93 protein-coding genes, 1 tRNA gene and 1 pseudogene (1 of these 95 running past the window's edge) are annotated in these 115,343 nt (G+C 40.1%); 59 read left to right on the plus strand and 36 right to left on the minus strand.

What is annotated here, in order from left to right; genetic code table 11:
• The 6 genes from GLIP_RS22040 to GLIP_RS08755 all read left to right on the plus strand — a co-directional run.
• The coding region (locus GLIP_RS22040) for a glycoside hydrolase family protein (protein ID WP_052154962.1) at positions 1-1,495 on the plus strand (1,495 nt) is incomplete at its 5' end.
• A 26-nt stretch (positions 1,496-1,521) separates the two neighbouring features.
• Positions 1,522-2,994, plus strand: a complete 1,473-nt coding sequence (locus GLIP_RS08735) for a sulfatase family protein (RefSeq protein ID WP_008844247.1) — start codon at positions 1,522-1,524, stop codon at positions 2,992-2,994.
• Between the two features lie 322 nt (positions 2,995-3,316).
• The gene (locus GLIP_RS08740; RefSeq protein WP_008844248.1) at positions 3,317-4,099 is read left to right on the plus strand and encodes a substrate-binding periplasmic protein; all 783 of its coding nucleotides are present in this window, start codon (positions 3,317-3,319) and stop codon (positions 4,097-4,099) included.
• A 10-nt stretch (positions 4,100-4,109) separates the two neighbouring features.
• Positions 4,110-4,622 (plus strand): M48 family metallopeptidase, encoded by a 513-nt coding sequence (locus GLIP_RS08745; RefSeq protein ID WP_008844249.1) that lies wholly within the window; start codon positions 4,110-4,112, stop codon positions 4,620-4,622.
• Positions 4,623-4,640: 18 nt separating this feature from the next.
• Positions 4,641-5,006 (plus strand): YacL family protein, encoded by a 366-nt coding sequence (locus tag GLIP_RS08750; RefSeq protein WP_008844250.1) that lies wholly within the window; start codon positions 4,641-4,643, stop codon positions 5,004-5,006.
• A gap of 33 nt (positions 5,007-5,039) precedes the next feature.
• Positions 5,040-5,711, plus strand: coding sequence for an RluA family pseudouridine synthase (locus tag GLIP_RS08755; RefSeq protein WP_008844251.1), 672 nt, complete (start codon positions 5,040-5,042; stop codon positions 5,709-5,711).
• A 21-nt stretch (positions 5,712-5,732) separates the two neighbouring features.
• Here the strand turns inward: GLIP_RS08755 and GLIP_RS08760 are convergent, their stop codons facing one another.
• Together GLIP_RS08760 and GLIP_RS08765 are read right to left on the minus strand one after the other, a co-directional pair.
• Complete coding sequence (locus GLIP_RS08760; RefSeq protein WP_008844252.1) at positions 5,733-6,707, minus strand: diguanylate cyclase; 975 nt, start codon at positions 6,705-6,707, stop codon at positions 5,733-5,735.
• A complete protein-coding gene (locus GLIP_RS08765; RefSeq protein WP_008844253.1) occupies positions 6,697-7,722 on the minus strand; it encodes a response regulator in 1,026 nt (341 codons plus the stop codon). The genes GLIP_RS08760 and GLIP_RS08765 overlap by 11 nt, the downstream gene beginning before the upstream one ends.
• Before the next feature lie 592 nt (positions 7,723-8,314).
• Between GLIP_RS08765 and GLIP_RS08770 the strand changes: the two genes are divergently transcribed.
• The 9 genes from GLIP_RS08770 (at position 8,315) to GLIP_RS08810 (ending at position 19,106) form a co-directional block, all read left to right on the plus strand.
• Positions 8,315-9,640 carry a sigma-54-dependent transcriptional regulator gene (locus GLIP_RS08770; RefSeq protein ID WP_008844254.1) on the plus strand — a complete coding sequence of 442 codons (1,326 nt, stop codon included), beginning with the start codon at positions 8,315-8,317 and terminating at the stop codon, positions 9,638-9,640.
• Positions 9,641-9,651: 11 nt separating this feature from the next.
• Positions 9,652-9,879, plus strand: a complete 228-nt coding sequence (locus GLIP_RS08775) for a hypothetical protein (protein ID WP_040522482.1) — start codon at positions 9,652-9,654, stop codon at positions 9,877-9,879.
• A 49-nt stretch (positions 9,880-9,928) separates the two neighbouring features.
• Complete coding sequence (locus GLIP_RS08780) at positions 9,929-11,401, plus strand: sensor histidine kinase (protein WP_008844256.1); 1,473 nt, start codon at positions 9,929-9,931, stop codon at positions 11,399-11,401.
• A gap of 29 nt (positions 11,402-11,430) precedes the next feature.
• Positions 11,431-11,889, plus strand: a complete 459-nt coding sequence (locus GLIP_RS08785; RefSeq protein WP_008844257.1) for a response regulator — start codon at positions 11,431-11,433, stop codon at positions 11,887-11,889.
• 21 nt (positions 11,890-11,910) lie between these two features.
• Positions 11,911-13,872: a response regulator gene (locus GLIP_RS08790; RefSeq protein WP_008844258.1), complete on the plus strand. Its 1,962-nt coding sequence runs from the start codon at positions 11,911-11,913 to the stop codon at positions 13,870-13,872.
• Between the two features lie 254 nt (positions 13,873-14,126).
• Positions 14,127-15,926: a tetratricopeptide repeat-containing diguanylate cyclase gene (locus GLIP_RS08795; RefSeq protein WP_161602045.1), complete on the plus strand. Its 1,800-nt coding sequence runs from the start codon at positions 14,127-14,129 to the stop codon at positions 15,924-15,926.
• Positions 15,927-16,138: 212 nt separating this feature from the next.
• Entirely contained in the window at positions 16,139-17,311 is a 1,173-nt protein-coding gene (locus tag GLIP_RS08800) for a mechanosensitive ion channel family protein (protein WP_008844260.1), read from the plus strand.
• Between the two features lie 203 nt (positions 17,312-17,514).
• On the plus strand, positions 17,515-18,345 hold the full coding sequence (locus GLIP_RS08805; RefSeq protein ID WP_008844261.1) for a prephenate dehydratase: 831 nt from the start codon (positions 17,515-17,517) through the stop codon (positions 18,343-18,345).
• Between the two features lie 125 nt (positions 18,346-18,470).
• Positions 18,471-19,106 (plus strand): glutathione S-transferase family protein, encoded by a 636-nt coding sequence (locus GLIP_RS08810; RefSeq protein ID WP_008844262.1) that lies wholly within the window; start codon positions 18,471-18,473, stop codon positions 19,104-19,106.
• 183 nt (positions 19,107-19,289) lie between these two features.
• Here GLIP_RS08810 and GLIP_RS08815 read toward each other — a convergent pair whose 3' ends face one another.
• On the minus strand, positions 19,290-21,788 hold the full coding sequence (locus tag GLIP_RS08815; protein ID WP_008844263.1) for a S8 family serine peptidase: 2,499 nt from the start codon (positions 21,786-21,788) through the stop codon (positions 19,290-19,292).
• A 434-nt stretch (positions 21,789-22,222) separates the two neighbouring features.
• Between GLIP_RS08815 and GLIP_RS08820 the strand changes: the two genes are divergently transcribed.
• The 5 genes from GLIP_RS08820 to GLIP_RS08840 all read left to right on the plus strand — a co-directional run bounded on the left by GLIP_RS08820 (position 22,223) and on the right by GLIP_RS08840 (position 25,954).
• On the plus strand, positions 22,223-22,714 hold the full coding sequence (locus tag GLIP_RS08820; RefSeq protein WP_008844264.1) for a minor curlin subunit: 492 nt from the start codon (positions 22,223-22,225) through the stop codon (positions 22,712-22,714).
• A gap of 30 nt (positions 22,715-22,744) precedes the next feature.
• The gene (locus tag GLIP_RS08825) at positions 22,745-24,208 is read left to right on the plus strand and encodes a hypothetical protein (protein WP_008844265.1); all 1,464 of its coding nucleotides are present in this window, start codon (positions 22,745-22,747) and stop codon (positions 24,206-24,208) included.
• A 163-nt stretch (positions 24,209-24,371) separates the two neighbouring features.
• Positions 24,372-24,722 carry a CsgE family curli-type amyloid fiber assembly protein gene (locus GLIP_RS08830; protein WP_008844266.1) on the plus strand — a complete coding sequence of 117 codons (351 nt, stop codon included), beginning with the start codon at positions 24,372-24,374 and terminating at the stop codon, positions 24,720-24,722.
• 4 nt (positions 24,723-24,726) lie between these two features.
• Positions 24,727-25,173, plus strand: coding sequence for a curli assembly protein CsgF (locus tag GLIP_RS08835; protein ID WP_008844267.1), 447 nt, complete (start codon positions 24,727-24,729; stop codon positions 25,171-25,173).
• Between the two features lies 1 nt (position 25,174).
• Complete coding sequence (locus tag GLIP_RS08840; protein WP_008844268.1) at positions 25,175-25,954, plus strand: CsgG/HfaB family protein; 780 nt, start codon at positions 25,175-25,177, stop codon at positions 25,952-25,954.
• 76 nt (positions 25,955-26,030) lie between these two features.
• Here the strand turns inward: GLIP_RS08840 and GLIP_RS08845 are convergent, their stop codons facing one another.
• Together GLIP_RS08845 and GLIP_RS08850 are read right to left on the minus strand one after the other, a co-directional pair.
• Positions 26,031-26,711 (minus strand): helix-turn-helix transcriptional regulator, encoded by a 681-nt coding sequence (locus GLIP_RS08845; RefSeq protein WP_008844269.1) that lies wholly within the window; start codon positions 26,709-26,711, stop codon positions 26,031-26,033.
• Between the two features lie 375 nt (positions 26,712-27,086).
• Entirely contained in the window at positions 27,087-28,295 is a 1,209-nt protein-coding gene (locus GLIP_RS08850; RefSeq protein WP_008844270.1) for a DUF4861 family protein, read from the minus strand.
• Positions 28,296-28,475: 180 nt separating this feature from the next.
• Here GLIP_RS08850 and GLIP_RS08855 point away from each other — a divergent pair, with 180 nt between their 5' ends.
• From GLIP_RS08855 to GLIP_RS08900, 10 genes are all read left to right on the plus strand, one after another.
• Complete coding sequence (locus GLIP_RS08855; protein WP_008844271.1) at positions 28,476-29,237, plus strand: glucose 1-dehydrogenase; 762 nt, start codon at positions 28,476-28,478, stop codon at positions 29,235-29,237.
• A gap of 35 nt (positions 29,238-29,272) precedes the next feature.
• Positions 29,273-30,118 (plus strand): 5-dehydro-4-deoxy-D-glucuronate isomerase, encoded by an 846-nt coding sequence (gene kduI, locus GLIP_RS08860; RefSeq protein WP_008844272.1) that lies wholly within the window; start codon positions 29,273-29,275, stop codon positions 30,116-30,118.
• 63 nt (positions 30,119-30,181) lie between these two features.
• The gene (locus tag GLIP_RS08865) at positions 30,182-31,123 is read left to right on the plus strand and encodes a TRAP transporter substrate-binding protein (RefSeq protein WP_407638152.1); all 942 of its coding nucleotides are present in this window, start codon (positions 30,182-30,184) and stop codon (positions 31,121-31,123) included.
• A gap of 2 nt (positions 31,124-31,125) precedes the next feature.
• The gene (locus tag GLIP_RS08870) at positions 31,126-31,614 is read left to right on the plus strand and encodes a TRAP transporter small permease (protein WP_008844274.1); all 489 of its coding nucleotides are present in this window, start codon (positions 31,126-31,128) and stop codon (positions 31,612-31,614) included.
• The gene (locus GLIP_RS08875; RefSeq protein ID WP_008844275.1) at positions 31,614-32,909 is read left to right on the plus strand and encodes a TRAP transporter large permease; all 1,296 of its coding nucleotides are present in this window, start codon (positions 31,614-31,616) and stop codon (positions 32,907-32,909) included. The genes GLIP_RS08870 and GLIP_RS08875 overlap by 1 nt, the downstream gene beginning before the upstream one ends.
• Positions 32,910-33,072: 163 nt before the next feature.
• Positions 33,073-34,107, plus strand: a complete 1,035-nt coding sequence (locus tag GLIP_RS08880; protein WP_008844276.1) for a LacI family DNA-binding transcriptional regulator — start codon at positions 33,073-33,075, stop codon at positions 34,105-34,107.
• A 131-nt stretch (positions 34,108-34,238) separates the two neighbouring features.
• Complete coding sequence (locus tag GLIP_RS08885; protein ID WP_008844277.1) at positions 34,239-35,726, plus strand: UxaA family hydrolase; 1,488 nt, start codon at positions 34,239-34,241, stop codon at positions 35,724-35,726.
• 12 nt (positions 35,727-35,738) lie between these two features.
• Positions 35,739-37,160, plus strand: coding sequence for a glucuronate isomerase (gene uxaC / locus GLIP_RS08890; RefSeq protein WP_008844278.1), 1,422 nt, complete (start codon positions 35,739-35,741; stop codon positions 37,158-37,160).
• 1 nt (position 37,161) lies between these two features.
• Positions 37,162-38,637 carry a mannitol dehydrogenase family protein gene (locus GLIP_RS08895; RefSeq protein ID WP_008844279.1) on the plus strand — a complete coding sequence of 492 codons (1,476 nt, stop codon included), beginning with the start codon at positions 37,162-37,164 and terminating at the stop codon, positions 38,635-38,637.
• Positions 38,638-38,724: 87 nt separating this feature from the next.
• A complete protein-coding gene (locus GLIP_RS08900; RefSeq protein ID WP_040522485.1) occupies positions 38,725-39,663 on the plus strand; it encodes a sugar kinase in 939 nt (312 codons plus the stop codon).
• A 33-nt stretch (positions 39,664-39,696) separates the two neighbouring features.
• Here GLIP_RS08900 and GLIP_RS08905 read toward each other — a convergent pair whose 3' ends face one another.
• A complete protein-coding gene (locus GLIP_RS08905; RefSeq protein WP_008844281.1) occupies positions 39,697-40,452 on the minus strand; it encodes a rhamnogalacturonan acetylesterase in 756 nt (251 codons plus the stop codon).
• 307 nt (positions 40,453-40,759) lie between these two features.
• Here GLIP_RS08905 and GLIP_RS08910 point away from each other — a divergent pair, with 307 nt between their 5' ends.
• From GLIP_RS08910 to GLIP_RS08935, 6 genes are all read left to right on the plus strand, one after another.
• Positions 40,760-43,453 carry a TonB-dependent receptor gene (locus GLIP_RS08910; protein WP_008844282.1) on the plus strand — a complete coding sequence of 898 codons (2,694 nt, stop codon included), beginning with the start codon at positions 40,760-40,762 and terminating at the stop codon, positions 43,451-43,453.
• Positions 43,454-43,687: 234 nt separating this feature from the next.
• Positions 43,688-44,896, plus strand: a complete 1,209-nt coding sequence (locus GLIP_RS08915) for a glycoside hydrolase family 88/105 protein (RefSeq protein WP_153886306.1) — start codon at positions 43,688-43,690, stop codon at positions 44,894-44,896.
• On the plus strand, positions 44,893-46,569 hold the full coding sequence (locus GLIP_RS08920; RefSeq protein WP_008844284.1) for a glycoside hydrolase family 43 protein: 1,677 nt from the start codon (positions 44,893-44,895) through the stop codon (positions 46,567-46,569). The genes GLIP_RS08915 and GLIP_RS08920 overlap by 4 nt, the downstream gene beginning before the upstream one ends.
• 2 nt (positions 46,570-46,571) lie before the next feature.
• Positions 46,572-47,540 (plus strand): alpha/beta hydrolase, encoded by a 969-nt coding sequence (locus tag GLIP_RS08925; RefSeq protein WP_008844285.1) that lies wholly within the window; start codon positions 46,572-46,574, stop codon positions 47,538-47,540.
• A 10-nt stretch (positions 47,541-47,550) separates the two neighbouring features.
• Entirely contained in the window at positions 47,551-48,981 is a 1,431-nt protein-coding gene (locus tag GLIP_RS08930; protein ID WP_008844286.1) for a glycoside hydrolase family 28 protein, read from the plus strand.
• A 322-nt stretch (positions 48,982-49,303) separates the two neighbouring features.
• Positions 49,304-50,251, plus strand: a complete 948-nt coding sequence (locus GLIP_RS08935) for a pectinesterase family protein (RefSeq protein ID WP_008844288.1) — start codon at positions 49,304-49,306, stop codon at positions 50,249-50,251.
• Between the two features lie 271 nt (positions 50,252-50,522).
• Here GLIP_RS08935 and GLIP_RS08940 read toward each other — a convergent pair whose 3' ends face one another.
• A complete protein-coding gene (locus GLIP_RS08940) occupies positions 50,523-57,686 on the minus strand; it encodes a pectinesterase family protein (protein ID WP_008844289.1) in 7,164 nt (2,387 codons plus the stop codon).
• 112 nt (positions 57,687-57,798) lie between these two features.
• Entirely contained in the window at positions 57,799-60,816 is a 3,018-nt protein-coding gene (locus GLIP_RS08945; RefSeq protein ID WP_008844290.1) for a TonB-dependent receptor, read from the minus strand.
• 372 nt (positions 60,817-61,188) lie between these two features.
• Here GLIP_RS08945 and GLIP_RS08950 point away from each other — a divergent pair, with 372 nt between their 5' ends.
• Complete coding sequence (locus tag GLIP_RS08950; RefSeq protein ID WP_008844291.1) at positions 61,189-62,517, plus strand: pectate lyase family protein; 1,329 nt, start codon at positions 61,189-61,191, stop codon at positions 62,515-62,517.
• 27 nt (positions 62,518-62,544) lie between these two features.
• On the opposite strand, the gene GLIP_RS08955 is transcribed toward GLIP_RS08950, so the two are convergent.
• A complete protein-coding gene (locus GLIP_RS08955) occupies positions 62,545-63,042 on the minus strand; it encodes a YgjV family protein (RefSeq protein WP_040522489.1) in 498 nt (165 codons plus the stop codon).
• Positions 63,043-63,564: 522 nt separating this feature from the next.
• On the opposite strand from GLIP_RS08955, the gene rimP reads away from it, so the two are divergent.
• The 5 genes from rimP (at position 63,565) to truB (ending at position 69,654) form a co-directional block, all read left to right on the plus strand.
• Positions 63,565-64,020, plus strand: a complete 456-nt coding sequence (gene rimP, locus GLIP_RS08960; RefSeq protein ID WP_008844293.1) for a ribosome maturation factor RimP — start codon at positions 63,565-63,567, stop codon at positions 64,018-64,020.
• 49 nt (positions 64,021-64,069) lie between these two features.
• A complete protein-coding gene (gene nusA / locus GLIP_RS08965) occupies positions 64,070-65,563 on the plus strand; it encodes a transcription termination factor NusA (protein ID WP_008844294.1) in 1,494 nt (497 codons plus the stop codon).
• A 28-nt stretch (positions 65,564-65,591) separates the two neighbouring features.
• Entirely contained in the window at positions 65,592-68,201 is a 2,610-nt protein-coding gene (infB, locus tag GLIP_RS08970; RefSeq protein ID WP_008844295.1) for a translation initiation factor IF-2, read from the plus strand.
• A gap of 74 nt (positions 68,202-68,275) precedes the next feature.
• The gene (gene rbfA / locus GLIP_RS08975; protein ID WP_008844296.1) at positions 68,276-68,704 is read left to right on the plus strand and encodes a 30S ribosome-binding factor RbfA; all 429 of its coding nucleotides are present in this window, start codon (positions 68,276-68,278) and stop codon (positions 68,702-68,704) included.
• Positions 68,704-69,654: a tRNA pseudouridine(55) synthase TruB gene (truB, locus tag GLIP_RS08980; RefSeq protein WP_008844297.1), complete on the plus strand. Its 951-nt coding sequence runs from the start codon at positions 68,704-68,706 to the stop codon at positions 69,652-69,654. Before rbfA ends, truB begins: the two co-directional genes overlap by 1 nt.
• A 12-nt stretch (positions 69,655-69,666) precedes the next feature.
• Here truB and GLIP_RS08985 read toward each other — a convergent pair whose 3' ends face one another.
• Entirely contained in the window at positions 69,667-69,912 is a 246-nt protein-coding gene (locus GLIP_RS08985) for a hypothetical protein (protein WP_008844298.1), read from the minus strand.
• A gap of 24 nt (positions 69,913-69,936) precedes the next feature.
• Positions 69,937-72,006: a M20/M25/M40 family metallo-hydrolase gene (locus GLIP_RS08990; RefSeq protein ID WP_008844299.1), complete on the minus strand. Its 2,070-nt coding sequence runs from the start codon at positions 72,004-72,006 to the stop codon at positions 69,937-69,939.
• 396 nt (positions 72,007-72,402) lie between these two features.
• On the opposite strand from GLIP_RS08990, the gene rpsO reads away from it, so the two are divergent.
• Complete coding sequence (gene rpsO, locus GLIP_RS08995; protein WP_008844300.1) at positions 72,403-72,672, plus strand: 30S ribosomal protein S15; 270 nt, start codon at positions 72,403-72,405, stop codon at positions 72,670-72,672.
• 63 nt (positions 72,673-72,735) lie between these two features.
• Here rpsO and GLIP_RS09000 read toward each other — a convergent pair whose 3' ends face one another.
• The 7 genes from GLIP_RS09000 to GLIP_RS09030 all read right to left on the minus strand — a co-directional run bounded on the left by GLIP_RS09000 (position 72,736) and on the right by GLIP_RS09030 (position 79,975).
• Complete coding sequence (locus tag GLIP_RS09000; RefSeq protein ID WP_040522493.1) at positions 72,736-73,068, minus strand: hypothetical protein; 333 nt, start codon at positions 73,066-73,068, stop codon at positions 72,736-72,738.
• Complete coding sequence (locus GLIP_RS09005) at positions 73,058-73,303, minus strand: DUF3820 family protein (RefSeq protein ID WP_008844302.1); 246 nt, start codon at positions 73,301-73,303, stop codon at positions 73,058-73,060. Before GLIP_RS09005 ends, GLIP_RS09000 begins: the two co-directional genes overlap by 11 nt.
• Before the next feature lie 36 nt (positions 73,304-73,339).
• Positions 73,340-74,671, minus strand: coding sequence for a 3-deoxy-D-manno-octulosonic acid transferase (locus GLIP_RS09010; RefSeq protein WP_226992202.1), 1,332 nt, complete (start codon positions 74,669-74,671; stop codon positions 73,340-73,342).
• Positions 74,672-74,788: 117 nt separating this feature from the next.
• Entirely contained in the window at positions 74,789-76,570 is a 1,782-nt protein-coding gene (locus tag GLIP_RS09015) for an ABCB family ABC transporter ATP-binding protein/permease (RefSeq protein WP_008844304.1), read from the minus strand.
• Between the two features lie 131 nt (positions 76,571-76,701).
• Positions 76,702-78,324, minus strand: a complete 1,623-nt coding sequence (locus GLIP_RS09020) for a tetratricopeptide repeat-containing response regulator (protein ID WP_008844305.1) — start codon at positions 78,322-78,324, stop codon at positions 76,702-76,704.
• A gap of 423 nt (positions 78,325-78,747) precedes the next feature.
• Entirely contained in the window at positions 78,748-79,710 is a 963-nt protein-coding gene (locus GLIP_RS09025) for a transposase (protein WP_008844306.1), read from the minus strand.
• Between the two features lie 189 nt (positions 79,711-79,899).
• Positions 79,900-79,975, minus strand: a tRNA-Val gene (locus GLIP_RS09030).
• Between the two features lie 325 nt (positions 79,976-80,300).
• On the opposite strand from GLIP_RS09030, the gene GLIP_RS09035 reads away from it, so the two are divergent.
• From GLIP_RS09035 to GLIP_RS09045, 3 genes are read left to right on the plus strand one after another with little or no spacing between them, the layout of a single operon-like run.
• A complete protein-coding gene (locus GLIP_RS09035; RefSeq protein ID WP_008844307.1) occupies positions 80,301-80,885 on the plus strand; it encodes a hypothetical protein in 585 nt (194 codons plus the stop codon).
• Complete coding sequence (locus GLIP_RS09040) at positions 80,882-83,122, plus strand: hypothetical protein (protein ID WP_008844308.1); 2,241 nt, start codon at positions 80,882-80,884, stop codon at positions 83,120-83,122. Before GLIP_RS09035 ends, GLIP_RS09040 begins: the two co-directional genes overlap by 4 nt.
• Positions 83,119-86,214, plus strand: a complete 3,096-nt coding sequence (locus tag GLIP_RS09045) for a tyrosine-type recombinase/integrase (RefSeq protein WP_008844309.1) — start codon at positions 83,119-83,121, stop codon at positions 86,212-86,214. Before GLIP_RS09040 ends, GLIP_RS09045 begins: the two co-directional genes overlap by 4 nt.
• Before the next feature lie 167 nt (positions 86,215-86,381).
• Here GLIP_RS09045 and GLIP_RS09050 read toward each other — a convergent pair whose 3' ends face one another.
• The 11 genes and pseudogenes from GLIP_RS09050 to GLIP_RS09095 form a co-directional block, all read right to left on the minus strand.
• Complete coding sequence (locus GLIP_RS09050; protein WP_008844310.1) at positions 86,382-88,346, minus strand: DUF3732 domain-containing protein; 1,965 nt, start codon at positions 88,344-88,346, stop codon at positions 86,382-86,384.
• Complete coding sequence (locus GLIP_RS09055; protein WP_008844311.1) at positions 88,346-88,843, minus strand: three component ABC system middle component; 498 nt, start codon at positions 88,841-88,843, stop codon at positions 88,346-88,348. Before GLIP_RS09055 ends, GLIP_RS09050 begins: the two co-directional genes overlap by 1 nt.
• Positions 88,843-90,048 (minus strand): ABC-three component system protein, encoded by a 1,206-nt coding sequence (locus GLIP_RS09060; RefSeq protein WP_008844312.1) that lies wholly within the window; start codon positions 90,046-90,048, stop codon positions 88,843-88,845. Before GLIP_RS09060 ends, GLIP_RS09055 begins: the two co-directional genes overlap by 1 nt.
• A 229-nt stretch (positions 90,049-90,277) precedes the next feature.
• Positions 90,278-90,418 (minus strand): annotated as a pseudogene (locus tag GLIP_RS22485) (hypothetical protein); the annotation flags it as partial.
• A gap of 18 nt (positions 90,419-90,436) precedes the next feature.
• Positions 90,437-90,700 (minus strand): antitoxin Xre-like helix-turn-helix domain-containing protein, encoded by a 264-nt coding sequence (locus GLIP_RS09065; protein ID WP_008844313.1) that lies wholly within the window; start codon positions 90,698-90,700, stop codon positions 90,437-90,439.
• A 66-nt stretch (positions 90,701-90,766) separates the two neighbouring features.
• Positions 90,767-91,165, minus strand: a complete 399-nt coding sequence (locus tag GLIP_RS09070; RefSeq protein ID WP_008844314.1) for a hypothetical protein — start codon at positions 91,163-91,165, stop codon at positions 90,767-90,769.
• 76 nt (positions 91,166-91,241) lie between these two features.
• Entirely contained in the window at positions 91,242-91,709 is a 468-nt protein-coding gene (locus tag GLIP_RS09075) for a hypothetical protein (RefSeq protein ID WP_008844315.1), read from the minus strand.
• 2 nt (positions 91,710-91,711) lie between these two features.
• A complete protein-coding gene (locus tag GLIP_RS21405; protein WP_008844316.1) occupies positions 91,712-92,098 on the minus strand; it encodes an HD domain-containing protein in 387 nt (128 codons plus the stop codon).
• A 49-nt stretch (positions 92,099-92,147) separates the two neighbouring features.
• Positions 92,148-93,017 (minus strand): HDIG domain-containing metalloprotein, encoded by an 870-nt coding sequence (locus GLIP_RS09085; RefSeq protein WP_008844317.1) that lies wholly within the window; start codon positions 93,015-93,017, stop codon positions 92,148-92,150.
• 32 nt (positions 93,018-93,049) lie between these two features.
• On the minus strand, positions 93,050-94,258 hold the full coding sequence (locus GLIP_RS09090; RefSeq protein ID WP_008844318.1) for a tyrosine-type recombinase/integrase: 1,209 nt from the start codon (positions 94,256-94,258) through the stop codon (positions 93,050-93,052).
• On the minus strand, positions 94,251-94,481 hold the full coding sequence (locus tag GLIP_RS09095; protein WP_008844319.1) for a hypothetical protein: 231 nt from the start codon (positions 94,479-94,481) through the stop codon (positions 94,251-94,253). Before GLIP_RS09095 ends, GLIP_RS09090 begins: the two co-directional genes overlap by 8 nt.
• A gap of 120 nt (positions 94,482-94,601) precedes the next feature.
• On the opposite strand from GLIP_RS09095, the gene GLIP_RS09100 reads away from it, so the two are divergent.
• Positions 94,602-94,823, plus strand: coding sequence for a helix-turn-helix domain-containing protein (locus tag GLIP_RS09100; RefSeq protein ID WP_040522499.1), 222 nt, complete (start codon positions 94,602-94,604; stop codon positions 94,821-94,823).
• A 164-nt stretch (positions 94,824-94,987) separates the two neighbouring features.
• On the opposite strand, the gene GLIP_RS09105 is transcribed toward GLIP_RS09100, so the two are convergent.
• From GLIP_RS09105 to GLIP_RS09125, 5 genes are all read right to left on the minus strand, one after another.
• Positions 94,988-95,362: a DUF1330 domain-containing protein gene (locus GLIP_RS09105; protein ID WP_226992203.1), complete on the minus strand. Its 375-nt coding sequence runs from the start codon at positions 95,360-95,362 to the stop codon at positions 94,988-94,990.
• A gap of 22 nt (positions 95,363-95,384) precedes the next feature.
• Entirely contained in the window at positions 95,385-97,559 is a 2,175-nt protein-coding gene (locus GLIP_RS09110) for a TonB-dependent receptor (RefSeq protein WP_008844322.1), read from the minus strand.
• 275 nt (positions 97,560-97,834) lie between these two features.
• Positions 97,835-98,761 carry an electron transfer flavoprotein subunit alpha/FixB family protein gene (locus GLIP_RS09115; protein WP_008844323.1) on the minus strand — a complete coding sequence of 309 codons (927 nt, stop codon included), beginning with the start codon at positions 98,759-98,761 and terminating at the stop codon, positions 97,835-97,837.
• Positions 98,761-99,510 (minus strand): electron transfer flavoprotein subunit beta/FixA family protein, encoded by a 750-nt coding sequence (locus GLIP_RS09120; RefSeq protein WP_008844324.1) that lies wholly within the window; start codon positions 99,508-99,510, stop codon positions 98,761-98,763. Before GLIP_RS09120 ends, GLIP_RS09115 begins: the two co-directional genes overlap by 1 nt.
• A 111-nt stretch (positions 99,511-99,621) precedes the next feature.
• Complete coding sequence (locus GLIP_RS09125) at positions 99,622-101,964, minus strand: TonB-dependent receptor (protein WP_008844325.1); 2,343 nt, start codon at positions 101,962-101,964, stop codon at positions 99,622-99,624.
• 266 nt (positions 101,965-102,230) lie between these two features.
• Between GLIP_RS09125 and GLIP_RS09130 the strand changes: the two genes are divergently transcribed.
• Positions 102,231-103,049, plus strand: coding sequence for an SDR family NAD(P)-dependent oxidoreductase (locus GLIP_RS09130; protein ID WP_008844326.1), 819 nt, complete (start codon positions 102,231-102,233; stop codon positions 103,047-103,049).
• Here the strand turns inward: GLIP_RS09130 and GLIP_RS09135 are convergent.
• Positions 103,017-103,769, minus strand: a complete 753-nt coding sequence (locus GLIP_RS09135; RefSeq protein WP_040522523.1) for an SDR family NAD(P)-dependent oxidoreductase — start codon at positions 103,767-103,769, stop codon at positions 103,017-103,019. The genes GLIP_RS09130 and GLIP_RS09135 overlap by 33 nt on opposite strands.
• Positions 103,770-103,954: 185 nt before the next feature.
• On the opposite strand from GLIP_RS09135, the gene GLIP_RS09140 reads away from it, so the two are divergent.
• The 5 genes from GLIP_RS09140 (at position 103,955) to GLIP_RS09160 (ending at position 109,763) form a co-directional block, all read left to right on the plus strand.
• Positions 103,955-105,007 (plus strand): ferredoxin--NADP reductase, encoded by a 1,053-nt coding sequence (locus GLIP_RS09140; protein ID WP_008844328.1) that lies wholly within the window; start codon positions 103,955-103,957, stop codon positions 105,005-105,007.
• Positions 105,008-105,096: 89 nt separating this feature from the next.
• Entirely contained in the window at positions 105,097-105,867 is a 771-nt protein-coding gene (locus GLIP_RS09145; RefSeq protein ID WP_008844329.1) for an SDR family NAD(P)-dependent oxidoreductase, read from the plus strand.
• A 12-nt stretch (positions 105,868-105,879) separates the two neighbouring features.
• Positions 105,880-106,941, plus strand: coding sequence for an alkene reductase (locus GLIP_RS09150; protein WP_008844330.1), 1,062 nt, complete (start codon positions 105,880-105,882; stop codon positions 106,939-106,941).
• A gap of 219 nt (positions 106,942-107,160) precedes the next feature.
• Entirely contained in the window at positions 107,161-108,315 is a 1,155-nt protein-coding gene (locus GLIP_RS09155) for a helix-turn-helix transcriptional regulator (RefSeq protein ID WP_008844331.1), read from the plus strand.
• A 281-nt stretch (positions 108,316-108,596) separates the two neighbouring features.
• Complete coding sequence (locus GLIP_RS09160; protein WP_008844332.1) at positions 108,597-109,763, plus strand: MFS transporter; 1,167 nt, start codon at positions 108,597-108,599, stop codon at positions 109,761-109,763.
• Between the two features lie 32 nt (positions 109,764-109,795).
• Here the strand turns inward: GLIP_RS09160 and GLIP_RS09165 are convergent, their stop codons facing one another.
• Complete coding sequence (locus GLIP_RS09165; RefSeq protein ID WP_008844333.1) at positions 109,796-110,581, minus strand: enoyl-CoA hydratase; 786 nt, start codon at positions 110,579-110,581, stop codon at positions 109,796-109,798.
• A gap of 169 nt (positions 110,582-110,750) precedes the next feature.
• Between GLIP_RS09165 and GLIP_RS09170 the strand changes: the two genes are divergently transcribed.
• The 6 genes in view from GLIP_RS09170 to GLIP_RS09195 are tightly spaced (at most 52 nt apart) and all read left to right on the plus strand, a layout consistent with a single transcriptional unit that may run on beyond the window.
• Entirely contained in the window at positions 110,751-111,545 is a 795-nt protein-coding gene (locus tag GLIP_RS09170; protein ID WP_008844334.1) for an SDR family oxidoreductase, read from the plus strand.
• A 52-nt stretch (positions 111,546-111,597) separates the two neighbouring features.
• Positions 111,598-112,593: an OB-fold domain-containing protein gene (locus tag GLIP_RS09175; RefSeq protein WP_008844335.1), complete on the plus strand. Its 996-nt coding sequence runs from the start codon at positions 111,598-111,600 to the stop codon at positions 112,591-112,593.
• A complete protein-coding gene (locus tag GLIP_RS09180; RefSeq protein WP_008844336.1) occupies positions 112,590-113,723 on the plus strand; it encodes an acyl-CoA dehydrogenase family protein in 1,134 nt (377 codons plus the stop codon). Before GLIP_RS09175 ends, GLIP_RS09180 begins: the two co-directional genes overlap by 4 nt.
• Entirely contained in the window at positions 113,713-114,123 is a 411-nt protein-coding gene (locus GLIP_RS09185; RefSeq protein WP_226992204.1) for a MaoC family dehydratase, read from the plus strand. The genes GLIP_RS09180 and GLIP_RS09185 overlap by 11 nt, the downstream gene beginning before the upstream one ends.
• A gap of 15 nt (positions 114,124-114,138) precedes the next feature.
• A complete protein-coding gene (locus GLIP_RS09190; protein WP_008844338.1) occupies positions 114,139-115,314 on the plus strand; it encodes a lipid-transfer protein in 1,176 nt (391 codons plus the stop codon).
• Positions 115,315-115,324: 10 nt separating this feature from the next.
• Positions 115,325-115,343, plus strand: partial view of an acyl-CoA dehydrogenase family protein gene (locus GLIP_RS09195; RefSeq protein ID WP_008844339.1) — the 5' portion only. The gene runs 1,151 nt beyond the window's last position; 19 of the gene's 1,170 nt are visible here — the first part of the coding sequence; its start codon is at positions 115,325-115,327; the stop codon falls past the right edge of the window.

Raw genomic sequence — 115,343 nt, forward strand, 5'->3', positions numbered from 1 at the left:
GAATCTATTTAGCTTTTATGTTGATGCTCAAACATGGAATATAAATACAACGCAAAGCTGGCGAGATGCGGTCAAGCAATCTAGCAATCTTACCTTTAGTCAAAACAGTGCGACGTTAACAAATATTGTTTCGTCAGATAAGACAGCCATGTTTAGCAGTAAAGTACAACGGTATGCAGAAAAGCGTCAGGCTGAGTATATTGTGTTTGAGCAGTCACATGATTGGCATAATTGGACACCCACCGAACATGTTGGACCAACTAATTTACGTGATGCACCGGTTTTTTTATCCAAAGGAAAAAATGACTATTGGATGTTTGGTCGTTACGGTGAAAGCGCAAAAAAGAATAACTTCCAAGCGCAGGAAGTCGTGCTATCAGGTTACGATATCACGCTTAGAAGTACTCCATTCAAACATCAATATGATGCTCCAGGAGGCTTAAATAAAAGTCTCGGCGGATATCATGCTTGGCAAAGTAAAGATATGGTCAATTGGGTCCATCATGGAGCGGTTTCTGAGGCTTATTCTCGATGGGTAACCTCCGCGGAATACGTGGATGGCAATGTTTATATTTTTTATGACTACCCGAATGATCAAGATCCACATATGTACATCGATGAAGATTTGACTGATGGTGTACCAGGCAAAGATGTTGGGATGGTATTTAACGATCCCACTCACGGTTCTGATTCCGTCTTTTTTCATGATAATGACGGCAGCCTACATGTAATTTATGAAGACTGGAGTCCTATCAATGCACAAATGCATGCCTGGGATTCACCTTTAGCAGGGCATGCTGTCAGTAAAAAAGGGTATGACAATTTTGAAATACTTCCGCCCGCTGTTGATTTGCGAACTACTCCTACAGGAAAAGTAAAAACCTATAACCATCCGCACTGGAAACAACACCCTGCTTGGGACAGTAATGTTGCAGAATTTCAAGAACACACGCCTGTTCAGGACGCATTTGGCGATTGGTGCATGATTAAAATAGGGGAGCAATATTATCTTTTCGGAGATTATGATAAAGCTGAACATTCCGTAGGAAATGGCAATCCACGAAAAGAAGCGCAAGCAAATATGAGCATCGCGCGCTTTACCACCGGCAATTTAAATGAGGAATTTAAGCTAGTTGGCGATTTTGGGAAGACCGGACATCCTGACCCTGATATCGGTTTCGCTGAAGGAAAATTTTATTTGATTACCCAACATCAAGATTTTGTGAGTTCGGGACCATGGGTAGACACTGTTTCTGCCCGCGTTGGTGTAGATATTGATAATGATGGCGAAATAGACCAATGGAGTGAATGGCAGAAAGTTTCCGAACAATATCAACAGAAAAAGGGCTATGCAAAACACGTTGAGCGCATACCGGCAAAATTGGATTTAAGTCGATTACCACCTGGTTACGGTTTTAGCTTTGAGTTTCGCGCAAACCCTAATGAAAACGGCGTGAGTCCGGTTCTTGATACAGTTAGCTTATCGTTTAAATAGTCGTACCCAACTATAAAGAGATTAACATGGAAAAGTTTATTTGGTTTTCACTTTTATTATTGATTTGTCATGCGACGAGCGCAGCGACTAGACCAAATATTGTTATTTTATTTGCTGATGATATGGGCTACGGCGAGGTTCAGGCACTCAATCCACAGCGAGGTAAGATCCCGACTCCCAATTTAGATAAACTCGCAAGCGAAGGAATCGTCTTTACAGATGCGCATACAGCTTCATCCGTCTGCACGCCATCAAGATATGCACTGCTAACCGGGCGTTATGCATGGAGAACTAGGTTGCAAAGAGGTGTCACATCAGGACATGCTGATCCGCTAATTGCTGCAGAAACATTGACCTTACAAGGTATGTTAAAACAACAGGGCTATCACACTGCGATAGCGGGAAAGTGGCATTTAAACTTTAATTATGAATATGAAGGGGAGGTACTTTCTCCTGAAGGGAAAGGCAAAAATATAAAGAGTCCCCCCATCAATAGTTATATTCCAGACGGTCCTTTAACAAGAGGATTCGATCACTTTTTTGGCTTTCACCATGCACGAGATATGCGGACGTTAATTCGTGATGATAAGGTGGTTGAACATATCGATGTTCAGGATATGTTGCCCAGAACCACCGACTTTGCTGTTGACTATATAAGATCGCAGGCAGAGTCGGCCAAAAAAGGTAATCCATTTTTTTTATATGTCGCATTCGGCTCACCACACACACCAATTGTGCCAACGAAAGAATGGATAGGAAAAAGTGGACTGGGTAAATACGCAGATTTTGTAATGATGACTGATGGAATGGCTGGCAAAATTATTGAAGCGCTCAATGAAAATGGCTTAAAAGAAAATACCTTAGTGATATTCAGTTCAGATAATGGCACCTCCAAAGCGGCTGATGTTATACAATTACAAAATCAAGGTCATTACCCAAGCGCTAACCTGCGTGGATTAAAGTCAGATCTGTGGGACGGTGGGCATAGAGTACCATTTATTTTACGTTGGCCAAGCGGACATAATCGTAAAATAGATACGCAAGACAAATTAATTGGATTATCAGATGTGATGGCCACTGTTGCAGACATAACTGATTATGAAGTCCCAGAAAACGCAGCTGAAGACAGTATTAGCTTTTTGCCTCTGTTACAACAAGACGAGGCGTCATCAACGCGTGAAGCCATCGTTCATCATTCAATTTATGGTAAATTCTCAATACGCCAAGGTGACTGGAAGCTTCTGCTTAGTCCTGGCTCAGGAGGGTGGAGTAAACCTAATGACAAGCAAGCTACTAAAGCGTTTTTACCTGCGGTCCAATTGTATAACATCAAAAATGATATAGCTGAAAAGAACAACTTAGCGACACAATATCCGCAAAAAGTAACGGCTTTAATCACGTTGCTTGAATCTTATGTTGAAAGAGGAAGAAGTACGCCAGGTAAAGCGTTAAAAAATGATGCTGATATCGATATTTGGAAAGATGAACTCAACCTGTGATTAGAGAGTTAATTCTGTGAAATAAGAGCGTAAATCCCTAAATTATTATGGAGTGTTTAATCGGCCTAAGATGAAAATTTGACCAGTTCGACTATTTACATCCTGTTTAATCAATCGAAACTTTTCCACTATGCAAAAAAAACACGCTAGGATCCGTTGATAAAACTCTATTAAATTATTACTTTAGCTTTAATAAAAAATATCCCTCACTGCGAATATTAAACCTATACAAATACTGGTAATTTATATTAGTTTACATAGCGTAAACTGATTTTCGTTGAGTATTGAATATAAATAAGTGGGAAATCCTGGATATAACCAAATGATAAGATTTGTATCAATATTCTATTTAATTGTATTGTTTTTTGGGACTTCAACTCTTGCATTAGCTTCTAAAAATAAAACATTGCAGATGTTTATTTGGTCTAGTGAATTAGCCCCGATAATCAGCAAAGGGGAGGGCACAGATAAAGTGCTTGATCTTATGCAATATCAAGGGATATTTGTCGATATTATGGCTAAATTGCCAACTGAACTGCAGGTATCCATTGATGTGTCGTTAATCGGCAGAGCACGCGGTGAAAAAGAGTTATACAAGGGTGTATATGATTTATCTATTTTGTCGAAAGAGTGGTTAAGCCAACCGGAAGCTTTAGTTTATACAAAGCCTATCTACGTGCATCGTGAATATTTATATGCAGTTTCTGAAATACCAGATGTATCTCTTGAAAAAATCATTAACAAAGCATTTATTTGCACCAGAAGAAATTATTTATATCCAAAATTAAAGGACTATTTCGATCGAAAAATTGCGGTTCGTATGGATAGCTTTTCTGAAGAAGCGCAATTTAAAATGTTATTAAAAGGTCGTTGCGATTTTGTGGTGACCAACGAATTTGTTGGACAGGCAATAATTGACAAATATCAGTTGCACAATCAGGTCAAACACTCTTTCAAATCACTAGATGAGGTTAATTTTACGATTGCATTTCACCCAAGAAATAAACAATTTGTTACTATCTTGAATAAGCATATTGAAATGTTGGCTGAGACTGGCCAGCTTGAAGAGATCATAGACACCCATCGTTTTAGTGCAGTTAGATGACGAGTAAATTTTGAGTTCGCTAAAGTACTTATCCTCATATCCCACTCAATTGCAAGAACAGATAGCGCAGTTACTGAACCAGAATCGATTAACAGAGTATTTGCTAGCAAAGTACCCCTTAATAAATTATGTTCCAAATGATAATGCGCTTCGAGAATATGTGATTGATATTAAAAATCAGTACCTAAAAAAGTCACAGCCTTTGAGTAAAGTGGTATTCGATAAAAATATTCATGTCGTTGACAATGCGTTAGGCTTACATAGTTATGTATCACGTATTCAGGGCAGCAAACTCAAGAGTAAAAATGAAATTCGGATTAGCACTTTGTTTAAAAATACGCCGATCGCGTTTTTGAATATGATAGTGGTGCATGAATTGGCACATTTGAAGCAAAAAGAACATAACAAGGCGTTTTACCAACTCTGTCGACATATGTTACCTGATTATCACCAAATTGAGTTCGATGTAAGGGTTTATCTAACTCATCTAGAAGAAGTTGGGCAAGTTTATGGTAACCGCTAAACTTAGAGCAGGTTTTTTATGAACTACCAATTTACAAAAAATTATTTAGGTGTGCCGGAGGCCCAGTTTGAGATGGGGAACGAAGCGTTTTCACGTTGGTTCTCTGAAGAACTTGGCGTTAAGAAGACAAGATTAACGAAAATTTTCACGGCCATTGAACAGCTTGAAAATGGGAAAATTAATCAATTTACGCTGACGGGAAATGAATTTAGTTTGTTACTGGATAAATATGAAGTAGAAGTTAGTGCAAATGAATTGCATTTAAACTCGCCAGATGAACTTCCTGAAGGAACTGAAATTTACACTCAAGAGTTAGTCTCAGGTTGCGGTTTGGAAGACTTTAAGCAAGTTTTGAAATCCTGGAGTGATTTTATTGCTGAATAAAAAGCCTTTGAAAGCACAAGTTGGTAGCCAATTTTGACCGTTATTGTTGATGATTTTATTGCGCCTGTTTGTTTACAAGATATTGAGATTCTTTATCAAGACACACATCTTTTACTGATTAACAAACCCTGCGGATTGTTATCACTATCAGGTAAAAATCCGTTAAATCGAGATTCCGTGCATTTTAGGTTGGTTAAAGAATATAGTACTGCAACTATGGTTCACCGGTTAGATTTTGGAACGTCAGGTATTATGTTGATTGCGTTGACAAAAGATTGCAACGCTGCGCTAACTAAGCAATTTCAATCACGCAAGGTAGCAAAGTCATATGTAGCTTTATTACAAGGTCATGTCGAAAATTCGTCTGGGCAGATTAATTCCCCTATTGCTAAAGATCGACTTTTATTTCCCAAGGTTAAAATTTGTTCTGAATTTGGTAAACCTGCGACTACACGATATAAAGTGCTTGCACGATACAGTGACATTAATACAACTCGCGTTCAATTTGAACCGTTAAGTGGCAGGACTCATCAATTAAGAATTCATAGTCAGAATTTTGGACACCCAATACTAGGCTGTGACTTATATGGTACAGCAGACAGTCATGCAGCAGCGGACAGACTTATGCTACATGCAGAAAAGTTAGCGTTTATCCACCCTGTAACCAATCAACCTATCTGTGGCTATAGTTCTGTACCTTTTTAAGACTATGTTATTCAGTTTGTTTTATTTTACGACTGCCATTTTTGCTTGTTCTTTTTTAAAAATGCATACCTGATTTTTTCCTAGTGCCTTAGCCCGATAGAGTGCCTGATCGGCTGCTTTAATCAGTGATAAAGGATCTTCATTTCTGTTCGGTTGCATACAATGCACGCCAATACTAACACTGGCATTTACTTGAATATTTTCACCTTCACTTCCGATGACTTGAATAGGTGTTTCTTCAACCAGTTCCTTTATATCATTTGCCACTTTTTGGGCACCTATAAGGTTTGTGTTAGGCAAAATACAGGCAAATTCTTCGCCCCCGTAGCGAGCGACTAAGTCATCAGGCCGATGTATGTTTTTGGCTATTTTCTGGGCGATGGTTCGCAAGCAACTATCACCCGCCTGATGTCCGTATGTATCATTAAATTCTTTAAAGTTATCTACGTCGATCATTAGCAATGCCATCTGCGTTTTTTCTCTGGCGCAAGATAACCAGTCGGATACAATTTGTTCATCAAATTGGTAACGGTTACTTACACCTGTAAGACCGTCTACTAAAGCTAATTTGCGTAACAAATCAGATTGTCGTTTCGATTGCACGTGGCTTTGCACTCTAGCCCACGTAATCGTATTGTTTATGGGCTTGCGAATAAAGTCGACTGCACCAACTTCAAACCCTTTAACTTCGTCAGATTCGTCAATGTTAGAAGTAATAAATATAATTGGGATATGTGACGTAAACACATTGTCTTTTAGTTTTTCGCAGGTTTGAAAACCATCTAAAACTGGCATATTAATATCCAGTAAAATGATATCAGGTATAAGCTCTTTAGCTGTCTGCAGGCATTGTTCACCATCGCTGGCCATAAAAATATGAAAGTCATTTTGAAATACTTCGTATATTTGACGAACCACTAATGGCTGATCATCAGCAATCAACATGACGGGAGTACGGTTGGTGATATTGCTAAAACTTACCTGTTCATTTTTCATAAACTTTACTCAATTTATGGGTTAAATTCTGTGTTTGGATGAAGTTAAGTGCTTGATTAAATTTAAGATGATCCACATACTCATTCAATTGTGCTAGGTTTTCATCGCTAGGGTGTCGGTCTTGTAACGACTTTACATATTGAATGACACTAAGATCATTCGTATTCAAAAGCCCTACAATTTTATTCAACTGTTCAGGCCTTATACCTATACTTTCACAGGGGGATTTTTGTTCCTGATCGATAGTTTTCGATCCCATGAATAAGTCTTGTAGTCGCTTTAAATTAATGGCTTGCAACTGGGGTAATGTTTCTATTAATTTTGCCATTTGTTGTTTGTTTAAACCATCATTTTTAGCCGTCTGATAAATGGAACTCACATAATCAAAAACATCTTGAGCACCTATTGTTCCTGAGATACCTTTCAATGCATGTAGCGCTTCGTTCACTTGGCTTTTTGCAGTTGCGTTTTTTAATAAGTTAAATTGTTGAATGAATTCTTGAGCATATAAAGGCAGCAAATTTTCAACCAGAGATTGATTGTTACCAAACCTGATAAGTATTTGTTGTTTAGCCACTTGATCCGAATTCGCTGTTGACGATTCTACAGGTTTATCGTTTTGTTCAAATTCGTTGTTCAATGCCGCTAAAATTGTTTCGCACAATCTATGCAGGTTGACGGGCTTCGGAATATGTCCATTCATACCTACTTTATAGTAAGTTAATTGGTCTTCTGGGTTTGAGTCTGCTGTTGCCGCGATAATCGGTAGATTGTCAAATCGAGAGTCTTGTCTAATTTGTTTTGTGGTGCTTATACCGTCCAGTTTTGGCATATTGATATCAATTAGCAAAATATCGAATGTAGTTGGCTTAGAATCCAATAAAGAAAGAACTTCTTTTCCATTGTCTACTGCTGACACTAATGCACCAGACATTTCAAGGAGACGCTTCAGCGCATCCAATGTAAGTTTGTTGTCATCAGCGATAAGAATGGTGATTCCAGCGAGTCTATTCACAGCAAAATCTACCTTATCGATTCTTTTATTATAAAAAACTTGTAATGTTTAGCGTCGATCATAATGAATGAACCCTCACGTTATTTTCACCAATTAATATATTAAAAAGGTGTAACAGCTCGATTTAATACTTTAGTGAAAGCAACTTACACACCAAGTTTCATTTCAATAGATAATTAGTCTAATATGTGGCTGGGATGCGCAAGTGTAGGGTTTTATGTCAAAATAGCCTAATGCGATACACTCATTTTTGTAATAAAGGAATTTCTAAGCGAGAAATAATTGCAATATTGTGAAAAAGTTTCATTCTATTTAAATCTGCAGATTAAAGTTTTTGGTTAATTAGTTGATAAAGTAGATTGAGTGAAATAATGTCATCCTAGTTATCGGTTTTCATTGAGACTCAAGCAATAACTAAGAATTATTATTAGTTGAATGCGGTTTTGTATCGGAAATAGAAGAATGGCAGTTGGAAAGGTTGAAACAATTTTAAAAAGCACTATGTACAGTGTTAAATTTCTATTTAGCAAATCTAAATATTGAGAATTAAAACGTTAGTTGTCTCAACAATTAAAATATAAAGGACGTTGATGTGTTAAAAGTACTATTGGTTGATGATGACAGCGAATTTACCGATGTTGCCTATCAAATTATCGAATTTTTAGGCCATGAAGTATCTGTAGCAGGTACATTAAAAGAAGCCAAACAATGGTTAGAACATCAACAGTTTGATCATATTTTACTGGACTTCATGCTGCCAGACGGCAGTGGATTGCATTTAATCGACGAACTGAAATCAAATAGTGAAAATGAAACTTTCATTACTCTAATTACGGGTCACCCCTCAGTTAAAGGTATGCTAGCAGGCCTTTGCGGTCCAAAAGTTAATTATCTAGTTAAACCAATTCAGCGGGAAGATATCGAACAGGTACTTAACCGCAAATCTAAAAAGCCAACTAAAAAGAACCATAAAGCATTACATTTTGGATGTTTAATTGGTGAATCTGCACCGATGCAAGAATTGTATTTAATGATTGAACGTGTCGCTAAAACCAGTGCAAATGTGATGCTCATGGGGGAAAGCGGGGTTGGTAAAGAAGTGGTCGCGCAAGCTATTCATAGCGCTAGTGAGTGTGACGGGCCACTGGTAGCAACTAACTGTGGCGCTTTGTCTAAAGAACTAATTGGCAGTGAATTGTTTGGGCATGAAAAAGGCGCATTTACCGGCGCAGTGGGACGTAAAGATGGCGTTTTTGAACGAGCTGAGCATGGTACTTTATTTCTTGACGAAGTGACCGAAATGCCAATTGATATGCAACCAAATTTGTTACGAGTTTTAGAATCAAAACGCGTGACACGTTTAGGTGGTACAAAAGAAATTGATGTTAATTGTAGAGTCGTATCGGCCACCAACCGAAGCATTCAAGATTTAGCGGAAAGTAAAATGTTAAGAGAGGATGTCTATTTTCGATTAGCGGTTTTCCCTATTGACATCCCTCCACTTAGAAAAAGAAAAGAAGACATTCCATTATTGGCTAAAGCTTTCCTTGACGAATTAAATTCAGAAAATGGGACATCTTTTGCTTGGAATGAGAGTCAGCTTTCGCGACTATCGGATTATTCATGGCCCGGAAATGTGCGTGAATTGCGACATACCGTACATCGTGCTTTTATTATGAGTGACCCAGATACTTCAACCGTCGATTTACCCAGTAGCTTTGCTTCGCCATTTGCCACCAAGCAAAGTGCGTCTAATCAAATATCAGCAGGGCAGACCATCGAAAATGTTGAAAAGGAACTAATACGGGCGACTTTGGAAAAAGTGGATGGTAGTAAAACCTTGGCCGCCGAAATGCTTGGTATTAGTACTAAAACACTCTATAACCGTCTTCATGCCTACGGCGATTTTGCAGAATAATCGGAGTTTTAATGACCTTAGAAGATGATGGAAATAGTAATCTTAGAACCATGATTCACGACGCGCGTGGACCATTAAATCGGATTTCGATGAATGCTGAGTTAGTCAAGTTGGTACTTGAAAACGATATGCCTCGCGAAAAAGCGATTGAAGCATTAAATAAAATTATTGTTGCTTGCCAAGATTGTAGTGAAAAACTTCAATCAATCAGTGATTCGCAAAAAAATAGCGACGTATAGTCTTATTGTTTTGGGATGAACCAACTACAACTTAACTAAGCAGGAATATATGACTAAGCGTCGATTACTCGGAAATACGGTATTTACTTGGTTTACGGTTACTATCATTGTGTTAGGTGTGATAACTGTGAATGCATATTTAGCAGTGAAAACCACCCGAGACCTAGCAAAAGTGCAACAAAGTTTGACCAATACGGGTAACGTCATTCTCGTTTTGGATGAGTTAAACATAATGATTTTAGCTGCTGAAAGTAGTCAGCGAGGGTATTTATTAACCGAAATTGAAGAATACCTCGCGCCTTATACTAATGCGGTCAAAAAGTTAGCTGAACAAATTGAAAAAGTTAGACTGGTTAAAGTAGAAATTGTCGGTCAAAAAGATTTAATTGATCAACTCATTCATAAAACAGAACTAAAAATGAATGAATTGGAAAAAACTGTGCTACTCGCCCAGGCGGATAGAGAACGTTCGGCAATCAGGTTGGTGAAAGGTGGCGAAGGTCATGAATTAACCAAAGAACTCAATCAATTGTTTACGCAAATTATCGATAATGAACTTACCTACCGTGATTTTCTGTATAGCAAATTAAACCGTGCAGAAAAAGAATCCGTTTTTACGTTTTTTACTTCTGCAATTACTAGTGCATTGTTGTTGCTTGGACTTATTGTTCTTGCAAGATTAAATTTGGTTAGCGATGAAAAATTTAGGAATTCATTAGAAAAGCAAAACGAAATCCTTGCTAGAAAAGTCAACGAACGCACAGAAAAATTAACGATTTACGCCGATGAGTTAGCTCGAAGCAACCGTGAACTAGAAGACTTTGCCTTTGTCGCTTCTCACGATTTGCAAGAACCGTTACGTAAAATTCGTGCATTCGGTGACAGACTCCAATCAGACTATTCAGAAAAGTTAGGAGATAAAGGTGCTGACTACCTAAATCGCATGAAAAATGCGGCTGAACGCATGTCAAATTTGATTAGCGATTTATTAGAGTTCTCTAGAGTATCTACTCGCGGTAAAGATTTTGTTGACGTAGATTTGGCTGAAGTCATTACTGACCTTAAGAGTGACTTAGAAATAGCAATAGAAGAAAGTAAAGCAGAACTAATTATTGCTGATTTACCGACAATTAAAGCAGACTCTAGTCAAATGAATCAACTTTTCTTAAATCTACTTTCTAATGCTATAAAATTTAGAAAAACAGACGTGCAACTACAGATTGAACTTCAATATCATATGCAAGAAGCGGCGAAATTAAAAGGTAATTCGGATGTAGATATGCACGTGTTTACCTTAAGCGACAATGGTGTTGGCTTCGAAAATGAATTCGCGGAAAAAATATTTGTTCCTTTCCAACGTTTACACGGACGAAATGAATACAAGGGCACAGGTATCGGCTTAGCGGTGTGTCGACGCATTGTGGAACGTCACGGAGGTAGTATTATGGCGACAAGTGAACTAGGCGAAGGCTCGAAATTTGTCATCAAATTACCGGTAGACGCCGTATTAAACAAAATTTAGTCAAGAGATAATGAGCAAAGGAAAAATAAATGGTAAATTCAAATAAAAAGTCGCTAGTCATTCTGATGGCAGATGACGATGATGATGATAGATTATTAGCGCAAGACGCATTAAACGAAAGCCGAGTTTTAAACAACCTCCAGTGTGTGGAGGACGGTGTTGAGTTAATGAATTATTTGAAGCGTAATGGAAAATATGCGGATAAAGAAGCTTATCCGCGACCTGGACTCATTTTATTAGACCTTAATATGCCAAGAATGGACGGCAGAGAAGCCCTAGCTGAGATTAAAGCGGATCCAAATCTAAAGAGTATTCCTGTTGTGATTCTAACAACCTCAAAAGAAGAAGAGGATAAAGTCAAAGGATATGACTCTGGCGCTGCATCTTATATTACTAAGCCAGTGAATTTCGAAGGCTTAGTTGAAGTGATGAAAGCGTTAGGAAAGTATTGGGTTGAAATTGTTGAATTACCAGATAACAAAGAATAGAAAATTAAGTAATTGATTGATATGGAAGTGAAATCAGCGCGCATTTTAATTGTTGAAGATGACGAAGATGATTACATACTCACTCGTGATCAATTAGACAAGCTCGAAGGTCACCAGTTTGAAATTGATTGGGCGACCAACTTAACGAATGCGCTTGATCAATTAAAGCGCAATATCCATGAAATTTGTTTATTAGATTATCGATTGGGTGCCTATACTGGTATAGACGTTTTAAACAAAGCACAAGCACTTGGGTCTGAAGTTCCTATTATAATGCTTACTGGGCAGTCAGATGATGCTCTAGATAGATTGGCTTTAAAGGCTGGTGCAGCCGACTTTTTAGTCAAAGGGGATATTACAAACTCTAGGTTTGCTCGTGCCATTCGTTATGCAATTGCTCGTGGCGAAATTGAAAAGGCTCGCCAACAAAGTTTAGATGCCGAAATTGAAAGTCGCTCAAAAGATCGTTTCATTGCACATTTAAGCCATGAACTCAGAACGCCTTTAACATCTATTTTAGGTTATACAGAACTGTTATTGCATAGCGATAAAGCAAATGATGCTTCAAAAGAGCTCTCGACCATATTAAATAATGGTAAACATCTATTAAGCTTACTTAATGACATTTTAGACTTATCAAAAATAGCAGCAGGGAAATTACAGTTAAAACCCGCAGAAGTTGAGCTTAGTAGTTTTGTTGGTGATATTCTAACCCTCATGCAAATGCCGGCAGCCGAGAAAAACTTACATCTTAATTTTATCGCTTCCCCTTTAATTCCGAGTGTCATCAAGGTCGATCCAACTCGACTTCGCCAGATCATTATTAATCTGTTATTTAATGCAATTAAATTTACAGATGCAGGTGAAGTTAGTCTTACTGTCGACTTTGATCCCAATCATCCTGAACATATACGTTTTATTGTGTCTGATACTGGTATTGGCATCGCTGCAAAAGAAATTGATTCGATATTTATTCCGTTTCAACAACTTGAAGAAGTGGCTTTAAAAAAAGAGCAGGGGGCAGGGCTCGGACTTGCTATTTCTACTGAATTAGTGCGTTGTATGGAAGGCAATATCACGGTTGAATCTGAATTGGGTAAAGGTAGTAAATTCATGGTGAGTTTGCCTCTTCCAACAGCTTATCATGCCAATTTGAAACCTTTAGAGGTGAAGATATTTGATCAACATTCTGGAGAAAAGTACGGCCCACTAAAGGGTAAAATTCTTATTGTTGATGATTTACCTGATATACGAAATCTGGTTGGCGAAATGTGTCGCTCTTACGGTCTAGAAGTGGTTTTTGCCGCAGATGGGCGGCAGGCGCTTGAAGCCCTTCAAAACGCAAGTCATGACTTTGATTTAGTAGTGATGGACATTCATATGCCAGTTATGGATGGTCGAAAGGCGATTGTTGAAATTAGAAAGTTGGGCTTTAGTAAACCTGTTTTGTCACTGACCGCAGCGAACATGAAAGGCGTAGATATTGAGTTAGCTGCATTGGGTTTTGATGATGTCATCGGTAAGCCTATTGACCAAACTTTGCTGCATAAAAAGTTGAAGCAATACTTGCAACAAAATACATCTGTTGAACAAACAGCAGCAGCGAAAACAACAAATTCAAACATAACCGATTGTTTGGCAAATTCACAGGTATTGGTAGTAGAAGACGATGCAGATGCGTCGGATGTTATTGTACTGCTGTTAGACAGTTTAGGCTTGAAAGCTGATAGTGCCGCTTCTTGTGAAATGTGCCTAGATATTCTGTCCAAAAACCATCAGTTCAGCCATATTTTATTAGACAAAAACTTACCTGATGGAGATGGCATCAAGCTAGCTAACCAAATAAGAGTTAGTCATCCTAGTTGTGAATTGATAGTCATCAGTGGAGAGGAAATTGATGACGATGTGTTGTCCCAAAATGGTGTCAGCTGTGCCTTATTGAAGCCTATCAATATGCAGCAATTGAGCGATATTTTTTCATAATCAATTTTTTAATCTAACTTTGTGTAGCTGATTAGTAAACATAAAAGTATATATAAAAGGCTAATACCTTCTATTATATTTGCTACAGAGATTAATTCATTTGTGCTACCGTGACATTATCGATGTGTAGTGGTGTAGATGACTTGTTTACTTTATTTTTCAAGTCACCTTTGGATGTAAATTCGATGTGGCTTTTTGTCCTTAATTATTTAATTAGACTGCGACTTTATAAGATTGTTGTTGGATTTGCTTTCGTGTGCGGCGCTTTCGCAGGACAGGCTCAATCTGGTGATATCCTTACCGAAAAAATTTTGACACAGCCGGTTCAATCCTATCTCGTTTTAAATAATCAAAATCGTGATTCGCAACCTATAGAACAGCGTCTGCAAACAGCATTTTTGCAGCACTTGCTAGGATTAAATGAAGAGTTATCAAAAAATTTAAGCGCTATATCTGTACCAGCGTTGTCAGAATCTATTGAATTGCAGGCTATCTACTATTTTTTGCAAGGTGCAAATGCAGGTAAAAAGGGACACTATAAGCAAGCTGTAGAACATCTGGTTCGAGCTCAGAACATTACCCATAATTTAGATTCTTCTAGATTATGGGTGCTGGCGAGTCAAGAAATGGCTTATACCCAAGCTCTACAAGAAAATTTCGAAGAGGCTTTTAATACTTTACAGTTAGCTTTCCAGCGCGCACAGTCAGAGCAGGATACTTTAGGATTAGCCCTTGCAGAGCAATCGCTTGCTGCAATTTACAGTTATGCAGACAATTATCAACAAGCTCTAGCAAATTACAAAAGTGCGTTAACGCGTTATAAACAACTAGCATACCCTGCGTACATTGCAGAAACTTTGTTGGGGATTGCAACGACATTACGTCACAGCCAACAATGGGATAAAGCATTGTCAGCTTATGAAGAGTATGCCAAGGCATTGAGTTTTCAAAATGACGTTGGAAGTAAATTCTTTTATCACTATGGCAAAGGGATTACCCTTGCGTTAAGTGGGCGTTGCAGAGAAGCAATACCAGAAATCAATGCTGCGGTTGATTCTGACGCACCGAGAGATTATTTGAGTGAGTTACATAAAAAATCCGCATTGTGCTCCGCGGCTAATGGGGATGTCGAGCAAGCCAAAGTTAGTTTAGAACAAGCCAAATTCATTATCGATAATTCTCCTGAATTGCAAAACACTTTGTGGCAAACAGAATTACTATTAATTGAATCGGAAATAGCAAAATCTGAAGGGAATTATGAGGCCGCTTTGGCGTTATTTCGAAGCTATCATTCCACATACATTAAATTGCAAAGTAAAAAGACCTCAGACAATCTAATTCGCTTAAAGTCCAAGTTGGAAAGCGAGCGCAAAGATGCTGAAATTGAATTGCTATCTCAACGCACCAAGTTGCAAGCTTTAGAATTAGTGGCCAATAAAGCGAAACAACAAAATCGACTAGTGATTACGATCGGTGCCATTGTTGTTGCTTTATTATTGATGATAATAGCGTTATTTCAATATTGGAAATCCAAACAACTTTATCAATTGTCAGTTAAAGATATGCTAACCGGACTATTTAATCGGCGCTATGCTATTGAATTGATGAGTAGTTGGTTAGTGCCGCAACGGCATAAAATGCAAAATTGGACTGTCATCATGATCGACATTGATCATTTTAAACAAGTGAACGATACCTTTGGCCACGCGATAGGCGATCAGTTGCTCAAAGCAATGGCAGATGAAGCTTCTCAAGTAGTTAGACCCTCAGATATGCTAGCGCGTTTTGGTGGTGAAGAGTTTATTTGTGCCCTCACAAGAATTGAGCCTGAAGAAGCCGAAAAAATAGCAGAACGTTTACGCGAGCAGTTAGCGAACGTCACTATTGCAATACCCGGAAATAATGATTCGAAACAAGTTAATTGTACGGCATCAATCGGAGTTGCTCACATTAGACAAGACGATACAGACCTCAATAAGCTTTTGGAAAGAGCTGATAAAGCGCTATATGAGGCGAAACATCAGGGGCGAAATTGTGTCGTTGTGGCCGATTAATTCGTTTTTGTTGCAATCATCGACTGAAAAGTGGGTTATAAACTCAGATTGAATAAGAGATGTGCACACAATAAAGTTTAAATTGGTCGTACTAATCTTTGGTCTATAATGAAAAAGTCGAGACTGATTGTTATTCTTACTTTGGCAAATGTTTTGGATATCACAACTTTGTTTGTGGGCTTGATATTAATTTAAAAGGAAATAGCTAAATTATGTCTACGTTGGTTAAATTGATTTTGGGCTGTTTCTTAACTTTTTCACATTTTTATGTGAGTGCTCAAAGTGAACAAATTGACCCTCCCTCGATAGCAGATGAAACGAATATCATTTGGGTCGAGGTGCAATCCTATTGGCATGAGATCCTTCAGGCACTGCCTTCAATAGCATTTGGGCTCACTATTTTTGTTATTTTTTATCTGTCTTCGCGTCCAGTTTCGGAGTTGATGCTTAAACCCATAAGTTACGTCAGTACTAGCCTACTAATCAGAGTCGTCATTCGACGTATATTTCAGCTATTACTTATTCTACTAGGCATTTATATTTTTCTGCGATTCGCTGGCTTAAGTGAGTTTGCTGTAGCAATTTTAAGTGGTACCGGTGTAATGGGGTTAATCATCGGCTTTGCATTTAAAGATATCGCTGAAAACTTCATATCCAGTTTATTGTTAAGCATTCAAAAGCCATTCAAAATAGGCGATATTATTGAAGTAGATAATCGTATAGGAGTGGTAAAGCAAGTCACTGCCAGAGCAACTACATTGTTAGACTTCGATGGTGATCATATCCAGATCCCAAATTCTACCGTGTATAAAAATGTAATACGAAATGTCAGCGCAAATCCTAATTCTCGCGGTAACTTCGTCATCGGCATAGGTTATGATTCAAGTATTGTTGATGCACAAAAATTAGCGATGACTGTGTTACATATGACCGAAGCTGTTTTAGACGATCCAGAACCTCAAGTATTAGTTGATAACCTAGCTTCTTCAACTGTAAACCTTAAAGTTTATTTTTGGATCAATACACATCAACATAGCTTACTAAAAGTATCCTCACTGTTAATGAGAACCATTTTTAGTGAATTTGATAAAGCAGGGATTAGTATGCCGGATGACGCAAGAGAAGTTATTTTTCCTGAAGGGGTCAGAGTTTTTACGGCCGCTGATGAAAAGATTGATGTGGCTGAACAAAAATCTGCAAGTACACTTAAAAGTAATGCTGCAAAAGATCAAAAAAGCGAGAAAGAAAGCCGTGCTGATTTAAAAAATATAGAAAAGGATATAAAAGCCGCTTCTAAAGTAGATGACTTAAGCAGTGATGCTGATGATATTCGTGAACAGGCGAAATTGGCTAGAGATCCTGAGCAAGGACAAAATATACTTTAACCTTGTTAACTTAACTAATCAGTTAAAAATTGCTGCTTTACTTGTTAAGTTTAAATTCATCTGTGTAGATTTAGCAGCATTTAGTCAATCTGCTATTTAAACATTATTTTACCACGCAATTTTTTCGGTTTAACGTTATCTACTACTGTTGCGCTGTGGTTCTAACGTGTACAATCCGATTCTTGTATGAAGAACAAGGCCTTATGAAAAAAATTGCAACGTTAGGACCGCCTGGAACATTTTCCGATATGGCGACTGGAATATATACCGCTGCTCAATCAGATACTTTTCAAGTAGAGTACTTTCCGACGATAGTAGGAACCCTCAGCGAAGTAGGGAAAAGCTGTGATATCGGTATTATACCCATTGAAAATTTTTCTGAAGGTTTTATTGCACTCGTATTAGATGAACTTATATCTGCAGATTTGAATGTTATCGATGAAATCATTTTACCGATTAAATTTTCGATGATTAGTAACGCCCACTCGTTGAGCGACATTCAGCAGCTATATGTGCAATTCGTTGCTCGCGGACAATGTTGCGAATTCTTAGAGTCTTTACATAACGCTAAAATTATTACGACTGACAGCAACATTGAATCATTAAATAGATTCAAGGACTCAGATATTCCCAGTGCAGCAATTGTCCCTTCTACCTCTTATCGAAAAAGCGACTTTCCGTTAGTTTGTGAGGAAGTAAACGATTACAAAAATAACCAAACTCGGTTTTTAGTGATATCTAAAGTCTCACAACCTGCCACGGTCGATGCGGATAAGACGAGCCTAATAGTACTAGATGATAATGATCACCCGGGTTATTTGGGGGAAGTGTTACTTTCGTTTTCAAAACGCAACATCAATCTAACATCCATAATATCGCGACCTACGCGCAAAACATTTGGCAAATATCATTTCTTTATCGATTTTGATGGCAATGCAGAGGATCCTGTTGTTGCGGATGCACTAAAGGAAATTGGCAAAACTAATAACGTTAAGCTGTTAGGTTCTTATAAAAAAGCAAAAAGCTTAAATTGATTCGCATTTTTATATCAATCAATGAGCACTTTAAACTCATCCATCAAAATCACTAAAGTGATCTTTTAGGATTGTCTTATTAATCCTTTCTAAAATATACAACCACTAAATATAAAAGGTAACTTATGTCTGAACTTACTCTCTTTGCTATGCCTGGAAGTTGCTCCAGAGTATCCTTGATTTTGTTAGAAGAGGCGAACGCGGACTATCAGATTCATTGGGTCAACCTAATGAAGGGAGAGCATAAAACAGATGCATTCAAACTAGTAAACCCTAAATCAAAGGTACCGGCTTTACGTATAGATGGACACGTGTTAACAGAAAACCCAATGATTATTAAGTTCCTCAGTGAACGCTTTCCAGAAGCAAATCTATTACCAAAAACAAATCCGGGATTAGAAGAGTATCAGCAAAAATCCGATTTATGCTTTTGTTCTTCGACCATTCACCCTTTAGTGACTCGATTTTGTATTCCCGCCTTTTTTGTAGATGAAGTGGGTTTGGCTAGTGTTAAAGAAAAAGCTCATAAAGCGTTATTAGAAGCATTGGTTTGGGTTGAGGGTAAGTTAGGGGATGGCCAATGGTGGTACGGGGAACAATGGAGTGCAATGGATGCTTATATATTTTGGATAATATCGCGCTTACAACGATGTGATTTTAGCTTAGCAAGCTTACCAAATATAGCTCGGCATACAGACACTATGCTGAGAAGAAAATCTGTTCTAAGCTCATTGGCAAAGGAACAACATGCAATAAAGTAGCAAGCAAAAATAAGGATACGCAATTCACATCCTAGCCGCTATGGAATGGGAGTTTTCTTGCTAATAAACTAGCTGCTTTACTGTTTGGGGATTAGTTCTAAATTCCCATATATTTTTGTATTTGAAAAAGCCCCAAGCGATGTTGGGGCTTTGATTTTTTCAATCTAACCTATTCATTAAGCGTTAAAACGAAACAGTAACTTCTTCTGAACATGCTGTGGTTTCATCACAAATCATGTAAATGAAGGTTGTTCCTACTGCTCTGCGTTCCCTATCTCGATAGGTTCCAGTATTTTCAACAGTTTCCAACAATTCCCCGTTGCGGTATACATCAACCATATCGGCACCAGAACCTGAGTAAGATAAATCTACTCTTAAGTTGCCGAAGCGCGACATGTAAGCTCTGTCTACTTCAAGTTCAATATCGACGCTGGAAACGCTGACTGTCTGCACTACCGTATCCGACTGTCCTTCTGAATCTGTGGTTGTAAGGGATACATCATAACTTCCTGTCGCCGGGAAGATATGTACTGGATTTACGTCAACTGAAGTGCTGCCGTCTCCAAAATCCCATAGGTAGCTTATAATGTCGTTGTTTACGTCACTACTTTCGTTAGTAAACGTCGCCTGTAAACCATCAGACTCATAACTGAATGCTGAAACGGGTGGTGCAATGGCGACTTCGCCAATACCTGTAATGGTTAATTCCCAACCATTAAGTGTACCGTTGTCGCCATTGTATATGTCTAGTACATTCAAGGTCCAATCGCCGGTTGCCACTTCGCCGTCAAAGGCGCTCGACTCAAAGCTTTCAACAATATCATCGTCACCACCACCCGTGTTGGCGGTTAACACCGTTGATGTTCCTGCTGGCGAGGTTAGTGTTAAGACAAGATCACCGCGATAGGTATGAGTAATATTCACGAATGTACTAGTGCCAAATACCGTTAATGGATCAGGGATATTAATGACAGAATCGATACCGATATCGTCAGGGTCTTCTTCGTTAGGTAGGGTAGGGATGGAAGTGTTATTACTGTACACAAAATCATTTAAACCTTGTGGGAACACAAATAGCCCTAATGATTTCTCTTTAACAATGTCACCACTTGTACCTGTTACTGTAAACTCATAATCACCATAGGGGGTATCATCAGCGGTATCAACCGTTAACGTAAAGGAGTCGCCCGGTTCTACTGTTGCTGCCGAAAGCACACCTAGTCCTGATACATCCGTAAGTGATAAAGCAACTTCTCCTTCCCAATCAGAAACACTGTCCACTTCAAATGTATAAATAGCGGTTTCACCGGCGGTTATCTCTAAATTAACCGGACTTACACTAAACTTAAATCCAGGAGTCGGATCCGCATCAAGCAACGCGCTGTGCACATTTAAACGTTTACCCGTAACGGTTCGACCTTGCATGACAGCACTATCATCTCCAGTTGCCATCAACAGTTCTTTCATTTCTAAGGCAGTTAAATCGGGGTTAAGTGACCAAACCAATGCCGCCGCACCGGCAACATGTGGGGTAGCCATGGATGTACCGGAATAACTAGAATAACCGTTTCCAGGCGTAGTCGACAAAATAGCTGTTCCAGGTGCTGCCATATCGACGGTCGTTAAACCATAAGAGTATCCTGAATCCCCATCTGTACGGTTAATACTGGCTACCGCTAATACGCTATCATTGTCGTAATTCGACGGATAATGAGGCAGCGCATCATTGTCTGTTCCATCGTTTCCTGCGGCAGCGACGAACAGAATGTCAACATCACCCGCTGCAGTAATGGAATCTTTCAATGCTTGGCTGAATGCACCTCCACCCCAACTGTTATTAAGTGCGCGTATATTTACCCCAGCATTTTTAAGAGAAACAAAATAATCGATACACTCAATAGCGCCTGCGGTGTCACCAAAACCATCTGCGGCAAGAAATTTACATCCAGCAATAGACACTTCGTGGTTTACCCCTACAACACCTATTCCATTATTTCCTGTTGCCCCAATCGTACCTGAAACGTGAGAACCATGGCCTTGATCATCCATGGGATCTGTATCACCGTTTACCGTATCAATACCGTAAATATCGTCAATATAGCCATTGCCATCATTGTCAATTCCGTCATTGGCTATTTCGCCTGGGTTCATCCACATATTATCGGTTAAATCTTCATGTAGGTAATCAACACCCGTGTCGATAACACCGATGACAATGCTACTATCTCCGGTAGTGATGTCCCATGCTTCAGGCGCATCAATATCGACATCTTCAACACCACCACTTTGGCCAGTGTTGTTTAACCCCCACAAGGAACCAAAGCTAGCATCATCTGGAACGAGTGCAGTAGTGACGATGTAATTAGGCTCAGCATATAGCACAGCTGGGTGACTATTGAGTGAATCTAAGGCAGCTTTTACTGATTTTCCATTTAGTTTTAGTTTTGCAATTCGCCCATCCATTATATGGGCAAAGCGATCATCCACTTCATCTCTATTCAAATCTGTAATTCGAGCAGCGATTCCTGCTCTGGCAGATCTTTTTTGGCTTGCAGTTGCACTGTCCTTATAAACAACAATAACAGAGTCTGATTTATAAGCAGGCGCACCTGCGGCTTGCACTTGGGTAGCAGCGAGCGCTGGTATAAGCGCCAGAGTAATCGCAGAAAGTTTGGCTTTCATAATTAAAGAATCCTAAATAAACACAAACATACTTAGCTATTAGCTAAGTGACGGTTATAGATTCTCCAAACAACTAAACAATGAGTCTTACATTTACACAACTTGTTCACACTAACGCCAATCGGGATGCTTTTTCTACAGCAAAGCTTAAAAATACAACTTTTTTGGTAAGTAAATTGCGCATTATTTAGGTTCTGGTACTAAAGGGTTAGGTGAATTTGGTCAACTTTGCAAAGACAGCCAAGTCGGTCTAACTTTTCTAGCACTAAAGTGCTAACTAGTGATTTTGGTCAAGTTTTAAAAAACACTAACTATTTGAATTATATATAGTTAATAAATACTACTTTAGGGCTATAGCACAGAGTAGTGGGATAGGTTTAAAGTCGTTTGCAGGTTTCAGAGCCGAAATTGTAGTGTACAAGGAGTTGTATTAGATGACAGGAAGCACCCTCATTCAGATTGCTAGGCTAAGGAGGATTCTCTCCATTCAAAACGTATGGTCTGCGTTCTTTGGTGGTGCGTTGTTAATTTCATCTTTCCCATGTTTGTCGCAACAAGACTCTACTGACCTAATAGACTCTCCACTGACTTTAAGTCTTGCTCGTACTGTTAATAATGACGCGTCGCAAAACGTGTTAATTGTTGATCAATACGGCATACACAACACAACAAATATAATTCAGGCTGCCAATTCTTCAAATCTCATTGTTGTTACACAATTTGGCAATAGTAATAGTGCGGACATTACCCAGTTAGGCTTTGGAAACCATGTTGATTTGGTACAAAGCGGTGAAGAAAACACGTTAGAAATTGTGCAACAAGGTGATTTTAATTTGGCAAATATAAACCAACTTGGTGAGCAGAATTTCACTGTGCATCAAATTGGTAACGACATGGTTGTAAACATTACCCAATATAAGAAGTAAAGGTGTTTGCAATTACTCACGGAGAATAAAATGAAGTTTAAAAAAACGACAGTAGCCAGTTCAATTATTTTAGCCGTATTAGCAGCACAAACAGGATTTGCTAGTGCTCAACAAATGATTAAAGATGATAACCCTTCTATTCAATCTGATTTTATGGTGGAAGCAGCAGGGAATATAATTAATTTGACTCAATCAGCGCCGCTAGGTAACGCGATAGGTAATGAAGCAATACTTATGCAGGAAGGCGATTTTAATGGCCAAAGTATCACTATAATTGGTGATGCGAATATTGTTGAAGCGGATCAATTTGGTTCTGATAACGTTATTTATGGTGATATAACTGGAGATGAAAATTCGGTTGTGATTTATCAAGACGGTATCGAAAATGACGCAGAAATTGTCATTGAAGGAAGTGTTAACGAAGTTGAGATATCGCAAGTCGGAGATGGTGGCCCTTTTGGCTTCATTTTTAATCGTTCAATTAATGATATAACGGGTGATGGAAACGTTCTTATTGTAGATCAAGGTGATGGTGGTAATTGGGCAAATAACTCAATTAACGGATTTGATAACGAGGTTGAAATCACCCAAACCGAAGATTGGCATGAGTCATACATCAGTAGTCTTGTTGGGGACGGCAATGAAGTCGAAGTGTCCCAGGCCGGTTATTACAATATCGCGAGCTTTTCTGAAATTACAGGGAATGATAACGAAGTTTATTTAGAATCTGATGGTGAATATAACCGTATTTACGGCTATGTTTTTGGTGATGACAATAGTGTCGAATTTGAACAGTCAGGAGATGATAACTATGCGCAGCTTGGGTTGTTTGAAGGCAGTGACTCCACTGCAGAAATCACTCAGATTGGTACATTCAATGATGCACAAATTGACAACCTAGGTGATGATAACGATTACGAAATTACACAAATAGGTAATGACAACATTGGCTATGCCGGTGCAACAGGTTTTTACAATGACTTTTCAGTTTTCCAAAATGGTGATCTTAACCTTGCCAGTACGGTTAACTTTGATGGCTTCTATAATGAAGTTACGTTATCTCAAGAAGGTGATGAAAATACCTTACTGGCAGAGGCGGGTGTTGGCGAAGACGGACCAAGTGGCTTTTATGCTGACGATAACATCATAGATGCGTCTCAAGTTGGTAATCAAAATGATGCAGTAATTCGATTAGGTGGCAGTACTCCCAGTAATTTTAATACCTTAGACGTTGCACAAACAGGTGACCTGAACATAATTGACTTACTAATTGATGGTTCAGATAACACCATTGATATTATGCAAGAGGGTAATGACAACTGGGTTGTTGGTGAAGAAACCTTGGCGATGACGATAACTGGAGACGGTATGAGTTTGTCTATCTCACAAGTGGGTAATGACAACTTGGTTACTGGCAGTATGAGTGGTAGCGGAGGCAGTATTTCAGTGACTCAAATAGGTGATTACAACGTAGCGTCTATTACTCAACAATAATGCTTGACGGAAGTAGGGGGGATTTTCCCCTCTATGCCTGTTGATCTACGTTGGATAAATTTATTCCATAATAATTACGGTTGATTCAATAAACGTGCAATCTTTAATTACAAAAACAATTTGTGCTGCAACTCAAAGATTTTTGCTCATTATTAGTTTAACTATGTTTAATTTTGGCTATGTCGAAGCTGATGATTTTGAGCTCAGTGGATTGCTGTTAGATAACACGATCAGTAGACAAGGCCACGAATTTGCTAACGAGTTTGGTAAATACTGGCGAGACATTCCGCATACTTTTGGTCAAAACGTTCAAATTAAGGAAATTATCGTACCTCAAGCAGGAACTAAATTGACTGTGCACTTCGATAATCAAACCATTTACCAAACTTACATGGGCAGAAGACAAACTCCCATTAAACAACGCGTTGAGAATGCTGTGGTATTGCTAATTGATGCAATATCACGTTCTGGAGCAATTCAAGACAACCCTGATCTCGCTGAAGATGAATGGTGAAAATATGAAAAATAAAATAGTAATAACAGTAAGTTTTCTGGTGGCCATAATCGCTACGCCGGTGTTTTCTACTGAGTTAGTTTATGAACCCATTAACCCTAGTTTCGGAGGCAGCCCTTTAAATGGCAGCTATTTGTTAAGTAAAGCAAATGCACAAAATACCCATAGTGCTTCTAGCAGTGAGCGCACGTATGCTGAGAGCTTGCAGGATTCTTTAGAAAGAGCTTACATCAACAGGATTGTTCGAGAAGTGACTGACTTGGCTTTTGGTGAGGTGAGTTACGACGAAAATGGTGACCCCGTAGAAAGTATTTTTTCTGATGATTCCATTTTCGTGAGTGGTGAGTTTCAGGTGGAATTAATCACGAGTAACCCTGATAGCATTGTTGTTGAAATTACCAATGTAATCACCGATGAAGTCACTATTGTAGAAATTCCAAGGTTTGGTTGATATGAAGTATTTTGTTGTAATGTTAACCATACTAATTAATGGTTGTAGCTCGCTAACTAATGTCATTCCTCCTAATGCAGAAAACGCAATCGTAATTGAAGAATCCGCAACATTAAAAGAACTTAAAGCGCTGCCTAAACCAGTTGGTTCAATACCTGTATCGGTTTATGCGTTCAGGGATCAAACTGGTCAATATAAACCAAGCAGTGGTGCTAGCTCATTTAGTACCGCAGTGACGCAAGGTGCCACTTCAATATTGATGCAAGCTCTAAGTGAAACCGAGTGGTTTTTACCCGTTGAACGAGAAGGATTACAAAATATTCTGACAGAGCGTAAAATTGTAAGGGCCGCTATTCAAGGTGACACGAGCAAAAATGAAAGTGTTGAATTACCACCACTGACCACCGCTAAAATCATTATAGAAGGTGGCATTATCAGTTACGATTCGAATATTAAAACCGGAGGGTTCGGCGCTGAGTATTTTGGCATTAATGCGTCGGAGCTATTCAGAGAAGATCAAATTTCAGTGTATATGCGTGCCATAGATGTTCGCTCTGGGCAAGTTTTAGTGTCTGTGTCTACCAGTAAGAAAGTACTCAGTAAGGAAATTCGAGCAGGCTTATTTCGCTACATTAGCTTTAAGCGTTTGGCTGAAATTGAAGCAGGGTATACAACTAACGAACCTATGTTCACTTGTGTTCAGCAAAGTATTGAAAAAGCGATTTCTGAATTAGTATTAAAAGGCATTGATAAAGGTGTTTGGAAGGCTCGAGCTGTCTGAAATTAACTTTTAATCGCGCATTTTATACACGGGTTAGACCCTTGTTAAAACTTGATCAAACCTTAATGCTGCGTAATCAACAAGCGGTCTCGACAGCTTGCCTTGACCAGGTTATTAGCTCAACCCTATTGCGACAGTTGGTTTTTCTAAAAATGCTATAAATGTGGGTTTTAACCGTATTAACACTAATGTGTAATTGGTCAGCGATTTCCTGATTCTGTGCACCTTGACCGATATATTTAACGATGGTTTGTTCTCGTTTCGTTAATGACTGCTGCCAAAATCTTGATTGGCTTCTATCAAGTATATCGTTTGTGAAATTGGACTCGTTCAACAATTCATTTACGAGTAGTTCTAGAGCATTTCTTTTAAACCACTTTTTATCTTGTTTAATAGCCTTTATACCCTTGAGAACGATTTCCAACTTATCGTCGGCATAGAAAATACCAGCGATTCCTTGTTTAATAGCTGCAATTTCAAAGTCTAAATTAGTACTCGCGTTGAAGAATATAATTTTGATCAAATTTTTGTATTTTAATACTGGCACTTGCGGAATAGCGTTTTTGTCAATTGACTTACAGTCCACAAATATCACATCAAATGAAGCGATATAATCAGATTTAGGGCAAAAATTGCCAACTTGGAGATCAAACCCACATGCATCTACGAGGTCGAGAAAGTGATTTAATTTGCTGTGCCGCTTTTTAGTTATTTCATCTTTTTGAGGTGAAATAACAAATGCTCTATTTCCTTGCATAAACTAGAGTCCTTTGGAGAATTTATTCTCTTTTTTATTATGACACTTTCTTACAGTGTAAGAGTTAGCATACATAGTAGGTTCAAGTTGCGCAAGAAAATACAGGTAAAAAATGTATGCTGAGATCGGGTTGTTTTTTGTACTATTAAGGTTAGAATCAATAAGTCTAATTATATTAACAACTTAGATTTAAGGTTAAGTTTTGCACAACGTGAAGTTCAAAAAATAATCACATTTCATGCGTAAACTAAAACACTTATTATTAAGCCTGAGTAAATTGAACCTTATTGGCAACCTCTGAAGCGCGGGATCAGTTGGCTAAATAAAATTACAAAAAGCAGATTGTAATAAACTAGACAATCCGCTTTGCAAAATTTACGGTTTAATGATTACTTCAATAGGCGTTGTTAACGCTTTTATTTTTTCAGCTAGCAGCATTTCGAATTGCTGTTGATTTTGCGGGTTGCTGTCATGTTCAGGCCATGCAGCTAAAAAACCATAATTTAATTCATTGGTAGGCTTAAACTGAATTAAATAATCATGTTCCGACTCCAGGCTTTTTGCCGCATCATCAATTCTATAAAATAACGCCATACCTAAATGATACGAATCGCCTAGCATATTTTGATTGCCATACGTGGCAATAACAGCCCATTCATCATTTTTTAAAGTAATGAATTCTGTATTAGGATGTTTAACTATTCCAGTTACTAAATCGTTCACTTGATCCGACAATAGTACATTAACCATTGTTGTCGGATCATCACCGTGAATTCGATATGTGGTTGAAACATCTACTTTGGTACTGTTCACATCCCAACCCTTGTAGGTTACATTAAATTCGGAAATAAGCTTAGTATCACTGAGTAAATTCCAACTGGTTTGAGAGACTTGTTGGAAGTGCATAACATTACCTTGCGACAATCTGCCAAGTGAACCTAATCCCAACGATTTCCCCACTTTTAAAACATCAGCACCCCAATCAGCTTGTTCATGGTAGCTGTCATACCCATCTTGACCTACTTCAGACAAGACCATATCAGTTGTTTTTTTTGCGAACACATCTATACCGTTGCGCCAATCTAAATAGAGTCGATATCCAACTAAGTTATTTTCCCAGCCAGGCCCCTCGTACCGTAGATAATAGGAATGATCAGTTAACTGTTCTGGGGCTGTAAATTGTTTTACATTTTTAAACTCAAATCCATCTGCAACATATTCCTTGCCTCGCCATTCACCGCCTGTTCGAACCGATAACTCTGCATAAGCCATATCGTTGAATTCAATTCTTGAAGTACTTAGCGGTATTTGGGCTTGCTGTCCTGGGTTTAATTCAGCTAACAAAGTGAGGGTTCCACTTCCATCTGAGTTTTGCTGCCATTCACTGGGATACTGAGTACTGTACAGTGGTAAATTATCTTGAATAAGGTTTGCAGGTACTTCAACTGAAACCAGCTGTTTGATTGCTCCACCAGTTGATGGGTTATGTAGAACTAATGAAAGATCTTTTTCTTTTTCAGACTGATTACATGCCGCAATAGTTAATACACAGAGAAAGTAGAATCCGAGCTTAAGTTTATTCATATTGACATCCTTTAGGCTATTTATTTTAACAATTATGAACTAATATATTGACAAATGCCACCGGTGGCAATTATTTTAGATGGTGTTAACATTTATTTAGCATGATTTGACTTTCTTTACGTTTCCCTAGCGATCTGTTCTTAAGTCTATTTAAATCATTTCATTTTAGAGGAAAACAGCATGAGCGATTTTAGTTTGGACGGGAAAAGGGCTTTGGTGACAGGAGCTAGTCGCGGAATTGGACAAGCATTGGCTGTCGCGTTGGCCGAAGCTGGAGCAAAGGTAATCGTTGCAAGTTCTAAAGCGGGAGGATGCAGTGAAACGTTAACTAAAATTAAACAAATTGAAAAGGCACAGGTAGTTGAATTAAGTGCTGATTTGTCAGAGCCAGAAGCGGTAATGAATTTGGCTAAATCGAGTCTATCGATATGGGGGGGAATCGACATTCTTATCAATAATGGCGGCACTATTTTTCGCAGTCCGGTGGTCGATTATCCCTTTTCTGAATGGCAAAACGTGATGCGCGTCAACGTTGATTCTGCTTTCCTACTAAGCCAGCAACTGGGTAAAGAAATGATTAAACAAGGGCAGGGTAAAATTATCAATATAGCTTCAATGCTTAGTTACAGCGGCGGTATAACTGTGCCTGCATATACAGCCAGTAAACATGCAATCGCTGGATTGACCAAAGCACTTGCGAATGAGTGGGGAAAATATAACGTACAAATCAATGCTATAGCACCAGGTTATATTCGAACCGATAACACTCAATCATTGCAAGATGATTCACAGCGAAGTAAAGAAATTTGTGCTCGTATACCTGCAGATCGCTGGGGGGAAACCGCAGATCTAAAAGGAGCGGCTATATTTTTAGCGAGCAATGCCAGTAACTACGTAAATGGACATGTATTGGCTGTAGATGGCGGTTTTTTAGCACGCTAAAGTAAATTTATGTCCATTTATAAAAGGGTAAAAATATGACGACTGAATATGAAGTGCGTTATGCCGTAGGGCAACGAGAAGTAAAAGCATACGATACAGATGAGCTTAGAGATGCTTTTTTAACAACTAAACTAATGCAAAGCGACAAAATTTATTGGGTTTACAGCCACTATGAACGATTTATGGTTGGCAGTGCGGTCCCCCTAAAACACTCTTTAACGCTTGAGACTATACCTGATTTACTCAAAACAGAGTTTTTCACTTCTAGAAGAGAAGTAGGGATTATCAACATAGGTGGTAGTGGCTCCGTGGTGATTGGCGATACTGAATATAGTATAGCGAATGAAGAAGCCCTTTATATCGGTAAAGGTGATAAGCAAGTAACCTTTAAATCTGATGATGCCAGCAATCCAGCCAAATTCTATTTGAATTCAGCTCCAGCGCATCAAGTTTATCAGGATAAAAAGGTAGGCAAACAAGATGCGAATGTATTGCATCTTGGTTCCCAAGAGACATGTAATGAACGTGATATAAATCAATTGCTTATAAATAGCGTAGTAGAAACCTGTCAATTACAAATGGGATTAACGAGATTAAAGCCAGGAAGTGTATGGAATACGATGCCTGCACATCAACATGACCGTCGTAATGAAGTGTATTTTTACTTTGATATGAAACCAGACCAAGCGGTCTGTCACTTTATGGGAGAGCCTAAGCAGACTCGGCATATATTCGTTGCTAATCAACAAGCTATTTTATCACCTCCTTGGTCAATACATTGTGGAGCCGGTACAGCCAATTATGCATTTATTTGGGGTATGGCAGGTGAAAATCTTGATTACGATGATATGGATAAGTATCCAGCCAATGAATTACGCTAGTTGGAAGAGGGGCATATGAAATACGTTCAATGGTCCATAAAACATTTTATTGCAGCAGCATTGATGTGTTTGATGTGGTCTTGTACTCCCGCGAAAAAATCAGATCACTTAGTTTTGCGGCTCGGTCACACACTAGACACTCAGCACTCAGTACACAAAGCAATGGAAAGATTGGGGGACAGGTTAGATTATTATTCTCGCGGTCAAATGAAACTGGAAATTTTTCCTGGTAGCCAATTAGGTACCGAACGCGAAATGGTCGAGCTATTGCAGATTGGTTCCTTGGATATGACAAAAGTTTCCGCCAGTCCATTGGAAGGTTTTGCACCAGCGATGAAAATCTTTAGTATCCCATACGTATTCAGAGACAATACGCACTTTTGGAAGGTTTTAAACAGTGATATCGGTACAGAGTTGTTAACCGGTATCGAAGCTTTCCGATTAAAAGGGTTAGGCTACTACGATGCAGGAAGTCGCAGTTTTTATACTAACGAAAAACCGATACATACACCGAAAGATTTAGTAGGTTTAAAAATACGGGTGCTAAATAGCCCTACGGCAGTGCAAACTGTTCGTGCAATGGGTGCTGCTGCAACGCCTGTATCATGGGGGGAGCTCTATACAGCGCTGCAACAAGGTGTTGTTGATGGGGCGGAAAATAATCCTCCTAGTTATTTTTTATCCAAACATTACGAAATTGCCCGCTATTATTCTTTAGACGAACATACATCAGTGCCGGATATTTTATTGTGTTCTTTAAGAACCTGGAACCAATTAACTGAACAACAACAAGACTGGTTAGCAAAGGCAATGTCAGATTCTGTTATTTACCAACGTGAACTTTGGCAACAGTCCACCAAAGAATCTTTGCAGAAAGTCATTGATGATGGTGTTGAGGTTATTTATCCAGATAAACAAGCATTTGTCGACGCTGTCACTCCATTTCATGAAAGTTTAGCTGACACCCCAGCTGGTAAACTTATGCGAAAAATAAAGGCGATGTAATTATGCGTACTCTTATAAGATTTGTAGATAAGCTGCTAGCAGGCACTTTGATCTTGGCTATGCTGGGGATTCTATTAGCAGTAGTTTGGCAGGTTATTTCACGATATTTGTTAAAGGATCCAGCATCGGTTACCGAAGAATTATCTCGATTTATTTTAATTTGGGTTGGAATTTTAGGAGCAGCTTACGCGTACAGACAAAAATCTCATTTGGGATTCAACTTATTGGTGCAAAAACTTTCCCCAAAAAGTCAGCAAATCATGTTAACGATAGTTGAGTTGTTAGTCATCCTATTTAGTACTTTTGTCTTGATGTTAGGCGGAAAAGAGCTTGTTGTTATTACTTTGGAACTGGACCAAATTTCAGCTTCGTTAGGTGTGAAGATGGGATTGATTTATACCGTTTTACCTATCACAGGCGTTTTGTTTGTTTTGTATAGCATTATCAATATTTATAACCTGTGGATAGCTGATTCTAAGGAGTCTTTGTAATGGAAATGACTGCAATCGTACTAATTGTCGGATTTTTTGTATTTTTATTAATGAATGTTCCTGTGTCTATTAGCATTGGTTTAGCGACGATGATCGTCATTGTTATGAACATTGATTTAATTCCAGCTGTTACCACTGTTGCCCAGCGAATGGCAGGAGGTATTAATAGTTTTGCATTGTTAGCGATTCCATTTTTCGTTTTATCTGGGCTGATTATGGGGCGAGGAGGAATTGCAAAACGATTAATTGAGTGCGCCATGGCATTAATTGGAGCACTTCCTGGTGGACTTGCTTTAGTTAATGTCGTGTCATGCATGTTATTTGGTGCGATTTCTGGCTCTGCCGTTGCTGCTACTTCTGCAATAGGTAGTTTTATGCTCCCGGAGATGAAGAAAGCTGGATACGATCCCAATTTTAGTGCTGCTTTAACAGCAGCCGCATCAACTACTGGAATGCTAATTCCACCCAGTAATATTTTAATTGTTTATGCTATAGCTAGTGGTGGCGTTTCTATAGCTGCTTTATTCATGGCGGGTTATTTGCCTGGGTTAATGGTGGGATTAGCCTTAATGCTAGTGTGTTTCATTGTTGCTAAAATTAATAATTATCCACTTTCAGCTCGACTACCATTAGCTATTGTTTTCAAAAAGGTACTCGCCGCAATTCCAAGTTTGTTTTTAATTGTGTTGGTCATAGGTGGGATCGTCGGAGGTATATTTACAGCCACTGAAGCTGGCGCAATTGCAGTGGTATATGCATTAATTTTGTCGGTTGGCTTTTATGGCGAAGTGAAACTAAAACAACTACCCGAAATTTTCTTAAAATCTGCTGAAACAACATCTATAGTCATGTTATTAATTGCTGCTTCCACCGCAATGTCTTGGGTGCTGTCTATCGAAAGTATTCCCCAAACAATGAGTCAATTTATGCTAGGTTTGAGTGACAACCCTATCGTTATTTTGTTGCTGATTAATTTGTTTTTAATTGTTGTTGGCGCTTTTTTGGATATGACACCGGCCGTGCTCATTTTTACGCCTATATTTCTACCGGTGGCAGAGCAGTTGGGTATGTCGCCTCTACAATTTGGAATTATGATTGTCCTAAATCTATCTATAGGATTATGTTCGCCGCCAGTAGGTGCTGTCTTGTTTATTACCTGTGCTATCGCCAAAACAAAACTCGAAGCTATTATTAGGCCTTTAATTCCGCTTTATGTCGCTATGTTTGTGGTATTAATGTTAGTGACTTATGTACCCTGGATAAGCGAAGCAATTCCAGCGTGGTTAGGTTTTTAATCGCAATCTGTCGATTTATGTTTTGGACTTTATGTCGGCAGTAGTTAACGAGTTATTGTTCTATCTAGCAAAATGCGTAATTTTATTTGGTTTATTAAAGTCAAAGAGATAGACTTCGAGGCTCGAACCGAATAGCTAATGTATATAACAAGAAGAAGAACAGGTGAATATAGTAAAGGATAAACGCCCTACAATTAATGATGTTGCAAGAATATCTGGCGTATCTAAACGGACTGTATCGCGAGTTATCAATGGCGCTGCAAACGTAGGTGAGGCAACTCGAAAAAAAATTGAAGCCGTTATTCAGGAGTTGAATTTTTCTCCTGACAAACAGGCTAGGGGTTTGGCAGCTAGTCGATCTTTTTTATTAGGGTTAATTTATGATAACCCTGACGCTCTGTACATCGACCAAGTACAGCGGGGCGTGTTGGATATATGTTCTGCAAAAGGTTATGAGTTAGTAGTACACCCTTGTACCTACAAAAGCGATGACTTTATCAACAACTGTATCAAGTTCGTGAAGCGCTCTAATATCGATGGTGTCGTGATACTTCCCCCTGTTTCTGAATCGCGAGAGTTGGCTACTTCATTTCAAGAAAACCACATTAAATATGTGCGCATTGCTTCTTTAGATTTGGATGATCATGCAAATATTGTGGTTTCCGATGATAGGGCTGCTTTAAGTGACTTAGCACGTTATATTGTTTCACTTGGACATCAAAATATAGCCATAATTAGTGGGCCGAAATCATATTTTTCGTCTAAAGAACGATTAGAAGGATTCTGTGATACCTTGAAGCAACTGGGCAAAAAAGTACCAGAAGAGCGTATTATTGAAGGTAAAAACACCTACGAAAGTGGAATTGATTGTGCCCGTCAGTTATTGATACAGACTCCGAGACCTCAATTTATTTTTGCTAATAATGACGAAATGGCAGCAGGCGTTCTTAAAGTAGCGCATGAATTGGGAATTTTAGTTCCTGAGCAATTATCCATTGCCGGGTTTGATGACAACTTATTGGCATCGCGAATCATTCCGTCATTAACGACAATTCAAAGACCCGTTTCAGCAATGGCATCTTTAGCAGCTACAAAAATAATAGCCATGATAGAAGGCAACGAATACAACGTTGAAGAGCAATACTTGGTTAAACCTCACCTGATCATTCGTGAATCCACCCGTAAAATAGATAAATAGTTATCTAATAGTTGCTTATAACTTTATTTTGACATAATATGCCACCGGTGGCACAAGTGGATCGCGACAGTTTAATACTCTCTTGTGCTAAATATTTTAACTCTTTTGTAAATCTTGTAGGTAGGTAAGCTATGCACAACCAATCACAAATTATCCGTGTTCATCCGAATGATAATGTTGGTGTGACTACACAAGAGTTATTGGCTGGATATAGTGATGGTGGAGTAGGGGTTACCTTATCAAATGATATTCCCGCTGGTCATAAAGTAGCGTTAACAAAAATAGCTTCTGGCGCATCAGTAATAAAATACGGGTTTCCTATTGGTTATGCTACTCAGGACATTAACACTGGTGAACATGTTCACAGTCACAATTTAAAAACTGCGTTAAAAGGTGGTGCAACATATCAATACTCTCCTGTTGCAGACTCATCCAACGTCATCAACCAATCTACTGATACCTTTATGGGATACCGCCGCGAGAATGGCAAAGTGGGGATTCGAAACGAATTGTGGATTATCAATACAGTAGGCTGCGTTAATCGGACTGCTGAACGAATAGCCAGTGAAGCTGAAAAACGTTTTGCCAACCGCTGTGAAGGTTTTAGAGCGTTTACCCATCCATTTGGTTGTTCACAGCTCGGTGATGATCTTAAAGATACGCGCTCAATATTAGCAGCTTTAGCATCTCACCCTAATGCTGGAGCTGTGTTAATCGTGGGTTTAGGTTGTGAAAATAACCAACTATTCGCGTTGCTTGAACAAGTTGAAAAACCGGTAAAGCGCGTGGCTTATTTCAACTCGCAAGAAGTGGTTGATGAAATTGAAGAAGGCCTAAATCTAGTTACTGCTTTATTGGATGAGATGATAGATGACAAACGCGAGTCAATTCCGGCTAGTGAACTGATACTAGGTATGAAGTGTGGTGGGAGTGATGCCTTTAGCGGAATCACGGCTAATCCATTGGTAGGGCGAATGACTGATTTGCTTACCGCCATTGGTGGTAGTGTTATTTTAACCGAAACACCAGAGATGTTCGGTGCTGAACAAATGCTCATGAATCGCGCTAAAAACGAAGACGTATTTAAACAGATCGGCAAATTAGTAAACGATTTTAAACAGTATTTTATTGATCATAATCAACCCATTTATGAAAACCCGTCGCCAGGTAATAAAGCCGGTGGGTTAACCACGTTGGAAGAAAAGTCATTGGGCGCTGTGCAAAAAGGTGGCCAGGCTCGGGTCAATGACGTGTTGGATTATGGTCAACCGATCCGAGAAAAAGGATTGTCATTATTACAAGCTCCTGGCAACGATGCGGTCAGTTCGACGGCGTTAGCTGCCAGTGGTGCACATATTGTGTTATTTACAACTGGGCGCGGTACACCGCTCGGTTTCCCTGTCCCTACAGTCAAAATCTCATCCAATAGTCGATTAAAAGAGCAAAAACCACATTGGATAGATTTTAACGCAGGTCAAGTGTTGCAAGGCGTTGATATTGACGATTGTGCTACACAGTTGTACCAATTTTGTTTAAGTACTGCGTCAGGAGAGGCTACCTGTAACGAAAAGAATGGTAGTCACGAAATCGCTATATGGAAGCGCGGTGTCACTTTATAAGAAGAGATTGATATGAAACCAATACATTTGCATGACGATAGGTTATTCCCAGTAGACGAAAAAACACGAGGCATCGCACGAGCTTTGTATCAATCGGTACGTAATTTACCCATTATCAGTCCCCATGGTCATACTGATCCTCGCTGGTTTGCGTACGATAATAATTTTGGCAATGCCACTGAATTATTGATTATTCCTGACCATTACGTATTTAGAATGCTATATAGCCAGGGGATTTCGCTCGAATCTCTGGGTATTCCACGATGGGATGGCGGGAGTACTGAATCTGATCCGGAAAAAATATGGCGAATTTTTGCAGATAATTATCATTTGTTCGCAGCTACACCTTCCCGTTTATGGCTGGATACGGTTTTTAAGCAAGTATTTGGTTTAAGCGACATGTTATGTGCTGACAATGCTATGGCCTACTACAAACATATAACTAGTGAATTAGCCAAGCCAACTTATAAACCTAGAGCTTTAATGAACAGGTTTAATATCGAGCTAATTGCAACAACTGAAGGGGCATTAGATCCATTAACTCATCACGCTGAGATTCAGGGAACAGAATGGGAAAAGCGAGTTATTACTACGTTTCGTCCTGATGATGTAATCGATGCTTCCAGAGAAGATTTTAAACAAAATGTCGTAAAATTAGGGGAGTTAACCCAGCAAGACACGCAAAGCTGGCAAGGATATCTTACTGCGTTACGCCAACGTCGTGAAGTCTTTCGGCGTCATGGAGCTACTGCTACAGATCATGGTCATCCAACCGCGGCAACCGCAAATCTAACCGTTTCTGAGTGCGAAAAACTATTTGATAAATGTATAAGTGGTCAAAGTACTGAGCAAGAGCAAGAATTATTCAGAGCGCAAATGTTAACGGAAATGGCAGGCATGAGTATTGAAGACGGAATGGTCATGCAAATTCATCCTGGTTCATTTCGAAACCACAATGCTTCACTTTTTAATAAATTTGGACGTGACAAGGGAGCTGATATTCCTCAACAAACTGATTACGTAAACGCTTTGAAGCCACTCTTGGACAAGTATGGTAGCGATCCTAAATTGAATATTATTTTATTTACCTTAGATGAAACCGTATACGCCCGTGAACTTGCTCCATTGGCTGGTCATTATCCTTCGTTAAAACTAGGCCCGGCTTGGTGGTTCCACGACAGTCCAGAAGGTATGTTACGTTTTCGACATCAAGTCACTGAGACTGCTGGTTTTTTCAATACAGTTGGCTTTAATGATGACACTCGAGCATTTTTGTCAATTCCTGCCAGACATGATGTGGCGCGCAGAATCGATTGTCGTTATTTAGCTTCTCTCGTCTGTGAACATCGATTAAGTGAAAATGAGGCAACTGATCTAGCTCAAGATTTAACTTATAACTTGGCTAAAAAAGCCTATAAATTAGAAGGTTATTAGAATGTCAGGACTAAACCGACATACGCTAAGTGAGTTGCCCCGAGATGTGCTTAAACCGCAATACGATTTAAACAGCACGCAGCGAGGTATTGTACATTTAGGTCCTGGTGCTTTTCATCGAGCTCATCAAGCGGTATACACAGATTTAGCCATGTCAGCTGAAGGTGGAAACTGGAAAATTGACGGGGTATCGTTACGCAGTAAAGACCTTCGCGATAATATTAAAGCTCAAGATAATTTGTATTCTTTAATGGTGCTTGATGATTCACCTTACGTGCAAGTTATTGGGGCATTCAATCAAATTTTTGTACTAGGTGAACAACGTCATCAAGTTATGGAAGCATTAACTGATGCCTCTACCCATATCATTTCGCTTACCGTGACAGAAAAAGGTTATTGTCTGAATAATAAAGGAGAATTAGATTGGCAAAATCCTGATATCAAACATGACTTAGCCCATCGTGACATACCTAAATCATCTATTGGACTTTTAGTCGCAGCGCTGGAAGCGCGATTTATTCAAAATAAAGCAGAGTTAACCATTATTAGCTGTGATAATTTATCAGACAATGGTGATAAGTTAGCAAATGCAGTAATAACATTCGCAAACGAAATTTCACAAAACCTTGCTAATTGGATAAAGGAAAATATCTGCTTTCCTAATACTATGGTAGATAGTATTACCCCAGCAACTGATGATGCGCTTAAAGAACAAACTAAGTTGAAAATAAGCGTCAATGATGCCTGGCCCATTCAGCGAGAATCCTTTACTCAGTGGGTTGTCGAAGATAAATTTAGTGGCCCTCGGCCAGCATGGGACAAAGTTGGTGTAACCTTTACTGATGATGTGCACATTTACGAAAAAGCCAAGCTCCGTATTTTAAATGGTACTCATTCAACACTGGCATATATCGGTAGTTTAGTCGATTTGGAAACCGTTTATGAGGCGATCAGTATTAGTGAGTTTGAGCAATTCATCCGACAATTATTGAGTCAGGAGATTTTACCTTCAATTGATAATGCAACTGGAATGGATTTAGATGAATATGCAAATGACATCATAAAACGATATCACAATAAGCATATCCGCCACTTTTTAACGCAAATTGCTTGGGATGGCTCGCAGAAAATTCCATTTCGCATTTTGAATACCATAAGAGATAACATTAAGGCAGAACGGAGCATTGTTTTACTGTGTGTACCGATAGCAGCTTGGTGTTTATTCTTAGCTAAACGCACAAAAGAAGAACATGAAATCGTTGATCCGTTAGCCGAAGTGTTAACTGGGTTAGTGAAGAAAAATGTAGATTCACCGCTTAATTTAGTCGATGACATATTAGATTTAACTGCTGTATTCGCCGATCTATCTGCTAATCAAAAATTTAGAAATACGATAAAGCAACACGTCGTCACTTTGAATATGGTAAATAAATCAAATTTGGCAGGTTGTTTAACACAGCTCAAAGATGGTTTATAAACATTGAAATAGACTTCACTCAATTGTTTTTAGGTTAATAAATCGAATATGCGTTTAAATGATCTTAACGGTAAATAGTAATTGCGAATGAACGGTGAGAAGCACTCGCGTATAGTGTTATTCGGCGAGTGCATGGTTGAGTTAGCTACACAGTCAGCAATAACCCTAGAGAGAAGCTTTGCTGGCGATACTTATAACACCGCAGTATATTTAAAGCGATGTTCACCAATGCTGTCTGTAAGCTATTTTACTGCGATTGGTGATGATTTTTTAAGTAATGAATTATTATTTAAGATGGGAGACGAGCAAATTAACACGGATTACGTGTTTCGATGTAATCAGCATAATTTAGGTTTATACCTTGTTAAGAGGGATCAATATGGTGAGCGAACGTTCGCTTATTGGCGAGATAATTCCGCGGCAACCCAAACGTTCAACGCTTATAAAGGCCAATCCATTCACGCAAACTACTTTTATTTTAGTGGCATATCGTTAGGAATTTTAGACGACGAACAACGTCAAAAACTATTTAAACTTCTTGAACAACTGAAGTGTAGTGGCACATCAATCGTGTTTGACCCAAATTATCGTCAAAAATTATGGCAGGATAGGGCGCAAGCTCAGTTTTGGACAGACAAAAGTTATGCCATATCAGATATCGTTTTCCCCGGAAGCGAAGATCATTTAGCACTGTACGATCATGTTGATACCGAGCAGATTCTATCTCATCTATCTACATTTGATATCCGCGAAATAGTGATTAAAAATGGCGCGAATGGTGTAAATATATTTTATGCTAATGAACGGTTTATAGTGCCTACTGTGCGAGTTAACAATATTGTCGATACAACTGCTGCAGGCGATGCTTTTAATGCTGGCTACTTAGCATGCAGAATTAATGGTGGCTCAATTATTGTTGCCACCAACTATGCAGCCAAGGTTGCAGCAGTTGTAATCGGTTGCCCTGGGGCAATTATTGATTCCTCTCAATTCAAACAGCTTGTTCATGCTTATAATGGAAATTGACGTTCCAATTGCTGTCATTTAATTCAATAGGTTCTAAAGCGTTTCTCGATACACATAATTAAATAAAGGGTGTTTTTTTGATTTCAGTTCTAGCACAAAAAGTTGGGCGATTTTCGATGCACCAATAACGTTTAAGTGGGTATTGTCGATTTTCCCGTCAGGATAGCGAGTGTACAGTCCTGCGGGCACTTGTATAAAGTACTGTTGGCTTTGCTGTTCACCAATTTTTGCTAGAAACTGACAGCTAATTTGGTTTAAGTCGAAAAACACAATATCTTCTTCTAGTGCGACTTTCTTTGCGGCTTGCGCATAATCAATAAGCTTACGTTCGAGTTCGCCATTTTCGTTGAAATGCCGACGACAAATTGAGCTTGCAATCAAAGGTATTGCTCCTTTGCTTTTTACGTCTTGTATATATCTGTGTAAAAAAGCAGGGTAATCTTCTTCTACAGATGCATACCTTTTTGGATCTTCCACTTTTTGATCGTTATGACCAAACTGTATTAAAACATAGTCATCTATGTGTAACTCTGATAAAACCACACTCCAGCGGCCTTCATCGATAAATCTCCTTGTACTCCTACCATTTGCCGCATGATTTTTTATTGATAATTTGCGGTTAAAAAACTGCGGTAATAACTGACCCCAGCCTCGCTCAGGAAACGCTGAATTTGGTTTGTTTGACATAGTTGAATCGCCTACCAAATGCAAAGTAAGCTGATTATTTGGCAGACTAAAAGCGGTATTGCTTAATCCCCAACATACAAATATAACTATTAATTTTCTCATAGAAATGGTCCATATCTTTTTGTTTTTAAAGTGTAATTTAAATACTGATTAATAGGACTGCGATTACAAAACATATTAATCTGTAATAATTTTGTTAAAAGAAAAGTTAATTAGTTGTTGACAACATGTGATCCAAAAACTAGTCTTATAACAAGTGTGCCACCGGTGGCATTATAGCGTGCTAAAAATAAAAGCGGGTTCTTTTTTCGTTTTATTCAACGAAAGATGAATGAAAAATAAGCTAGTTCTCTACATACAACAACTTAGAAATTTAATTTTTACTTGGGACAACACTATGGAAACGAAAATGTTTAAAGTTAATAAACTGTTAGGTTCATTACTATTAGCTGGTGGATTGTGTAGCAGTTTTACTGCTTTAGCTCAACAAAGTGGGCAGAGCAACGAAGCCGATAAAGATGTCGAAGTCATTGAAGTAAAAGGGTTTCGTGGTTCTCTAAATAGAGCCTTGTTTGACAAACGTTATTCTACCAACGCTAAAGAAACTATTTTAGCTGAAGATATAGGTAAGTTCCCAGATTTAAATATTGCAGAGTCATTGCAGCGAATTCCTGGTGTTGCTATTTCAAGAGAAGGGGGGGAAGGTAGACAAATAACCTTGCGTGGTTTAGGACCATCTTTTACTCGAACTACGTTAAATGGCATGGAAGTGCCAGCAAGTACCGACGGTACGGACTCAGGAGGTGGTGTTAATGGCGGACGTGCTTTCGACTTTAATGTATTTGCTTCTGAATTGTTTAATCGTGTAGATATTCAAAAAACGTCTACGGCTTCTATGGAAGAAGGCGGTATTGCTGGAACCGTAGATTTATATTCTGCAAAACCGATGGACAACCCCGGGTTCCATGTGGCTGCATCTGGACAACTCGGCTATAACGATGTAACAGAAAAATCTGACCCTCGTCTTGCGCTAATGATTAGCAATACCTTCGCGGATGATACCCTTGGCGTTTTGTTGTCTGTAGCTAGTTCAAAGCGAACTGTGCGCCAAGAGGGGTTCGGAACAGTTCGTTGGACGACTCCCGTGTTAGACGGTGGTGGTCTTTTTGCTGATACGTCTGATACCGTCGTCACTGGTTCAGCTAATGGTAGCTGTCAGGATGATAACGTAGACGTGAATCCAATTAACTGTTTGTGGACTCCACGTCTTCCTCGTCCAGATTTTTTTGGGAATGAGCAAGATCGCTTGGGAGTTACTGGATCATTTCAATATGCACCAAATGAAGATGTGCTAATTACGTTGGACACACTGCACTCTACCTTAGATAACGAACGTACGATGTATAATTTTTTCGAAATGTTTCGTAGTACATTTGACGAACTTACTCCTACCGCAATTACAGTGCACCCAAATGGAAAGCAAGTACTGGCAGGAACCTACGATGGAATTAAATCAAGAATAGAAAGTCGTCAGCAAATTTCCACCACTGATTTCAGTCAATATGTATTGTCAGGCGCTTTTAATCTAAATGATTCGACTAAAATCAATGCGATGTTTGGAACTGCAGAGTCTGATGCGCGTTCTGAGCAATACCGTTACAATATGACTAATAATACTGCCCATACTTTTAGTTTCGATTTTTCTAATAATGCAAACTCGCCTGCGTTAGATTATGGTTACGATATAAATGACGAAAGTATGTACGATTTAAGCGACGGCCGCCTTCGTGCAACTGATGTGGGAAGAAATAACGATACAGCTAAACTAGATTTAATTTACGATGGAGAAACTCTAAAGTTTAAAACTGGACTTGCTTACAATGATCGTAGCGTTGAATACAGTGAAGAACAAATAAATGGTTTCCCAGATCAAGCTTCCGCAGTTGGCTTTACAGAATTACTACCTTACGACGACTTTGGCAGTGGTTTCGACGGTGAGTTACCACGTTTTATTGTTGCTGATTTTAGCGCAATAAATTCACAACTTTTAGATAAAACCTGGACGCCTCGTAGTGCTCAAAGCTGGAAAGTCCAAGAAGAAACTTTAGCTGCGTATCTAGAGTTAAATTCCTCTCATGAAATTGGTGATATGGAATTAAATACCAATTTTGGTATGCGATACGTAGAAACAGAAACTACCTCTAGCGGGTTTATTCAAGCTGATACCGTTAGTATTACAAACGATTATAAAAATTTCTTACCTGCAATGAACTTAGCTTTGACAGCAACTGATGAAATCGTTGTTCGGTTAGGAATGTCAAAAACGATGACTCGTCCGAGTTTAAGTTCACTCAATCCTGGTAATCCGTCATTCTCATATATCAATGGTACGGTAAGTGCGGGTAACCCATTTTTGGACCCTTTTACCTCCAACAACGTAGATTTGGGGCTTGAATGGTATTTCGCTGAAGAATCATTGTTAGCGGCAAATATTTTCTATAAGGATATTGAGACTTTTATTACCAGCTCAAGTGAGGAAAGGTTAGTGGATCCAGCTTATTTACCGTTTATAGATGCTGATCCACAATATGACCCTCAAATTGCCTTAGACCCTAGAACCGTTCCCTATATTCACAACGTGCCTGTAAATGGGGAAGGTACAACGGTAAATGGCCTTGAGTTAATTTATCAACAACCATTGAATTTCCTACCTGCACCATTTGACGGTCTAGGTATCGTTGCTAACTATACCCGAGTGTCATCTGGTGAAATAACTGGGTTATCGGAAAATTCCTATAATGCAACCTTGTATTACGAGCGTGATGACTATGGAGTAAGAGTTTCAATGAATAAGCGCGATGACTATATTACTGACTACAGTGGCAGTAATGGCAACGCCCAACACGCAACAACTGGCCCTCAACACGTCGATATGTCGGCTTTTTACAATGTAAATGAAAATCTTACGGTTACATTTGAAGCGATTAATCTCACCGATGAATATGAGCGCTTATATACTACAGGTGATGGTACCTTGAATTTAATGCGAGAATACAATCACACTGGTAGACAGTTCTTCTTTGGCGTACGTTACGTACAATAATGCTTTAGTGTAATTGGTATAAATTGACCGCCTTTTATTAGGCGGTTTTTTTAACTTACATTTATCACTGATTTATTAGGTTTATATTTATAAAATCAAATGTTCAAAAATGGTATTCCGTGAATTTAATAAAGCGGCTTTATCTTGACAATGTAAAGTGCTTTAGAGAATATGTTTAGAGTTATGTGCTACCGGTGGCATGATGTGTTAATAATGTTAGATATGGGGTTATACATGAAGAGAATTTACCTGTTCGTAGCGGCACTCACAGTGGTGATTTTGGCTGGTTGTAGCCATACGACAAATGCATCGACCAAATCAGATAAAGTTTTGAGTAATACAGCCCCTTGGTCAATCCGTATGGCGGAATCAGAAATGCAACGATTCCCAGAAGCTTATATGATCGATTGGCGAACGGAGCTTAAATGGGACTATGTACATGGTCTTAATTTACTGGCATTTTCAAAGTTGTATCTAAAGACCAAAGATCAGCGTTACTTCGATTATGTTAAAGGTTATTACGATTCTTTGGTTTCAGAACAGGGTGAAATCAAAACTTACGACATCAAAAAATACAATATCGATATGATAAACCCAGGGAAAGTTTTATATTTTTTATATGATCAAACTGGAGATACTCGATATATAAAAGCGGCAGATACTTTACGCTCGCAGTTAAACGATCATCCTCGCACTAGTGAAGGTGGATTCTGGCATAAAAAACGTTATCCCTCTCAAATGTGGTTAGATGGCTTGTATATGGGGGCGCCGTTTTACGCCGAATACATTATGCGCTACGGTAAACCTGATGAGTTGAATGACGTGTATTTGCAATTCGAATTGATCGAAAAACACTTATACAGTGCTGACACTGGCTTGCCTAGACATGGCTGGGATGAGTCAAGAGAACAACGTTGGGCAGATAAAGAGACAGGTTTGTCTATGCATCATTGGTCTCGAGCGTTAGGGTGGTATGCAATGGCAATTGTGGACGTTTTAGAAATCACCCCTGCTCAAAATGCCAAACATCAGTGGTTGAGTGAGCGATTTAAAAACTTTGTTGATCACGTGGTGAAATACCAAGATGAAACCGGTAACTGGTATCAGGTAACTGATCTGGGAGATAGGGAAGGGAACTACTTAGAAGGTTCTTCTACCGCCATGTTAACGTATGCGATAGCAAAAGGGGTCAATCTCGGCGTGCTGCCAGAATCTTATCGAGCCACCGCAGAAAAAGGCTTCGCAGGCATGTTAGATCAACTTGTGAGCGTCTCGCCAGAAAACAATTTGGTTAATTTAGACCAAGTTTGTGCAGTTGCAGGTTTAGGGGGGAATCCTTATCGTGATGGTTCGTTTGACTACTATATTGGCGAAACAATTAAGTCCAATGATCCCAAAGGTGTCGGTCCCTTTATCATGGCCGCGTTGGAATTAAATAAATGATCCCTTGCTCTGCCGGCATAGCCACATTGAGTCTAACCTTGTGTGTTATGTTGGCAGGGGGTCAACAGCGAACTACCACACAAACTGTATCGTCTGCTGCTCCAGAGTTTTTGTGGCAGAGTAATGTAGCTAATGAGCTCTATCAAAATCCGATTTTACCGTTGGATTATTCAGATCCAGATGTGGTGGCGGTAGGACAGGATTATTACATGACTGCATCGAGTTTTAATGCGGCCCCTGGGTTACCGATTCTGCATTCTACTGATTTAGTTAACTGGCAACTTATTAATTATGCCTTACCGCAACAATTTCCTGTAACCCACTTTGCAACGCCACAACATGGCAATGGTGTATGGGCACCTAATATACGATTTCACGACGGCCTTTTTTGGATTTTCTACCCCGACCCGGATTTTGGCATTTATGTCACTACCGCTAAAGATCCAAAAGGAGATTGGAGTGAACCTAAGCTAATTCTAGCCGGTAAGGGGTTAATTGATCCTACACCACTGTGGGATGACGATGGACAAGCTTGGTTGTTGCATGCCTGGGCAAAGAGTCGGGCAGGATTTAATAATGTGTTAAGCCTGAGAAAAATGGCCAGTGACGCCAGTAGGGTCAGCGAGCAATATGAACATGTAATTGATGGCAATCAATTGCCCGGTTATCGCACACTAGAGGGGCCAAAATTTTACAAACGTCATGGATATTATTACATATTTGCGCCAGCCGGCGGTGTAGAAACTGGTTGGCAAAGTGTTTTTCGCGCTAAACAGATCCAAGGGCCGTACGAGCATAGACAGGTATTACATCAAGGGAATACCTTGATTAATGGCCCACATCAAGGTGCCTGGGTGCACACCAGTGAAAATGAAGATTGGTTTATCCATTTTCAGTCCCGTAAGGCGTTCGGGCGTATTGTGCATTTACAACCTATGACATGGAAAAACCACTGGCCCGTTATTGGGTTTACGCCATCGCAAGACGTGGTCGGTGAGCCTGTGTACCGGTATCGCAAGCCTAAAACACGGATTCTAGGCATTCCGTTTCCGCAGCCAAGCAGTGATGAATTTAATCAAAAAACCTTAGGGTTACAATGGCAGTGGAACGCAAACTCACAGCCACACTGGTATCAACTCGAACCACAAAATAGCACGCTAACCTTGTTTGGGCAGCCACGCATCGACAATACTGGTAAAAACCTGTGGATGACCCCCTCGTTGTTATTGCAAAAAAATCCGGCTCTTAATTACGAAGTTATAACTCAAATTGATTTGAACCGTTCCAGTGATAATGCCAAGGGAGGATTATTGCTGTTTGGTGAAGACTACGCATGGATCGGCATTCATCCTGTGCAAGGCAAATCTCACCTTGTATATGTGCAATGTAAAGGAGCTCGGGTAGGGTGTGATGAACATCTTCAAGATTATGGAGAAATAAACAGCGGAGCACTTGAGTTGCGATATATTATGAATTCTGATGCCACGGTTATATTTAGTTATCGCACCTCGCCCAATGATTCATTTACAGTAATAGGTGAACAATTTAAAGCCGTGCGGGGCCGCTGGGTCGGGGCTAAGGTTGGTTTATTTAATGTTTTAGAGCAAAGCTCTGGCAATTCCCAGTTGGTGTTTGATTATATTCGATTTCTTCCCCAACCCAGAGATCGGTAAAAATGAATAGCAAGCTAACTTTTGTCGTAATGACGATTTTATTGAGTACCCGTTTGTTTTCAGCTCAAGCACAAGACATTTTGGTTGATGATAGTTACACGCCGTCCCAGCGATATGACAAAAACATAGTGAAATTTCCTGAACTTAAGTGGCCTCAGTTGGAATTTATCGAAGGTCAGCGCATTGTATTTGAACAACGCTATAAACGTATTGGCAGACGAGAATTACATCTAGATATATTCTTGCCTGCCGAAGCACGCTCATCAAACCAAACTATCATGCTGGTTCACGGTGGAGGTTGGCGTTCTGGCAATAAATCCCATTTATACCCCATAGCCAATTTGCTCTCACAACGTGGTTACGTGGTGGTATTACCTGAATATCGGTTATCTATTGAAGCGACTTATCCAGCCGGGTTAGTTGACCTTAATGATGCACGACTATGGTTAGCTGAACACGCCAAGGAGTTTGCAATTGACCCGGATAAAATCGCTATTGGCGGGGCCTCATCCGGGGGGCAAATGGCGACACTGTTAGCCAACACTGGCAATCATATTTGGTTTAAAGGTGATCAAAAAAATGCAAAAAGCGATTTCAATCTGGTTGTTAATTTAGACGGAGTATTGGACTTTACCGATCCCCTTGCTATTGAATATGAAAATAAACTGGGGGCTGAGTCGGCAGCCGGACTTTGGTTTGGCGGCGCAATGAAAGACACATTGGAAAAGTGGCAACAAGCCTCTGCCGCCAGGCATATTCACGCGCATTCGCCGCCTATGTTAATTGTGAGTAGTGGCCAAAAACGATTTACTGCAGGGCAAGAAATTGTACGTAAGCAGCTCACAGAATTTAGTATTGATAACCAATATTATGAATTTGACACAATCCTCCACTCGTTCTGGCTGTTCGAACCTTATCTTAGCCAGACCGTGCAGCTAATTGATAACTTTTTCAGTAAACAGAATTTATAGGAATAAAAAGATGAATAGGCAGTTTGAGAGACGAGATATATTAAAACTAATAGGCTGCAGCGCGGCTTCAGTGGGTTTGTTCAATTTAGCTGGATGTCAACAAACCCTTTCAGACTCTAAATCGTTTGCCTGGAGTAGCGAAGCGCAGCAAATCAAAGCGCGCATTAAAGCACCGGAGTTTCCAGAATTAACTAAAAGCATCAAAGATTTTGGAGCTAAACCGGGCAAACAGAATGACAGTTCGATGGCCATACGAGCGGCGATCGCGGATGTTGCGTCAGCGGGAGGTGGTACAGTATTAGTGCCTGCTGGCGAATTTTATACTGGTCCTGTGCATTTGGAGTCCAACATCAATTTGCATATTGCACAAGGGGCGGTATTGCATTTTTATCCTGAGCCAGAGCGTTATAAACCTTATGTTTTTACCCGTTGGGAAGGCACTGAATTGATGGGATTATCACCGCTCATTTATGCTTTTGAAAAAACTAACGTAGCCGTTACTGGAAAAGGTATTCTGGAAGGTGGAGGCAGTCATACTCACTGGTGGCCCTGGAAAGGGAAATGGAAAGAAGCCGAGTGGGGTGATCATCCTGTTGAAAATCAGAAGTTTACTCGTGATCCACTGCGTGAAATGGCGGAAAACGAAGTTCCGGTGGCTCAACGGGTATTTGACGATAATTATTTGCGTCCTCCTTTTATTCAACCAATACGATGCAAAAATGTATTGATAGAAGGTGTTACTATCAAAAATTCGCCATTTTGGTTGGTTAATCCAGTTTTATGTGAAAATGTGACTGTACAGGGAATACACTGTGAGAGTTACGGTCCTAATTCTGATGGTTGTGATCCAGAAGCCTGCAAAGACGTGCTTATTCAAAATTGCATTTTTGATACCGGTGATGATTGCATTGCGATTAAATCTGGGCGTAATGCCGATGGTCGCAGAGTCGGTGTTGCCAGCGAAAATATCTTAATTGAAAATTGTCAAATGAAAGCTGGTCATGGGGGTGTTGTGATTGGTAGTGAGATTTCGGGTGGGGTACGTAATTTGTATGTGGATAATTGCGAAATGAGTAGTCCTGATTTGGATCGAGGAATTCGCATCAAAACCAATTCAATTCGTGGTGGCCATCTTAAAAACCTCAATTATCGCAATATAAACATTGGTCAGGTTAAAGACGCTATTGTGATTAATTTCTACTACGAAGAGGGGGATGTAGGAAAATTTACGCCTGTGTTAGAAGACATTCGTATTGAAAATCTTTGGGTAGAACACGCGACAAGGGCATTTTCATTGCGCGGCTATCCCCATACGCCGATTACAGGTGTTACGCTGAAAAACCTGACTTTTGTTAAGGTTGATAAAGACCCCATAATCGAAAATGTGGCTAATATTAAACAAAGCGGAATTAGTGTTAATGGGAAGTTCGTGAAGATTTAGTGCGTTTTTTATGCCGCTTTTATGTTTTAACAGGTTATCCAGTCACGTTTACTAAACTGGATAGCCCCGACGTAGAACTGGATAGCCCCGACGTAGCACTGGGCATGGTAACGCTGATCTAAACGCCGTTGATACATATTTCGCTGATGTGAGCTTTGCAAATAGTTTTGACCAACCGGCCAATGGAAAACTGGCTGAAATTGCTCCCCCTATACGCGCAACCATACAGGCTGTAGCGGTAACATAATGTGACTGGATAGTATTGAAGAGCAACTAGCGTTGCTCAGTGCTGAACCAAGTATGCTCTAGCTTAAGGGTTAAAATGAAATCTATTACATTTTTCTTATTTGCGCTTTTTCCGATGTTTATTGGAGCTCAGGGATACCAAACTCAGTTTACGGTTGCCAAAGATGGCAGCGGTGATTTTACCCGTATTCAAGATGCCATTTATGCCACCAAAACCTATCCGTGGACGGATATTACTATTTTTATTAAAAATGGAATATATCAAGAAAAAGTTGAAATTTATGCTTGGAATACCCGGTTAAGATTGGTCGGTGAGAGTCGCGAAGGTACGGTGATTCGTTATGAAGATCATTTTAATAAAATAAATAAAGGTAGAAACAGTACATTTCATACCTTCACTTTACGGGTCCTAGGAAATGATTTTAGCGCTGAAAACCTAACCATTGAAAACACTGCAGGACCAGTGGGACAAGCCGTAGCTCTGCACGTAGAAGCCGATCGAGCACGCTTTTCGAATATTAGCCTAAAAGGGTTTCAGGATACCCTGTATGTGGCCGGTGAAGGGTTTCGAACTTATTTTCATCATTGTTATATTGAAGGCTCTACAGACTTTATTTTTGGTCAAGGTACGGCCGTTTTCGAGAACTGTGAAATTAAATCGTTAACCAACTCATTTATAACCGCCGCTTCTACGCCTCAAGACCAACCATTTGGATTAGTATTTAAACATTGCAAGCTAACGGCAGAAGCGGGGGTTAATGAGGTTTATCTTGGCCGCCCATGGCGACAATATGCTAAGACAGTATTTTTGGATTCGCAGATAGGCAAACATATTCATCCTGCTGGCTGGCATGACTGGGATAAAGCGTCTAACCACAGTACCGTCTTTTATGCTGAATACCAAAATAGTGGAGAAGGAGCTGACATGCGTCGCAGAGTTTCCTGGTCTCAGCAACTTTCCGCAGAGCAAGCTAAACAATATGCTACCGAAACCATTTTGCGTGGTTGGGATCCTGCAAATTAATCAATACTTTTTCAAACTGGTATTTTAGTCGCCCTTCAATTTTATTAAGCCACCTTTCGAAACCCCGTCAGTCATTCCTAATCACAATGTATCCCAAGGAATTTGTATGAATTAATACGGACGAATTTACATGGACTGGAATTTACATGGACAGCCATGCTAAAAAGCTGTTCATTTTGAAAGGGAATATATATTTGTAATTGCACAAAAAAAAGCAAAGGGATAATCCACTTTGCCTTTTAAATTGCGTTTTATTTATAATTGACTGAAATTAGTCCAGATATTCAATCCTGAGGTTATCGATCACCACAACACCGCCACTTTCCGTGCGTAATTGTAAAAATGAACTGTCAGTTGCGGTAAAACCGGGTATCACCAATTCTCCTAGACTGTGTTCATTAATCAGAACAGAATAAAATTTCGAACTGCCACCATGCATTGAATTTCCGCTGCTGGTGGAGTTGTTATCAACGTAAACGATAAAGTTATTGTCCCCATCCGGATCATTGAGACTAACGATATCCATCACGATCTGATAACTCTGACTAAGGTCCAGTGCGCCATTGGCTGCAATGTCTGCTGAAGAGGTCGCCACATCTGGTGCAGATTGGCCAAGGGTGAAGCGTCCACTGTCTAGTCTCAGTGCACCATCGATGGTTTCCACTGTCCCACCGGTTTTAACATAGAAAGACGCCGTGGAGTCATTCGCTAGACTTTTATAGTCTGCACTGAAGAAGTCGGCATCCCCCACATCAAAACTTTCGCTTAATACAGCATCCGCGGGTAAATATTCGATACGTAAATTATCAATCTCTACCGTGCCGCCGCTTTCTGTTCGTAGTTGAATAAACGAATTCGCTGTGGCGACTAACCCGCTGACTTCAATACTGCTTCCAGGGGTTAGGCTGGTGATCAGTTCCGAATACATTTTCGAACTGCCACTGTGCACAGATTTACTGCTGCTGGAGGTATTATTATCCACATAGACAATAAAGTTGTTGTCTCCATCTGGGTCGTCAACACTAACCACATCCATGGTGATTTTATAAGGTTTACTGAGATCAAACACCCCAGCTGAATCCGTATCCGTTTCAGCGGTCTCAACGTCGGGTGTGGTGTTACCTATTGTGAACCGGGCACTGCTCAAGGTCATTTTCTCATCGGTAATACTGATGCCGCTGCCGCCACCGGTAATATAGTTCAACGCTGCTGTATCATCGTCAGGCATGGTTTTGTAATCTGCCGTGAAGAATATCGCGGCATCCGCAGCACTAAAATCCTCTGAATAGGGTAGGGATACATCGGTAGTTGAAGGCGTATCGCCTTCAATATCCGGAATATCCAATCCACTTTGATCGAGTTTGTTAACTCCAGAAAAAGCGATGACATTGGCTTTTACTACATCAGCATCTTCTAACTCATAGGTATAAGGCACAACATAACTACTGGTTGGTGTTGCGTCTGGTCCAGCTGATACATCGTTACCTGATGGTGTTGTCCAGGTCACTCCTAACCCAAATATATTACCGCTGGTGTTCCAATATCCAATCACATCTGAATAAAAAGATACGATAGGGTTCTGAGTATTTTCAAAGACATTGTTTTCAATCAGCAGTTCTGCGCCAATTCGAGAGTTGATCCCAGTAGAGTGGATGTCATTGTAATAGTTGTTATACAAATGACCTTTTCCATATCTAAACAGGGGCAAACGTGACTCAATACTTTCAAATCGGTTGTGATGGAAAGTAATATTTCTGTCAGTATTGTCAGACGTATCATTTTCAGTGTGACCGTGTAACGAGGCTTTCCAATGGTCATGCAAATAGTTGTAAGAAATAGTGATATTTTTCGCACCGCTCTTACTATCTATCAAGCCATCGTAATAGTCTTTGTCAACATTTAGCGTACTGTAAAGTTCATTATGATCAATCCAGATATTGCTAGTGGTTGAGCCATCATCATCCCCCTCGATAGAAATTGCATCTTTACCACCGGTTAGAACATGATGGATAGTTAGGTTTTGAATAATAATATTGTTAGCTCGACGAATCGAGATCCCAATACCGTCAAACTCACCTCTATCTGCAACACCCACAATTGAGACGTTATCCATATCTTTGATATCGATTGAACGTCCGCTACCGCCGCTGTTTGCATCGGTAATGGTACCGTCTACATAAATGATAATAGGCATGGCTGCGTCACTGGCTTCTTCAAGCGCGGTAATCATGTCTGCACCATTATTTACCGTAACTACCATTCCGCCAGCGCCGCCAGTTAGGTCAAAGTTATATCCCGCAAATCCTTTATCATCCAATATTTCACCTATGACAGGTTCATTATTGGCAGTTGGATCCCAACCTTGGTCATTGTTGTAACTGGCAAATATCGAGACCCGATCGGTGAGGTTTATTACTTCACTTTCTGTAAGCAGATAACCTCCCACTCTTGAACTTAAATCCAACAGATTACCTTGCATATCCATACTGCCATACTCACGCCAGCCGCTGGTTGCAGTGGCTGTTTCTGGGTTGGGAGCAGGTTGTCCATTAACACCCAATGTCGCCCAACCTTCAGTGGCAATGTGGGTATCGAATTTATTATTAATTAAGGTGACATTATCATAGTAACTGCTGCTGCCTCCGCTACGGGCGATGTAGGTAGAGTTATCTAGTACATCATTGCCAATAGGGCCTGGTCCATGGGTAAATTCGCTGTTAAGAAAAATAAACCCGGGGTCAGTTGCATTTTGCACCCGCGCCTGCAATACATAACCACCTGAGCTATCCTGATCGGGATCACCGTTTTTAGAGTCACCTATGGTACGTATTTCACTTTCTTCAAACAGTGCAGTGACAGGATAACCCCAGATGAAATCTACGTTGCCTGCTACCAGTGTGTTATAGAACCAGGTGTAGCCTTTTAACAATAAGGTGTCTTGTTCACTGATAAAGTTCGCATCTTTGGCAACCAATCTGTTGGGACTATTAAAATAAATCGTCTCAGCCTGATTAGAGTAAAGATTTGAGCGAATATGGTCGTTTTTCAAGGTTAAGTTGCTCAAGGTGAGCAAATCAGCGCCTTCAACCAAGAACACACTGCGCCCGCCGTTTGGTGAGCCTGTTCCTGGGGCTTCACTGCCACCAGAGCCACCATTACGGGATTCGTAGTTATCGTAGCTGATAATAGTGTTATCACGGCTTTCACCGTTGATGGTTAGATAGTTTTTATTGCGCATATACAATAGCTCATTGTATATGCCGTTTTTCACTGAAATTTGCGCAGGTGTATCGGCAGCAACGTTTTCCATCACATAATTTAATGCCCCTTGAACGGTTCTGAAATCTGCATCACCGTCATCATCAACGGTCACCGCCGTGTCAGTTGGGCCCGCTGTTTTAGTAGTAAAATACCAGTTACTATTTTCACCTAGGCCAACAAATTCAACCCCATTGAGTTGCACATTAGTGGCTACATCGTCACCCACAACGACATAATAGGTTTGATTGTACGCTAACAGACTGTTATGTGGTTTGATTACCAAATCATTACCCTCAACTCTGATTAAATCAGTGTTGACTCGACGAACACGGCTTTGACCTGAATATCCAAGAGCATCTATTTCTCCGCTGACACGGATCACATCAACGAGTGTATCGTTACTGGCATCGAATATTCTTACTTCACCCACACTACCTAGGGTTGGCTCGCTATCAAAAGTGACACGTAAGCTCGCATCAATATAGGCCTCTGTAGCACTAATGGCAGGGGAGAGTTTGGTACTCAGGTCACCATAATTCTGGGTTGGCATTACAAACCCTTCGGCGACAGTGATATTAATAGTGCGAACAATGGTGTCATCAGAACCTGATTCAATATACAAGGTGCTGCTGCCTGCGCCAATGGGCGTGATGGTAAGCACATTACCCTCAAGGGAGGTTGAGACTACGCTTGCATCTGAATTGCTAACGGTGAAGGTGTCTGCGGTTATCCCGTCACTTTGAACAGCGGTGATATTAATCACCAAAGGATCACCTGTAGTGGACGTTTCCCACTCCGGTGACTTATAGTCCAAGGTTAACTGCACAGGTTTAATTGACGGATCACCTACTTTTAAGTCATCTAGTTCAAATGAGCGGTTATTAGTGAAGATACCTATCAGGCCTTTATCTGTATAGCTGGCATCCGTCGTTGTACCGATTTTTTCCCCATCGAGATAAACGGTTAATATATCGTCAATCATTTCGAAGCGAACTGTGTACCATACCCCATCGGTTCCATCTTTTTCTCCGAGTAAAATCGGTGTTTTAGTTTGTACCGGACGAGATATAGAATTCGCAGTACTTATTGCCACCTCAGTTTGGGTGCTACTGGAAGAGTTTTGGACATTTAATCCGCCTCCATACCAATTACCTTCACTCTGGTAACGACCTAATAAAAAGATTTGTTTATTGGCTGTGGTACTGTTTTGTCTTGGGCGAATTCTGGCTTCGATGAAGTAGTTGCCATTATTAGGAATATTGGCCATGGCGGCTTCAGTGAACAACATGATTTCACCACCTGCGCCGCCTGCGGTATAGCGCAGTACTTTATTATCTTCATCATCTAGGGTATCAAAGAATCCAATTGCACCTGAGTCATTATCTGGCTGTGCAATTAATTGATAGTTGCTGGTAGAACCGGTAGCGAAATCGTCGCAATAGTATAGCTCTGGTTCATTTTCACAACTGAACGTGCTGGCACCTGGATCGTCTGCTTCTAAATATTCGATCCTCAGGTTATCAATGACAACTGTCCCGCCGCTTTCGGTCCGCAGTTGTAAGAAAGATGTTTGGGTTGCCACAAACCCCTCTATCTCAAGAGTTTCCCCCGCACTAAGAGATAAAATTTGTTCACTATAAAACTTAGAGTCACCACCGTGAATCGAATTAGAGCTACCACTAGTGTTATTGTCCACATAAATGATAAATCCGTTATTTCCTTCTTCATCTTCGGTGCTGACAATGTCCAAATAAATTTTATATGGGCGGCTTAAATCGAGCAATCCAGTGGTAACAGTATCGTCGCCTGTTGTTGAAACATCAGGTGTGCCATTACCTATGGTAAAACGGGCACTGGCGATACTGAGTTGACCTTCGGCAATGCTTAAACCACTACCACCGCCGGTAATGCTGTACAAAGGTAACGCATCATTACCAGGAATCGATTTGTATTCCGGGGTAAAGAACAATTCGGTGGTCGTTTCAAAATCCTCTGAGCTGAGTAAGTTTTCGTTGATATATTCAATACGAATATTGTTTACAACTACCGTACCACCACTTTCAGTACGCAACTGCAAAAACGAATTTTTGGTAGCAATTATGCCGGGAACAATGAGTGTACTTCCCGGTGTTAGGGTGTTGATGAGTTCACTGTAGAATTTTGATCCGCCGCCATGCATTGAAGCTGAGCTGCTACTGGTATTGTTATCTACATAAATTTGGAAATTGTTATCGCCATCAGGATCATTCACTGAGACAATGTCCATGACCACGTTATACGGACGACTTAGGTCAAATACACCTGTGCTAGCTGTATCGTCTGACGTTGTAGTAGCGCCTGGCATTGCGTTACCAATAGTGAAACGGCCACTGTCCAATTCAAGACCTGATTCAATCACAGACACTGAACCACCGGTTTTGGTATATAGGGCTACATCCATACCGTCGCCATCAACAATGGTGGCAAACTCTGTGGTGAAAATATCCACTCCCGCTTCATCAAAGTTAACGCTAAAGGGCAGGCTTACTCGCGGAATAGAAATCGGCTCTTCAGGTTCTTCTGGCTCTTCCGGTTCTTCTGGTTCAACAGCATCAGCATTGGTTTCAATAATTAGGTTATCGATGGTGATATTACCACTGCTATCAGTTCTGAACTGAAAAAACGAATTAGTAATATCAGTGTTTAAGATTTTTGCTTCGGGATCACTTGGATCTAGGCCATTAACATCAGCACCTGGTACATAGGTATAGCTAAAACGCTGCCCAATTGGGAATTCATCCTCAGTGATTGAGCGGCCAATGAATTTAGAAGCCGCGCCATGAACAGAGTTATCTTGTCCGGTGGTGTTGTTATCAATATAAATATTTAACGAACCAGAGCTGGTGTGAGACACCACATCAAAACTGATGGTGAAACCCTGACTGATGTTAAAAACCCCCGTACCTTGGGTATCGCTCGCTGAAGTTTGTGCCAATGGGTTGCTAGCGGCATTCCCGATACTGAAACGGTCTCCAGCCAAGGTTAACTGGCCTAATTCAGCGTTTAAAGAAGGACTACCACCGGTTTTAAAGTACATAGGGCCGGTATTTTCGTCGGTTAAACGTTTGTAAGTAGATGAGAAAAAGGTGGTTGTATCGGTGTTAAAATCTTCTGATAAAGCTGGTTCGATGGTATTTGCCCGTTCGACCAGTTGTTCTAATTCGATGGCAGCTTGCGCCTCACTTAACACCAATAAGTCGGTTTTAGGATCGTCATTGGCATCGCAATTTTTAACTGCTGTAGCCACGGCGGTACTACCATCGGCTAAACATAAGCTGTACACCTGGTCAACGGTATTGAATGATCTGACAATCAGATAGGTGGTGTTGGTGTCGGAAGTTAATTTAAGGGCTCTGCGGCCAAACATAAGCTCATAGGTTCCCATCGTTTCTATATCCCCATTGAATTGGGAATAGGAACCTTTACGTTGAGAACTGTCGTCTGGCGTAAAGTTAAAGGTATCTTGTATCGCCGTGTCACCTTGTAAAAACGGGTTGTAAACTATCCCATTTAAATGGTCCAGGTTGAATGTATTGGCAAAAAGGGTGCCGTATTCTGTTTCTAAAAAGTTGACGAAATGGGCAACCGCACTGTCAAACGGTGCTAAGGTAGTCATCGCGCCGCCAGCATTGGCTAACCAAGGTTCAACGTCGGCTGCGAATTGTTCAGCTGGTCGGTCGAAAAAAGCTTCAATGGTTTGTCCATCGGCCAATAGCATCGAGGCAGCCGCGGCTGCATTTTCACTAATCTCAATACCATTTGACGGATCGCCATCTATGTCCAGAGCCTGCAATAGTCTCAATGTATTCACTACAGACTGATCAAACGGCGTGTCAGCGTTAAATAAATTCAGTGGTGTTAAAATACTGGAGACAGGCACTCCAGGAAATTCAAAATCACCAATAAAGAAAGTGATAATTTCGCCACGAAAATAGCTAAATTCACCGTTACTATTGGTTTTCCCGTCGGCCACGGATTCAGAGCGATAGCCTAATCCGGAAACGGGGCTATCGACAAACTGACCAGTGAGGGCAGGGGCAGGTAACTCTTTGACATTGGTAGTACTTTCCGCACCACATCCAACTAACAGTATTGTACTGACAATACTTGCTGCTAGCGTAAATTTGTAATTCATTTTTGTTCTCCCAAGAGTAATTGGCGCTTGGCACTATTCACTCTTTAAGTTCCTATTGAATAAATTGCATTTATGTTCGTTTCATTTCTTTAGGCATAAATAGTGAGGTTATTTAATAAAATTTATAATCCACACCTATTTGGAAGGTTTTCCCATATTCTTCTTTTTGATACAGAATATTGCCGCCACTTTGTGCATTGCCTTGGAAGTAACGCAAGTCGGACTCGTCAGTTAAGTTAACGGCATCGAAATACATGTTGATTTGATCGTTAATCCGATATCTCGCTTTAAAATCTATAGTGGTGATAGCGTCTTGATATCTGTCTGACCAATATTTACAAGCGCGTGTATCCGATTCACTGACACCAGTAGGGCAAGCTCCGACTTCTTCTAAGATTTTGGCTCTGTGATTGCCAATTAAACGGAATGAAAACACATTATTTTCCCAACCGAATGTTAAGTTAGCGGTAGTGTCAGCTTGATCAGGCAAAGGAACGTTTGAAACACGTATTGAATCATCTAGTTCTGCTTCGCTGTCTAAAAAGGTCATGTTACTTTGCAGGAAGAAACCATTATCAAAGTATTGGTTGTAACTAAGCTCAACCCCAACTACATAGGCTTTATCACCGTTTAAGGTAATATTGACATCATTAAGTACAAGGTTTTGTGGAATCACGAATTCGGTCACCTGAGCCACAGGTAACGATAGTGGCAAATCTTCTAAAGACTGGGTTATACCATTCACATCGACAATAAAATTGTCTATGTCTTTGTAAAAAATCGCCGCTTCCATAAATAGATTTTTACTTGGATACCAACCAATTGATGCGTCGTAATTGACAGAAGTCATGGCAACCAAATTAGGGTTACCGACATCCAGCGTATTATTAGAACCTAAAATATAGTCTTGTAACTGGCGAACGTTCGCACTTCCCTGAGAATCGTCACAATCGTCACTGGCCGGCGGACAAAGCTCAATATCCTGATCAAACTTGGCAAAAGCACGCGCTTGTTTAAATGAGGGGCGGGTATAACTGCTCCAGATAGAGGCACGAACCAGAATATCTTCAGTGGGTTCATAACGCAGATGTGCACTAGGATAATATTCACTGTAAGTTATGGATGCTTCAGGTAATGGAATGGCAATATCCAGACTTCCGCTACCTGCGCCATTAAATTCAAAATCGTCATTTTCTAACGACAAAAAGCCAGTTGATGAAAATTCGGTTTCTGCATATCTGACACCTGCAATTAAAATTAGATCATCATTTAAAGGTACTTCAGCCATCAAGTAAGCAGCTTTAGTATCTTCAATTATGGTGTAATCTTCTTTGGTACTGTCAATGGACAATTCGTTATTGGTCGCACTTTCCCGAGTTATTTTGGATGAGGCGACTATGTATTCAATTTGGTCTTGGTTAACAAATGGATAGAAAAAATTACTATTTTCAGGAATAGCGCTAGGGTAATCAGCGTGATTTGAGTTAACTACTTCAATACAAACTGGATCGCCATTACAGTCATCACTACTGGGATCGTAACTGGCCCGGTTCTTATCGCGTACATGACTACGATTTGAAAACGCCACACCACCTTTTATGTAATTTAAGTGGGGCAAAAAATACTCTTTGGTTAAATTAATTTCACCATTTTTGATTTTATCTTCGCGCGTACCGTCTTCTAGAAACAAATTGTCGAATTGAAAATTTGACATCTGCGAAGCATCACCTGAACCTGATGTGCCGAAAATGCTATTTTCAGGATCGTAATCAAAGCCGCCTAATTCAGCCGCTTCTTCCGGCGTAACCGCGCGACCAATGATGTTATCTCTTAACCCTTGGCCATAAACAATTAGGTCTCTTTCACGGAATTGTACTCGTCTGTCATTAAGTGATTCGTCAGTAGTCTGTGATTGTGCGTATTCATAATCTAATACCCAAGTATCACCGAGTTTATTCTCGCCACCAATGCTAAAACTTTTTGTTGTGGTATCACCACCTTGAATAAAATACTGATGAAAAATATCGATGTCGGTTAGGATAAACTCTTTGGTATCTCCATTAACATAGGCAATTTCACCGCTTCCAACTCCTCCAGCATCTTGAAAGTCATAAAATTCCCGTAACGCGATGTCTTCATCAGAAAATTTGGTTAAATTGCCACGCACATAATAATAGGAAAGATCATTCGGTTTGAATTCTAGATTGAGTGATGCTGCACGCCTTTTTCGATTTGCGACTTCTCGTCTAAGTTCTAATTGACTCGGACCTAAAATCTCAGGGCCAGAAGCCTGCAATGCATTCCCTTCGTCTGTGTCTTCGAAGCCAATGTCAGCTTGATAAAATCGCATCTCAGTAGTGCTATGATGACGAATTTCATCAACTTGAGTTTTACGATTCTCTGTAGAAAGAGCAAAACCAACACCGACTTTTTTATCTAATAAAAGCTGAGTGCCATCTAAACTAAATTTAGGAGAATGTTCTTCGCGTAATTGACTGTACGAGTCTTGCGCTCTAAATTTTAAACTTGACTTACCTCTATCATAAGCTGAAATCGCTTTGACATTTACAGTACCGCCTATTGAGTTGAGGTTTTGATCCGGTGTTAGGGTTTTTAGCACCTCTATTGAGCCTAGAATATCCGCGGGAATTGCATCTAATCCAACTTTACGATCATCACCAACACCAGAAAGCTCAGAGCCATTAAGATTAACAGAGACAAACCCCGGTCCTAAACCACGGACAGATACGAATTTACCTTCTCCTTCCGAACGTTGAAGAGTCACCCCGGGCAATCGACGTAATGACTCCGCTACATTCTGATCAACAAAATTGCCTATGTCGTCGGTAGCAATTACAGAACTAAATCCATTTTTCTCTCTTTCTAAATCTCTGGCTTTTAAATCAGCCTGTTTTATACCAACTACTTCTACTATTTCAATCTCTTGCTCATTAGCTGTGTTGTTGATGTTCTCTTCAGATTCTTGATTAGGTAAGTTGGTAATAGTTTGTTGCACTATTTCTGGTTCTGCATTTTTTTCTTCAGCAGCTATCGTTTGTGATGATGTACACATCAGCGGGATAGCAAGGGTCGATGCAAATAGCAAAGCTTCCACTTGAACAGGCTTCATTGGAATTTACTCCTTGGCAATTTCATTAATATTGTTTTTTGGCCACTAACTTTAGATTCGCCATCGGTGGCATAATAATCTATATTATATACTTTATTCTTGTTGCCACCGGTGGCATTCTAGGGTTTGGTTAAACTGATGTCAATAAAATGTTAATGATTGGTTCGGCTATTTGAAATTTATTTTGACTACTATTAATGAAAGGTCATTTGTTCATAATCAATAAATGCTTTAAATCCAAGTTTAGTAATTTTGGAGTTAGGGTCGCGGTCTAACATCTACATTATCTTATAAACTCGAATGGCATTAAAAAGAACAAGGTTAAGAGTGAAACTTCGTATGTTCAGAAACATTTTTTTGAAGAAAATAAGCATGTTGTTATTTTTAGTACTTCTATCATTTGAAAGTAAGCTTGTAATGGCTGGTGATACGAGCTTAGCATTTGAAGGCGCTTTAGGTTTTGGCCGCTTTACCCAAGGTGGTAATGGAGGCGAAATTTATGTTGTCGATACGTTAGATGATAGTAGTAACCCTATAAAAGGGATGCTACGGCATGCTGTAAACGCTAAAGGCCCAAGAATTATTGTTTTTACAGTTTCGGGGGTTATCGAATTGGTTAAACCATTAGAAATTAAACATGACTTTATCACTATTGCAGGGCAGACCTCACCTAAAGGGATCGTGCTGAAAGGGGCTGAAACACAAATAAAAGCTAATCAAGTGATTATCCGTTATTTACGTTTTCGACACGGGACGTCAAATCATCAAAGTGATGCGATAACGGCAAAGCGAAATTCAAACATTATTATTGATCATTGTTCAATGAGTTGGGCCAATGATGAGGTGGCTTCCTTTTATAATAATACAGACTTTACACTACAATACAGCATCATAAGCGAAAGCCTTAATGATGCTGGGCATAACAAAGGAAGTCATGGTTATGGCGGAATTTGGGGGGGACGTCGTGCTAGTTTTCTATTTAATGTGCTTGCTCATCATACAAGTAGGAATCCACGAATAAACGGGCACAGATTAAAACCAACTTATTCTCAAGAGGAAGAATTTGCAGAGATAAACAATAATGTAATTTATAATTGGTCCAAAAATTCAGCATATGGAAATGAAAACGGAAAACTTCATTTTATAAATAACTATTTTAAACCAGGTCCGAGTAATGGTCCTATCCGTTTTTTTCAGTTACTCAATTCAACTGAAAAAGGAGCAAATGGACGCGGCTTTTTTCGTGGAAACGTGATGGTAGGATATCCAGAGATATCTAATCTGAACCGGTTAGGGCTACCCATTAAAAATCAGAAAACTTTGCAGCCCGAAGACATTCGTTTGATTCATGAAAATTTTACGCTCGAGCAACTTTTTCGACCACTAAATATTCACACTGTCGATAATACGGTTGACGCGAAATTTGCTTATCAGCGCTTAATTGTTGATCAAGAAGTGGGAGCAAATCGAAATCGCCATGGCAAAAAGTTGGACTCTGTTGACTTGCGTATATTAACTGAAATTAAATCAGCAACTGCATCGACCGAAACTGGAATCATAGACTCGGAATTGCAGGTGATAGAAAGTTGGGATAGTTATGCCTCTGAATTTTCCAATGATGGAGTCGAGCATATCCCTAATTTATACATGCAAAACAACCAGCAAATAGAACTCTGGTTAAATAATTTAGGAAAATTCTAACCGATAAATAACACTAGGTTTTTAAAGTTAACGACTGCGAAATAATTGGTAAATTGTCCTTAAGTTTACGGCAATTATTGTCAATTCAAGTAAGGTTGTGCCTATGGATCCTACAATAATATTGTTGGTCAACCAACATAGGGCTCCAATTAATAAGCCCAAACGCATGACGATTCCCTGTAAACAAAAAATCGCATAGGTTCCTATACAACTACCTAATATAGGAAACATATCATACCAATTATCAGTTAAATGTAGCCCCCAAAAAAATGTTATAAAAATAAAGGTGAATGCTATTTTTTTGGAGGCGGTTTTAAGCGATATCGCGGTTCTTACTATCGCCAATACAGCACTTAAGCAAGCTGTTTCAGCTCCTAGTAATGCAAAATGAATTGCATGATTAAAATTCAACAAAAGCAACATTACTTTTAGTTTTCGATCATTTTGTTGATAGAAACATACGATGCCAAGCACAAAACTTAACATACCGATCCCTTGAACTAAATTGAATTCAGGAAATGACATTGTGCAAATAATCTCACTAGGAAAAGAGGTACAAAATCCAAACAAGGGTTAGAATATTTGGTTGAAAATTGACGATATTAAAAATACGAAAGAAAGATTAGCAAAATTCTTTAAATCTTTTTCTACAAATAACCTATTTTTTCAATTATCTAATAGGATATTAAAATAAAGCTTTCTATTCTTTGCCTTGCATGTAAGTGCCGAGGTCCGTATACTATGCGCATCTTTTGAGACGGGCTCCCTCTGAATTGGATAGTAACGTCTCGATTAGTTGGTTTAGCTAGCTAAGAAACCGCAAGAAAAGACACGGGTATCTATAAATGACTTTGTTTTAGTTGCTCAGTTCTTGCGACCACTATTTTCGACTAAACGCGAAACTTTAGTTAAGCGTAATTTAAAATGTCGGATAGTGGGTTAGGGTCCAGAAACAAAAAAGCCCCGCTTGTACGGGGCTTTTTGTTGTTAATATTGGTTTTCTAAATCTGGGCTTTTCGCCCTTTTTTCGTATTTGGAGCTTTATTTTTGTCACAACTTGAACAAAAACTGACGGACATGTTGGCTGCACCAGTTGAAGCGACAGGCTTTGAACTGGTGGGAGTTGAGTTTGTTCGCGCCGGAAAACATTCTACGCTACGTGTCTATATCGATCATCCCGAAGGCATCACTGTTGATAATTGTGCAGATGTAAGTTTGCAAGTAAGTGCTGTACTTGATGTGGAAGATCCGATTAGCACGGAATATAACCTTGAAGTTTCTTCACCTGGCATGGATAGGCCTTTGTTCAAAGAAGCACACTATGAAAAGTGTATTGGCGAAGTGATCGCAGTGCGTTTAAGAATGCCAATGAATGATAGAAGAAATTTTAAAGGCACGTTGCTCAAAGTAGACAACGGTAATTTAACGATAGAAGTTGACGGTCAAGAATATGTTCTAGTCGTAGCAAATATCGAAAAAGGTAATTTGGTTCCAACATTTTAAGAGAAATTCATATTAGCGCTTTCTCAGGGAAGCAATCAGTGAGGCAACGATGAATAAAGAAATTTTGTTAGTGGCAGAGGCCGTTTCAAATGAAAAGCAGGTTCCCAAAGAGAAAATCTTTGAAGCATTAGAATATGCAATTGCCAGCGCTACTAAAAAGAAAAACGAAGGCGAAATAGAAGTAAGAGTTAATATCGATCGTGAAACTGGTAATTTTGATACTTTTCGCCGTTGGTTAGTGATACCTGATGATCAGGTGCAAGAAAATCCGTATGCAGAAATCACGTTTTCTGCTGCGCAAGTTGATGATCCAGAAATTCAACTTGGCGAATATATCGAAGATCAAATCGAGTCAATTGCATTTGATAGAATTACAACGCAAACCGCAAAACAAGTAATTGTGCAAAAAGTACGTGAAGCAGAACGTGCACAAATGATTGCAGAATACGAAGACCGTGTTGGAGACTTAGTTACCGGTACGGTTAAAAAAGTTAATCGTGATAACGTAATTATTGATTTGGGGAATAATGCTGAAGGCGTAATTTATCGCGACGATATGTTACCGCGAGAAACATTCCGTCCAGGCGATAGAGTGCGTGGTTTATTGTACGTGATTCGTCCAGAAGCACGTGGTGCGCAGCTGTTTATCAGTCGTACTCATCCAGACATGTTGGTTGAATTATTCCGCATTGAAGTTCCAGAAATTGCAGAAGAAACGTTGGAAATTAAGGCAGCGGCTCGTGATCCAGGTTCTCGTGCAAAAATTGCCGTAAAAACTAATGATAAACGTCTCGATCCTGTTGGGGCTTGTGTAGGTATGCGTGGTTCTCGTGTTCAAGCTGTGTCAGGTGAACTAGGTGGTGAGCGTGTTGACATCGTATTGTGGGATGAAAACCCAGCACAATTCGTTATTAATGCAATGGCGCCTGCAGAGGTCGCATCAATTGTAGTAGATGAAGATGCCGGTTCAATGGATGTAGCTGTTGAAGCAGACAATCTTGCTCAAGCTATTGGACGCAGCGGTCAAAACGTTCGTTTAGCCAGCCAATTAACCGGTTGGACATTAAATGTCATGACGGTTGAAGATCTTAATTCTAAACACGAAGAGGAAAACTCTAAAGTACTAAGTGTGTTTATTAATAGTCTAGATATTGATGAAGATTTTGCTGCTGTGTTAGTGGATGAAGGCTTCAGTACAATCGAAGAAATTGCTTATGTTCCAGTGAATGAATTATTGGCAATTGATGGTTTTGACGAAGACATGGTTGAAGAATTACGTGGCAGAGCTCGTGCCGCTTTGACAACCCAAGCTTTGGCAAATGAAGAGTCGTTAGAAGCTTCTGAGCCAAAAGAAGAATTACTAAACCTCGAAGGTATGGAGCGCCATGTGGCATACGTACTTGCAAGTAGAGGAATTACAGACCTTGAAGGCCTAGCCGAACAAGGTACTGATGAAATAAGTGATATAGAAGAACTGGACGAAGAAAAAGCCGGGCAGCTAATAATGGCTGCACGAAATATCGTCTGGTTTAGTGAAGAATAAGTAAGATCAACAAGAGGAATACAGCTATATGGCAGAAGTCTCCATCGAAAAACTAGCCACCGACATAGGCACTCAAGTTGATCGCTTAGTTCAGCAGTTTGCAGACGCAGGTTTAACGAAAAAAGCAGGTGATATGATCACCGAAGATGAAAAGCGTCAATTGCTTGATCATTTGAGTAAAGCACATGGTGGCCATGGTTCAGAGGGTCCTAAGCGCATGACTTTACAGCGCAAAACGACAAGCACGTTAAGTGTTGGTAAGTCTAAAGCGGTAAAGGTTGAGGTGCGCAAAAAACGTACATACGTGAAGCGAAGTGATATCGAAGAAGAGCGTTTAGCAGAAGAAGAAGCTAAGCGTAAAGCACAAGAAGCACAGGAAAAGCTTGAAGCAGAACGTAAAGCGGCAGAAGAAGCGAAAAAAGCCGCTGAAGAAAAGGCAAAAAAAGCCGCTGAAGCAAAAGCGAAAGCTGAAGCCGAAAAAGCAGCGCGAATCGAGCAAGCGAAGAAAGAAGCTGCGGCGCGTCAAAAAGAAGAATTGCAGTTGTCGCCTGAAGAAAAGGCAGCACAAGAAGAAGCGAGGCTTGAGGCTGAGCGAATTCGTAAACTTCAAGAAGATGAAGCACAGCGCAAGCTCGAAGAAGATGCGAAAAAGGCCGCTGAAGAAGCAAAACGTCTAGCAGAAGAAAATGAGCGTCGTTGGAAAGAAGAAGAAGAACGTCGTAAAAAGCAAGAAGCTGAAGAAGTGCATTTACACTCTAATCGCTATGCTCAAGAAGCAGAAGACGAAGAAGATGCACAAGTTGAGCGTAGCTCACGTAGACGTAAGAAATCGAAAAAGAATGCAGGTGCAGATCTTAAGCACGGCTTCAATAAACCTGCTCAGCCAGTAGAACGTATAGTTCGTATCGGTGAAACAATCAGCGTTGGTGAATTGGCCAATAAAATGGCTATTAAAGCCACTGAAGTAATCAAAACCATGATGAAAATGGGTGAAATGGTTACTATCAATCAGGTGCTCGATCAAGATACAGCGGTATTAGTTGTAGAAGAAATGGGCCACAGATATGAATTAGTGAATGATAATGCGTTGGAAGACGAGTTGTTAGCGGATAAATCATCTGGTGACAAAGAAAACAGAGCTCCTGTTGTTACTATCATGGGCCACGTTGACCACGGTAAAACCTCGCTACTTGATCATATTCGTCGCGCAAAAGTCGCTGATGGCGAAGCGGGTGGTATTACGCAGCATATCGGTGCTTATAGCGTCGAAACTGATAATGGACGTATCGCATTTTTAGATACTCCTGGACACGCCGCGTTTACCGCTATGCGTGCTCGTGGAGCAACAGCAACCGATATCGTTATCTTGGTTGTTGCAGCAGACGATGGTGTCATGCCGCAAACCAAAGAAGCTATCCAACATGCTAAAGCTGCTGGTGTGCCTTTGATTGTTGCTGTAAACAAGATGGATAAAGAAGCTGCTGATCCAGATCGAGTTAAAACTGAACTATCTCAATTGGAAGTTATTTCCGAAGAGTGGGGTGGTGAGCATCAGTTTGTACATGTTTCTGCAAAAACAGGTTTAGGTATCGATGAATTGCTAGAAGCGATTACGTTACAAGCTGAATTACTTGATTTACAAGCTGTACCAACAGGTCCTGCTAAAGGTATTGTTATTGAATCACGTCTCGATAAAGGTCGTGGTCCAGTTGCTTCCGTACTTGTTCAAGAAGGCGAGTTAAAAGCAGGTGATATTCTACTATGTGGAATCGAATACGGTCGTGTTCGTGCGATGCGTGATGAGAACGGTCAAGAAGTCGCTGTCGCTGGACCTTCTACTCCGGTAGAAGTGCTAGGTTTATCTGGTGTACCTATTGCTGGTGAAGACGCGTTAGTCGTTCAAGATGAACGTAAAGCTCGTGAAGTAGCGAGTAAGCGCCACATTAAACAACGTGACTTAAAGTTAGCGAAGCAGCAAAAAGCTAAACTCGAAAACATGTTTGCTAACATGGAAGCGGGTGATGTTAGTGAATTGAATGTTGTACTAAAAGCTGATGTTCAAGGTTCTGTCGAAGCTATCTCTGAATCATTGACTAAACTGTCTACAGACGAAGTAAAAGTGAATATCGTCGGTAGTGGTGTGGGTGGAATAACTGAAACCGATGCAAGTTTAGCCGCTGCTTCTAGTGCGATAGTAGTAGGGTTTAACGTTCGTGCTGATGCTACTGCACGCCGTATGATTGAAGCTGAAGAAATCGACTTGCGTTATTACAGTGTTATTTATGATTTGATTGACGAAGTCAAACAAGCCATGAGCGGTATGCTTGCACCAGAATTTAAACAAGAAATTATTGGATTGGCTGAAGTACGTGATGTATTTAAGTCACCAAAACTTGGTGCAATTGCTGGATGTATGGTAACCGAGGGTAACATTAAGCGTAGCGCACCTATTCGTGTATTACGTGAAAATGTAGTTATCTATGAAGGAGAGCTAGAATCTCTCCGCCGCTTCAAAGACGACGTGCAAGAAGTACGTAACGGCATGGAGTGTGGTATCGGCGTTAAGAATTACAACGATGTTAAGGTCGGTGACCAAATCGAAGTATTTGAAACCGTAGAAGTAAAACGCGAAATCTAACCCGCGCGTTTTCAAATTAAAATGAATACGGGGGCTTAAGCCTCCGTTTTTGACTGGAATTTAGGAGTGTCAGTATGGCTAGAGAATTTTCCCGCACTGAACGAGTAGGGCAACAGATCCACAAAGAAGTGGCCAGTATTTTCCAAAATGAATTTAAAAATCGTGATCCACGTTTAGGCATGGTAACTGTGTCTGGGGTCGATGTTTCACGCGACCTAGCTCATGCAAAAATATACGTAACCTTTTTTGAAACAGATGAAGAAAAGCTAAAGTTGTTTAATCAAATTATGGAAGACAACAAGGGTTTTATTCGTACCTTATTAGCTAAACGAATGCGTATGCGCGCAGTCCCTGCATTGAAGTTTTATCAGGACACATCAATCACAGAAGGAATCCGAATTTCTACTTTGGTGTCTCAAACCTTAAATAAAGATAAAGAGCGTGCACTAAAAGCTGGGCGCGACTTGGATCAAGAAGATCAGGAAACGGACGAAAATAAATAATGGCAAGAAAGCGTAAAGGACGTGCAATAGATGGCATGTTACTTTTGGATAAGCCATTAGGTTTGTCCTCAAATGATGCTCTACAAAAAGTTAAACGGTGCTTTAATGCTGCAAAAGCGGGTCATACCGGTGCTTTAGACCCGCTAGCAACTGGTATGTTGCCTATTTGTTTAGGTGAGGCCACAAAATTTTCTCAATTTCTACTAGATGCGGATAAAACCTATTCAGTCACGGCAACATTGGGGATACGGACAACTACTTCTGATGCTGATGGTGATATTGTTGAACGTAACCCAGTCAACGTATCGAAAACACAAATTGAACAAGCCTGTATGAGCTTTGTTGGCAAATCGCGTCAAGTGCCCTCCATGTTTTCAGCATTGAAATATCAAGGTAAACCTCTCTATTTTTATGCCCGTCAAGGTATTGAAGTCCCCAGAGAAGCTAGAGATATCACGATTTATTCGTTAATCATTGAACGAATAGAAGGTGATAAAGTTGACATGTTAGTTCATTGCAGCAAAGGAACCTACATACGCTCATTAGTTGATGATATCGGACAAGTCCTAGGATGTGGGGCGTTTGTTAGCCGTTTACATCGTTCAAATGTTGCTGATTATCCTGCAGATAAGGTCACTACCCTAGACGATCTATTTGCAATGCGTCAGGAAATTGATGATAACAATTTAGATTTGATGGATAACCAAAGCTTCGAAGCATTGGATCAGTTGTTACTAAGTATGGATTCACCTGTTAAAACCTTACCTGCGGTGGAGTTAGAAGCGAATAGCGCTAGTTATTTTTGTAATGGCAACCCAGTCACCGCTAAAGATGCACTAGTCATTCCTTGTCAAGTCCAAGTCAGAGTTTACTCTGAACAGCTATTTTTAGGTGTTGGATTTATTGATGAAAATCAACAAATTGCTCCTAAACGATTAGTCGTAAGATAAGCTAAAAACAAGTTATCTGTTGGTGTGCGAAATCGGCTGACTGATGATAATGGCATCTGTAACTTTAAACGGTGTGGGCATTATGTACTCAGGACGTGCGATGAAATTTGGAAGGTGTTGTGGCAGATCATAACTGGTTTCGATAATTCGAAACGTGTTAGGTTGTTCAGATTGGTATTGGATTTCAATTTGCACTGGTTGTTGATCTGTTGCTACGTAATACAATATTGAGCTTTGACGCGATCTACTTTGCGTCATTTCAAATGCTTTTTGATTTATTCGCTAAGCGGAAACTTGTATTGGTTCGCTGCTGATGAGCTGTATTGAATTTATTTGGCGAACCGGTGTTATTGTTATACTTGTCGTTTTAAAATCCTTGTTTTCCTGGGTATGGTTTGCATTCACTTTCGACGCTTTTATATTCAACGGTTGAGTCGGTGTGACATAGTTTGCTGTTCGGCTGGCTCTGCTTTCTACCAACCCCGAAAGTAGATGGTTACCTCTATCATCGACACTAAAATATTTTTCAGTAAATTCATCCAAATTCGGCTCATACGAAAAAAGCATAGCCTGTTGAGATTGTGTATCGTACAGATAGTTAATGCTGCTCGGCTTCTGGCGTTCTACTGAATATTCTGCGTTTGAATGAACTCCCACAAAAGCAAACGAAGCGCCCGCTAAACAAACCCAAAAAATACTTCTCGTTCCTTTGATAAAAAATAAAATTGGTAATAACGTCACGAAAAGCAAAGTGCTCATCAAAGTTGCGATTGCTAAGCTTGATAGTCCTAAACCAATTACGAACACAGGTATTAAAGGCGTGATGATGATTAGGCTGGGCAAACTGAAAAGTGTATAAGTGATCGCTCGTCGTTCTGGTGAGGTTTTATATCTGAGCAAATTTCCGAAAATAGCCAATGGTGCTATTGCCAAAATAATAAAAAAGCCTGCACCTGTTAAATATATAGCGATCAGAATGTTTATGATCACCCAAGTTGCAATTATTGGAATATACCATTCAGCCAATTTAATGAGTGGAAATCGATTAATAGTTAAATTGTAAACGCACACAGTTGCACAAATCGTTAACAGTATTGCTGTCGCGATAATGTAATGGCCGCTATAAGTAAATCCTTGAGGAATATCATTAAACTGTGGGTAGAGCCAGGTTAGAATTCGCCAACCGCCTATACCAATTAGTAAAGCAAAACCGATACTTAAGAACAATGGAATCAATGCGATAAAAATCGATACTATGCTTAAGTTTAGACTTTTAATCGCGTTAATCGCGGTCATAATAAATACTAACGCGACCAAAATGCTCATTGGCAGTACCAAAGAAAACGGATAATCAAATAACCCTAAGTTGGCAAAGTTAAAATACACCAGATCTTTTTTAGAGTGCAGTTTTTCCAAATCAAAATTAGCAAAATAGGGAAGCAAAGCAGAAATATAAGCGATTTGATGATTTAAGCTTTTACTGTCGAGTCGTTCCATGGAGTCTTGTGCAGTATGATAATCGAAGTGATCATCAATAAAGGCAAAATTGACACCGTTTATATCAGCTTCTTCACGAAACACCGTCAAATCGGTATCATTAGGCAGCATTTTGTAAATGCTATACATTAATGAGTTTGCTGCAGGGTATGGGATTTTGGCATCACTGAGGCTTTGAATAAGTCTTTTGTTACCTTGATTTGTTTCCAATAGTGTAAAACTAGCACCGCCAGAGCCTCGTGCCTCGAAATTCAATACCAGTCCTATTTTCTTAGCTAGTGGGTGTTCATCGATGAAACCATGTGCGCCTAACAATCCGAGCTCTTCAGCATCGGTAAAAATGATGTATATGTCGTTTTCACGATTTATGTCGCTTTCTAACAGTGTTCGTGCCGCTTCTAAAACTACCGCGACTCCGCTTCCTGCATCGCTTGCACCCAATGAATAGGCTTTGGCAGAATCGTAATGTGACATTAATGCAAGCGCTTTTTTATTGGCAGGTTGTGATGTCGCTGGGATTTTAGCAATAATATTGGAAACGTTAGCTGCGACTAAGTGTTTCGACGAAAGAGCAAGCGTGTTTTGAATCTCCACTTCTAGTCCAAGTTTTTGCAACTCATCGTGCAGATAATCGCGTACGTTATCGTGCTCTTCAGAGCCAGTGTAGTGGGGATGTTGTGAAATTTTAGCTATGTGACGCCAACTATTGGCAGTGATAAATTTCGTATTTCCTATCTTATACTCAGCATCTGCAGAGGGGGATTGTGTAAACCATGAAATAACTATCGTTGAAACAAGCGCAATAATAACCAAACAACTGATTAAATTAGTGGCAAGTTTTTCTCGAACAGGCATGGCATTCCCTTTTTGGTTGTTTATCTAGCTTAATGCATAAATGCAAAGTTACCAATTTCTCTTTATCGCATTTCAACTTCAGCTTATTGATATCTTTTAATCTGTTTTTTGTGGACAGGCATGTAAGATGTATCGTGGACAGGCATACAAAACAAAGTTTCATGGACAGTCATACTTTATTTAGTGATTCACGCTAATATATACTTAAATTGTTTCGAAAATCTGTGTTCGAAAGTTGTTTGTGGAGTTTGATTGTCTGAGTGATTTAATTAACGTAGTCAGAACATCTTATTAGACATTTTACCTTGATAATAAGCTCGGCAACGCTATAATACGCGCTCCTTTGGCTCGGCTGAATTAGTGATCGGCGAGTCTTCATTTAATTTGGAGAAAATTATGTCACTAACTACTCAAGAAACTGCACAAATCATTTCCGACTTCGGCGTTAAAGAAGGCGATACTGGTTCACCTGAAGTTCAAGTTGCTTTGTTAACTCATAACATTAATAAGTTGCAAGGTCACTTTGCTGATCATAAGAAAGACCACCACTCACGTCGTGGATTACTACGTATGGTTAGCCAACGTCGTAAATTGCTTGATTATCTTAAAGGTAAAAACCTAGATCGTTACCAAGATTTGATTAAGCGTTTAGGTCTACGTCGTTAATTCGATTAGATTATCTGAGAAGGCGCCGCAAAGCGCCTTTTTTGTTGGTGTTAGGCAAACAGTTTAGATGTTATCGTTGTTTTCAAGTTGATTAAAAAATGCCTCTCTTTCGGATTCAGAAAGAATACCGACAAAAGGAGAGTAACGACGAAGTTTATTCATTTGTTCGCTTTGAACACAAAGTTGCGCCACTAAACTGTTTATATCATCTTTTAACTCAAGCACTGCCCACCAATCTAAATAGATACTTCGATAAATTAAATTTGATTTAAAACGAGTCTCTAATTTATCTTCTACTTTTTCAATTAAATTTGGATTCTGTAGAAGTTTTTCTCCGATCCTTTTATGTATAGCTAATAAGTTGTGATCTATAAGTGTAGGCTTCTTATTTTTCATATTGGTTAATCAGCTTTTCTTGATCATCAAGTAATGGAGCTAACATTGATTCTAATCCGTTAAGCTTCACTTCATACATTAGCGCTAATTGTTCACCTAGCTTGCCTGAAGGAAAGCCTTTTTGATGAAACCACACTAAATAAGGCTCGGGTAAATGTAGGAGCTTCCGGCCAGCATATTTCCCAAACGGCATTGTTTGATTTACCGCTTCTTTTATTATCTTTGCATCAAACATGGTTTATTTCTTACCTGTTCATCTTACTTTTATAGTTCAATAAAATGACTTTATTTTGAACCAAGTTTTCTCTAAAGCGCCACTATTTTCGTCGAGGACTTGTCGTCCGGCATTTCCACAATTCAACGCTTTGTCAGGGTTACTTAACCAATAACTACATTGACTAACTATGTCATTGGTATTTTTCACAATCACTAGTGCCCCTCTTTGCGCTAAAATTTCACAAATTAGCGGATTATTGTAGGTGTTTGGACCCATAATGACAGGAACCGACAAAGCTGCAGGTTCTAAAGCATTGTGCCCGCCTTTGTCAGCAAGTGAGCCGCCCACAAAGGCAATGTTAGCTATTTGATAAGCAGAGTTTAATTTGCCCATTTCATCGAGTAGGACAAGACGTGTATTTGGGGATATTTGCTGTGACTCACTGGTGCATTCAAACGATTCATTTTGATTTTCTAATATTTTTTTAACGGTTAAAAATCGTTCTGGATGACGAGGAACAATAATTAACCTTAAGGTTGGGTGAGTCTTCCAAAGTTGTTTCATTGCACTTAATAATGCTGACTCTTCCAGTTCATGAGTGCTGCCTGCAACAAGAGTAGGGGTAGCATTTTTATTTATGCCCTTGAACGTATCTTGTTTAGTTTGCTGTGCCGCTGCTTGGTCAAACTTAATGTTTTGAGTTAATGTGATTCTGCTTTTATCAGCACCTAAAGTTGTGTAATTTTTATAATCTCGTTCTCCTTGAGCACAAATATGGCTTAGCTTGTGAAGCATAGGGGAAAATAAATATTTAATTTTGATGTAGTTTTTAACGGAACGATCTGTCATTCGAGCATTTATCGCTAGAACAGGTATTTTCCTTTTCCAACAGACATGAATTAAATTTGGCCATAATTCCACTTCGGTTATCAAAACCATTTTAGGTTTGATGCGATTTAACATTAGGGACATTGATATCTGCAAGTCAAAAGGGAGGTAAAAATGATGTACCGTTTTGCCAAAAATATCTCGTACTCGTGCCGAACCTGTAGATGTTGTTGTGGTTATCGTAATTTGTGCATTGGGTTCTTCTTGCATTATCCGCTTTATCAAACATGATGCGGTGACCACTTCGCCGACCGAGACACAGTGAAAAAGGTATCCATTCATCTTCGGTGGGTGTGACACAAAACCGAAGCGTTCGAATCGACTGTGATCAACGTCCTTATTCCGGTTACTGCTCTTGTAGAGCAGGTATAATGTAGTAAATGGGATGGCAAGAGTCAGTATAAAAGAATATGCCCATCGACATACGTCTTCTTTTAATGAAGGAGCGTAATCGTTTGGCAGATCATCGTTCATTTCTGTATTTTTCCGAATATTCATGAATGAAATTGCCGAGACTTTTTCGATAAACTACGACAAATTGGCTATTGATAAGGCGCATTACCAATAGTGGTATTGTAATAGCCTTAGACCTACCGTCCACTATAAACATGTTTTTTATTCTTTTAAATTCTGCTGCGTATCCCAAAGCCGTCTATACAAACCGTTTAAATTTAGTAGCTCGAAATGTGTACCTTGTTCTACAACCTTACCGCTATCAAGCACGACAATTTTATTGGCATCCACGATTGTCGATAGTCGATGCGCTATAACTAAGCTTGTGTGTCCTTGAGAAACGTCTTTTATGGCATCTAGAATGGCTTTCTCTGATTGACTGTCTAACGAAGATGTTGCTTCATCAAACACCAATATAGGAGGCTTTTTCAAAATGGTTCTAGCAATTGCTACTCGCTGTTTTTCACCACCCGATAATTTAAGACCGCGTTCTCCAACCTGTGTTTTTACACCCTCTGGTAAACTGATAACGAATTTCCGTAGATGGGCGAGGTCGATTGCATGTTGAACTTCTTCATTGGTAGCGTCTGGGCGACCATATCGGATGTTTTCCAATATACTGTCGTTAAACAGTACCGTATCTTGAGGAACAATACCGATTGATTTTCGCAATGATTGGAGTGCAACTTTGCTTATGTCCTGATTGTCGATCAGAATCTGGCCTTGAGATAGATCATAAAAGCGAAACAATAGTTTAACGAGTGTAGATTTTCCTGCGCCACTTTCCCCAACTACCGCAACTTTTTCTCCGGGTGCAATTTTAAAAGACATATTTTCCAGAATAGGGCGGTCATTTCTATAACTGAAACTTACGTTAGAGAAAGTAATGCTTGCACCAGCAACTTGTAATTCTTTATCTTTGTTTTCATCGGTAACTTTCGATGTTTTACCTAATAAGCTAAATAAGTTTTCAATATTCGCCAAAGAGCCTCTTATTTCTCGGTAAACAAACCCTAAAAAATTTAGGGGCATAAATATTTGCATTGTGAATGCATTAATTAAAACAAAATCTCCGATTGTCATTTCTCCAGCAGCTACTCCGTATGCCGCCATGGCCATCATGGAGGTCATAGCAGTAGCAATTATTAATGCCTGTCCACCATTTAAAGCGAAAAGAGACAGTCGGTTTTTACGCCTGGCTTTTTCCCACTCGGCTAAGTCTTGATCATAACGGTTCGCTTCATAACTTTCGTTGTTGAAATATTTGACGGTCTCATAATTGAGTAAACTATCGATGGCACGGGAGTTTGTACTGGAATCAGCTAGGTTAACTTCGCGAACATATTTTGTTCGCCAATCAGTCGCTTTCATCGAAAAAATCACGTACAGAATTACCGATAACAATATAATTAGCGCGAAACTTATTCCATAATTGTAAAATAACAATCCAACTACCATCGCTATTTCAATTAAAGTTGGCCCAATATTGAAAATCATAAATCGCATTAAGAAGCTAATGCCACTAGTGCCTCGCTCTATATCCCTGGTTAAGCCTCCTGTCTGTCGATTCAAATGAAAGTCTAAATCTAAACTGTGAAGATGCTCGAAAACTTCTAAGCCTACTCGCCGCATAGCTCGTTCAGTAACCCTACCAAATAAAGTGTCTCTAATTTCGCCGAGCAAAACATTGGCGAAACGAAGTGCTCCATATGCGACTATTAACGCTATTGGTGCCAGAAGTAATTGTTCAGTTTTGGAATTTAAGCTATCTACAGTGTGTTTTAAAACGAAAGGGAGCCCAACGCTGGCTATTTTGGCAGCGATCAAACACAAAAATGCGAGTAGTACACGCTGCCTAAACTCTAAAAAATAGGGCCACAGTTGTTTTAAAACTGCCCAGTTAATAGGAGTGTTAGGATCTATCGGAATTCTCTGAGAACGCATGCTGTTGCAAAGTAAATCAATTGTGCAAGAAGTCTAACAGAAAAGTCTCAAAATTTATCGAGACAATCTATTTTTGTAATTTCATATTTAGTAAATATGTTGGCTAATTAGAAGAAAATTAAAAAGTATCTTTAAGCAGTTTCGTGAAGTAGTTCTCGTACTTTTTGATAGCGTTCAAATTGCTCGTCATTAAGTTCACCGTTTTCTATTACTTTAATACAGTTATCAATGAGTCGTTGAATCGAAATGTCGTTTTTATCGGTATTTTCATTCATCGTTATCGCTTGAAGCAAATTTAGAGCGATAGATAAATTTTTGGGCATAACGGTAAATGCTTGTCTGAAAACGCGGAGTGCATCTTCTAAATCTCCTCGTCTATAAAAGGCTACCGCAGAATTATTGAGCTCTTTAGGCGTTTGTTTTATCGTAGAGCGCTCTTGTTTTTCTTGGCGTACATAATGTAAAAATAAACCACCTTGTTTATCGTCTTTTTTGCATCGCTGCTCTATAACATCCATTATTTGACTGGATTTTTCGTAGAGTCCTAACTCATGAAATGCTTTGGCTTTATCTAATAATGCATCCATACTTTCCAGCTCCCAGTTTTCTTCTGCAAGTTGATCTAATAGGGCTTTTGCATTTTCTTTTTCGTCTTGTAAGTAAAGCAACCTAGCGTCGATTACTTTAATCTGATCATGTAATTCTGCTTTTGGAAAAGCTGTTTTGAATTGTTTTACATATTCATTAGCCTGTTTGAGCAATTTATATGTTTCACTTTCATCAGCGGTCATAGCGAAATCTATCCCAGCACGAGCCACATTGAGATAATTTTCAGGCTTATCATGAATCGAATCTTTTGCAAATCGAACAATTTTTTTAGCAGCTTCAAATTGCGTTTCATAGTCATGGGTTATACGTGATAAATCGAGGGCTGTTTTGTGGCGTCGAATGTTACGTGGTGATATCTCAGTTGCCATTACGACACATTCTAAAGCGGCTTCAAAATCTTTTTGCTTAATTTGTAAGGCTGACAACAAATCATAAGCTGCCAATTGTGAGTCAGATTTAAACGCTAGTTCTAATACCAATTTTTCGGCATCATCATCTTCATTTAAGCGAATATGTGCATTGACTAAACCCAATTGGGCCCATGTAAAAGGTTGTACGTTTATAATTGCTTGATAGAACTCTTTTGCTTGGTCGTGATGGCCGCAAGCCAAAAGTAATTCTCCTTTGGTTTTTAGTGCCAGCGGGAAAAATTCAGAATTTTTGGGGATAGATAAAAATAATTCTACTTCTACTAGCGCTTTGGAAAGCTGGCCCTTTCCCATAAACCGATAGACTTTTTTTAGTGCGCGTTTACGCAGCAAAACTTTAGTCAAACGTTTATCTAAATCGTTAACAGTAAATGGTTTAGCTAGAAAATCATCGGGTTGCAATTCAACAATGCTGTGCACTAAGTCTGATGTAGTGTCAGCACTAATAAAAATAAAAGCTGTACTTGGTTCTAATTCACCGTTGTGCTTAAGCTGATCGTAGAGGTGGTATCCATCGTGATCTTTTTTCAGATTATAAGAACAAATTATCAGATCATAATGTTCATGCCGAATTTTATTGATGGCATGTTGTGCTTTGTCCACATAAGTAATATTGCTAAAGCCAAGTTCTTCTAAAGAGTATTTCATATATCCTTTAGCTAAAACTTGGTCATCAACGACTAAAACTTTTGTTTCTTTAGATACTTGTGGATTCATAAACTAATAAATTTGTAAACATATGCATAGGTTATCGTACTTTGTGGTTTTTTTATAAGGTCTTTTTGTTTTCCCTTCAATCTTGGACAGTCATCTCAGTTGTGGACCTAAGTACAATCATCAGGAGTGCAATCATGGACAGGCACCTGAGTCGAGAGTGCAATCATGGACAGGCACCTGAGTCGAACACCTTTGCAATCCTGGACAGTCATTTTAATTTTCAATTCAAACATCACTTAAATAAAGACAGGCATCAAAATATGCGTGCACAATCAATCATTCCCCGGCCAATTTTTATTGTGAATCACACAAGACATTAGATTTAGGAATTATTTATTAACAGATATTTAAGGATATTCTATGTGAATAGTTCAATTAAGAAATTAAGATGGGCGTATGTTACTTACTTAAAGCCAATTCGTACTATGCTGATTTGACACCTATCAAACGTTTTCTGTTTGTATGCAATTTATATTTCTGAAGTGATTGGTGAGTACCAGCCGCAATATTATATATTTCTTCAAAGTGAAGGCTTGTACGCATCCAACTCAAATCATCTACTTTTAATCGAAACAACAATGGAGGTTTACAAATTCCTGACAGGCAAGTTTCAGGTTTTCTTAAACTCATTGTGTAATTTATAAGTGCATTATAATCAGTAAATGAAAAAGGTAAGCTTACAAAATTCGGTTGTAGTTGGTTAGAAGAGAAGGGCATGAGAGACTCAGGTTGTCCGCCATTGTTTTTAAATTGAATGCGCATTTTGATACTGGTGTGACGCGAAGTTTCTAGTGATTTTTCAATATTTGCGCGAATGGGATTTAGATCAACATACACCATGCATGCCGCAAGAGTTTGCTCGTCTAGCAATGCTTGTGATTTAAAACGACCTTCCCAAAAGTGTCCTGTACACTCATCTTCTTTATTTGCTTGCCTCGCTATAGGCTCATTTAATTCCCGCATAAACCAACTTATATCAAATAAGCGTTGACGATAAATTTCGACAGTTGTAGACAACGTTTTTTGTTCTATATGATTGAGTATTTTATTGGGATTTTGTGAGAATTGTTGAGCTAATAGAGAAGCTTTATGCAAATGTTGCCAGCGTTTAATGACCTCCAAATCTGACATCGCCAATGCTTTTTGTTTATTTACATGCAAAACAATATGAGTATGGTTGCTCATTACGGCAAACGCACACACATCGATACAGAAAATCGTTGATAGAATAAGTAACCTGTCTTCTACCCATTGACGTCTGTGTTCGTAATCCTTACCTGTTAACTTGTCTTTACCACACAAAAAAGCGCGACGTACACAACGCGACACACAATGATAGTAGGGCGTATCAATTAAGCTGATTTGGCGATTCCTTGCCACTGGCATTTAGCTGACCTTTTAATAAGAATTCAGCAAAATTATAGCGATGAAAAGAAAGGTGAGTAGTCTAGTTTTTATATTTATATTGATTAGTTGAGTGCCTGTCCATGATCTAATAAAACCGTTTACGAACACAAACTTCTATTATTGAGTTTTTATATTGACAAGAGGATGTGAAAAATTTGAATATAGAGATGGTGGACGCTACTGGGCTTGAACCAGTGACCCTCGCCTTGTAAGGGCGATGCTCTCCCAACTGAGCTAAGCGTCCAATCTATCTGAATTGTATGGAGAAAAAGTGGTGGACGCTACTGGGCTTGAACCAGTGACCCTCGCCTTGTAAGAGCGCTGTTTTCAACTTTATACTAAATTACAGAGTATCACCTAATATCACATAATTATTAATTTTTACCAATAAAAGGTACTTTTTCCAAATAATGTGTATATCTCTTAAGCAAGTTACGCCCGCATGTATATTCTAACATTAGAACTCTCTATTTGTAGTAATTTAAAAAATGCATTATTTTAATGGTTGTAAGTAACCAATATAATTTATTTTTGAGTCTCCTTAGATTGTAAGCGTGCTAAGTGTATTTATGAAAACTAACCGAAATTTGAAAACTGTCAGGCTTTCTCGATGCAATATTGAATGCCATGCCGATGCTAAAAATGCATTTATTCATAGTAAAAATATCAAGACCAATGCCAATTCAAACGCGCGCTTCAGTGCGTCAGCAACAGCTGAAGATGTCGAGTTTGTGAGAGAAAATCAGCAGATTAATCCACTGGTTTGTATCAAGATATCTGCGGGTGAATTGCGTTTTTTCTCAGGTTGGGGATGGTTTCAGCACTGTCTTCTCATGGGGATAGATGACATAGAAATAATTGAGTTTCGCACTTCTACAGGCATCAATTTTGAAAAATACGCGTGGCAATACCTACTATCAAAACATGTTTTTGACATGCAGAAAACCGTATCTTTGGCACAGTGGGTCAATTTAATAGAAGCAATTCCTTCATCATTAAAGCCTCAATTATTGTCGTCAAATTACTCTCGATCAGCACAAATGGCTGTGCAGTATATTACCGGGTGCTCTCGCGAGTCCGTGCGCTGGGCTATTAAGAATTCGATGAGACCAGAGAACGAAACGCAATCAGTTTTTGAGCAACTACTGAGATGAACGAAGTGTCTTTTCAATGTAAAGTTAATCAATTATTCGATGATGGTTATGCCGTAAAACAACGCAAAAGTGTTGTAAGCCACTGCGCGTATCTTTCTTATTTCGCAAATGAAATTAAGAGCTTTGATTTCTCCTTTAGTGATAATGCTTTTGAGGAGCTTCGCCAACAATTCAGTCAAGAACAGGTAAGGTTATTAAGAGAACCAGGATTATACGATTTAATAAAAGCTAATAAGAAAATTGGAGCTTTTCCTTTTTATTCGTTCATTATCTCTATATCAAAAGTAAAACGAGACTATTTAGAGGCTGCTTTGTCGCTGCAACTAAATGTCCTTGTTGCTGCTTATGAATTAAAAAAGCTTAAAGGTTATGAAGACTACATTGAGCGCGCATTTGATGCGACTCGTATCATATTCACAGACAATAAGTATCAACCTATTATTGGGTTAATTGAGCCTTATAAGACTTATACAGAAAAAGACTTCTTAGAAATAAGAGAGCAGTCTAAACTTGCGCCACATCATTTAACGAGATTAGCATCGTTATTTGATAAATACTCGGCAAGGATGCCTACTATAAGTAAACGTATTCGCGTCGATCAACCAAAAGAGATTCCCCCTGACAAGAAGCCAAATTATACGAACAAAGAGAGCTTGGTACCTTTTGAAGACGACGAGCCTAAGTACACTGAAATATTGGCAACAGAGGGCAATGTAACCACCAGTAACGGTGACCATTTAGAAAAAATTATAGATGAAAAAACTGCGACTCGTTACTTTGAATTCTTACTGATTGCTCCAGACGAAGTAAAAAAATCAGCCCGTTTAAAATCGCAACTGGCCAATTCGGTAGCTGCAAATATTGAGCGTAGAGAAAAGTCACTAACCACTGAATTTAGATTCCTCACTAAACATGAAGTCACAATTCTCGTGAAGGAGTGCATGCATAATATTGATGATACTTACTTTGGTCTACTCCTTTTATCGCTAATCACTGGGCGAACAATTAGTGAGTTTTTAGATAATGAAGTGGTTATGACTAAAGCGGAAACTGGGGAGCTAAGCGATCATTATGTTATCCGCTATAAACCAAGCTTACCGAATTATGAGATGATCAAAAAAGCAATAACGCTGATTAAAAAACCAAAAGGCGAGGTATTGTTGATTATTCCCAAATGCATGAATAACCTAATTGCTAATATAACTCGCTTAGATCTGGCTATCGATAGCACTAAGCAAGCCATTTCTGATTGTATTTCTCAGATGAACAAGAGGTATTGCACTCGGTTTACGTTAGCAAAAATTAGCAGTGTAATGCCATTTTATCTAATAAAAGCTGGCGCTGATGCTGCTGAGATTGCATTGATGAAAGGTAGCTCAGTTGTGCAACATGCAGCCTGTTATTACTATCAAGTGCCAGTACAAAAATTAATCGAACTACACCAAGACTTTCTTTCGTATCTAGACGCCGATAACAATTATGGATTAAGTGACTTTAAGAAAAAGACTGATCTAACCGTCGGCAGTGCACTGCAACTTCAGGAAGATACAGCCAAAAAGCTATTTGCGGTTTTGCATGCAAAACTTCTCGAGCAACTGCAAATGGGATGGGAGAATATTGAGGTTTTACACAACTATCTCACCGTTTACACCCTTTTTATACTTAATTTATCGACCGGGCACCGCCCAGTAAAACATCCTTATCACACCATCGACGCGTTTGATCTTGAGACCTCTACTGTTTTCATTGCAGACAAAGAAAGTAGATCAAACTCTGCGGGGAGAGTATTAAAACTGCCGTCGTTAGCAAAAGAGCAACTGAATCACTACCTCACACACTTGAGGCATATCCATCACTATTTTGCTCAATTAAGCTATCAAGATGGTAAACATATAACTGACACTCTTCTCGGAGAACTGCCACTGTTTTCATTCATTCAAGACAGCCGTTTCCTAACAATAACTCCAAAGCTCCTAGATGATTTTTGTATTGATTTATTGCCGATACCGCTAAACTGGCATAGGCACTTCATTAGAACGTGGCTGCGGGATAACAACGCAAAACCGCTTGCTGTCGATGTATTTATGGGTCACGTAAATGGAGATGGTGACCCTTTTTCGCGCTACAGTGGGGTATCAATGAAGGATCTTGATGAAGTAGCCAGATTATTAAATCAGCTTTTAAGCAAAAACCTTGAAATTAAGCCTTTCAGCAGTATCGAAGGTCTGCGCTTGTGAAGATTAAAGACAAATTATACGGCTATGAACAACGAGCAAAAAATAGAAAAGGGCGGCAGCTTGATATACGCAATTATGTTGAGTTGTTAATAGCAGAGAAAATTGCATCAGATGTAACCGCCGACATAAAAAGTATATCTGAAGCAGATATCGAACAGATCTTCAGCGAAGTAATTACAGAGCTGCAAACCAAATATAAAAAGTTTGAGCAATATCGATATGCTCGCAATTACTTGTCTAAAACAATCAATGAAGGTAATAAAGAGGGCAGGTGGTCGCTTCCAGTTCCGAGCTACATTCATCGATATCGTAGAGAAGCAACACTGCGTAATGCGTCTTGGTTTAAAAAAAGCAGTAAACTCAACACATGGGTAGAGCAATGGCTTGTGCGCCTCAGCGAAGATGATGCTTCTAAACGCGCCGCAAGTCCCGAGGAAGCGATTGGTAATTGTTTGGTGTCTGCATGTATCTTTGGCGGCCTCTGCATTCCTGAGGCGCTGGATAGCCTAAAGAAGCAGCTTCTGAGCCAGAAGTTACAAAAACCTCTAGTCCGAGATAAGTATGGCATCTTTATCGAGTTGCTTTTTTCTAGTAAGTCTCAGCCATCAAATACGATTGTAAATGATACCGAATTAACGCTTCGAAGATTTTACCCAGATCCGCTAACGCTTGGTTTTATTACTACACTTTTTAGTAGCGCTGATAATGCTAAAATCTGTGAGAGGCAGAGCTTATGGAGTACTTTAAGTAAGACACTTAAAAACGTTGATCGTGAAATCGTGCGCCATATAAAGACAGTTGAATCCTTATGTACTGCAAGCGCAGGCGTAATTGAAAATAGGCCAAACTGCGATATTGACCAAGCAACCATTGCATATTCAAGCGGTAAAATAAGAAGTGCTTCACTACCGCCAGATGTCTATGAATTAATATCGAACCGCACGTTGTCGAGTGTGTCATTCCAGCATCAAAAGCATAATAGCAAACGCAGTAAAGTTGATTTTCAGCAGAGTATTAATGTTACTGCAGGTATCAATATCGAAAAGACAATATCTGACGTAAGACTTGCCTTGGCACCAAAAGATGAGAAAGGCCATAAGAGAACCAGCAAGTTGGTTTTAGCATCGTTAGTTCAAATAAAAGAGCAACCCCTTAACCTAAATTTTGCTTCGTTAATTCATTGGCTAGAGGAAATGCTAACTCAGCAAAAAATCAAAGTGTCGAGCGCGAGCAGATACTGGTCTGCAATAGGAGCACCGTGGCTAGCCCACACCAGTGAAATTGATATTAGTAGTTTTGAACCAGAAGATTTCGAGGCGCTGTACAAGCGAATACTAGATGCAACGCTAAGTGATAAGAACAGGCGTTACATGGCAGGAAGATTCGACCAATTTCATTCGTTCTTGCAACGCCACTATCAGTTAGCCCCTTTACCAGTGCCATTGAGTGATGCAGAGGGCAGAACTAACCAGTTCGTAAGAGCATACTATATTCCCCAATTTGCTTTTGCAGAGGTATTATCTTTAATTGATAAAACCATAGTAGATAAAAGCCTACAGCCAACATTGAAAGCACTGTTCATTATTGCAATACGCTCAGGCTTGAGGCTTGGTGAGCTTTTAAAATTGAGAATAAATGACATAGAAAACTCAGATGATAGCTGGATTTTTGTCCGGGATAATAAATTTGCAGACGGTAAGTCATCATCATCGTTAAGAAAGATTCCGCTTGAGGTTTTGCTGTTGGAAGAGGAACGTGAGTTTATTAAGCGCTATATTGCAACAAGAAGGCAAATAGCGAAAAATAATAATATCTTACTCTTTTCAGAGTCGAATACACTTAACATACCACTGAATCCAAACTTCGTCAGTACTACATTCGCTCAGATCGCAACTGCTGCGACGGGTGTAAAATCTACATTCCACGGTTTGCGCCACTCAGCATTGTCTAACCTGCATTTAGTCGTCGAAGATCAATTGTCCCTTCTTGAGGACTTAGTGGGGTACACAAAAGACGATATCAATAGAATTAAGCATATGTTGGGTTTTGTATGCGGCAACACGTTTAGGCGAGATAAGTATTGGTTGTTAGCCAGTTTTGCTGGGCATGCCACACCAGAAATCACATTCAGCAATTACCTCCATTTTACTGACTACATAGCATCGGAAAAATTGCGAGTAGCATTTTTGTCGATTCCTAAATCAAGTATTGAGGCGGCGTTAAATATGACGAAAAATTCTAAGACTCGTCTAACCAAGCGTTCAGTTGATGATGTGCAATGGTATGGCAATATAGTTAATTGGATTGAGTCAAAAGCAAGTGCTTATGCTGAAGATAAACGTAAACTGAATAAAGTAAGCACCAAAGGTCGCAATACAGCCAACAGTAAAACACTACTCTTTAAACCTGCTGAACCAACCATTGAATTGTGCTATTCAGTATTGAAGTGCGTTGAAGACGGCGACCCTATAGATGTAATCGTCACTCAGCACAATCTCGAAAAATTGCCGCTGGTATACAATTGGATTAAGAATGCAAAAACACTTCAGGCTTTGACAACAAGTAGAGGCGGTTTGCGATTGCAGTCTCGATCTATAAAAGATCAAACTTTTACACACAGGCTAGCGCCAAAGCGACCTGAATCGAACGCAGAGTTAAAAGATGCAAACAACGCTATTACAAAACTTAGAGAAGTGTATAAAGCAAATAAAGGCGAAATAATTTGGGCAATTGACTACTTTTTGCACCACTCAAATAGAAGTAATCCATTTATCCGTTTTTATGATCGTGACACCCTAGATCGCTTTGTAGATATAATAATCGATGTATTTCCAGCCAGTAGATGGGAGATAAGCTCTAAAGAGTCTACTAGAAATGCTGATTTTGCTATGGATGGATGGTTTGAATCGAAAGAGAAACAAGGGTTTGGTATTGATCGGCCCCCAAAAGACTACCAAAGAGAGGTGCCCCTACCGCTCGCACTTCGTTTGAGGCATCCCGATGAGGCGAAAATTATAGAGGTACGACAAGTTGGGACCTATAGCGCGCGTACGCTTGGTTATCTATTTCATATGCTCAAGATAATGTTATAGTTATAGGGTTGCAACAACTTGAGAGATAACTCTTTTAAACAATTAAATAAAAGAAGACTGCATGCAGTGCAATCAGTTTATTATTGTCATGGAGAGCGTGGTGTAGGCGTTCACGTTGAATTAGATGAATTAGAGTTGATGTTCAGCTTCGGCAGAATATGCACTAACTAATCACCTAATTCAGGAGTATTGCTCTCACTTTGCTCGTACCAATGTTTCGGAATCAAAGCATTTTCACCACGCCATTTGGTATCAGCTATCGAAGACTGGAACCAATCTTCATCTATGTCAGCATGATCCGTGATAATTACTTGCAACTTTGGCGATAATTCTTCAACCACTTTGAATATCCATTCGAACATCCGCTTTACAGCCTCACGATCTTCGTCATTTTCAATTTCATTCAGATTACCGGTATTTGAATTATCGGATGGAAAGTAGACTTGAGTTGGTTGGTCAAAAAAGATAAACCGTCCAACTGGTCTATTTTGCTCAATGAACCATTTTGCTAATGCTAAATATGCTACGAGATGATATCCAACCCAATTTTCACCACTTCCTATACGATATAGTGGTGTTCGTCCTGATGGAGTTTCGGCAACTACTGTAAGCTTTGTTGTATCAAGACGAATTGGGTTTTCACTATGCTCTAGGCCTAATTCACGCGCCCAACGAGTCATATCTTCTCCGATTAGACTTAATTGAGATTCGAGGCGCTCTTTAAGTGTTTCCGGGTCTAATTTCTCTTCAAGCTCTTCAATTTGAGGTTCTAGTTCATCGATACTGTTTTGAATGGGTTGGATGTTTTCCCCAAGATCAACACTTTCAAGGTAAAGGGATATCCTTCCAATAACTCTTAAACGTTGTGCGTCCAACTGCGCTTTTGTTTTACTAGCAACTTCTTGCGCTTGGATAACCTCTAATGCGCTGCGTGTCTTTTTTAAACTCTCGGCAAGATTTTTATCTTCTGCTCGTAAATCTTGAAGATAATTGGTTACTCTCGGTTTGTTACGATTTACACCCTCTAATTTATTATCCAACTGCGCTATGGTTGCCTCAATAATCTTGTCGGCATTGCTTTTTTCATCATGAGGTCGTTCGCAAACAGAGCACACATTTTCTTGCGAGATATTTTTAAAAAGCCCAATTGATTTTAGCCTTAAAGCTTGTTCAGATAATTCGCCCTCAAACCCATCAATTGAGCCTGCATATTCATTGGCAGCGCGTAATCTTGACCTAATCACCTTTTTTTGTTCAGAGAATTGACGGTATTGCATATCCAATTCATAAGACGGGTCACCATCTAAAAAGTTATCTTCGATATTTGATGGAACCCATCGGCTTATATTTCTCAATACATCCAAAAGTTGAGTATCAGTAGGAATAACTTTACTTTCATAAAGTCCAACTGCTTGCGCTTCAGCAAGCAAATCATGTCCCTTTTGAAGACCTTCGCCTTTTAAGCTTACGATCTCTTTTATGCGCTTTAGCAGCCGCACTTTATCCCGCTTTAGTGCCCTTAGTTTCTCGATTTCAGACAATCTGTCATCTTTTGCCGCACCCATGAAATAGGGTAATGTATCTTTAATAGCTTGTGGAATGTGTGGTTCTGACTGCCTATGGAATAGAATCCTTTTAGCTGCAACCTCGTCTTGCCCTTGAAACAAATAGTATCTTGAGTGTTTGAATCCAATTTTAATGCTAGAACGTGTTTGTTCATTTGGGACTTCTGTAACTTGTTCTGGAATTCCAAGTTTGCTGGTTAGAAAAGCGACAACGCTTGTAATATTGGTAGAGACTTCTAACTCTAAATATTTGGGTGTTGTAATGTTTCCAGCGACTAGCATATGACATGCGGAACTCGATTTTTCGCCTTGAAGAGGTGATTTACGAGCAATAAACACCTCAGTATCAGAAAATATTAACGTTACCGAGTACCACTTAACCGTCTGCTTTATATGACCTTCCGCGACCGAACATTCACTTGACCCCAAACAATATTCGACAATATCTATAAGTGAAGACTTCCCCTTTTTAGACGCCCCAGTAATTACATTTACTTGCGATGCTTTAAAATCAACGTCACGGCGTTCGCCGTTGTTACCGTATAGTGATATTTTTTTAATTTGCATTAAGGGCGCACTCCTAGCTGGGCAAAGATAGTTTCTACTGATGGCGCATGAGAGAACCACCTACCAATCATCCGTGAAGCCTTCAGAGCCTCTTTCATATCAGCACTTTTTGTAAATAGAACCGGGTTTTTAACTAAAGATTTATTTTCAAGACGCAAATTGCCATTCTCGCATATCGAAATGACATTTCGATCAAGTAAAAAGCTGATAGATGACTTTACTACATTATTGTAAGACTCAGCTTGACTATGCAGGCTTGCAAGAGCACCTTCATTAGATGCTACCCATGACCCAATTGTTGTTTTCACTGTGGTGGGAAGACATGTTGAAATTTGTTTATTTATTGCCATAGGCATAGCAATAAAGGGAAGTGCACAATTCATCCCTTCTTTTTTGAAAGCCTCAAACTCTAAGAGTGATGAATAAAGTAAAAAGCCGATATATGCAGGATTTAGAAGCCCCAACTCCTCATCTGAGAAAGAGCTATCATTCAACATTACGCAACTCCTTTATCATTTGAAGATTGCAGCAATGTATCATAGTCTGGATGCCAACCAATTTTTCGGTTATCGGATAAGTCATGATAGGTGCCCCGAGCAACATATTCTGATTTAAACTCTGGTCGAATTGGCTTTGCGCCATCAGTTTGGCATATTGCGTATAGGTCTTTGCCCATATCTAATTTTTGATTTTCATCCGATAAATCACATTTCATTTCCAATAAAGAAGAGCGGTTGTCCCATTCATCTTGAAGGATTTTCATATAAGTCTTCAGCTCGCCGGGCTTTACAAGACCGTCTCTCGACCACCGAGAGCGCTGCTCAAATGCGCGGTAGTAATTTATTATTGCATTTTTTATAACTCTATCATTTACGCCAAGCAGTCTAAGTTGCTCAACAAAAATTCTATTATCATTATCTATATCAATATATTCAGGCTCTACCTCGTCATAGTCAGAAGGCAGGTTACTCGGTAAAAACTGTGTTCTCAAATCATCTATAGCACTTCTTATCTCGCCCAAGCCAATACCGTTTTCACTAGGAGAGGACATTACCTCTATGGCTCGTTTAAACCATATGCCTTCAAGCCGACTTGAGAACGCATCAACATGATTATCAGACACACTCAAAATCAATTCTTTTTTGATTTTAGAGTCTACATCCATAATCGTAGGAGAATTACAAATAATATAAATTGAGTTTACTAACTTTTTTTGTTGCCAAAGTTCAAGAGAATTAAAGGCACTATATCCCGCAGCATTGGTTTTATTTTCTGTTTCGGCTGCAATTTTTTGCATTGCGATAACTGCTTTACCTGCATCTCGGCGAGTTTTGTCTTCACTGAGCAATGAAGCGATAGTTTCTGGAGCGGAACTCTCGGTCGTAATAAGAGAAAACGTTGCCGACTCGAAAGTTTGAAGCGGATCAGTCATCATTTCTGACCAAATTCTTATAGTTTTCCACAAATCTGAACTTCGGTCGGTTAGATTTCCCGCGTTGCCATGATATTTGGCTTGAAGTAATTCTGTTGGTGTTCCATTTTCCTCAAACGCAATATCATCAAGTATTTCAATGGAGATAAAACAATTGTCAGGATCATCTACGTTCCTAAGTTTTTGTAAAGCGAGTAGCAACGCATATCTTACTTGATAGATATAACCCAAAGCAGAGGCGGAGGCGTCGTATATATTTTTCTTAACCAACTTACTATCCTTATCTTTTCCACCACTAATTGCTAAACGTTAGTGATAAAATCCTTGACCGATTGTAGTATCAATAACACCTGTTGAAGCCTTAATGTTGCCATCTAAAATGTATCACTTCGATTGTGTTTTGGGAAGGTGATTGTTTTACATAAAGGGAAGTAAGTACTAGATAAGTATAAAATAAATTAATCTTAAAATGATTTAAACCTCCAAGGTATACGAGGGGTTAACGCAAGTACTTGCGCCTCTCATAATAGCTATTTTTACTGAGTTGGTTCCTACCATTCCCAGCGCTGGTTAACAGTAAGTCAATTGGTCTTGTATAGCCCAGTACTTTCACTTCTGATTGTAGCCATGCTACCGCATCGCTTTGACTACCTTCGAGTTAATCTGCCGTGACCGCCAATATTTCGGTAAATCGATAAAGCCTGTCACTTTCGTTTTGCGTAAACGTTCCCGACTGTTTTCTCTTATTCAGCGTTCTCGTTGAAATAGCTAAACATGTTGCGAGTTCCTTGTGCTGCATATCAGTGGTTGTCGAAATCCGTATAAAAACTGAAAACGGCAACCCTTTACATATCGCTTCATGCATTTCAATATCGCTAATGGGTAAGTCAATCTCTCGTCTCAGCACCTTTCGATAGCACATTAATCACCTCAGCTTATTAATTATTTCCACAAGTAATAGTAATTGATACATACTTCCATCTTAAACTTATCCCCACATGCCATATTGCATGGCGTCAATCGCCTCGTAAGTCCGAGTCAACCCGAGCATGTCGCGTGTGGCCATATCAATCGGTCGTATTCCATTAAAAGGGGGATTTTGATTGACCATCAACATAAACCCATTAACGTTTTCGGGATTTTTAAAACAGACTCGGATAGCTTCATGAATATTCATCAAGATACTCATACGCATAATCTGGTCTCGATTGAGTGCAACCAGCTCAGGTTTACTCTCAAAGTTGCGGAGCGAAGAAGCAGAGCGCAAGCCAAGCAATAGCGCCTTTTGATGCCTCGTTAAATTCCAATTGTTTAAAAGTGTCATCGTGGCCTTAATAACACTAATAATCTCTGCTTTCGACATTTTGGAAGATTGTATTTTGCTCATCTGATTCCTACTTCATCAATTCAATAGACGCTAAATACATCCAATTGGTGTGCTAATAAGTTAAGAATAAACTTTGCTACAGCGCAACTCGTAAACATTTTTCTACTTTCAGTGGCACAGCGTAGGCAAAGTCTTCGCCACTCTCGCTATGTCGTTCTGCACAAAATATGTCAATGGTGGCAGAGTTACAAAGCCGGAAAGTATGCAGCAAACCACATTGGAAAAGCTCATTTAGTTGGCTATCAATAATCACTCCATTTACGGTCTTTTCTGAGGTACTGGATGCGATGACAAAGCATTCATTTGTTAAAGACCAGTACAAATTCCCTACACTTAATCCGTCGCAGAGGAGGGTATAAAATGCTGAACCTCGCGTCTGACAATCATGTGCATACTTTGCTAACGCTAGCAATGCTTGGTTTACGGCAGCGCTATCCTTTGAGATGGTTTCGATGACTTCTTTGCAAATTGCATAGTATGTACGAGTCACTTTTTCATCCCATTTATGAGGTTTAGCCATCATATTGCTGATTAAATCAGCCAACTTTACGTTACCGCGTTTTCGCTCATGGTCAATATTCTGGCGAGAAGTGCGTCATGACGCTCGAGTTTAGTCTGAAGTTTATTGTCAGTAAGCTCGCGAACAATGTCGGTCACCACAGAGTCATGAATACACGACATCTGCTTAGCGGAAGTGAATGTTTGGTCAATCAATTCAGACAGCGTACTTTCATCTATATACGTGTCCTCTATGATGTCGTGCAACAACGCTGCAGCGAGCGTAGTATCATCAGATATGCCAACATGATGGAGTATCGCAACTACTTCAAGAAGATGGCAAATATAGGGAGTACCATTAAACTTGCGTGTTTGGCCGTTGTGAGCAAATGTTACGAGGCTTAATGCGTTTGCTAAGTTACTTGATTGATTCATCGATATGTTCCTTTTAGTTTGGGGAGTATGGTTTCTTTGCAATACTAAATCAGCATGCAGTGGCTTTTTCATTGAACGCACTGGCGTGATCGTATGTGCGTAGAAGTCTTGCAATATGTGTTTTAGCCTTAAAGCCATAACGTGATCCATCGGACTCGCAGGTCCAAATATGACATAAATGATTTGCAACCCCGTTGTGCTTGCTCGACAACGTTTCTAAGGCTGAACTACATATTTGCAATGTCAGTTGATCATGGTCAACGAGTCGACCAATAGCCGTTCGGTTTTGATCAGGTGTGAGTGTCTGAGTCTTACCAATATCGTGAAGAAGAGCAGCAACGATGCCGATGTCTCTATCTACTTGTGTCAGCGAGTTGTTTTGGCAAAATGCCGCAGCAACCTCTAATGAGTGCGCCAATAAGCCTCCTTGGTAGCTGTGGTGATAACGCAGGCTTGCTGGGCACTGTATAAATCGCATTCCAACTTCGGTTTGTAAAAGTACTTCGTGAAGAAACTCTTTAAGGTAGCTAGTTTGAATGCTTGCGGCTAAGTGGCAGAGCATTTGAACCGCACCTGGAATAGAGCAAAGACTTGACGGTAATATTGAAAGTGTCCCAAGTTGTTGTGGAGCCTTCGAACTCAATTCTATATATTTACAACGAAAGTGCGGATGTAACCCTGTCATCTCCGTTCTAACTTCAACATCAACCAATGACTGGGGCTTGAATTTGCTATAGATGCAGCTCTCGTCACGACAGTAAACCTTGATGTGTCCGGTAGCATCAGACAAGGTTATTTCCCAAAACGGTACGTTATAGCTGTCAATTCGTGCTACGAAACCAACGAGGTAGTAGGTACCCTTAAACCTTGTATAGTTGTATGCGTTCTTTAGCTTTATTTGTATCGACTGCTTAGACATATACTACTTCTCCTATGAATAACAAATGCAGTTTAAAGTTGCTCTGTTAGCAACGACTCGAATGCGCTACCATCTTGCCGAGTTAAATTAGGTACATACCTTGAGTAGACCGTGAAGAGCATCATGGTATTTGCATGCCCTAATTGTTTCGCAATCCATTCGGGAGATTCACCTGCCGCGAGCCACAGCGTAGCAATGCTATGACGGCTCTGATAGGGCCGCCGGTATTCTAAGTTGAGTTTGGCTAACAAAGGTTTCCAAACTCTTTTGGTAACATTGTTGTGTGCTAATGGACTGCCGGTGGTTGTGCAAAAAACATATTCAGACACATCGTTTGTAGCCAAGAATTGTGACTTTAGTGCATTAAATACAACATCGCTCATCTCAATTTCGCGTTGAGAGCTAAGAGTTTTTGTCTCGTCTTCTTGTATACCATTCACAATGGTTTCTCTCACTAAAATTAAGCGACGTTCAAAATCAACATAACGCCACTTCAAACCATCAATTTCACCTGTTCTCATACCAGTGAAGAAGCGCACTGTGTAATAATTTTTGTAGTCCGCGCGAACGTTATCTAAGATCTTTGACACTTCGCTCAGTGAAAAGGGGTGAATATCTTTCGGCTTGTTCTTGAGCTGTTTTATATTCTGGTAAGGAGTAGCGAAATCATACCGAAGCGCTGCTTCATTCAGAACTTGCCTGAGCGTTGACATTATCTTGTTGATTCTAGAGTTGCTTAAGAGGCCGTTGCCATTCTTCCCCTTCAACTCACTCAACTGAGTTCTGAAATGCAGTATATGCTCACGCTTAATCGTTTCTAGTGGCATTGCGCCAAACACCGGCATTACATGCTTGGCGAGGATACCCTCAATTGAAGCTCTGTGTGATTTGCGCCAACTGATCTTGTTTTCATCCATCCATAGATCAGCAAAGTCGTGTAGAGTAGGTGTTATCTGACGAAGGCCTTGCGGTAAATACTGCAATTGATTATTCACGGGAACACGAGCTACTTGCTTTTCGGCGATACTAATGTCGTTAGCATTTTTAGAATCTGGAAAAAACTGAGCATAACGAAATACACCGCGCTGAATTGCCTCATTGATGGCCTTTAACTTTAAGTTCATCAATCTTTTATTTTCACGGTTGTCTTTCAAACCTGTGTACTCCCTGCATCTAAAGCCGAGATAGGTTCCGTTGAAATACAGTGAGTTTGAATCCTTACGGATAGCTAACTTAAACATATTTCGCTCCTTCTGCGGTTGGCATTCTTAAAGCGATGTCGCTGCGCAGGTGCATCGTTTTTTCCACTTCTTCCCAAATGAAGAGAAACTTCTTGCGACCAAATGCGCGAATGTAGTGTTGTCCTTCAAACAAACAATTGTCGATAAGTTCGTGGCGAATCGTACGGGGGTGATATTGAATTCGCTTTGCTAGTTGATCTGTCGTTAAGTATGTTAGACTCATAATACAACCTCTATGTGATTAAATATATTATCATGTGATTAAATATATTATCACTTAGTGCTGAAGTCAACCTTTAAATCACATAAAGTTATCATGTGATAATAAATATAATCATAAATCATGTTGAAATTTAAATTTAAGCAGCTCTTAGCAGAGAAAGAATTTAAGGATGGGCACACTGTGACCATCACTGATGTAGCGAAGGCGACAGGAATAAATCGAATGACGCTCTCAAAAATAGCAAATAAAAAAGGGTACAGCACAGTGACAGACAACATTGATAAGTTGTGTGCTTATTTTGGGTGTAAAGTTAATGATCTAGTTGAGTATGTTGAAGAGTAGTTAGCGTACGTTTTGTATTAAAACAAGGTGTAACAAACTCTTTGTATCGGGCTGGATTAAGCAGCGCATAATACTAAGTAGCTGAGAGTGTCTCTTTTTCCAGTATCTAACCCACGGGAAAGGACAGTTAGTCACAATTAACACGCTAAATATAAAAAGCCGAGTTATCGCTTCAGTACTTTAGTAAATGTTATGTTGTGTGTGAGTGTTCCTTTGCGCCTATATTCAGATAGCGCTTGATATTCGGGGTCATTGAACCAGTTAGTTGCATCTTTTTCTGATGGAAAGCCAAATAAAATCACACGACCTTCTAGTGGGCAGTCTCCCTCCATATGCTGTGAATTATCATCAAAAGTAATAAATGAACCATTATGCTTTTTTAAAATAGGAAAGAAGCCTTTCTCATACTTTCTATATTCATCAGCATCAGTCACTTCAAGATTTGCGATTACAATAACTTCATGATTTGCCATAAGTAAGCCTTTCTGGTAATTTTTTCTAAAAGTATTAATGAGATTAGCAGTTTGTTTGAAGCTCAAACAAACTGCCTTTTTCTCTAGCTTAAAATCGATAGCTAAGCTCTACACCAAATGTAGCGGGGTTACCATAATAATTTAAACCGCCTATAAACGTGCCGGTGGCGTCAGCTACAGGTAAACCGTTGATGCGATATTCTTCATCTAGTATATTTTTTCCCCAAACTGCTAAATCAAAATTGCTGCCGGCTATTTCGCTCAAGGTTATGCGGGCGTTAAAGATGCTGTAACTTGCTATGCGAGTGAAATCTGCTGAAGGTTGATTATGATATGGGAAATGGTCATCTACGTAACTGTAATCAGCAGAGACAATCAACTGACCTACAGATATCTCGGCTTGATAGTTGAGTCCTATAGACCATTTTTTTTCAGGGCTGTAGGGGAATTCTGCGGTATTGGTTACTTCATTAGGTAAGCCTGTTACAACATCAAAGGTGATAAACTCATCATAGTCTGTGTTGAGTAAGCCATAGTTAAAATTAGCACTTAGATTCTGCGAAATAGCGGCTACAATTTCAACTTCGAGCCCGCTAATATTTGCTGACCCCGCATTTTGAATATCAGAATACGCGCCTAAAAACTCTGACATTTGCATATCAGTAACATCGTTATAAAACACTGCGATGTTTGCTTGTAATCGCTGATCCAACCAGCGCGATTTCAGCCCCCACTCATATGCTAATACTTCTTCAGCGTCGTAAGGCTTTATCGCTAGTTCTGCATTTGGGGCTTCGCCGTTAAACCCTCCAGCTTTCCAACCTTGTGAAATTTTTCCATAGGTTTGGATATTGTCAGCAAGCTCGTAATTAAGTGAGATCATTGCCGTTGTGTTATTCCATGTATCATTGGCTGTGGTGCGCGCTAATGGGAAGAAAAATGCAAAACTAAAATCATCTGGGCGTTCTATATAAAGTGTTTTTTCTTCAGTCGTCCAACGGAGTCCAGCAGTGAGTCTTAATTTTTCGTTTATGTCGTAGTCTGCATGGGCGAATGCTGCCATGGATTCGGTTTCTACCCCATAAAAGTTATTTAAGGTACCAAAGCCGAGTGTGAAAGGATTATCCGCATCAGACTCTTCCGTCATGTAAAACAAGCCACCAACGTAATTAATCTCCCCGGTACTGCCTATAAACTGGACTTCTTGTGTAAATTGTTCATGTTTAACTCTACGAACAGTATGAAAACCTATAAGGTCTGCACCGTCTGCATCCACAGTATCAGCATAATCTATATCACGTAGAGCACTTATCGACTTAACTTGTAAATCTTTACCAGCGTCCCAGGTCACCGTAAGGGCATGTCCAGTGCTTTTTGAGCGGTCAAAGTCTACGCCATCAAGAGCAGCACTTTCTTGTCTACTTTTAACATCATCAGGCATAAGTGAAGGTATGTTGACTTGACCAAGAGGTGGCGTGAGATCTTTATCGCTACTGTCGTAAACGTAATAAAAATTGAGTGTTTCACTATGTTCATATAGCGCAGCAAAACGCATGGAGAGTGAGTCGAGCTCTTTAAACTTGGTGATAGGTGAGTTAGCTGATAAGTTGTCGTAAAAACCATCGCGGTCGCGTTTATTAGCGGTAAAATTTAGGCTTAGACTATCGTTTATGAGGGCCGAATCTGCGCTTACATAAAAATCACTTAGCCCATAATTACCTGCACCCACGCGGACCTCACCACCTAATTCCCCTGCGGGTTTACGTGTAATAATGTTAATTGCACCACCAATCGTGTTTTTACCATAAAGCGTCCCTTGCGGGCCGCGTAATATTTCTACTCTATCTATCGCTGCTACATCAAACAAACCGCCTACATTTTTAGACACGAATACACCGTCAATATATACGCCCGTGGTAGGTTCCCATGTGATTGCGGGGTTAATAGTGACTGAGCCACGAATGGCAATTGTGGCACCAGTGCTACCAGCGGGTGTTTCAGATATTTGCACATTTGGAGCAAATAGACTGAGATCTTCAACATCAGAAATTCCTTGTTCTCGAATGGCTTCGCTGTTGAACACCGACACGGCAATTGGCAGCTCTTGTAAATTTTGAACCCGTTTTTGTGCGGTAACTTCAATAACTTCTAAGCCAAGATCTTCGTCTGTATCCTGCTCGGTGGTTTGTGCATAAACTAAAGAACTGCTTAGGTATAAGCCAATAATTGTAGAAAGTTGTGTCTTTATAAATACTCGTTTCATGATGTGTTCCTTAATTTAAATTTGGGTTGCCTAATATGCGCTAGTGCATATCCTAGGATTAAGTTATTTACGGTATTAACTAAAATCCTAAAAAAATGTAAAAACTAAAAATTTATTTTATTAATTAGTAGTTTATGAGTTGTTAAGTGCGATTACATAGACCATATGAACTAATGTCAGCGTTAATTTTGAAGAAAAAAAAAGACCATTGATTTATCCATCAATGGTCTTTTCAGATGCTTTGCTGAGTTAAATATTCAGTATCAAAACTACTGTTATAAAGCTGCTTCGAGCTCGGGCAATATATCGAATAAATCACCTACCAAACCATAATCTGCAACTTGAAAAATAGGTGCTTCCTCGTCTTTATTGATTGCAACAATCACTTTTGAATCTTTCATTCCGGCTAAATGCTGGATCGCGCCAGAAATACCGACTGCAATATATAACTGCGGTGCAACGATTTTTCCTGTTTGTCCGACTTGCATGTCGTTAGGAACAAAACCGGCATCGACAGCCGCTCTCGACGCACCCATGGCTGCGCCAAGTTTATCTGCAATACCATCTAAGAGTTTGAAGTTTTCGCCATTCTGCATGCCTCTACCGCCAGATATAATTATATCGGCAGCGGTTAATTCAGGACGCTCAGATACCGTTAATTCAGCCGACAAATATTTAGAATTCGTGGACGTTTTAACTGCATTAATTGTCTCAATTGCCGCACTATTACCTGTGTCTGCTGCATCAAACGAAGCTGTTCTTACTGTGATTACTTTAATCTCATCGGCAGATTGCACTGTCGCTATTGCATTGCCAGCGTAAATAGGACGTTTAAATGTATCAGGACTTTCTACAGAAATAATATCTGAAATTTGGGCTACATCTAAAAGTGCTGCTACTCTGGGCATAAAATTCTTGCCTGTCGTGGTAGCTGCGCAAACGATGTGACTGTAGTTTTTGCCTAATTCCACAACCAAGTCTGCTATATTTTCAGCTAGCTGATGCGCATAGGTTGCGTTGTCAGCAAGTAGTACCTTGGCCACACCTTTTATATCGGCTGCTTTACTCGCAAGCTCTGCACAATTATCACCAGCAATAAGAATGTGTATTTCACTATCCATTTGTTGTGCAGCGCTAACTAATTTATAGGTATCTGATTTTAAGTCTTTATTGTCGTGTTCTGCATATAATAAAATAGCCATTAAATCACCTTTGCTTCGGTTTTCAATTTATTTACTAGTTCTGTCACGTCAGAGACTTTTATACCGCCCGCTCTTTGCGAGGGAGCTTCTACTCTTAGCGTTTTAAGTTTAGTACTTAAATTAACCCCAAAATCGTCTGCCGACTTTACGTCAAGAGGCTTGCGTTTTGCCTTCATTATATTTGGGAGAGATGCATATCGAGGCTCATTTAATCGCAAATCTGTGGTGACGACAGCTGGTAGCGTTAGTTCTATCGTTTGTAGCCCCCCATCAACCTCTCGAGTCACTTGAATTTGCTTATCGGTAATATTGATCACTGAAGCAAATGTTCCTTGTGGCATGCCACATAGCGCTGCAAGCATTTGGCCTGTCTGATTATTGTCTGAGTCGATTGATTGCTTACCTAAAATCACAAGATCAGGCGCTTCTTGTTCTACAACCCTATGCAGTAGCTTTGCTACTTGCAAGGAGTCGAGAGTTTCGCTTGTGTCGATTTGCAAACCTCTATCTGCGCCCAATGCCAGTGCAGTACGAATTTGTTCTTGGCAAGATTTATCGCCAATAGAAACTGCCACAACTTCTGTAGCAATCCCTTTTTCTTTTAATCGAATAGCCTCTTCTACCGCAATTTCGCAGAAAGGGTTAATTGCCATTTTGGTGTTGGTTAAATCTACACCAGAATTATCTGACTTTACGCGTACCTTTACGTTATAGTCGATGGCACGTTTTATCGGCACTAATATTTTCACTATTGTCTCCATAGATAAATTTTATAAAAAACATGCTAGTAATAACTTTTAAAAGAAAAAGGCTTTAATATGGATACTAAAGCCTTGTTACCAAATTAAAATTTCTCAAATCTAATAGTTGAAGCTTACATCAATTCCATAGCTTGCAGGCGCACCGTATACTTGAGCATCAAAGAAGCCAAAGTTAGCGCCGTGAATCACATATTCTTCATCAGTGATATTACGACCCCAAATCGCGACTTTTAAACTAGAACGCTCACCTATTTCAATATCAGATAACGTAAGGCGTGCGTTTAGTAGATCATAGGCTTCACCCACAAGCGTAGGATCATTATTATTGAATTGATTGTCATCGTTCATTACGTAATTAACGTTTAAATTTAATGAGCCAAAATCGAACTCGGCTAATGCCCAGTCAAACCCTAAGGTAGCTGAATAAACATCAACGTCTGTAAATTCATCGAGGGAATATTCTGTATCGCGATAACCGTAATTACCGGTTATAAGCAATTCAGGTGTAACGGCAAATTGTGCGTCTATTTCAAAGCCCAAGGTTTCTGATTCGCCAGAGTTAAGTGCACGCTGAATAGAACCGTCAAATACTGTTACTAATAAATTGGTATTATCGTTATAGAATATCGCAGTATTGAGCATTAAACGATCGTCCAATAAAAACATTTTAGAGCCAACTTCATATGCGGTGGTATCTTCAGGGTTCCCTGGAATCAAACTTCCATCGAAATTGGCTTGACCCATATTTGCTGGGTTTAAAAATGCAAATCTATCTACGGTACCGGGATTAAAAACACCTGCTGCATAACCCTGCGTTACGGATGCATAAAAGGTCGTATTTTGATCCATGACATAGTTGGCAATCACCGAGCCCACTGTTTTACTCCAGTCCTCTTCTGCGAATAAGTCATTGCGAAGCATTGGGTCGGGCGCAGCTAACTGAGTGAGTGATTTCTCATCTTTTGTATGCCTAACACCCAAAATGAGACTTAGTTTGTCAGTGACGCTATAATCCAATTGTGCAAATATTGCCTCGGAGTCTGAAGTTGACTTATAGAATCCACCCCAACCAAGTGGGGGGGCAAAGAACAGATTAGCACCTTGTCCGGTAAATATACTTATCTCCCAAGGGTTATTTTCTTCTCCCTCTTCACTGAAGTAAAAATAACCGGCCACGTAGCTAAGCTGACCGTCCAAAAAGCTTCCTAAAAATTGAAACTCTTGAGAAGTTTGCTCTTGAGACTTTACGTTTGAAAAATGAAAAGCAGGAATAGGGGCGAAGTTACCCGTAGGTTGAAAAGTGTCATCCAACTCTGCGCCAAAGTACGCACCACCATCCGAGTCTACACCGTCTGGTATGTCTGAATAATAGTCTCTATATGAGGTAATCGATCTTATCGTATGATTTTCTGCAAAATCCCATTCAACATTTAATGTGTGTCCTGAAATCTCTATAAATTCTGCACCGTGACCATCGAGTTCAAACTCTTCTTGTCTACCACCTCTGAATTCATTGGCGGCCATCTGCGCGAAAACATTACCACCATAAAACACACCTGTCCCCATATGAAGGGTTGGTACTGTTGGGTCTGTAAAAGTTTCTCGAACATTACTGACTTGAACTGGAATAGACACTGCTTTTCCGTCTGTGTTGTCGTAAGCATAGTTGACTGAAAAGTCATCACCTTGGTATTGCAGGGCTAATCGATACGCATCAGTTTCTTTAGCACCTAAGTCTTTTTCTTTTGCACCCGCGAATGTATTAGTTGCCCAACCATCTTCGTCGCTTTTGAGATAAGTAAATTTGCCAGAGAAGCCGTTGTACTCGCCTGTATCAATCGATGTAAGTGACGATTTAAGGCCAAAGTTACCAACGGTAAATCGTTGCCTAAATTCAAAGTCTTCAGATGGCCCTTTGGTGATCATGCTAATTGCACCACCGGTAGTATTTTTACCCCACAATGTGCCTTGTGGTCCGCGCAAAACTTCTACTCTTTCTAAATCGATGATATTCAATATTGCACCAACATTTCGCGCCATATATACGCCATCGATATAAATACCAACTTTCGGGTCTATCGCTAAAGATGGAGATGCCGTTCCCAGTCCACGGATATTTACGCCAACATTATATGAACTTCCAATGGGCGCGACAATTAGCGTGTTTGGCGCTAAATTGTTCAAATCAGAAACATCTTCAACGCCTAATTTTTCAATGGTGTCGCTGTTAAAGGCAGTTATAGCGATAGGCGTTTCTTGAAGAGGCGTTACTCTTTTTTGCGCGGTAACAACGATTCGTTCAACACTAGTTTCTTTTGTATCTTGTTGTATTTCTGTTTGCTCTTGTGTTGCAAATGCCTGCCCAGATAGCGCGCAGGTGATTGAAAATGCTAAGGGTTTTATTAACATGTTAGTAGTAGTTTTCGAATTGTTTTTATTCATTTATATCTCCTAGTGTGCGCGGTCCATAAGCTAGGTCAAAACGCTGCATCTTATGGCGGAAGTTACTATTTTGTAAATATCTTGTGACGATATTTGTATAAATGAATAATTCCAGAAACGTCTATTTGGACTAGTTAAAATGAAACACACGCAAGAATATATCTGTTTCGTCAGCCGAGCCTGATAACTTTGTCCAATATATTGGTCTGTACAGACGATGTGTGAATACTTGATATTCATATAATGAGGTAAAAAGGAAAGTATAAATGTCTAAAATAGCGCTTATCACTGGGGCAAGCAGAGGAATAGGTCGAGCAACTGCCTTAGCGTTTGCAGCCGCAGGTTATAATATAGCGATTACTGCGCGTGAGTTTGATAACACTGATTCTGTTAAGCATAAAATTACAAACAATAGTTACGCCGAGGGCAGTTTAGTCGAAACAGCAAAGCTCATTGAAAAAACTGGCGTTGATATACTTGCAATAAGAATGGACTTATTAAGCAGTCAATCAGTTAACGATGCGATTGTTCAGGTTTTCAATCAATTTGGTGGGGTTGATGTACTGATTAATAATGCTATTTATCAGGGGCCTACGTTAAATGATTCTTTATTGTCTTTAACCTCAGAAACGCTAGAAAAAGTAGCAAAAGCTTATTTCTATGCTCCATTGCAAATTACTCAAGCCGTCATTCCTTCAATGGTGCAAAAGGGGAGTGGTTGTATCATTAATATTACGTCGGGCGCCGGAGAGATAAACCCACCCGTTGCTGCGGCGGATGGAGGCTGGGGTTACGCATACGGCGCTGGCAAAGCCGCAGTATCAAGGTTGTCAGGTATCATAAATATAGAGCATGGTCATGAAGGGGTTCGCGCATTCACAGTCAATCCTGGGATCGTTAATACTGAAACTTTGCGAGCAACGATATCTGAGCAAGATATTAAAAAGCTTGGCCAATCGGTTGCTCTACCCTCAGATGTGGCAGACTTACTGCTATGGATTGCCCAACACGCAGGCGTCGATTTACAGCATAAAACGATAGATGCGCAACGTTTATCCAGCAGTTTGTCCGCCGTCAATAACTAAGGCTGTTCCAGTTATAAAGCGTGCATCATCGGAGGCAAGATAGGCAACCGCTGATGCTATTTCTGAAGCCTCTGCTGCATCGAGAAGCGGGAACATTTTACTCAATAAACGTTTATCTATGTCTTTTGGAAAGGTTAAGTTTGCTGACAGAGGTGTTTTTACGTTGCCTGGACATATGGCGTTAACCCGAACCGATTGCGCTGAGTATTCAATTGCAAGTGATTTAGATAAATTAACAACAGCAGCTTTTGTTGCGCAATATGCCGATGTATATGCTTGGCCAACCATACCGGCAGACGAAGCAACATTGACAATATTTCCTTGTGTATTAATTAAATGCGGCATTGCCAATTGCGATAAATAAAATACGCTAGATACATTTATATTCATCATTTTCAGCCAATCGTTCGGCGCAAGTTCAGTGAAATGATGCAGTTTGACAATGCCTGCAATATTACACAACACGTCAAGTTTACCATGTTGAGAGAGTGACTTTTCTACTGCAGTTTTGCAAGATTCATAGTCTGATACATCAAGTTGTAAGGACATGACGTCGCTCGTGTGAGTCTTGCAGGCTTCAACTGTTCGTGCCAAACCTTCATCATTTATGTCACATAAAGTGAGAATAGCTCCCTTTTTGGCAAACAAAAGAGCGGTCTCTTTTCCAATACCTGACGCTGCGCCAGTGATAAATATCGCTTTGTTCTTAAACTTTCGCATATCGACCTCTAAATTTCGTTTTGCTTTCATAATATCTACGATTATTAGATTTCGTGCTTAGTCCATATAAACGATGAAGCTATTTTGTGATATGTGAAACTCTTAATACTATAAGTATTTTGTCGTAGGTTGCATCGTCGAACTTTTGCGTTGGATGCGAATTGCGATCTAATGGAGGAGTCGACATGACTCGTTATCATCGGCTAACTGTGTCGGAAGTTGTGCAAGAAACACCTGATGCTCAATCAATACTGTTCAAAATCCCCCCAAATTTAAAAGAAAAATTTGCATATAAATCGGGTCAATTTATTACCATTAAATTTCCTTATGAAGGCGCACAATTGCAACGCTGCTATTCTATGTCGAGCACACAAGGCCTCGATGACTTTTTAAGAGTCACAGTAAAGCGAGTGCTTGATGGCAGAGGGTCAAATTGGATATGCGATAACCTCAATGCAGGCAGTGAAATCGATGTTTTGCAACCCGCTGGCTTGTTCGTTACCAAAGACCTAAATGAAGATCATCTATTATGTGCTGGGGGGAGCGGTATAACGCCCGTATTATCTATCCTCAGACTTGTCTTAAGTAAGGGTTCAGGCAATGTAAGGTTAATCTACGCGAACCGAGATGAGTCTTCCGTAATTTTTAGAAATACGATTAAAGACCTTTGCGCAGCTTATCCTGAGCGCTTAGAAGTTATTCATCTTTTGGATTCCTTACAAGGTATACCGTCTTCTCGTTTGTTGGCTTCAATTGCTAACGGGATGCAAAAGTGTCGTGCGTTTATTTGCGGCCCAGGCCCTTTTATGGACGCGATGGAAACATCTCTAAAGCAAATAGGTATTCCTGACACTAACATCCATATCGAAAGATTTGTTATTGCCAAACCCAAGAACAATGAACATGCGGTGCCATTGAACGACACAGAAACTAAAGAACACATCTCTGAATCATCGGTTTCGCCAGCATCTACCGTTAATCTTGAAATTGATGGCGTTAATCATGTTATTGCATGCGAGTCGGGTCAAACTGTTCTTGATGCAGCAGAGGCTGTCGGTATTGAACTTCCTTATTCATGCAGAGAAGGTATGTGTGCATCATGTATGTGTGAGGTAATTGAGGGGGACGTGATGCTTAAAAGTAATGATGTGTTAGATGAACGGGACTTGGCTAACAAGTTGACCTTGAGCTGTCAGGCGGTGCCACTTACTCAAACGCTAAAATTAAAATATGCCTAATGGCCTTAATTGTTTAAGCCAGTTGGCGCCTCATAAACGTGCGTACCGATCAGCAGATGGCGATTACTACAAATTAAAAGGAGATACTCATGCAAGCTAGATTTACAAATAAAGTTGCCTTCATTACAGGTGGTGGCAGTGGAATTGGTGAAGCGACAGCAAGACGTTTAGCTGATGAAGGAGCCACAGTGGTTATTTGCGGTCGCCGCTCAGAGCTTTTAGATAGAGTTGTTAAGTCTATTTCTGACAGCGGTGGCAATGCCCATGCAGTTGTAGCAGATGTGAGTAATGAAAGTCAGTTTGTAAATGCTTTAGAAGAGGCTGCAGAAAAGTATGGTCGATTAGATATTTTAGTGAATAATGCCATGGCTTTCTCATATGGTGGCATAACAGACATGACAACCGAAGACTGGCATAGCAATTTTAAAACGTCTGTCGATGGCACTTTTTGGGGAACACGAACAGCTATGAAACTCATGCAGTCGCAAGGCGGTGCTATTGTAAATGTTTCTTCCATTTGTGGCGAATTAGGCACGCCCCTTATGTCAGGATATAGCGCATCTAAAGCGGCGGTCGTAAATTTTTCACGAGCAGCCGCTGCAGAAGGTGCAAAGGATAATATTCGAATAAATGTAGTTGTGCCAGCAGTTGTAGAGACGCCCGCTACTGCAGGTATGCTCAGTGATGAAAACATGCGAAATAGCACAAACCGTTTAATTCCGATGGGACGAGTCGGTCGAAGCGACGAACTTGCAAGTGCTATTGCGTTTTTAGCGAGCGATGACGCTTCATACATTACAGGTGCTTGTTTACCCGTTGATGGTGGTCGAGCCTGCGTGCTTGTAACCGCGTTAGACTAGGATATTATTATTATGGCTAAATACGAGGCTTTACTTCAGGCGGGTAAAATAGGCGACATCGAGGTGGCAAATAGAGTGATTATGGCGCCAATGACCCGCAACCGCGCGGACGCAGACGGCACACCCAACGATATTATGCGAGACTATTATAGTCAGCGCGCTAGCGCCGGATTAATTATTGCCGAAGGTACCTGGCCCGTTGCTGCAGGACAAGCGTACAACCGTCAACCGGGGATTGAAACCACCGCACATATTAAAGCTTGGAAAGCAATCACAGATTCTGTTCATCAAGCAGGAGGTAAAATAGTTTTACAAATTATGCATGCTGGTCGTATCGGCTCTCACCATATTAAAGGCAAAGGAGTACCCACAGTCGCGCCGTCTGCTATTAAAGCGAATGGTGAAGTGCACACCGACAGTGCAGGAATGCAACCATATGACGTGCCCGAAGAGCTAAGTACTCGACAAGTTTGGCAGGTTATTGATGAACACCGACAAGCAGCTGCCAATGCGCTTGAGGCAGGGTTTGATGGGGTTGAACTGCACTGCACGAGTGGCTATTTGCCCATGCAGTTTTTGTGCTCCGATACCAACCAGCGTACCGATGAATTTGGAGGGAGCGCAAAAAATAGAGCAAAATTTGCTGCGCAATGTATATTTGCGATGGCAGATATATTTGGAGAGGGGCGTGTTGGCTTAAGAATGAACCCTGGAAATAGATTTAACGATACCAATGACGAAAATCCCGAACAGAGTCATCAAGCTTTACTTGATGCTTTGGCATCTATCAACATGGGTTACTTGCACATGATGCGGGCGCCAGATGACTCAATAAATGCGTTCCAAATGGGTAGAGATTCGTACCAAGGTTCGCTAATATTAAATGATAGTTTTGACGCCAGCTTAGCGTCACAGACTATATTGGATGGGCATGCAGACGCTGTTTCGTTTGCTCGACATTTCATTGCTAACCCAGATTATGTTCAACGTATTATTGATGATAAACCCCCAATGAAGTTTGATCGCAAAACACTCTATACCGCGGGTGCAACCGGCTATTCTGATTACGTGTAGGTATTGTAATAGTCTTCGGTTTGTTCAAAACCCTCCTTGTTGCCTTTTATTGTTTAACATTTCATCTAGCTTCCACAAAAAGCACTACTTTAGTGGAAGCTAAGCTAATTTTTTGTAAAAATTTATGTTAAATTCTTAACATAGTGTGAGTTTGTCGCTGTACGACAGATAAATAATAAAAATACTTAGCTAAACAAACGGCTAATAAAGGACCGCACAATGAATATTGGCATAGAACAATACAATGAATTTATCAATTTATTATATGAAGCAGCAACAGACGCTACATCTGAAAGTTGGACTCAACCGCTTAAAATTCTCCAAGAAGCGTTTGCAGCAAACTACGTGACGCTCATTTTAAAGCTACCGGAAGAAGACGACTTGGGCTTAATGGTCGCAGTCGGTAAAAATATATCGCGTGAACACAGTGTTCAAAATTTACCGTATCAATACAAATTAACCCCTTTTACTGATCAAGCGCCTGATAAGGTGTTCACGGTTGACGACTTTATGTCTGAAGTTGAATGGCAGGAGAGTTCCTACAGACAGCATTGGTGTGCGGTAAATGACGTTTTTCATGTGATGAGTGTGGACATTAGCACGGAAAATCACGGTAACTTACGTTTAAGAGTGACAAGGGAAGAATCCTTAGATAACTTTTCTAGTGCTGACAAAGCTTTATGCGAGATGCTAATCCCACACTTTCGCCGCTCAATTACGACCTTTTTACACCTATACAGTAGTGCATCTTTGGGTTCTTTATACTCTAACGCAATTGGACGCCTTTCTATTGCCACAATCACTATTAATGATACAGGGCAAGTGCTAGATAAAAATATGTTTGCCAGTCAGATTTTAGATGCTGCCGATGGGCTTAAGATTTCAGGAGGCAAGTTGGTCGCTCAGCATCATAGTGATAATAGGGAGCTTAAGCGTTTAATAAAAACTGCTTTTGAACATGCTGAAGAGAAAAAAGCGATGCCAGAGGCAATGTCTGTTTCTCGTCCCTCTGGAGAAATCGCGTTGGGCTTGGTTATTGAGGTGATTCCTACTTTAGAATGGGCGGATGGCAAAAATCAAAAAAGAGCCGTCATATATATTAGAGATGCCGTTGGTAAGTCAATGACAAGTATCGATATTTCTAAAAAATTGTTTGGATTAACGCCAGCAGAGACGGCGCTTACTCTGCAGCTAATTAACGGTTTGTCGCTAGAGGAGTCAGCAGAAGCATTAAATATTCGTAGAAATACTGCCAGAGCGCATTTGCGTTCTATATTTTCTAAAACAGGCGTTCGTAGGCAGACAGAGTTAGTTAGGTTGTTTCTAAATAGTGTTGCTGCCCTAGGCTATGATGAAGCCGCTGATTTGCAGTAAAATTCTAATTAACACACTTGTAAATTTATCCCTGTTATCTCATTTTTTTAAGGCCTATCGAATCGTGCTTTCAAGCAATGGTTTGAGGGCCAATGATTACCCTTAATCCATATCTTCTTTTTAAAAAATGCAAAGCATAGTCCATCTGAAGCATGTGTAAAATCGCTTCTTCAACCATTCTTGCGTTATATTAGTTAATTTTGCGTAGCAACGCATAAGTTAACCACCTTCAAATCATCGAAATGCCACCATTCAGGCATAGGTAAAAGATCAAGGTCTACATGAATACTGCAACCAAAAGTACTGCAGCCATTATATTAGCTGCAAGTTTCGCATCTACTATTGGGGGCTTGCCATTCAACGCTTTACCTATTTTGTTAGGCTCGTTAGCAGATACTTTCGGTTTTGACACGCAAACCATTGGTTTGCTTGGCTCCTTATGCTTCGCTGGCTATTTGACTGGTACACTTTCATCAGTTTTTATAATTCCAAGGTTTTGTTTACGAAAGCTCACCATTTTTTGCTCAGCATTGTCAGTCGTTTTATTGCTTCTCTCATCATTTTCTGACGCTAAGTGGCAAACTTTATTTTGGGTATTCATTGGCTTTTTTGCTGCTTTGATGACGTGCCTAGGTTTGCGGATAATTGGACAAATGCAAAATAAAGAGCAAGCACTTGGAGTGCGCCAAGGCATTGAATTGGGCGTAACAGCAGTTGTATTGTTTGTATTACCAGCGCTAGTCATTATTCACTATGGTTATGCTGGCGCTGCCATTAGTTTATCGCTCATCATTTTAGTTTTGAGTTTAAGTGTGTTTGGCCTGCCACATAACGCGCATCTTAAAACACAAGACAACTCTCTCTTATCTCAATTAAAAATTCCCCCTAATGCGTGGTTTGCGCTGGCTGTCTTTTTAATCTTTGCAACAGGCAACATAGCCCTTTGGGCCTTTTTAGAACGTATAGGTAACACCATTGAACTAGCGCCTTCTGAAATAGGAATTATTTTCGCGGTATTAAAGCTACTCGGTGGTGTAGCGGCTTTTTCTGTTGCATTAGTGGGAAGCCGTTTAGGATTTCAAACACCTTATCTAATTGTATTGTTTGTATTGTCTATTGGTTTATATTTGATTTGGATGTCGTTCACAAAAGGTGATCATCAATTTTTGTTATTTTCCATGGGAACTTGGATTTGGGAAGTAGCATTTACATGGGGTTGTGTATTTAAAACAGCTGCTATTGCAAGGTTTGACGCACAAGGACGAGCAATAATGTTAGTGCCTGCCGCTTTTGGCTTAAGTGCCACGATAGGCCCCGCATTGGGGGGCTGGTTAGTTACTACAAGCTACATAAGCATTCTGAGTTTGGCATTTGCAACAACACTAGTAGCGGTTACTTTATTTATAGGGCCTTTAGCATTTAAGCAAAATAAGCTATTGAATGATTGAAATTTTCTCGGTCTCGTCGTGTGACTAAGTGTTTATTTTCCTTCAAATTTAGCATGTCGTTTATCTAAAAACGCTTGCATTCCTTCGCGCTGATCGCTTGATGCAAACAAGAGCGCATTGGCTTTACGCTCCAGCGCCATAGCACTCGCGAGAGAAGCGTCCATTCCCGCTAATATCACTTCTTTGATTTGCTCTGCGGCTAATGGCGGCATTCTTGCAATCCGCTTACAAATAGCCATCGCTTGGTCGTGGACTTCGTTATCCTCACATAACTCACTAACTAAACCCGCTACCCACGCATCATTCGCACTGATTGGCTTTCCGGTTAAGGCCATTTGCATGGCTTTCGCTTTGCCTATTGCTCTTACTAAGCGTTGAGTACCGCCGATGCCCGGCATAATTCCTATTGCGATTTCGGGCTGACAAAAACTCGCGCTTTTTCCTGCAACAATAATGTCACCTAACATAGCCAATTCACATCCACCACCATAAGCATATCCACAAACTGCAACAACCACTGGCTTAGGGCATTGCTCAATTGGTGCCCATAAACGTTCAGTGTGTCGTTTGTATATTTCAATAGGATCCGCGTCAATGAGCCCTGTAATGTCGCCGCCCGCGGCAAAGACCTTGTCGCCACCCGTTAATAAAATACAGCGTACCCTTGAGTCGTTGCTTAGTTTACTAAAATGTTCAGATAAGGTTGTTTGCAACTCTAAGCTCAATGCATTTGTTGCTTGCGGCCTATTTAATCGTAATTCAGCAACGCCGTCTTCAGGATGGCTCAATAAAACGGTGGTTTCTTCTTTTGTCGACATTGGTATCTCCATGGCCTCGGCAAGTTTTTATAGGCAAGTATTATGTACACTTTGTGATGAGTTCATTGTCGCTTTGTGTGCTAAACATAAACATCGTCCATACAGACGAAGTTGGTTTGCTAGACCTCAATGTAAAATACACAATATAATAATACTACAGGGTCGTGCTATGTCAGACAACAAAGCTCACTTAGAGCAGAATTATCAGGGGCAAGTTGTGCTTGTCACAGGCGGTACTAAGGGGATTGGGTTTGGTATCGCAGTCGGATTTTTGACAGCAGGCGCTGAAGTAATTGTATGCGGGCGCAAAGAGCCAGAAACTACACCTCAAGCGCTAGTTAATGGCATTCCAAAAAAAGCGCACTTTATAAAGGCTGATGTAAAAGATACCGATAGCACAGCTAGCCTGTTTAAAACTATCGAAGAAAAATTTGGTCGCCTCGATGTGTTAGTGAATAACGCTGGAGGAAGTCCTTTCGCATTAGCTGATAAAGCTTCTCCTCGCTTCCATGAATCAATTATTAAGTTAAATTTAATAGCGCCACTAAACGTTGCCCAACAAGCTAATTACATTCTGCAAAAAAATGGCGGCACGATTATTTTTATTGGCAGTATAAGCGCGATGCGCGCGTCTCCGGGTACAGCAGCTTATGGCGCAGCAAAAGCTGGCATTTTATCATTAGTTAAAACATTGGCCGTAGAGTGGGCACCGAAAGTACGTGTGGTGGCGCTAAGCCCTGGTTTAGTCAAAACCGAAAGTTCACACCTTCATTATGGTGACGATGCTGGTATTGCAAAAGTAAGCGCGACGATACCTGCAGGTCGAATGGCCGTGCCAGAAGATATCGCAAACGCATGTCTGTTTTTGGCATCTGCGCAAGCTAGTTATTCCAGTGGCTGTAATTTGTTGTTGAACGGCGGTGGAGAAATGCCTGCCTTTTTAAATGCTAATGAGAATAACTAGCTAATCATACTCAATAGAAAAAATTCATTTTAATAAATGTAGGAGACAAGCCTTGGCTAAATATGAATGGTTTGCAGAAATCGACGCAATGGTAGGGCATCAATATGGCCGTATTTACGCATGGGATAAAGTCAATGAAGCAATGGTCAGGCAGTGGTGTGAAGTCATGGGGGTAGATAATCCCATTTATACCGATGCCGACTACGCCGCAAAAAGTCAGCATGGACAACTCGTTGCTCCGCCAGCCATGCTTCAAGCATGGTGCCTTGCTGGTTTTCATGACGAGTTGGCGCCAGGTTCCACAACTGATAATCCCTATGGCGTTTTAAAGTTACTTGAAGCTCAAGGCTATCCTGCGGTAGTTGCGGTCAACTGTGATTTACATTTTGATCGCTACATCGGCATTGGTGAAAGACTTTACTACACAACTGTGTTTGACGATATTAGTGAGGAAAAAACAACCGCATTGGGTACCGGATTTTTTGTCACCTTGAAAATGGTTTTCCTTTCTGAAACGGGTGATGGGAAAGATGACGAAAAAGTGGGCGAGATGCTATTTCGTGTTATTAAATTTAAACCAGCCAATCCACCTGAAAAAGCTAAACCTGCAGGCTCAGATAACGCAGCCCCTAAAATGCTGCGACCAAAGCCAGGCATTAGCGACGATAATCGGTTTTTTTGGGAAGGCTGTGACGCTAAGGAACTGCGTATTCAACAATGTAAACATTGCGAGAAATTACAACATCCTCCTGCCCCCGTTTGTATGCATTGTCATTCTTTTGAACTGGATTATAAGTTGGCTAGTGGAAAAGGAGAGTTGTACTCGTTTGTTGTAATGCATCATCCGCACGTTCCACCATTCGATAATCCCAATCCTATCGGTTTAATCGAGCTTGAAGAAGGTGTGCGTATCGCGGCAGGTCTAATCGGGGTTGAAGAGGACGTGTCTCCTAAAATTGGTGAAGCAGTAGAAGTTGAGTTTCATACTTATGAAGGGGAGTTAACCTTGCCACAGTTTAGACTGGTTTCAACAAAGGAGTCATCATGAATTTTAATTTAAGTGAAGAGCAACTTGCGATCGCCGATATGGCGAAAAGTTTATTTACAGATACTTGTACAGACCAGTATTTACGCGATTATGATGAGTCTGGGCAGGGTACAATGTCAGACTTATGGCTTGCTTCCATAGAAACTGGCTTACACAGCGTGATTATACCCGAAGCGAATGGCGGTATTGACTTGGGTATGATGGAGTTGAGCTTAGTGCTTCAGGCCCAAGGAGGCTCACTTGCTCAAGTGCCAATTTGGCGTCACCAAGTGGCTGCAGCCGCTATTGCAAAGTTTGCCGTCGAATCTCACACAGAAATAGTGAAGGACGCTGCTCAGGGTAACAACTTGCTTACGATAGGCTATAACTTAAACAACACAGCAGAAGGTTCAGGGGTAATCGCAATCGAGTCTGACGATGGCGTGAGCCTAAGCGGAGTAGTGCAGGCAGTTGCCAATGCAGATAAAGCTAATTTTTTATTGCTCTCTTTCTCGCTTAATAACGAGACTAGATGGGCATTAGTTGATACTACAACGAAAGGTCTCACCTTAACCACCGGACAAATGACGCAAGGTGAAGACGTTGCGGACGTTATGCTTGATAAGGTGGAAATTGATAATGCAGCAGTGTTAGCGACAGAGGCTCATAATTGGATACTACCGCGAATTTTCGCATCTTTAGCCGCGCTGCAAGTGGGCGTAAGCGAAGCTCAAATTACTAAAACTGTCGAATATGTGAGCGAACGCAAGCAATTTGGGCGTGCGATAGGCACTTTTCAAGCAGTGCAAATGACCATGGCAGATACCAAAATTGCACTAGAGGCCCTTCGCAGCAATTTATGGCAGTTATGTTATCGGCTTGATAACGACTTACCTTGTGAGCACGAGGCTTATGCAACGGCATGGCATGCATGCGATGCTGGACATAAAATAGGTCATGCAGCGCAGCACGTTCATGGCGGGTTTGGTGTTGATGTGAGTTATATCATCTTCAGGTATTTGTACTGGAGCAGGGCGATCAGTCTAAATTTAGGCGGTAGCCCTGCACTATTGGCAAAGCTTGGCGAAGTATTGCGTGTAAACGACAAACTTGGGTGGAAATATGACCTGGATGAAAACTATGCAAACTAAACAATTTAAAGACGTTCAGGTAGGCGACAAACTACCCAAGCAAGCTATCCCAATAACAGTAGCGCTCATTACTAGTGGCGCCATTGCAACGCGTGATTTCTTTCCGGGCCATCACGACAAAGACGCTGCTATCGAACTTGGCTCTCCGCATATATTTATGAATATTCTAACGACTAACGGTCTAGTACAAGCTTTTGTAGAAAAATGGAGCGGCCCTGACAGTATATTCAAAGATATAAAAATAAAGTTGGGCATGCCGAACTATCCCGGGGATACGATGACCTTTAAAGGTGAAATCACAGCAACTGATGCACAAAACAAGACAGTTGAAGTAGGGCTAGCAGGTCAAAATCAGTACGGAACCCATGTTACTGGCACCGTGCTTATTGCACTGCCTTAAGCTTAGGAGACACAAATGAATGATTCTATTAGCGGCAAGGCCGCCATTGTCGGCCTAGGTGCCACCGAGTTTTCCAAAAACTCTGGTCGAACAGAGCTTCGTCTAGCGATGGAAGCCACACTTGATGCACTAAAAGATGCTGGCATTGATCCCAGTGAAGTCGACGGTTTTAGCAGCTACTCGGTCGATAAAGTACCAGAGTATGAAATAGCTCGGTTACTAGGCTGCAAAGATGTAAAGTTCTTTTCTCAAATTCCCCACGGTGGGGGCGCCGCTTGCGCACCCATCATGCATGCAGCCATGGCAGTTGCAACAGGCGTTTGTAAAACAGTCGTTGTTTATCGGGCGATGAACGAGCGCTCATGGTATCGATTTGGTACCGGCTCATATGGTTTTGGCTCTACCCCTATTTTTGAAAACACTAACTATGGTTGGTATATGCCCCACGGTTTTCATACGCCTGCCAGTTGGGTCGGTATGTTTGCACAGCGCTATATGCATGAGTATGGAGCAACTTCTGAGGATTTTGGCAAAATTGCGGTAGCTGCCCGAGATTTTGCTTCGACTAATCCCGCTGCTTTCTTTTATGAAAAGCCAATAACACTAGCTGATCATCAATCGTCTAAGTGGATTTGCGAACCTCTTCACTTACTCGATTGTTGCCAAGAGTCAGATGGGGCCGTTGCGATGATAATTACTAGTAGCGACCGCGCAAAAGACTTACAACAGAAGCCGGTAACGATTAAGGCTGGTTCGCAAGGGATTTCACAAGGTCAGCAAATCATGACTTCATATTATCGAGAGGATATTACTGGTTTGCCTGAAATGGGAGTGGTGGCTAAAGAGCTTTATGCTCAGTCTGGTTTAGGGCCTGAAGATTTTCAAACTGCGATTATTTATGACCACTTTACGCCTTTCGTCTTGCCGCAGTTAGAGGAATTTGGCTTTGCTCCTCGCGGACAAGCAAAAGAGTTTATTCGTGCGGGGCATCATGCGCGCGGCGGGAAGTTACCCATAAATACACACGGTGGACAGTTAGGCGAGGCTTACATACATGGTATGAATGGTGTGGCCGAAGCGGTAAGGCAAGTCCGCGGAAGCTCAGTAAATCAGGTCGACAATGTCGAAAACGTCCTTGTCACTGCGGGTACCGGTGTACCTACCAGTGGTTTAATTTTATCAAAAGCATAAGGAGAGGAAGATGTTCGTTGATTTAACTC

The organism is Aliiglaciecola lipolytica E3 (assembly GCF_000314975.1).
In the GTDB taxonomy this organism is placed as follows: Bacteria; Pseudomonadota; Gammaproteobacteria; order Enterobacterales; family Alteromonadaceae; genus Aliiglaciecola; species Aliiglaciecola lipolytica.

Bases quoted from the DNA above. Each gene is read 5' to 3' on its own strand.
- GLIP_RS08815 (WP_008844263.1), bottom strand. From the start codon at position 21,788: ATGAAAGCCAAACTTTCTGCGATTACTCTGGCGCTTATACCAGCGCTC.
- GLIP_RS08750 (WP_008844250.1), top strand. From the start codon at position 4,641: ATGAACTACCAATTTACAAAAAATTATTTAGGTGTGCCGGAGGCCCAG.
- GLIP_RS08905 (WP_008844281.1), bottom strand. From the start codon at position 40,452: ATGAGAAAATTAATAGTTATATTTGTATGTTGGGGATTAAGCAATACC.
- GLIP_RS09055 (WP_008844311.1), bottom strand. From the start codon at position 88,843: ATGTTGAATGATAGCTCTTTCTCAGATGAGGAGTTGGGGCTTCTAAAT.
- GLIP_RS08740 (WP_008844248.1), top strand. From the start codon at position 3,317: ATGATAAGATTTGTATCAATATTCTATTTAATTGTATTGTTTTTTGGG.
- GLIP_RS08805 (WP_008844261.1), top strand. From the start codon at position 17,515: ATGAAAAAAATTGCAACGTTAGGACCGCCTGGAACATTTTCCGATATG.
- GLIP_RS09165 (WP_008844333.1), bottom strand. From the start codon at position 110,581: ATGTCGACAAAAGAAGAAACCACCGTTTTATTGAGCCATCCTGAAGAC.
- GLIP_RS08820 (WP_008844264.1), top strand. From the start codon at position 22,223: ATGACAGGAAGCACCCTCATTCAGATTGCTAGGCTAAGGAGGATTCTC.
- GLIP_RS09000 (WP_040522493.1), bottom strand. From the start codon at position 73,068: ATGAAAAATAAGAAGCCTACACTTATAGATCACAACTTATTAGCTATA.
- GLIP_RS09110 (WP_008844322.1), bottom strand. From the start codon at position 97,559: ATGAAACGAGTATTTATAAAGACACAACTTTCTACAATTATTGGCTTA.
- rpsO (WP_008844300.1), top strand. From the start codon at position 72,403: ATGTCACTAACTACTCAAGAAACTGCACAAATCATTTCCGACTTCGGC.
- GLIP_RS09020 (WP_008844305.1), bottom strand. From the start codon at position 78,324: ATGAATCCACAAGTATCTAAAGAAACAAAAGTTTTAGTCGTTGATGAC.
- GLIP_RS09015 (WP_008844304.1), bottom strand. From the start codon at position 76,570: ATGCGTTCTCAGAGAATTCCGATAGATCCTAACACTCCTATTAACTGG.
- GLIP_RS08885 (WP_008844277.1), top strand. From the start codon at position 34,239: ATGCACAACCAATCACAAATTATCCGTGTTCATCCGAATGATAATGTT.
- GLIP_RS08780 (WP_008844256.1), top strand. From the start codon at position 9,929: ATGACTAAGCGTCGATTACTCGGAAATACGGTATTTACTTGGTTTACG.
- GLIP_RS08875 (WP_008844275.1), top strand. From the start codon at position 31,614: ATGGAAATGACTGCAATCGTACTAATTGTCGGATTTTTTGTATTTTTA.
- GLIP_RS08915 (WP_153886306.1), top strand. From the start codon at position 43,688: ATGAAGAGAATTTACCTGTTCGTAGCGGCACTCACAGTGGTGATTTTG.
- GLIP_RS09185 (WP_226992204.1), top strand. From the start codon at position 113,713: ATGCAAACTAAACAATTTAAAGACGTTCAGGTAGGCGACAAACTACCC.
- GLIP_RS09150 (WP_008844330.1), top strand. From the start codon at position 105,880: ATGGCTAAATACGAGGCTTTACTTCAGGCGGGTAAAATAGGCGACATC.
- GLIP_RS08735 (WP_008844247.1), top strand. From the start codon at position 1,522: ATGGAAAAGTTTATTTGGTTTTCACTTTTATTATTGATTTGTCATGCG.
- GLIP_RS08825 (WP_008844265.1), top strand. From the start codon at position 22,745: ATGAAGTTTAAAAAAACGACAGTAGCCAGTTCAATTATTTTAGCCGTA.
- GLIP_RS09160 (WP_008844332.1), top strand. From the start codon at position 108,597: ATGAATACTGCAACCAAAAGTACTGCAGCCATTATATTAGCTGCAAGT.
- GLIP_RS08940 (WP_008844289.1), bottom strand. From the start codon at position 57,686: ATGAATTACAAATTTACGCTAGCAGCAAGTATTGTCAGTACAATACTG.
- GLIP_RS09025 (WP_008844306.1), bottom strand. From the start codon at position 79,710: ATGCCAGTGGCAAGGAATCGCCAAATCAGCTTAATTGATACGCCCTAC.
- GLIP_RS08985 (WP_008844298.1), bottom strand. From the start codon at position 69,912: ATGACGCAAAGTAGATCGCGTCAAAGCTCAATATTGTATTACGTAGCA.
- GLIP_RS08900 (WP_040522485.1), top strand. From the start codon at position 38,725: ATGAACGGTGAGAAGCACTCGCGTATAGTGTTATTCGGCGAGTGCATG.
- GLIP_RS09010 (WP_226992202.1), bottom strand. From the start codon at position 74,671: ATGAATATTCGGAAAAATACAGAAATGAACGATGATCTGCCAAACGAT.
- GLIP_RS09115 (WP_008844323.1), bottom strand. From the start codon at position 98,761: ATGGCTATTTTATTATATGCAGAACACGACAATAAAGACTTAAAATCA.
- GLIP_RS08800 (WP_008844260.1), top strand. From the start codon at position 16,139: ATGTCTACGTTGGTTAAATTGATTTTGGGCTGTTTCTTAACTTTTTCA.
- GLIP_RS09155 (WP_008844331.1), top strand. From the start codon at position 107,161: ATGAATATTGGCATAGAACAATACAATGAATTTATCAATTTATTATAT.
- GLIP_RS08785 (WP_008844257.1), top strand. From the start codon at position 11,431: ATGGTAAATTCAAATAAAAAGTCGCTAGTCATTCTGATGGCAGATGAC.
- GLIP_RS08760 (WP_008844252.1), bottom strand. From the start codon at position 6,707: ATGAAAAATGAACAGGTAAGTTTTAGCAATATCACCAACCGTACTCCC.
- GLIP_RS09095 (WP_008844319.1), bottom strand. From the start codon at position 94,481: ATGAGTCTAACATACTTAACGACAGATCAACTAGCAAAGCGAATTCAA.
- GLIP_RS09090 (WP_008844318.1), bottom strand. From the start codon at position 94,258: ATGTTTAAGTTAGCTATCCGTAAGGATTCAAACTCACTGTATTTCAAC.
- GLIP_RS09135 (WP_040522523.1), bottom strand. From the start codon at position 103,769: ATGCGAAAGTTTAAGAACAAAGCGATATTTATCACTGGCGCAGCGTCA.
- GLIP_RS09130 (WP_008844326.1), top strand. From the start codon at position 102,231: ATGTCTAAAATAGCGCTTATCACTGGGGCAAGCAGAGGAATAGGTCGA.
- GLIP_RS21405 (WP_008844316.1), bottom strand. From the start codon at position 92,098: ATGAATCAATCAAGTAACTTAGCAAACGCATTAAGCCTCGTAACATTT.
- GLIP_RS09125 (WP_008844325.1), bottom strand. From the start codon at position 101,964: ATGAATAAAAACAATTCGAAAACTACTACTAACATGTTAATAAAACCC.
- GLIP_RS09170 (WP_008844334.1), top strand. From the start codon at position 110,751: ATGTCAGACAACAAAGCTCACTTAGAGCAGAATTATCAGGGGCAAGTT.
- GLIP_RS09005 (WP_008844302.1), bottom strand. From the start codon at position 73,303: ATGTTTGATGCAAAGATAATAAAAGAAGCGGTAAATCAAACAATGCCG.
- GLIP_RS08895 (WP_008844279.1), top strand. From the start codon at position 37,162: ATGTCAGGACTAAACCGACATACGCTAAGTGAGTTGCCCCGAGATGTG.
- GLIP_RS08845 (WP_008844269.1), bottom strand. From the start codon at position 26,711: ATGCAAGGAAATAGAGCATTTGTTATTTCACCTCAAAAAGATGAAATA.
- GLIP_RS09145 (WP_008844329.1), top strand. From the start codon at position 105,097: ATGCAAGCTAGATTTACAAATAAAGTTGCCTTCATTACAGGTGGTGGC.
- GLIP_RS08935 (WP_008844288.1), top strand. From the start codon at position 49,304: ATGAAATCTATTACATTTTTCTTATTTGCGCTTTTTCCGATGTTTATT.
- GLIP_RS08830 (WP_008844266.1), top strand. From the start codon at position 24,372: ATGTTTAATTTTGGCTATGTCGAAGCTGATGATTTTGAGCTCAGTGGA.
- GLIP_RS09140 (WP_008844328.1), top strand. From the start codon at position 103,955: ATGACTCGTTATCATCGGCTAACTGTGTCGGAAGTTGTGCAAGAAACA.
- GLIP_RS08920 (WP_008844284.1), top strand. From the start codon at position 44,893: ATGATCCCTTGCTCTGCCGGCATAGCCACATTGAGTCTAACCTTGTGT.
- GLIP_RS08810 (WP_008844262.1), top strand. From the start codon at position 18,471: ATGTCTGAACTTACTCTCTTTGCTATGCCTGGAAGTTGCTCCAGAGTA.
- GLIP_RS08945 (WP_008844290.1), bottom strand. From the start codon at position 60,816: ATGAAGCCTGTTCAAGTGGAAGCTTTGCTATTTGCATCGACCCTTGCT.
- GLIP_RS09070 (WP_008844314.1), bottom strand. From the start codon at position 91,165: ATGAGCAAAATACAATCTTCCAAAATGTCGAAAGCAGAGATTATTAGT.
- uxaC (WP_008844278.1), top strand. From the start codon at position 35,739: ATGAAACCAATACATTTGCATGACGATAGGTTATTCCCAGTAGACGAA.
- GLIP_RS08870 (WP_008844274.1), top strand. From the start codon at position 31,126: ATGCGTACTCTTATAAGATTTGTAGATAAGCTGCTAGCAGGCACTTTG.
- GLIP_RS08990 (WP_008844299.1), bottom strand. From the start codon at position 72,006: ATGCCTGTTCGAGAAAAACTTGCCACTAATTTAATCAGTTGTTTGGTT.
- GLIP_RS08930 (WP_008844286.1), top strand. From the start codon at position 47,551: ATGAATAGGCAGTTTGAGAGACGAGATATATTAAAACTAATAGGCTGC.
- GLIP_RS08925 (WP_008844285.1), top strand. From the start codon at position 46,572: ATGAATAGCAAGCTAACTTTTGTCGTAATGACGATTTTATTGAGTACC.
- GLIP_RS08955 (WP_040522489.1), bottom strand. From the start codon at position 63,042: ATGTCATTTCCTGAATTCAATTTAGTTCAAGGGATCGGTATGTTAAGT.
- GLIP_RS09180 (WP_008844336.1), top strand. From the start codon at position 112,590: ATGAATTTTAATTTAAGTGAAGAGCAACTTGCGATCGCCGATATGGCG.
- GLIP_RS08865 (WP_407638152.1), top strand. From the start codon at position 30,182: ATGTGTTTGATGTGGTCTTGTACTCCCGCGAAAAAATCAGATCACTTA.
- rbfA (WP_008844296.1), top strand. From the start codon at position 68,276: ATGGCTAGAGAATTTTCCCGCACTGAACGAGTAGGGCAACAGATCCAC.
- GLIP_RS08910 (WP_008844282.1), top strand. From the start codon at position 40,760: ATGTTTAAAGTTAATAAACTGTTAGGTTCATTACTATTAGCTGGTGGA.
- GLIP_RS09190 (WP_008844338.1), top strand. From the start codon at position 114,139: ATGAATGATTCTATTAGCGGCAAGGCCGCCATTGTCGGCCTAGGTGCC.
- GLIP_RS08950 (WP_008844291.1), top strand. From the start codon at position 61,189: ATGTTGTTATTTTTAGTACTTCTATCATTTGAAAGTAAGCTTGTAATG.
- GLIP_RS09050 (WP_008844310.1), bottom strand. From the start codon at position 88,346: ATGCAAATTAAAAAAATATCACTATACGGTAACAACGGCGAACGCCGT.
- GLIP_RS09085 (WP_008844317.1), bottom strand. From the start codon at position 93,017: ATGTCTAAGCAGTCGATACAAATAAAGCTAAAGAACGCATACAACTAT.
- GLIP_RS09065 (WP_008844313.1), bottom strand. From the start codon at position 90,700: ATGTGCTATCGAAAGGTGCTGAGACGAGAGATTGACTTACCCATTAGC.
- infB (WP_008844295.1), top strand. From the start codon at position 65,592: ATGGCAGAAGTCTCCATCGAAAAACTAGCCACCGACATAGGCACTCAA.
- GLIP_RS08835 (WP_008844267.1), top strand. From the start codon at position 24,727: ATGAAAAATAAAATAGTAATAACAGTAAGTTTTCTGGTGGCCATAATC.
- GLIP_RS08790 (WP_008844258.1), top strand. From the start codon at position 11,911: ATGGAAGTGAAATCAGCGCGCATTTTAATTGTTGAAGATGACGAAGAT.
- GLIP_RS08840 (WP_008844268.1), top strand. From the start codon at position 25,175: ATGAAGTATTTTGTTGTAATGTTAACCATACTAATTAATGGTTGTAGC.
- GLIP_RS09100 (WP_040522499.1), top strand. From the start codon at position 94,602: ATGTTGAAATTTAAATTTAAGCAGCTCTTAGCAGAGAAAGAATTTAAG.
- GLIP_RS08775 (WP_040522482.1), top strand. From the start codon at position 9,652: ATGACCTTAGAAGATGATGGAAATAGTAATCTTAGAACCATGATTCAC.
- GLIP_RS09035 (WP_008844307.1), top strand. From the start codon at position 80,301: ATGAAAACTAACCGAAATTTGAAAACTGTCAGGCTTTCTCGATGCAAT.
- GLIP_RS09040 (WP_008844308.1), top strand. From the start codon at position 80,882: ATGAACGAAGTGTCTTTTCAATGTAAAGTTAATCAATTATTCGATGAT.
- truB (WP_008844297.1), top strand. From the start codon at position 68,704: ATGGCAAGAAAGCGTAAAGGACGTGCAATAGATGGCATGTTACTTTTG.
- kduI (WP_008844272.1), top strand. From the start codon at position 29,273: ATGACGACTGAATATGAAGTGCGTTATGCCGTAGGGCAACGAGAAGTA.
- nusA (WP_008844294.1), top strand. From the start codon at position 64,070: ATGAATAAAGAAATTTTGTTAGTGGCAGAGGCCGTTTCAAATGAAAAG.
- GLIP_RS08855 (WP_008844271.1), top strand. From the start codon at position 28,476: ATGAGCGATTTTAGTTTGGACGGGAAAAGGGCTTTGGTGACAGGAGCT.
- GLIP_RS08850 (WP_008844270.1), bottom strand. From the start codon at position 28,295: ATGAATAAACTTAAGCTCGGATTCTACTTTCTCTGTGTATTAACTATT.